Source organism: Akkermansia sp. NBRC 115031, assembly GCF_030268505.1.
GTDB classification, from domain to species: domain Bacteria; phylum Verrucomicrobiota; class Verrucomicrobiia; order Verrucomicrobiales; family Akkermansiaceae; genus Akkermansia; species Akkermansia massiliensis.
The window spans coordinates 1-115,343 of sequence record NZ_BSQU01000008.1 but is presented as its reverse complement, the minus strand read 5'-3'; the positions used below and the strand labels follow the sequence as shown (position 1 = coordinate 115,343).

Annotated in this window: 96 protein-coding genes and 2 tRNA genes (1 of these 98 running past the window's edge); 65 read left to right on the top strand and 33 right to left on the bottom strand. The window is 58.0% G+C overall.

Features of this window, described 5'->3' with window-relative positions; genetic code table 11:
* Positions 1-588, bottom strand: the 5' portion of a protein-coding gene (locus QSJ36_RS11390; RefSeq protein ID WP_285468713.1) for a tyrosine-type recombinase/integrase. It extends 411 nt beyond the left edge of the window; only the first 588 of its 999 coding nucleotides appear in the window; the start codon lies at positions 586-588; its stop codon lies off the left edge, out of view.
* 389 nt (positions 589-977) lie between these two features.
* Between QSJ36_RS11390 and QSJ36_RS11385 the strand changes: the two genes are divergently transcribed.
* Both QSJ36_RS11385 and QSJ36_RS11380 read left to right on the top strand, forming a co-directional pair.
* On the top strand, positions 978-5,054 hold the full coding sequence (locus QSJ36_RS11385) for an autotransporter outer membrane beta-barrel domain-containing protein (RefSeq protein ID WP_285468692.1): 4,077 nt from the start codon (positions 978-980) through the stop codon (positions 5,052-5,054).
* Between the two features lie 69 nt (positions 5,055-5,123).
* A complete protein-coding gene (locus QSJ36_RS11380; protein ID WP_285468691.1) occupies positions 5,124-5,543 on the top strand; it encodes a hypothetical protein in 420 nt (139 codons plus the stop codon).
* Positions 5,544-5,788: 245 nt separating this feature from the next.
* Here the strand turns inward: QSJ36_RS11380 and ilvD are convergent, their stop codons facing one another.
* The gene (ilvD, locus tag QSJ36_RS11375) at positions 5,789-7,465 is read right to left on the bottom strand and encodes a dihydroxy-acid dehydratase (RefSeq protein ID WP_102721232.1); all 1,677 of its coding nucleotides are present in this window, start codon (positions 7,463-7,465) and stop codon (positions 5,789-5,791) included.
* Between the two features lie 216 nt (positions 7,466-7,681).
* Here ilvD and QSJ36_RS11370 point away from each other — a divergent pair, with 216 nt between their 5' ends.
* Positions 7,682-8,386, top strand: a complete 705-nt coding sequence (locus QSJ36_RS11370; RefSeq protein WP_022398179.1) for a response regulator transcription factor — start codon at positions 7,682-7,684, stop codon at positions 8,384-8,386.
* 12 nt (positions 8,387-8,398) lie between these two features.
* Positions 8,399-9,628: an ATP-binding protein gene (locus tag QSJ36_RS11365; RefSeq protein ID WP_102721231.1), complete on the top strand. Its 1,230-nt coding sequence runs from the start codon at positions 8,399-8,401 to the stop codon at positions 9,626-9,628.
* A gap of 87 nt (positions 9,629-9,715) precedes the next feature.
* Here the strand turns inward: QSJ36_RS11365 and QSJ36_RS11360 are convergent, their stop codons facing one another.
* The 8 genes from QSJ36_RS11360 to QSJ36_RS11330 form a co-directional block, all read right to left on the bottom strand.
* The gene (locus QSJ36_RS11360) at positions 9,716-10,411 is read right to left on the bottom strand and encodes a hypothetical protein (RefSeq protein ID WP_102728670.1); all 696 of its coding nucleotides are present in this window, start codon (positions 10,409-10,411) and stop codon (positions 9,716-9,718) included.
* Positions 10,412-10,417: 6 nt separating this feature from the next.
* Positions 10,418-10,825, bottom strand: a complete 408-nt coding sequence (locus QSJ36_RS11355) for a hypothetical protein (protein WP_102726528.1) — start codon at positions 10,823-10,825, stop codon at positions 10,418-10,420.
* Positions 10,826-11,131: 306 nt separating this feature from the next.
* Entirely contained in the window at positions 11,132-12,667 is a 1,536-nt protein-coding gene (locus QSJ36_RS11350; RefSeq protein WP_285468690.1) for a hypothetical protein, read from the bottom strand.
* Positions 12,668-12,926: 259 nt separating this feature from the next.
* Positions 12,927-13,733: a hypothetical protein gene (locus tag QSJ36_RS11345; protein WP_285468689.1), complete on the bottom strand. Its 807-nt coding sequence runs from the start codon at positions 13,731-13,733 to the stop codon at positions 12,927-12,929.
* Positions 13,734-13,772: 39 nt separating this feature from the next.
* Positions 13,773-14,720 (bottom strand): hypothetical protein, encoded by a 948-nt coding sequence (locus QSJ36_RS11340; RefSeq protein ID WP_285468688.1) that lies wholly within the window; start codon positions 14,718-14,720, stop codon positions 13,773-13,775.
* Positions 14,721-15,626: 906 nt separating this feature from the next.
* Positions 15,627-15,731 (bottom strand): hypothetical protein, encoded by a 105-nt coding sequence (locus QSJ36_RS12825; RefSeq protein WP_012420149.1) that lies wholly within the window; start codon positions 15,729-15,731, stop codon positions 15,627-15,629.
* Positions 15,732-15,772: 41 nt separating this feature from the next.
* Entirely contained in the window at positions 15,773-16,648 is an 876-nt protein-coding gene (gene hisG / locus QSJ36_RS11335) for an ATP phosphoribosyltransferase (RefSeq protein WP_022398184.1), read from the bottom strand.
* 65 nt (positions 16,649-16,713) lie between these two features.
* A complete protein-coding gene (locus QSJ36_RS11330) occupies positions 16,714-17,997 on the bottom strand; it encodes an aminopeptidase P N-terminal domain-containing protein (protein ID WP_022398185.1) in 1,284 nt (427 codons plus the stop codon).
* Between the two features lie 118 nt (positions 17,998-18,115).
* On the opposite strand from QSJ36_RS11330, the gene QSJ36_RS11325 reads away from it, so the two are divergent.
* Both QSJ36_RS11325 and QSJ36_RS11320 read left to right on the top strand, forming a co-directional pair.
* Complete coding sequence (locus tag QSJ36_RS11325; RefSeq protein WP_146020115.1) at positions 18,116-18,817, top strand: DUF3313 domain-containing protein; 702 nt, start codon at positions 18,116-18,118, stop codon at positions 18,815-18,817.
* An 80-nt stretch (positions 18,818-18,897) separates the two neighbouring features.
* Positions 18,898-19,632, top strand: coding sequence for a DUF3313 family protein (locus QSJ36_RS11320; protein ID WP_102726533.1), 735 nt, complete (start codon positions 18,898-18,900; stop codon positions 19,630-19,632).
* Here the strand turns inward: QSJ36_RS11320 and lgt are convergent.
* Both lgt and QSJ36_RS11310 read right to left on the bottom strand, forming a co-directional pair.
* The gene (lgt, locus tag QSJ36_RS11315; protein WP_022398188.1) at positions 19,629-20,687 is read right to left on the bottom strand and encodes a prolipoprotein diacylglyceryl transferase; all 1,059 of its coding nucleotides are present in this window, start codon (positions 20,685-20,687) and stop codon (positions 19,629-19,631) included. The two genes, QSJ36_RS11320 and lgt, sit on opposite strands and share 4 nt — an antisense overlap.
* An 11-nt stretch (positions 20,688-20,698) precedes the next feature.
* The gene (locus QSJ36_RS11310; RefSeq protein ID WP_285468687.1) at positions 20,699-21,778 is read right to left on the bottom strand and encodes a M42 family metallopeptidase; all 1,080 of its coding nucleotides are present in this window, start codon (positions 21,776-21,778) and stop codon (positions 20,699-20,701) included.
* Between the two features lie 194 nt (positions 21,779-21,972).
* Between QSJ36_RS11310 and QSJ36_RS11305 the strand changes: the two genes are divergently transcribed.
* From QSJ36_RS11305 to QSJ36_RS11270, 8 genes are all read left to right on the top strand, one after another.
* Positions 21,973-22,686 (top strand): Amuc_1102 family pilus-like protein, encoded by a 714-nt coding sequence (locus QSJ36_RS11305; protein WP_022398190.1) that lies wholly within the window; start codon positions 21,973-21,975, stop codon positions 22,684-22,686.
* Positions 22,687-22,737: 51 nt separating this feature from the next.
* A complete protein-coding gene (locus QSJ36_RS11300; protein WP_022398191.1) occupies positions 22,738-24,576 on the top strand; it encodes an Amuc_1101 family PilM-like pilus complex protein in 1,839 nt (612 codons plus the stop codon).
* Between the two features lie 29 nt (positions 24,577-24,605).
* Positions 24,606-25,562, top strand: coding sequence for an Amuc_1100 family pilus-like protein (locus QSJ36_RS11295; RefSeq protein ID WP_022398192.1), 957 nt, complete (start codon positions 24,606-24,608; stop codon positions 25,560-25,562).
* A 33-nt stretch (positions 25,563-25,595) separates the two neighbouring features.
* Entirely contained in the window at positions 25,596-26,609 is a 1,014-nt protein-coding gene (locus QSJ36_RS11290; protein ID WP_022398193.1) for an Amuc_1099 family pilus-like system protein, read from the top strand.
* A gap of 71 nt (positions 26,610-26,680) precedes the next feature.
* A complete protein-coding gene (locus QSJ36_RS11285; protein WP_102721220.1) occupies positions 26,681-29,410 on the top strand; it encodes an Amuc_1098 family type IV pilus outer membrane protein in 2,730 nt (909 codons plus the stop codon).
* A gap of 94 nt (positions 29,411-29,504) precedes the next feature.
* Positions 29,505-30,110, top strand: coding sequence for a dephospho-CoA kinase (gene coaE / locus QSJ36_RS11280; protein ID WP_102726534.1), 606 nt, complete (start codon positions 29,505-29,507; stop codon positions 30,108-30,110).
* On the top strand, positions 30,103-31,548 hold the full coding sequence (gene rho / locus QSJ36_RS11275) for a transcription termination factor Rho (RefSeq protein WP_022398196.1): 1,446 nt from the start codon (positions 30,103-30,105) through the stop codon (positions 31,546-31,548). The genes coaE and rho overlap by 8 nt, the downstream gene beginning before the upstream one ends.
* A gap of 61 nt (positions 31,549-31,609) precedes the next feature.
* Entirely contained in the window at positions 31,610-31,741 is a 132-nt protein-coding gene (locus tag QSJ36_RS11270; RefSeq protein ID WP_285468686.1) for a hypothetical protein, read from the top strand.
* Positions 31,742-31,756: 15 nt separating this feature from the next.
* Here the strand turns inward: QSJ36_RS11270 and QSJ36_RS11265 are convergent, their stop codons facing one another.
* Positions 31,757-33,682, bottom strand: coding sequence for a heavy metal translocating P-type ATPase (locus QSJ36_RS11265; RefSeq protein ID WP_285468685.1), 1,926 nt, complete (start codon positions 33,680-33,682; stop codon positions 31,757-31,759).
* Between the two features lie 58 nt (positions 33,683-33,740).
* Entirely contained in the window at positions 33,741-34,739 is a 999-nt protein-coding gene (locus QSJ36_RS11260; protein WP_022398199.1) for an ROK family protein, read from the bottom strand.
* 144 nt (positions 34,740-34,883) lie between these two features.
* Here QSJ36_RS11260 and tadA point away from each other — a divergent pair, with 144 nt between their 5' ends.
* From tadA to QSJ36_RS11225, 7 genes are all read left to right on the top strand, one after another.
* Positions 34,884-35,441 carry a tRNA adenosine(34) deaminase TadA gene (tadA, locus tag QSJ36_RS11255; protein WP_285468684.1) on the top strand — a complete coding sequence of 186 codons (558 nt, stop codon included), beginning with the start codon at positions 34,884-34,886 and terminating at the stop codon, positions 35,439-35,441.
* 50 nt (positions 35,442-35,491) lie between these two features.
* Entirely contained in the window at positions 35,492-36,430 is a 939-nt protein-coding gene (gene lipA, locus QSJ36_RS11250; RefSeq protein ID WP_102726537.1) for a lipoyl synthase, read from the top strand.
* 66 nt (positions 36,431-36,496) lie between these two features.
* On the top strand, positions 36,497-37,876 hold the full coding sequence (locus QSJ36_RS11245) for a cytochrome c peroxidase (protein ID WP_022398202.1): 1,380 nt from the start codon (positions 36,497-36,499) through the stop codon (positions 37,874-37,876).
* 253 nt (positions 37,877-38,129) lie between these two features.
* Positions 38,130-38,342: a FeoA family protein gene (locus QSJ36_RS11240; protein ID WP_022398203.1), complete on the top strand. Its 213-nt coding sequence runs from the start codon at positions 38,130-38,132 to the stop codon at positions 38,340-38,342.
* Between the two features lie 31 nt (positions 38,343-38,373).
* Complete coding sequence (locus QSJ36_RS11235; RefSeq protein WP_012420130.1) at positions 38,374-38,604, top strand: ferrous iron transport protein A; 231 nt, start codon at positions 38,374-38,376, stop codon at positions 38,602-38,604.
* A 76-nt stretch (positions 38,605-38,680) separates the two neighbouring features.
* Positions 38,681-40,942, top strand: coding sequence for a ferrous iron transport protein B (gene feoB / locus QSJ36_RS11230; RefSeq protein ID WP_285468683.1), 2,262 nt, complete (start codon positions 38,681-38,683; stop codon positions 40,940-40,942).
* A 32-nt stretch (positions 40,943-40,974) separates the two neighbouring features.
* Positions 40,975-41,166 carry a FeoB-associated Cys-rich membrane protein gene (locus QSJ36_RS11225; protein ID WP_102721214.1) on the top strand — a complete coding sequence of 64 codons (192 nt, stop codon included), beginning with the start codon at positions 40,975-40,977 and terminating at the stop codon, positions 41,164-41,166.
* Positions 41,167-41,255: 89 nt separating this feature from the next.
* Here QSJ36_RS11225 and QSJ36_RS11220 read toward each other — a convergent pair whose 3' ends face one another.
* Positions 41,256-41,663 (bottom strand): hypothetical protein, encoded by a 408-nt coding sequence (locus tag QSJ36_RS11220; RefSeq protein ID WP_022398206.1) that lies wholly within the window; start codon positions 41,661-41,663, stop codon positions 41,256-41,258.
* 255 nt (positions 41,664-41,918) lie between these two features.
* Here QSJ36_RS11220 and QSJ36_RS11215 point away from each other — a divergent pair, with 255 nt between their 5' ends.
* Positions 41,919-42,104 (top strand): hypothetical protein, encoded by a 186-nt coding sequence (locus QSJ36_RS11215; protein ID WP_102721212.1) that lies wholly within the window; start codon positions 41,919-41,921, stop codon positions 42,102-42,104.
* 166 nt (positions 42,105-42,270) lie between these two features.
* Here QSJ36_RS11215 and QSJ36_RS11210 read toward each other — a convergent pair whose 3' ends face one another.
* Both QSJ36_RS11210 and QSJ36_RS11205 read right to left on the bottom strand, forming a co-directional pair.
* Positions 42,271-43,590, bottom strand: a complete 1,320-nt coding sequence (locus QSJ36_RS11210) for a carbohydrate porin (RefSeq protein WP_285468682.1) — start codon at positions 43,588-43,590, stop codon at positions 42,271-42,273.
* Positions 43,591-43,632: 42 nt separating this feature from the next.
* Positions 43,633-43,836 (bottom strand): hypothetical protein, encoded by a 204-nt coding sequence (locus tag QSJ36_RS11205; RefSeq protein WP_022398209.1) that lies wholly within the window; start codon positions 43,834-43,836, stop codon positions 43,633-43,635.
* A gap of 300 nt (positions 43,837-44,136) precedes the next feature.
* Between QSJ36_RS11205 and QSJ36_RS11200 the strand changes: the two genes are divergently transcribed.
* Together QSJ36_RS11200 and QSJ36_RS11195 are read left to right on the top strand one after the other, a co-directional pair.
* A complete protein-coding gene (locus tag QSJ36_RS11200) occupies positions 44,137-44,367 on the top strand; it encodes a hypothetical protein (protein ID WP_022398210.1) in 231 nt (76 codons plus the stop codon).
* Positions 44,368-44,491: 124 nt separating this feature from the next.
* A complete protein-coding gene (locus QSJ36_RS11195; protein WP_102728653.1) occupies positions 44,492-46,588 on the top strand; it encodes a heavy metal translocating P-type ATPase in 2,097 nt (698 codons plus the stop codon).
* A 60-nt stretch (positions 46,589-46,648) separates the two neighbouring features.
* On the opposite strand, the gene QSJ36_RS11190 is transcribed toward QSJ36_RS11195, so the two are convergent.
* From QSJ36_RS11190 to rlmB, 3 genes are all read right to left on the bottom strand, one after another.
* Complete coding sequence (locus QSJ36_RS11190) at positions 46,649-47,056, bottom strand: metal-dependent transcriptional regulator (protein ID WP_022398212.1); 408 nt, start codon at positions 47,054-47,056, stop codon at positions 46,649-46,651.
* A 434-nt stretch (positions 47,057-47,490) separates the two neighbouring features.
* Entirely contained in the window at positions 47,491-48,312 is an 822-nt protein-coding gene (locus tag QSJ36_RS11185; protein ID WP_285468681.1) for a metallophosphoesterase, read from the bottom strand.
* A 33-nt stretch (positions 48,313-48,345) separates the two neighbouring features.
* Entirely contained in the window at positions 48,346-48,933 is a 588-nt protein-coding gene (rlmB, locus tag QSJ36_RS11180; RefSeq protein WP_022398214.1) for a 23S rRNA (guanosine(2251)-2'-O)-methyltransferase RlmB, read from the bottom strand.
* 106 nt (positions 48,934-49,039) lie between these two features.
* Here rlmB and nadB point away from each other — a divergent pair, with 106 nt between their 5' ends.
* The 4 genes from nadB to QSJ36_RS11160 are packed head-to-tail and all read left to right on the top strand — an operon-like array spanning position 49,040 to position 54,091.
* Complete coding sequence (nadB, locus tag QSJ36_RS11175) at positions 49,040-50,644, top strand: L-aspartate oxidase (protein WP_022398215.1); 1,605 nt, start codon at positions 49,040-49,042, stop codon at positions 50,642-50,644.
* Positions 50,638-51,669 (top strand): hypothetical protein, encoded by a 1,032-nt coding sequence (locus QSJ36_RS11170; RefSeq protein ID WP_285468680.1) that lies wholly within the window; start codon positions 50,638-50,640, stop codon positions 51,667-51,669. Before nadB ends, QSJ36_RS11170 begins: the two co-directional genes overlap by 7 nt.
* A 17-nt stretch (positions 51,670-51,686) precedes the next feature.
* Positions 51,687-52,907, top strand: a complete 1,221-nt coding sequence (locus QSJ36_RS11165; protein ID WP_285468679.1) for a glycosyltransferase family 4 protein — start codon at positions 51,687-51,689, stop codon at positions 52,905-52,907.
* Positions 52,904-54,091, top strand: a complete 1,188-nt coding sequence (locus tag QSJ36_RS11160; RefSeq protein WP_285468678.1) for a glycosyltransferase — start codon at positions 52,904-52,906, stop codon at positions 54,089-54,091. The genes QSJ36_RS11165 and QSJ36_RS11160 overlap by 4 nt, the downstream gene beginning before the upstream one ends.
* 3 nt (positions 54,092-54,094) lie before the next feature.
* On the opposite strand, the gene QSJ36_RS11155 is transcribed toward QSJ36_RS11160, so the two are convergent.
* The gene (locus QSJ36_RS11155) at positions 54,095-55,993 is read right to left on the bottom strand and encodes a RecQ family ATP-dependent DNA helicase (RefSeq protein ID WP_285468677.1); all 1,899 of its coding nucleotides are present in this window, start codon (positions 55,991-55,993) and stop codon (positions 54,095-54,097) included.
* Positions 55,994-56,080: 87 nt separating this feature from the next.
* On the opposite strand from QSJ36_RS11155, the gene QSJ36_RS11150 reads away from it, so the two are divergent.
* A complete protein-coding gene (locus QSJ36_RS11150) occupies positions 56,081-57,739 on the top strand; it encodes a sulfatase (protein WP_285468676.1) in 1,659 nt (552 codons plus the stop codon).
* 99 nt (positions 57,740-57,838) lie between these two features.
* Here QSJ36_RS11150 and QSJ36_RS11145 read toward each other — a convergent pair whose 3' ends face one another.
* From QSJ36_RS11145 to metK, 5 genes are all read right to left on the bottom strand, one after another.
* Entirely contained in the window at positions 57,839-58,729 is an 891-nt protein-coding gene (locus tag QSJ36_RS11145; protein WP_253232065.1) for a hypothetical protein, read from the bottom strand.
* A gap of 312 nt (positions 58,730-59,041) precedes the next feature.
* The gene (locus QSJ36_RS11140; protein WP_285468675.1) at positions 59,042-60,301 is read right to left on the bottom strand and encodes an FAD-dependent oxidoreductase; all 1,260 of its coding nucleotides are present in this window, start codon (positions 60,299-60,301) and stop codon (positions 59,042-59,044) included.
* Positions 60,302-60,322: 21 nt separating this feature from the next.
* Positions 60,323-61,318, bottom strand: a complete 996-nt coding sequence (locus QSJ36_RS11135) for a hypothetical protein (RefSeq protein WP_180976164.1) — start codon at positions 61,316-61,318, stop codon at positions 60,323-60,325.
* 1,029 nt (positions 61,319-62,347) lie between these two features.
* Positions 62,348-63,763, bottom strand: coding sequence for an adenosylhomocysteinase (ahcY, locus tag QSJ36_RS11130; RefSeq protein WP_285468674.1), 1,416 nt, complete (start codon positions 63,761-63,763; stop codon positions 62,348-62,350).
* A gap of 21 nt (positions 63,764-63,784) precedes the next feature.
* Positions 63,785-64,969 carry a methionine adenosyltransferase gene (gene metK / locus QSJ36_RS11125; protein ID WP_285468673.1) on the bottom strand — a complete coding sequence of 395 codons (1,185 nt, stop codon included), beginning with the start codon at positions 64,967-64,969 and terminating at the stop codon, positions 63,785-63,787.
* Positions 64,970-65,006: 37 nt separating this feature from the next.
* Here metK and QSJ36_RS11120 point away from each other — a divergent pair, with 37 nt between their 5' ends.
* Positions 65,007-65,924 carry a metalloregulator ArsR/SmtB family transcription factor gene (locus QSJ36_RS11120; protein ID WP_102728642.1) on the top strand — a complete coding sequence of 306 codons (918 nt, stop codon included), beginning with the start codon at positions 65,007-65,009 and terminating at the stop codon, positions 65,922-65,924.
* A 72-nt stretch (positions 65,925-65,996) separates the two neighbouring features.
* On the top strand, positions 65,997-66,755 hold the full coding sequence (locus QSJ36_RS11115) for a sel1 repeat family protein (RefSeq protein ID WP_102728641.1): 759 nt from the start codon (positions 65,997-65,999) through the stop codon (positions 66,753-66,755).
* A 15-nt stretch (positions 66,756-66,770) separates the two neighbouring features.
* On the opposite strand, the gene QSJ36_RS11110 is transcribed toward QSJ36_RS11115, so the two are convergent.
* Positions 66,771-67,373: a hypothetical protein gene (locus QSJ36_RS11110; protein ID WP_253232070.1), complete on the bottom strand. Its 603-nt coding sequence runs from the start codon at positions 67,371-67,373 to the stop codon at positions 66,771-66,773.
* A 176-nt stretch (positions 67,374-67,549) separates the two neighbouring features.
* On the opposite strand from QSJ36_RS11110, the gene QSJ36_RS11105 reads away from it, so the two are divergent.
* The 8 genes from QSJ36_RS11105 (at position 67,550) to QSJ36_RS11070 (ending at position 78,190) form a co-directional block, all read left to right on the top strand.
* Complete coding sequence (locus tag QSJ36_RS11105; protein WP_022396925.1) at positions 67,550-68,194, top strand: hypothetical protein; 645 nt, start codon at positions 67,550-67,552, stop codon at positions 68,192-68,194.
* 122 nt (positions 68,195-68,316) lie between these two features.
* The gene (locus QSJ36_RS11100; RefSeq protein WP_102721197.1) at positions 68,317-69,798 is read left to right on the top strand and encodes an MFS transporter; all 1,482 of its coding nucleotides are present in this window, start codon (positions 68,317-68,319) and stop codon (positions 69,796-69,798) included.
* Between the two features lie 12 nt (positions 69,799-69,810).
* Positions 69,811-70,836 (top strand): ankyrin repeat domain-containing protein, encoded by a 1,026-nt coding sequence (locus QSJ36_RS11095; protein WP_102726555.1) that lies wholly within the window; start codon positions 69,811-69,813, stop codon positions 70,834-70,836.
* Between the two features lie 83 nt (positions 70,837-70,919).
* Positions 70,920-71,348 (top strand): hypothetical protein, encoded by a 429-nt coding sequence (locus QSJ36_RS11090; RefSeq protein WP_022396928.1) that lies wholly within the window; start codon positions 70,920-70,922, stop codon positions 71,346-71,348.
* A gap of 144 nt (positions 71,349-71,492) precedes the next feature.
* Positions 71,493-72,782 (top strand): TolC family protein, encoded by a 1,290-nt coding sequence (locus tag QSJ36_RS11085; protein WP_285468672.1) that lies wholly within the window; start codon positions 71,493-71,495, stop codon positions 72,780-72,782.
* 23 nt (positions 72,783-72,805) lie between these two features.
* Positions 72,806-74,224, top strand: a complete 1,419-nt coding sequence (locus tag QSJ36_RS11080; protein WP_285468671.1) for a hypothetical protein — start codon at positions 72,806-72,808, stop codon at positions 74,222-74,224.
* Positions 74,225-74,272: 48 nt separating this feature from the next.
* Positions 74,273-77,431, top strand: a complete 3,159-nt coding sequence (locus tag QSJ36_RS11075; protein WP_285468670.1) for an efflux RND transporter permease subunit — start codon at positions 74,273-74,275, stop codon at positions 77,429-77,431.
* A gap of 132 nt (positions 77,432-77,563) precedes the next feature.
* Positions 77,564-78,190 carry a TetR/AcrR family transcriptional regulator gene (locus QSJ36_RS11070; RefSeq protein ID WP_022396937.1) on the top strand — a complete coding sequence of 209 codons (627 nt, stop codon included), beginning with the start codon at positions 77,564-77,566 and terminating at the stop codon, positions 78,188-78,190.
* A 90-nt stretch (positions 78,191-78,280) separates the two neighbouring features.
* On the opposite strand, the gene QSJ36_RS11065 is transcribed toward QSJ36_RS11070, so the two are convergent.
* From QSJ36_RS11065 to bamA, 5 genes are all read right to left on the bottom strand, one after another.
* Complete coding sequence (locus tag QSJ36_RS11065; protein ID WP_285468669.1) at positions 78,281-78,553, bottom strand: hypothetical protein; 273 nt, start codon at positions 78,551-78,553, stop codon at positions 78,281-78,283.
* A 253-nt stretch (positions 78,554-78,806) separates the two neighbouring features.
* Complete coding sequence (locus tag QSJ36_RS11060; RefSeq protein WP_022396939.1) at positions 78,807-79,544, bottom strand: tetratricopeptide repeat protein; 738 nt, start codon at positions 79,542-79,544, stop codon at positions 78,807-78,809.
* A 52-nt stretch (positions 79,545-79,596) separates the two neighbouring features.
* On the bottom strand, positions 79,597-80,532 hold the full coding sequence (gene metF / locus QSJ36_RS11055; protein WP_022396940.1) for a methylenetetrahydrofolate reductase [NAD(P)H]: 936 nt from the start codon (positions 80,530-80,532) through the stop codon (positions 79,597-79,599).
* Positions 80,533-80,568: 36 nt separating this feature from the next.
* On the bottom strand, positions 80,569-81,321 hold the full coding sequence (locus QSJ36_RS11050; RefSeq protein ID WP_215442365.1) for a hypothetical protein: 753 nt from the start codon (positions 81,319-81,321) through the stop codon (positions 80,569-80,571).
* A 33-nt stretch (positions 81,322-81,354) separates the two neighbouring features.
* A complete protein-coding gene (gene bamA / locus QSJ36_RS11045; RefSeq protein ID WP_285468668.1) occupies positions 81,355-83,673 on the bottom strand; it encodes an outer membrane protein assembly factor BamA in 2,319 nt (772 codons plus the stop codon).
* A gap of 367 nt (positions 83,674-84,040) precedes the next feature.
* Here bamA and tig point away from each other — a divergent pair, with 367 nt between their 5' ends.
* The 18 genes from tig (at position 84,041) to QSJ36_RS10955 (ending at position 104,080) form a co-directional block, all read left to right on the top strand.
* Positions 84,041-85,351: a trigger factor gene (tig, locus tag QSJ36_RS11040; protein ID WP_102721186.1), complete on the top strand. Its 1,311-nt coding sequence runs from the start codon at positions 84,041-84,043 to the stop codon at positions 85,349-85,351.
* Between the two features lie 122 nt (positions 85,352-85,473).
* Positions 85,474-86,130, top strand: coding sequence for an ATP-dependent Clp protease proteolytic subunit (locus QSJ36_RS11035; RefSeq protein WP_285468667.1), 657 nt, complete (start codon positions 85,474-85,476; stop codon positions 86,128-86,130).
* Between the two features lie 36 nt (positions 86,131-86,166).
* Positions 86,167-87,537 carry an ATP-dependent Clp protease ATP-binding subunit ClpX gene (gene clpX / locus QSJ36_RS11030; protein WP_102721184.1) on the top strand — a complete coding sequence of 457 codons (1,371 nt, stop codon included), beginning with the start codon at positions 86,167-86,169 and terminating at the stop codon, positions 87,535-87,537.
* Between the two features lie 18 nt (positions 87,538-87,555).
* On the top strand, positions 87,556-88,638 hold the full coding sequence (gene tsaD / locus QSJ36_RS11025) for a tRNA (adenosine(37)-N6)-threonylcarbamoyltransferase complex transferase subunit TsaD (protein ID WP_285468666.1): 1,083 nt from the start codon (positions 87,556-87,558) through the stop codon (positions 88,636-88,638).
* Between the two features lie 205 nt (positions 88,639-88,843).
* Positions 88,844-88,918, top strand: a tRNA-Thr gene (locus QSJ36_RS11020).
* Positions 88,919-88,962: 44 nt separating this feature from the next.
* Positions 88,963-90,147, top strand: a complete 1,185-nt coding sequence (gene tuf, locus QSJ36_RS11015) for an elongation factor Tu (RefSeq protein WP_022396947.1) — start codon at positions 88,963-88,965, stop codon at positions 90,145-90,147.
* Positions 90,148-90,240: 93 nt separating this feature from the next.
* Positions 90,241-90,316: transfer RNA gene (locus tag QSJ36_RS11010), tRNA-Trp, on the top strand.
* Between the two features lie 33 nt (positions 90,317-90,349).
* Complete coding sequence (locus QSJ36_RS11005) at positions 90,350-90,577, top strand: preprotein translocase subunit SecE (protein ID WP_012420088.1); 228 nt, start codon at positions 90,350-90,352, stop codon at positions 90,575-90,577.
* A gap of 27 nt (positions 90,578-90,604) precedes the next feature.
* Positions 90,605-91,174 (top strand): transcription termination/antitermination protein NusG, encoded by a 570-nt coding sequence (nusG, locus tag QSJ36_RS11000; RefSeq protein ID WP_012420087.1) that lies wholly within the window; start codon positions 90,605-90,607, stop codon positions 91,172-91,174.
* Between the two features lie 63 nt (positions 91,175-91,237).
* A complete protein-coding gene (rplK, locus tag QSJ36_RS10995; RefSeq protein WP_022396948.1) occupies positions 91,238-91,666 on the top strand; it encodes a 50S ribosomal protein L11 in 429 nt (142 codons plus the stop codon).
* A 50-nt stretch (positions 91,667-91,716) separates the two neighbouring features.
* Entirely contained in the window at positions 91,717-92,418 is a 702-nt protein-coding gene (gene rplA / locus QSJ36_RS10990; protein WP_022396949.1) for a 50S ribosomal protein L1, read from the top strand.
* 21 nt (positions 92,419-92,439) lie between these two features.
* Positions 92,440-92,943, top strand: coding sequence for a 50S ribosomal protein L10 (gene rplJ / locus QSJ36_RS10985; RefSeq protein WP_022396950.1), 504 nt, complete (start codon positions 92,440-92,442; stop codon positions 92,941-92,943).
* 158 nt (positions 92,944-93,101) lie between these two features.
* Complete coding sequence (rplL, locus tag QSJ36_RS10980) at positions 93,102-93,473, top strand: 50S ribosomal protein L7/L12 (RefSeq protein ID WP_022396951.1); 372 nt, start codon at positions 93,102-93,104, stop codon at positions 93,471-93,473.
* A gap of 201 nt (positions 93,474-93,674) precedes the next feature.
* Positions 93,675-97,613: a DNA-directed RNA polymerase subunit beta gene (gene rpoB / locus QSJ36_RS10975; protein ID WP_102721181.1), complete on the top strand. Its 3,939-nt coding sequence runs from the start codon at positions 93,675-93,677 to the stop codon at positions 97,611-97,613.
* Between the two features lie 73 nt (positions 97,614-97,686).
* A complete protein-coding gene (gene rpoC, locus QSJ36_RS10970) occupies positions 97,687-101,883 on the top strand; it encodes a DNA-directed RNA polymerase subunit beta' (RefSeq protein WP_285468665.1) in 4,197 nt (1,398 codons plus the stop codon).
* Positions 101,884-102,245: 362 nt separating this feature from the next.
* The gene (locus QSJ36_RS10965) at positions 102,246-102,542 is read left to right on the top strand and encodes a hypothetical protein (protein WP_285468664.1); all 297 of its coding nucleotides are present in this window, start codon (positions 102,246-102,248) and stop codon (positions 102,540-102,542) included.
* Positions 102,543-102,646: 104 nt separating this feature from the next.
* Complete coding sequence (locus QSJ36_RS10960) at positions 102,647-103,354, top strand: hypothetical protein (RefSeq protein WP_146024191.1); 708 nt, start codon at positions 102,647-102,649, stop codon at positions 103,352-103,354.
* A gap of 90 nt (positions 103,355-103,444) precedes the next feature.
* Complete coding sequence (locus QSJ36_RS10955) at positions 103,445-104,080, top strand: GyrI-like domain-containing protein (protein WP_102721178.1); 636 nt, start codon at positions 103,445-103,447, stop codon at positions 104,078-104,080.
* 19 nt (positions 104,081-104,099) lie between these two features.
* On the opposite strand, the gene QSJ36_RS10950 is transcribed toward QSJ36_RS10955, so the two are convergent.
* Positions 104,100-104,303: a hypothetical protein gene (locus QSJ36_RS10950; RefSeq protein WP_102715161.1), complete on the bottom strand. Its 204-nt coding sequence runs from the start codon at positions 104,301-104,303 to the stop codon at positions 104,100-104,102.
* 258 nt (positions 104,304-104,561) lie between these two features.
* Here QSJ36_RS10950 and lepA point away from each other — a divergent pair, with 258 nt between their 5' ends.
* From lepA to QSJ36_RS10910, 8 genes are all read left to right on the top strand, one after another.
* Positions 104,562-106,361, top strand: a complete 1,800-nt coding sequence (gene lepA / locus QSJ36_RS10945; RefSeq protein WP_250716144.1) for a translation elongation factor 4 — start codon at positions 104,562-104,564, stop codon at positions 106,359-106,361.
* A gap of 162 nt (positions 106,362-106,523) precedes the next feature.
* On the top strand, positions 106,524-107,507 hold the full coding sequence (locus tag QSJ36_RS10940) for a thioredoxin family protein (RefSeq protein WP_102727659.1): 984 nt from the start codon (positions 106,524-106,526) through the stop codon (positions 107,505-107,507).
* 318 nt (positions 107,508-107,825) lie between these two features.
* Positions 107,826-109,571: a sulfatase gene (locus tag QSJ36_RS10935; protein WP_102721174.1), complete on the top strand. Its 1,746-nt coding sequence runs from the start codon at positions 107,826-107,828 to the stop codon at positions 109,569-109,571.
* Between the two features lie 114 nt (positions 109,572-109,685).
* Positions 109,686-111,242, top strand: coding sequence for a beta-N-acetylhexosaminidase (locus QSJ36_RS10930; RefSeq protein ID WP_102727658.1), 1,557 nt, complete (start codon positions 109,686-109,688; stop codon positions 111,240-111,242).
* 121 nt (positions 111,243-111,363) lie between these two features.
* Complete coding sequence (gene cysS / locus QSJ36_RS10925) at positions 111,364-112,779, top strand: cysteine--tRNA ligase (protein ID WP_285468663.1); 1,416 nt, start codon at positions 111,364-111,366, stop codon at positions 112,777-112,779.
* 5 nt (positions 112,780-112,784) lie between these two features.
* Positions 112,785-113,129, top strand: coding sequence for a cupin domain-containing protein (locus QSJ36_RS10920; RefSeq protein WP_102729726.1), 345 nt, complete (start codon positions 112,785-112,787; stop codon positions 113,127-113,129).
* Positions 113,126-114,061, top strand: a complete 936-nt coding sequence (locus tag QSJ36_RS10915) for a DMT family transporter (RefSeq protein ID WP_102721170.1) — start codon at positions 113,126-113,128, stop codon at positions 114,059-114,061. The genes QSJ36_RS10920 and QSJ36_RS10915 overlap by 4 nt, the downstream gene beginning before the upstream one ends.
* 421 nt (positions 114,062-114,482) lie before the next feature.
* The gene (locus QSJ36_RS10910) at positions 114,483-115,133 is read left to right on the top strand and encodes a PEP-CTERM sorting domain-containing protein (RefSeq protein ID WP_180971104.1); all 651 of its coding nucleotides are present in this window, start codon (positions 114,483-114,485) and stop codon (positions 115,131-115,133) included.
* Positions 115,134-115,343 lie beyond the last annotated feature (210 nt).

The window sequence follows — 115,343 nt, the reverse complement described above, 5'->3', positions numbered from 1 at the left end:
TTCCATATCCACGTCATTCCAGCGGAGACGCATCACTTCCCCCGGCCTGATGCCGGCATACAGCATGACCCAGACCGCCGGAGCGCAGTCACGGAATTCAGGAATTTCCACCACATCCCGGAGGCTTTTTATTTCTTCCGGGACCAGAACGGCGATGGTCCGTTCACGGAACGCAGGAGGTTCCACCCGGACAATGGGATTTTCCCCGCACCAGCCGCGCCGCAGGGAAAGGGACAGCACGCCGCTCATCACTGCACGGCCCTTGTAACGCTGTCTGCGGGAGGAAAACGCAGTTTCCAAAAAACGCGCGCAATGCTCCGGCGTCAGTTTCCGGACCGGGAAATCCTTCAATTCCGGACACCTCCGCATCAAGGCTCCGGTGAAATACCTGATATCACGCAGCGTTGTGGGACGAAGCCCGCGCTTCGCCCTCAGCGTCTCCTCCACGGCGGCGGAAAAGGAAACCGTCTTTTCCCCTTTCCTCAATTCCTCCGCTCCCAGGAAAATTGCCTTTCTGGCCCGGCGCATGCTGCGGCGCCCCCCGCACAGGCTCAACAATTCCACGGCCAGGCTGGCGGCATCCAGCATATTCAAACCGCTTCCTTTCAACAACATTTCCGCCGCCAAATATTTATTCCGGTTTTCTCCATGTTTCGCCATTCCGAACACCATGTTTTTGATATTAATGCATGATACATCACAGGATTGTTAATCCTGTTAGCAAGAAAAAAATTACAATATTTTCATCTATTAATCCCTTTTAACGGCCAATTTCTTATGTACAAATAAAAATCTATTTGTTAGATAAGCCGTGGATTCAATCTTCCGCCGCACAACGCGCCGTTCATGCGCCGGAGGCGGGAAAACGGACGGAATATATTCAGACGCACAGGATTAACAATCCTGTACATAGAAATTCAGCAGGGAAAAGGCACCCATTTCCACTTTTCCTTGAATTAATCTGAATATAACAAATCATGAATCTTCGTTTACCCCTCCCGCTACGCCGGGCTCTGCTGGCAGCCATGTGCGTCCTTGGAAGCCAGGCCTTCGCCGCCGAATATACAGCTTCCACCCTGGAAGAATTCCAGGCCGCCTGGAACCAGATGGCCAATGGAGACACGCTGAACATTACCGGCTCCATCGACTTTGAAGGAATAGAATTGAGCGCATTGCCCGCAGACGCTGCCATCGTCCTCAAATCAGACGGGCATGGAAAAATCTCCAACTTCAATTACAAGGACATGTCCGCCGTGGAGATGCAGAACCTAAATGTGGACGGTGAAGGAACCGTCCGCGTGGGCAGCATGACGGAAGGAATGCTCAGCGGACGGAGCGACGCCGGAAACACCCTTTCCATAGAAGACGGCTCCACCCTGGACGGCACATGGCTTGTCCTGGAAAACAACAAGCTGGTGGCGGGAGACGGAGCCATTCTCAACCGGAACGACGTCGTCACCAGCCACTCCACCTCCATAGAAACCAGACTGGACCCAGAAACAGGGGCCTTTATCTCCACGGTGGTCACTATTACACCGGGAGAAATTGCCATGGAGCTGGGAAAAGACGTCCAAATCAATGAAATGGATTTATCCATGAATGACGGAGTCCGCGGCCAAATTGTCTCCCATGGAGATATTGCCCTGGCTGATTCCACCCTCGTCTCCACAGGCGCCGTCAACACCACGTCCGTTTACGAAAACGAAGAGTCCGGCACTCTGATCGGCCAGTCGGAATCCGTGGGCGCCCGCGGAGGAATTGACTTCAGCGCGGGAGCCGTGACGATGACGGATACCAATCTGAGCACCGCAGGCGATAGAGACCGGTTCACGGGCGGCGAAATACTGCTGGGAAACAACAGCATCCTGAAAGCCACGGACCGGGCGGAAATTACGACGGGAGCCCTCGTCCTTTCCCATGGCATTACCAGAAAAGATGAAGACGGGGCCTACCTGCCGGGAACCAGCACGGAAGAATCCATGGGGCTGTACGGCGACATCGCCATCGGCAGCGGCAGCTCCATTGAAAATTATGACATGGACGCGAAAGGCTCCATCTTCATCGGAGAAGGGGCAAAGCTGGCATCCGTCACGCTGGATGCCGTATCCGTGGAACTGAATTCCTTCTCCATGGCTGAAGGGGAAGACGGAACCCGTACTGTCCGCATAACCACCGCAGTAGGAGACCAGGCCACCGTTTCCATCGGGGCCAATTCCACGCTGGACGACGTGGATATCTATGCGGAAGGCGGAGACATCTACATCGGCAGCAATACTGAAATCACCGGGGACAACGACCTTTCCGGCAGCCAGATGGCCGATATCTGGGCCGGGGATACGGTGGGAGCCATTGACGACGAAGGCGCCTCCTCCCGCGGAACCATCTCCTTTGAAGGAACGCTCAAGCAGAACGCGGACGGCGACTACGTGCTGGCCTCCGGCGAATACACGGAAGGAACTTATGGCAGGAACGTAGTCATTGGCGACAACGCTACGCTGACCATGACCACCGTAGCCGCGGAAAACACCATCATACTAGGGGACAACGTGACCTATCAGGGAACGGAAGAAGCGTCCGTCTACCACATGAGCGCCTTCAGCGATGCGGATAACAGCCTCGTCCACGCCAGCATCATTGACACGGATGAAAACGGAGACATCCTCAACGGAACCGTTACCGTTACGGAACGTGAAAACAAAATCACCACGGGCCGCAGCAACACGTTCATGAACAGCAAGGCCCCGGGCAGGTCCGCCGCCATGGATATTTCCAGAGGGGGCGCCCTCTACGCGCACGGAGACATTCTCATTGGAGAAAACAACCGCTTCATCGGCAATACGGCCGCCGGGTCCGGCGGAGCCGTCTTCGCCCAGAACAACATTGCCGAGGCCATCACCTATGAAAACGGGGAACGCACCTCCAAACTGACCACGGAAGTTCTTGATATCACGGTAGGGAACGGTTCCGTCTTCTCCGGCAACACGGCCGGGGCCAACGGCGGAGCCATCGCCTCCGAGCTGACGACCAATCTTGCAATGCAGGAGGGCGATAATGTGGACGACTTATTTGAAAATGAAGGCGCCAATATCTGGATAGGCAAAAATGTCACCTTCACGGACAACACCGCCGCCGGACTGGGAGGGGCCATCCATCTGATGGAAGACCGTCTTCTTCTGATTGGCTCCGGAGCCTTCTTTGACGGCAATATGGCCGGGGAAGAAGCCAACGACATTTTTGCCGAAGACGGCTCCGTCATCCTGGTGGACTCCGCCGCGGACGATGTCACCGTCATCAACAGCGGCATTTCCGACGCGGACTACTACTCCCTTGACGACGGTCCGTGGACGCGCGGTTCCGCCACGCTGGTGCAGACGGGCAGCGGCGGCCTGCTCTACGGCGGCCGGGACACGGAAGACAACGGATTCGGAGGAACATTCATCCAGGATTCCGGAGCCGGTTCCCTGATCGTGGGCCATCTGGCTGAAGTGGATGGCACCCTGGTCATGGAAGGCGCGCAACTGGGCGTTGAAGGCCTGACGGACTATGAAATCAACGGAGGAGGAGTTATTCTGACGGAGGATTCCACCCTGGCCGGCGACACGCTGGAACTCAACGGAAACGCCGTGATTGAAATGGGCGAGGGATCTTCCCTCCTCCTCAATGGCATCGCGTTCAACGGCCATTCCTCCATCAAGCTCTGGAATGCCGGTGAAACGGGCGACGGAAGGGACCTCACCCACACCGCAGCCGGAACTTCTTCCGTAGACAACGTCACCATCACCGGAGCCGATGTCAGCGAACTGCCCCTGTTCAACTCCGCCTTTGTCTCCACTAACGCCGCACTTCATGAAGACGGAACCATCCGGTTGACGCAGAACATGCACGGAGTAGCCGCCCCCATGCAGGGATATTCCGGAAACGTCTCCGGCGCGGCAGCCGGCATGGAACAGGCCCGGACGGGAGTCCGGGACGGTTCAGCCGCACACAGGTTCTTTGAAACCCTCCTGGGAACCTCCAGCGCGGACGCGGCGGCAGCCATGATTCAATCCGTCAGCGGTGAAACCGTGGTCAACGCGGCGTGGGCCTCCAATGACGCCCTCAAGGGCTTTGCCGCCCTGGGCAGGACGCAGGGAGCCATTTCCGCCGCCCAGGGGCTGAACGCTCCGGCGGCGAAGCCGGTCCAGTCCGCAGACGCGAAGGGCTCCCCCATCGCCATGGCGCCGGTGGCCTCAGGCCGCGGCTCCGTATGGGTGGGCGGACTGGGTTCCTGGACGGACCAGAGCGCACGGAGCGGCATCGACGGCTACAAATACGACGCAGGCGGCTATGCCGTGGGCGCGGACTGCAAGCTCTCCTCCTCCGCCCTGGCTGGGGTAGCCATCGGCCAGTCCTACGGGACCTTCCAGGACAAGGGAGGGTTGTCCAGCTATGACGCGGATTCCTTCATGGCCATGCTTTACGGCCGCTACACGCCCGCCGGGGCTTCCAAGCTGGCCCTGGACGGTTATGCCGCCTTCGGCACCACATCCTTTGACGGAAAGGCCCGCATGGCGGACACCTCCGCCACCGGGAAATTTGATTCCGACTCCTTCGGAGCCGCCGTCTATGCCACCTGGACGGAACAGCTCCGCAGCAAACTGGTCATCGCGCCGTTTGCCGGGCTGGAATTCATGACCGGGAAGACGGACAGCTTCTCCGAACACGGAGACCTGGCCCGGACCTTCAGCGGAGCACGCGCCCAGAACTGGACGCTGCCCGTAGGCGTCACTCTCTCCCGCACCTATGCGGCAGGCGCCAAAACCACGCTGACGCCCAGCGTGACGGTTGCCGTGGCGCAGGACCTCAGCCGCCTCAACCCCAAGGGAACCGTCAGCAGTGAGCTGGGAACCTGGACGGCGCGCGGCGTTAACGTAGGCCGCACCGCCCTGCGCGTCAACGCAGGGGTAAGCGCTGCCTTCGGCAGCAGATGGGGAGCCCGCATCGGGTACTCCCTGGAAAGCAGGGCCGGGCTGACGGCCCAGGGAATCAACGGCTCCGTCAGTTACTCATTCTAACGGGCGTTCCTATTCCAGTCTCCCCGGTTCCCCACGGGACCGGGGAGGCAACCCTCAACCCTTCTCTTCATGCCTTCTTCAACAATAATCCGCCCCATCCTGACGCTGGGCTGTGCGGTCCTGCTGGCCTCCTGCGGCGGCAGCTCCGGCAAATCGGACTCCTCCGGAGTCCAGCCCCCGCAAACACTGGAAACAGGCTCCGTCATCAGCATGACGGACGGCCATGGAGTCTCCTACAAAATCATCTCCCCCACTATGCTGGAAACGGGGAACGGCCGCTTTTCCGGAACGTACTCCTATGCGCCGGGTCCGGCTTCCGCCCGGTTCTCCATGACGCTGACTGACGGAGGGGAACATCCCTCCACCATCACCAGCTCCGGAGAAATGACCTTTACTTCCGCAACGGAGGGCTACTACTCGGCAACCAAATATGAATCCACCGTTCTCTCCCCGGAAGGAATGGGCGGCCCCTTCAAAATCTCCAAATAGAAAAATTTCCCGGGAAAGTATGAATTGTTGATTAGGAACCGCTTCCTGTTGAGGGAAGCGGTTCCGCTTTAACCGGACAGACCTTTTATGGCGGCCGCCTCCGGCATGAATGCGCCGGCGTCCGCTCATTCCTGCCGGGCAGGCTAATCCGGCCATACCGCTTGCCAGCCGCCTGTGAAACGGAGGCAGTCATAAAAAAACCGCTTTCCCACCAGGGAAAGCGGTTACTATTTAAAAGGGAGCCATTATTCCCCGCGCCGGAGAACGGCGCCATTGCTGGCATTCGTGGCGAGGTGGCGGTAACGGCTCAGCCAGGAGGAGGAAACCTTGTTGTACGTGGGCTGCCAGTCCGCACGGCGGCGTGCAATCTCATCCTCGCTCAAATGGGCGTTCAGCGTACGGTCCGGAATGGAATACTCAATAATATCCCCGTTCCGCAACAGGCCGATCAGGCCGCCTTCCGCCGCTTCCGGGGAAATATGGCCGATGCAGGCTCCGTGGGTGGCTCCGGAAAAACGGCCGTCCGTGATAAGCGCCACTTCCGCGCCAAGGCCCTGCCCCATGATATAGGACGTGGGGGCCAGCATCTCCTGCATGCCGGGGCCGCCCTTGGGTCCCTCATTGCGGATGACGACCACGTCGCCGGACTTCACCTTCCCGGCAAGGATGCCTTCGCAGGCTTCCTCCTGGGACTCGAAAATCACGGCGGGTCCGCGGAAGCTCATCATGTCCGGATGCACGCCGGCCTTCTTCACTACGGCGCCTTCCTGGGCCAGGTTGCCGAACAGGATCGCCAGGCCGCCGTCACGGGAATAAGCCTTTTCCAGCGGATGGATTACCGTTTCATCCGTAATGCCGCATCCTTCAACCGTTTCACCCAGCGTCTTTCCGCTCACGGTCATGGAATCCAGGTGGAGAGCCCCGGGAATCCTGGCGATCTCATGAATGATGGCGCTCACGCCGCCGGCGCGCAGGACATCCTGCATGTGGAAGCGGGAAGAGGGGGCCACCTTGCAGATATTCGGGGTGCGTTTGGAAATGTCATTGATGCGCTGGAGGTCATACTCCACGCCGGCTTCCCGGGCGATAGCCAGCGTATGAAGCACGGTATTGGAGCTGCCGCCCATCGCCATGTCGATCGCAAAGGCATTGTCGATGGCGTCACGGTTCACGATGTCGCGCGGCAGGGGGCCGTCCGCCTTCGCCATCTCCACGGCGCGGCGCGCGGTCTGCTTCCAGAACTCCCTGCGTTCCTCGGAAGTAGCCAGCAGGGAACCGTTGCCGGGAAGGGCCAGGCCGATTACCTCGCTCAGGCAATTCATGGAATTGGCCGTAAACATGCCGGAACAGGAACCGGCGCCGGGGCAGGCGCGGCATTCCAGGGAATGGAGTTCCTCCGCATTGATTTTGCCTGCCTTGAAGCGGGCGACGGCCTCAAACACGCTGTTCAGGTCCAGTACGGTGCCGTCCTCCGCCATGCCGGCGGCCATCGGGCCGCCGCTGCAGAAAATAGTGGGAATATTGCAGCGCAGGGCGCCCATGATCATGCCGGGAACAATCTTGTCGCAATTCGGAATGCAGATCATGGCGTCAAACGCGTGGGCGCTCAGCATCGTCTCCACGCTGTCCGCGATCAACTCACGGCTGGCCAGGGAAAACTTCATGCCGCCGTGGCCCATGGCAATGCCGTCACAAACGCCGGGCAGGTTGAACTCCACGGGAGTTCCTCCGGCCTTGCGCACTTCCTCCTTGATGAGGGCGGCTACCTTGTTCAGGTGAACATGGCCCGGAATCACCTCATTAAAGGAATTGCAAATGGCAATGAAGGGACGGCTTAAATCCTCATCCGTCATCCCCGTGGCACGCATCAGACTGCGGTGCGGCGCACGCTCGAACCCTGCTTTAACTCTATCGCTTCGCATAACAATATAACTGTTGCGGCGCAAGTGTATCACATGACGCAGGGAAGAGAAGTTGAATCTAGGCCAGTCTTGCAAAACGGAAACGCCTCCGTTACAGTCTGTTTGCATAAGGAAAGACTTTAGCTGTCCGGAACACCCTTCCGGACGGGGAAATGTGAACGAATCGTCACATCTAATATCGGGACACCGCCCCTTCCTTCATCGTAAAAAACAGCCATGGCAACCATTCTTATCGCTGAAGACGATCACGCCATCTCAGACCTCGTGGCCTACAACCTGGAACGCGCAGGCCACACGCCCCTGGCGGCCTATGACGGCCTGACCGCGCTGGAAGTGGCGCGCAGGGACAGGCCGGAACTGATTCTGCTGGACCAGATGATGCCCGGCATGGACGGCCACGGCGTACTGAGAGAGCTGCGCCGGGACAGCCGCACGCAGAACATTCCCGTCATCTTCCTGACCGCCAAGGCCCAGGCGGAAGACCGCATCCAGGGGCTGGAGCTGGGAGCGGACGACTATGTGACCAAGCCATTCAGCCCCAAGGAACTCGTGCTGCGCGTAGGCAGCGTGCTGAAACGGTGCGAACACACGCCGGGCAGCGTCATCGCGGAATACGGGCCCTTCACGTTTGACAAAAACGCCCTCAAATTCTACATCGACAAGGAGGAAGTGGACCTGACGGCCACGGAATTCAAGCTCATGATCTACATGATTGAACGGGAAGGCCAGACCCTGAACCGCAACGACCTGCTCAGCTGCGTGTGGGGATACAGCCACCAGGCCCAGAGCCGCACGCTGGACACGCACATGAAACGGCTGCGCCAGAAACTGGCACCCTATGCGGACTGCATTGAAACCGTCCGCAGCATCGGCTACCGCTTTACCCTGCCGGGGCGGCGTCCCCCGGAGGAAGAGGTCTAACGCTCCGGTTCCATGTCGGCCATCGACTACATCCTCATCATCCTTGTTCTGGCCTCCCTGTACCTGAACTGGCACCTGGTCCAGGTATGCCGGTCCGCCATGAAAGCCCGGAAAAAGGCCTTGCGGGACGCCCAACGCCTGCTGAAACGCGGAGAGGAAGCCCAGGAACAGGCCATCGTGGACAAACGGCGCTTTCTGGAAGCTCTGGGTGAGGCCTTCCTGCTCATCGGTCCCGCCGGGCACATCGTGCTGGCCAATACGCTGGCCAAAGAACTCTTTCAGGAAGAAAGGCTGGAAGGACGCAAAGTGGGAGCCCTGGTGTGCAACCAGGAACTGCTGGGGCATGTTCAGGAAGCCTTTGACACGGATGGCCCCGTCACCAAGGAATTTACGCTGAGCGCCGCCAACTCCCCCGGCGGAGTGCAAAACGGCATCACGGCGTGGCACCTGGACAGCGCCATCACGGACACCCCGATCAAGGAAAAACGCATCCTGCTGCGCAACGTCACGCAAAACTACCTCACCAACCAGATGCGCCGGGACTTCGTGGCGAACGCCTCCCACGAGCTGCGCACCCCGCTCACCATCATCGTGGGATATCTGGAAAACCTGATGGAAGACAATCTGATGGAGGAAAGCCCCGGACTGGCGCGCAAATTCATCGGCGTCATGCACCAGAACAGCCAGCGGCTCATGAACATCATTGAAGACATGCTCATGATCTCCAAGCTGGAATCAGGCCACAAGGCCATCCTGAAGGAACAATGGTTCCACCTCACCTCCTGCGTAGATGATGTCTTCTCCCGCCTGGACTCCATCCGGGAGAAAAAACAGGCCGCCCTGCACATGAACATTCCGCCGGACTGGGAACTCTACGGGGACCCCTTCTACTGGACGCAGGTTCTGTTCAACCTGGTGGAAAACGCTCTCAAGCAAAACACGGAACCGGGCCTTTCCGTCACTGTGGCCGCGGCCAGAACACCGGAAGCCTGCGTGATCACCGTCACGGACACGGGCGTAGGCATCCCCGCGGAAAGCCTTCCCTTCCTCTTTAACCGCTTCTACCGGGTGGAAACCCACCACTCCTCGGAAATCAAGGGAACGGGCCTGGGCCTTTCCATCGTCAAACGCGCCGTGGAGGCTCACGACGGCGCCATCACCGTCTCCAGCACTCCCCACCGGGAAACCGTCTTCACCATCACCATTCCTCTGAAACGGTTCCGGGAAGAAAAGGAGGCATAAGATTCCGATGCGGCACAGCCTGATATGATTGCTGTTGAATCCGGGAGAAAAAACAGACTCTCCAACCCGGCGGAATTGCTTCACGGTTCACGGAATGGGCGCGTGTTGCAGTTCCACTCTTTCTACACCAGGAGACAATTGAATTTTCTTTAACTGATGCTTCTTTTCATACTCTTTCATATAATCGGAAACATCAAAATTGACGATTAATTCCTCGTCATCTTTTTTCAAACTCACCCTCTCCAAAAACTTCTTATGGAAAATCCAGGTTTCCTTTCGGGTGATTTTATAACCCGGATACTTTTTTTCCAAATATTGCTCTTGCTGTTTCTGTACTTCTTCACGGGTGACAGCCTTTTTTAATACAATAGGCTTGCGTAAGGAAATCCCTTCCGGGAAATCCATCGGTTTCACGGATTTTAAGAATTTAGAGTTAGACTTCTTATTTTGTTTCTTAACTTTATCCATATACTCCGAGATGTTAAAATACAATGAAACTTTTGCGCTTCCTTCCTTCTCCCGGCATTCCAATTCAAGTACAGTATCTTGTCCTAAAATATAAATCATCGTATCTCCTATCTCATAAGAAGGAAGATGTTGTGATACATAATTCCGGCAATATTCATCAAGTTCTTTTCTTGATTTAACTCCTTTTACAGAAATGGGATTGGTCATTTCATAACCAATTCCCTCCAGTACAGAAATATTGCTTTCGACGGCATTTGAATCTGCAATGCCTGCAAAACAAAAAATCCAAGCATTAAATAGCATTAAATATTTCATAATTATTTACTGATGTTCTTTACATTGTTCCTTCAATTCTTTTTCCAAGCCACTAAGAATTTTTCTTTTAGCATTTAAAACGGCCGCTTTAGCACTTCTTACTCCAGCCGTCCCAACTTGATAATAGTCTATACCGTTATCCATCAAGTTATTCTGTTGTTTCAATTTCCATGCAGTAACAGGTTTATGATGGTGAAGAAATCTGTAAGCGTACACTAAATGGACATTTGCAAAAAATTTCCCATTTGAATTAATAAATGCCAACAATGAAATTGTATCCACTCTCACCGAAACGACAGATCCTAATTTTTCTTCCAGTAAATCTTTTGCAGCACTCTCCCAATCAATCTCCAATTCATCCTGGGAACCTGCTATGTTGGGAACCTCCGAACCAATAGGAGTGGTAAAAAACATGATACCTACTAATTCCACTCTACAAGGGTTGGTTGCATTCTTGGCAGGACCTACAGATAACATACTCAATACGAGTAAACTTGCCACCAAGTGTCATTTCATCAAAGCATATGATAGAGCAAAAAATAGATAATCCAAGAAAAAACCACTATACCTGGCAACATAAAATTAACAATAATTACATAGATACTTCTCTTCATCTACCAGACTATTGACCGTATAAGTTTGAATAATCTCAAACCATGTTGATCACCAACCAGTCCAGAAAAGACGATTATTCTATGTAGATAGAAAGAATCACGCTATTCAATATCCAGCCTGAGTCTCCGCATAACGAACCAGCGCTTTTTTGTCTCCCAGATGCTCGGCTACTTTCAGACCTATTTCCGCCATCTTCTTCCGTACGGAAGCTTTGTCTACTTCCTTCAACCATACCGTCAGGAAGGTATCGGCCCGGGCCGACAATTGCTTGTCTTTCCATAAATCAAGCACCTGCCCATAAAACCCTAGAAACTGCAATGCCGTTTTTTCATGACTCAAGAGCGAAGGAAGCGCCTTTTCCAGCACAGCGCAGGTTTGTACCCTCACCTTCCGGTCGATTTTGTTCTCTTGGTAAAATTTCAGCCAGTTTTTGAAAAAGATTCTCTTGGTTTTCACCCCATAAGGCAACTTTCCAGCCATATCCGGAATATCTTTCCGGGCTAAAGCACAGAAATTGCGCATATACGCGTCTACAGAATCCCATGATTCATTTTGCGCCAGCAATCTTGGATAAACGGCATAGCCATTCGCCTTTTTCCAATCAAGCCCCAGTTCATTCTTCATGAAATACTCCCACAGAGTGGGATTTCCGGGAAAAGCCTCCTTGAATTGTTCCAGCAAAGCCAATTTATCTTTCTCCGCCAGGCGGACATTCCTTCTCATCAAGGCCTGCCATGCGGGATAATTGGAGGCATTCCGTCTTAATGCCTCTTTCAGCAGTGCTTCCGCCTTCTGTGGATCGGCAGCCAGCAGGGATAAATAATAACAGAGATTGGATGCAGCGGCATCCTTCCCCTTCCAAAAACGGGGGAGCTCTGTAATCGTGGAAACGGAACCTTTCCACGGTCCGCCGGACCCGCCTTCCGACCATATCCAGCCATAAATGTTATTTCCTATCTTCCATTCTCCGTCTGCCCCCTTCCACACAAAGGCGCAATGCCCTGGCTGGCCGATTGTGTAGGAAGGAATCCCCTTCGCCTTCACAAACCCGGCCGCCCCTTTGGAAACGGCGCCGCACACACCCCCATACTCCACGTAAATTTGCAAAGAAATAGGTTTATGATCGTAGAACGCTCCACCGGCATGCACGCTGATTCCCTGCTTATTCTTCATCCGGTAGGGGATCAGACCGCAACAGGCATACCCTGCGTTCCCCGCCTTGATCTTCTTTTTGCCAGCCAGGTAATCCTGTGCCCAGGCAAGCTCCTCAATACTTTCCCTGCCCCGGAAAAGAATGCCGAATTCCCACGGTTCCAGCGTAATGAACTGCGGAAACAGTTTTTTCTCCGCAAAAGCCTTTTTGTAAAAATCATACCGGGCTTCGCATGCCTCCGGCTCCCGGGACGTAGAAACCAACGCCGCACCCAATGCCATGTTGAGACCAACTCCGGAAAGCTCTTTCCCTTCCTTCACCCAGATATTCCGCAATACAGCCAGCGTATTCTTTCCCGAGGCCTTGGCAAACGCCAGTTTTTCAAACACCTCCGGGTGATTCAGCAACCATTGCACAAATTCCTTGTCCTTCAATTCATGAAGGATGTAAGTCCTTTCCTTCCCCACCAACGCAAAAAAATGGGCCATGTAGCAAGCCTGCGCCACCTCCCGGTCCTTCAACAGAGATTCCACGGAAAACGTTTTTTCCGCCTCCAATTTCTTTTGAACATATTGCCGGCACAGCCCGGCAATATTCCGCACATCCCCTCCTTCCACCTGCCATGCCAGGCGCTGATGGGACAAATCTCCAGCAACAACCGCTGGCAAGAAGAACAAATAGAGGAATAAGAGTTTAAACATAAATAGGCTAAATAAGAAAACTATCTATGAGGATATTTTTTACCAATTATTTTCTGCGCTTGGGAAAACCCTTGTACAAGTAGGAAGCTTGAGGAACTCGTCCAATTGTTCTATCCAATAAATCAGGAATTTCATCATCACCATATCCCGCCAATTTAAGATATCTTTTCACCTGTACAGCTTTAGTCGGATAAAATTGGACTAACATTCCTACAAAATCCTCTTCCATATTATTGATGATTGAATTCAATTTTCTTTGTCTCCCAATTCTAACATTCATGTAATTACAATATTTTGTAAATCTATCTCTATCCTGCCTAAGATCCATGTTATATAAATATAAAAATCTATTATATTTATATGTATAAAGAAAAAGAGGATTTAATTCTTGTCGAAATTGATTCAATATCATGGATGAATATAACAGAAACAATTCTCTCATCACAAGTGCCTCGTCATGAAGTTTTGTTCCGTTAGATTTTCTAATTTCTTTCGGAAAAAATGATAAAATCATTTTTTCCTTCACTTCATAATCAAGATCAGAATTTTCGCATAGCCATTCTCCATTACTTTCTACAGTGTCATCAATAAAGGGAACTGCGGCAACCAAATAAAAAAGCCACATCCCTTTTTGCAAATCATTTTTTATATCAGGCAGTATTTTATTAGCTTGTTCATAAAATTTAAAAATATCCCCCTGCAGGGCCGATTTTTCAGCGTTTGATAGTAGGAGATATAATTTTTCATTAGTTTCATGAAGGAGAGGTTTTTTTAAAGAACTATCAAATATTTTGGCCTCGCTTACAGTCGAAAAAACTAAAATAAAACATGATAATATATATATTACTTTCATAACAGATTGTTTGACTAACTGAATTATTATACTTACAGATCAATCATCTCTCGTTCCTGTATCTATATGAATGGCGTCCCCTGCTGTACTTCTTTCAACAGAACATCCAAATTTACAAATTTTAACTTTGAAATTCTTCAACTCATCTATACGATTCCCATCATAACTTTCATCAAATGTTTGAATATACACTACATCACCGATTAAACAACAATCTTTCCCATTGACAACAGTGTAAAACCCGCAACGCCAAAAATAAAATAATGGCAATGGAAGATTTTGGAATAATAATATTGAATTTTCCCGATGTTCCTTCGGTGGATATACTCCAATTAAATCACTCATATGTCCATTATACTCATCAATTCGTTGTGGATTTGGATTAGGCATATGAGGAGCCAATCCTTCAGGAAGATCTTCAGGTTTATCCAATGATCTTTCTATAAAGTTTATATTTGAAAAGCTCACCGTCCGCGGCTGAAAGACTAAAGCTAAATGAGTGGAAGCCCCAACTTCATTCACTTTCCCATCACGGGGACCATCAGGACTCCGTTCAGAAAGATTTATCCCTTCTATTTTGTTTGGTACCAGAACATTAAATTTTTTTGGCTTGGGCTTATCGTCCAAATTAGTTTTAACTTCCACACTTACCTCTCCTTTGATAACAGGATCCTTTTTAGCCGTTAAAACAGCTTTAAATTTATCCTTTTCATTAATTGTTAGTATTGCCCATTTTTCACTTTGTTCGGAAAGTTTCCATTCTATCTCATCCTTATTAACAAGAGAAAGTAATTTTCCCTCCAACTCTAAATCCACTTCTTCTCCAATTCCAATATCTTCTCGTTTTTGATCTTCCTCTCTATCAAGATCAAAGATCATACATTCAGCAGAATACTTGCGTGTCTTCGAACTGATATATAAATCCCTCCCTTCGTCCTCTAAATCTCCATCTTCTGCAAACCCTAAAGAAAATGCTCCAATTGCCATGAAGAAAAAATTTCCCCACATGAATAACTGTCCTGACCGTTTCATAGAAGTATAGGTTGTAGTACGTTATACAAAAAAATCAGAATTCAGGCACAAAGTCAATGATTTTAGAATAAAATTGAGACAATATTGGATTCGCCAGGAACATGAGGACGAGAAAAAGGAGATTTACCTTAGGCTGAAGAATATGATGCCCACATTAAGCAATCCGCAAAACTCCATCTCAATCCGCTTGATTACGATATTGATAAGCTCAATTCTAAATAAATTGACAGCATGACAGAGAGCGTTTGGCAGTTCATTGAATCTCTCCTATATTTCTCCAACAAAGCATTACAATTTCTTTTCCTAAAATGATTTGCTACGTTTAAACTCCTAAATTAGACCAGATAACTCTATTTTCATTTGTTTAAAGAAAAAGAGAAGATTTGTTCTTTACCGAACTCTATTACTTTCTTTAGATGTTTGCGTTTATGTTAGGAGTTGCTCAAAGTGAACTAGACTTTCTCCGAATTTCCCATGCTCAGTTCCACATCTAATCTTTCACTTCGGAACGATATAATCTGACAGCAATCGTGCGAAGGGGAATGGAGTGCGGGGGATGAGCGGAAAACCTTCTTTTACGGATTGGGAGGGAGACGACACCAGCATCGCTTCATCATCTTGACCTGTCCTTTTATTCCCTTATGCAGAGCACCAGCAACCCGCCTCACAAAACAATGGAATAAAGACACATGCTGTATTTTTCTCTTCACTAAAGATATTGTTTTTTGTGTTGGAAAGTTTCCTTTTAGCCAACGCTGATTCCATTGAAAAGAAAAACGGCGTCCTTCCGCTGGACGGAGGACGCCGGGATTTTCCGGAAATCGGATAGACTGCCAGTTTGAGCAGCGAAGCGCACAAACCTTAGGACTTGTAACGCAAACGCTTCTTGTGACGGTTCTGACGCATGCGCTTGCTGCGCTTATGCTTGTTGATTTTTGCTTTACGGCGTTTTTTGAGCGATCCCATGATTGTGGTTCGTTTGTTGTTTTACTGTGGTGAGAAAAAAGTTAGTAGACCAGCTTGTTGAGCGGGTATTCAATGATGCCTTCCGCGCCGAGGGCCTTGAGCTGCGGAATGATATCCCGGACGACGGATTCGTCAATAACCGTTTCCACGGCCAGCCAGCCTTCTTCCGCCAGGTGGGAGATGGTGGGGCGGCGCAGGGACGGCAGGGCTTCCACGAGGCCATTGAGGGAAGCGGCGGGGAGGTTCATTTTCAGACCCACTTTCCGGCGGGCTTCCAGAGCGCCCCTGAGCATCATGACCAGGCTTTCCAGCTTCTGCTTTTTCCATTCGTCCTGCATCGTTTCCCGGTTCGCGATGAACTGGGGATAGGAGGTCATCAAGGTGTCCACGATGCGGAGCTTGTTGGCCTTGATGGAGCTGCCCGTTTCCGTGATGTCCACAATGGCGTCCACCAGCTCCGGCACTTTCACTTCCGTAGCGCCCCAGGAGAATTCCACATGGGCCTTGATGCCCTTTTCCTGAAGCCAGCGTTCCGTGATGCCCACGCCTTCCGTGGCGATGCGCTTGCCCTGCAGGTCTTCCGCACAGGTGATAGGGGAGTTTTCCGGAACCACCAGCACCCAGCGGGTGGGCTTGGAAGTGGCCTTGGAGTATTGAAGGTCCGTCAGCACTTCCACGTCCGCGCGGTTTTCATAAATCCAGTCGCGTCCGGTGATGCCGCAGTCGATGAAACCGTCATTGACGTAACGGCCGATTTCCTGGGCGCGGATCAGGAAGAGTTCCAGATCGTCGTCGTCACAGGTCGGGCGGTACCCGCGGCTGGACACGTATACATTGTAGCCGGCCTTGCGGAACAATTCCACGGTGGAGTCCTGCAAACTGCCTTTGGGAAGTGCTATTTTGAGTTTCTTCGACATGATGGGACGGGAATGAAAACCCACGCGGGCCTCATTGTCAAGTTTAGAACCGAATCCGGCCCATTTTACCGGGCCATGAGCCGTTCAATGTCATCAGGCAGCAGCGGCACGTCCCCCAACAGGTCAATGTTTTCCTTTTCCCCGATCAGGATGTCGTTTTCCAGGCGGATGCCGATGCCTTCCTCCGCTATGTAGATGCCCGGCTCAATGGTGAAGACCATGCCCGGCAGCACGACGGGGTTGGTTTCCCCCACGTCGTGCACGTCCAGCCCCAGGAAGTGGGAGCAGCCGTGCATGTAGTATTTCCGCACGATGGGAGGATCGGACGGTTTTTCCGCCACCTGCGCGGGCGTGACAAGCCCCAGCTTGACGAGTTCTCCGGCAGCGAAGACGCGCACCAGGCGCTCATATTCCGATTTCAAGATGCCGGGCCTCAGGACGCTTTTGGCATAGGTCATCATGTTCAGCACGCTTTCATACACGGCGCGCTGGCGTGGGGTGAATTTTCCGTTCACGGGAACGGTGCGGGTCATGTCGGAGTTGTAGTTTCCGTATTCCGTGCCTATGTCCATGAGCACCAGGCCGCCGTCCTCGCACCTCTTGTCGTTCTGGATGTAGTGCAGCACGCAGGTGTCCTTTCCGGAGGCAATGATAGGAAGGAAGGAGAATTTGCGCGGCCCCCGGCTGATGAATTCGTTAGCCAGAAAGCCCTCGATCTGCCATTCCCCCACCCCCGGCCTGATGAACCGGAGCAGCGCCCGGAAGCCTTCATTGGTAATGTCACAAGCCTTCCTGAGCGCCTTGATTTCCTCCGGCTTTTTGATCTGGCGCATCTCCGCCATGATTTCATAAACGTTTTTCAGAACCGCATCCGGGAATTTTTCCTTCAGTTCCTTGGTCATGCGGGCATTGCGCGTTTCCACCGGGCAGGTGCAGCGCGGATGCTGGTTGGCTTCCACAAAGACCATGGTGGCGGCCGGAACCAGGGTATCCAGCAGCGTATCATATTCATTGGTCCAACGCACGTCCCGGATGCCGCTCAATTCCCTCGCCTGATCCTGCGTGAGACGGGCTCCTTCCCAGATGGCGATCTGTTCATTCGTTTCACGCAACAGCAGGATTTCATCCCAGCCGTCCTCCCGGATGGTCATGATAAGGACGGTTTCCTCCTGGTCAATCCCGGTGAGGTAAAAGAGGTTGGCATTCTGGTGCAGGGCGAAGGTGCCGTCCGCATTCGTGGGGAACACGTCGTTGGCATGCAGGATCAGCATACTGCCGGCGGGCAGGCGGGAAGCCAGTTCCGCACGATTGCCGGCAAAAAAGGAGGAAGGTAGCGGCTCGTATCTCATACCGACAGCATGCTCCGCTTTTCCAGCTTGTCAATCATGCATCCGGACACGAAACGGCCTTCCTGCGGTTCATATTAAGTTCTTGCGGCCCGGCATTCTTTTGTTCATTCTGGGCTTTATGCTTTTCCGTGCTGTTTTTTCCGCCGCAGCTATTCTTTTCACGGGCGTTTCCTGCTCCTCCGGTCCTTACCGGCCCGTTTCCCCGCTCATTACTCATGCTGCGGAGCTGAAGGAGGCGCACGGCAACCTCGGCGGCGTCTGGTGCCATCCCTCCGCCGGGCAATTCCTCTGGAAACAGCAAAGGCGGCAGTACGTTTACATTGCCCCCGTGGAAATCAGCTCCATCCGGCAGCAGTTCCCGGAGGCTTCCCCCTACCTGGCGCGCGAATTCCGGGATTCCCTGCAAAAGGAGGTTCGCCTCTTGATTGACCGCAATAATGAGAAGCCCGGCAATCATGTCCGCTGGGTGCTGAGCGACCGCCCGCACACGCCCGGCGTGAAGGTTTCCCTGGCGATCGTCCAATTAAAGCCCACGGACGTTGGGGGAAAAGTCGTGGCCCTGGGCGTGGGAATCGTCTCGCCGATTCCGGGCGTTTCCTTCATTATCAATCATTTCGCCTCTGGAGCGGTAGGGATTGAAGGCAACATCGTTTCCCTGGATAACGGGACGATCTTGAAGGAATTTTACGGGCGCAACAGGGATCCCATCAATATTTTTTCCTGCAACAGTTTTGAGGAGTTCGCCTGCGACAAGTACAACCTGGACCGTTTTGCCCGGCAGATTGCGGAAATTCTGGAGGAGGAGCCTTCCCATTCCTGATTTCCCCCGCCGGGGAAAACTCTTGATGACAATCGGGTCATGACTCGAACACCGGACATGCGGGCGCCGTCTTATCCTGCATGTACGGTGCTATTTCACGGCTCCTGCTGGCGCTGGGAACGGGATTGGTTTTTTCCTGTTCCAGTTCCCAGCACATGCCCGTTTCCCCCTTGATTACCCATCCTCTTCATGCGGATTCCAAACAGAGCTGCTTCCAGGGCGTCTGGTACAACCCCACAGAGCAGGCCATCTGGAATTCCCCGCGCCTGAAGGTGTATGTGGCCCCCATCAATATTGATTATATCAAGGCCAGATTCCCGAAGGAGGCCCCGGCCCTGGCTGAACAGTTCAGGACGGAGCTTCAGAAAGACATCCGCAGGGTGCTGGAGAATAAATCCAAACAGACCGGAGGAAGGATCAAGTGGCAGCTGGTTGACCGCCCCGCACCGGGCGGCGTGACTCTTTACATCGCCATGGTCAAGCTGAAGCCTACGGACGTAGGCGGCAATATCATGTCCGACCTGGTTTCCCTGGCGTCCCCCCTTCCGGGCACTTCCCTGATCCTCGGCAATTTCATGAGCGGGGACGTAGGCATTGAAGGGCGCCTGTCAGACATGCGCACAGGCACCAGCATCATGGAGTTCAAGGCCTACAATACGGACCCCATCACGCTGTTTTCCGTGAAGGAGTTCGAGCGCTTCGCCTTTGACCAGCAGAATTTGCAGCTTTTCGCCAGCGGAATTTCCGCCATTTTCAAGGGCGGACCTTCCAGTTATATTCCCAAGACGGGGGAAGTTGACCTGGACCCGTTTTAAGCGGCTTTTCCGGCTGATTCCTCCTTGTTCTTTTTTTCAGGATCATAGAAGGTGCATTCCTGCACCGTCTGCCTGGTTTTAAAGGCATAGACGAAGAAGGCGACGCCCACCAGCACGAGGAAGACGGAAAGGAACTGCCCGCGGGTCAATCCCATGGAGAAGGGGGAGTCCGGTTCCCGGTATTCCTCGCAAACGATTCTCCCGACAGCATAGAGAATGGCAAAGATGCCGCAGAACACGCCATTCCAGGCACGCGGGAATTTCACCCGGATGAACCACAGAACGGCAAAGAGAAGCACTCCTTCCGCAAATGCTTCATACAACTGGGAAGGATAGCGCGCATGGTCCTGCATCATCTGCCCCACGATTTCCTTGATGGCGGGCGTATCCCTCACCCGGTCGGTCACCCAGGCGGCAGTCATGCGGTCCGGCACGGTTATTCCGGATAGGGAAAGCTTGTCCAGCAATCCGGGCGTTTCATAGATGCGGGAGGCCACGCGGACGAACAAGTCCGGGTCCTGGGACAGTTCCGCCGGAAAGATCATTCCCTGGGCGGATCCGGGCGATACAATGCGCCCGTACAGTTCCCCATTGATGAAGTTGGCCATGCGCCCGAAGAAGAGCCCTACGGGGGCCACAATGGCCAGCCCGTCCAGCAGGGCCACCCACTTGACGCGGTGCTTCCACGCGTAGTAGAACGTGTACAGCCCCACGCCGATCATTCCTCCGTGGCTGGCCATGCCCCCTTCCCATACCCGCAGGGCCATGAGAGGGTCCGCCAGGAACTGGGACCAGCCGTGGTTGGGTATCTGGTAAAAGAGCACGTATCCCAGCCGTCCGCCGATCAGGACGCCGAAGATCGCCACATAGGTGACAAAGTCCGCCAGCCTGTCCTGCGGAATGGGATACAGCTTCCGGCGGGACAGCCAGGAGAGCAGAAAGTATCCGCCGATGAAGCCCATCAGGTAGGCCACGCCATACCAGCGCAGGGCAATGGAGTCCGTCACCTGCCAGATGACGGGGTCCAGGTCGTGTACGTAAGCGGTCAAATTCATGGGCGTTCCTTTCAGGGCAGATAATGGGTAAGGGCTTCCACGGCTTCACGGTCCAGGGCGCGCACCAGCGCCACCGTCAGTTCCACCGCCGCGCGGTAGTCCCGCAGGTCCAGCACGCCGTTATGGGCATGAATGTACCGGGTGGGGATTCCCAGCACGATCGTGGGAACTCCCCTGCCGGAGAGATGAAGGGCCGCCGCATCCGTTCCGCCGGAACGGCGCACCGTCAGCTGGAAGGGGATGCCTGCATCCGCCGCCGTTTTCTCGGCCAGGGCGGCCAGACGGGGATTGGTGATGGCCGTAGGGTCAAACAACCTGATCTGCACGCCGCCGCCCAGGGCTCCCTGGGAATCCGCCACGGTAAAACCGGGGATATCGTCCGCGGGGGGGCCTTCCAGCACGATCACGCAATCCGGGCGCATGGCGACTCCGGCCGTTTTCGCGCCACGCGTCCCCACTTCCTCCTGCACCGTGGCGGCGGCAATCAGTGTATTGGGGTGTCCTTCCCGGCACAATGTCTTGAAGGCCTCTATCATCACGGAAAGGCCGGCACGGTTGTCAAAGGCCTTGCCCATGACCCGGAACGGATTTTCCAGAGGCGAGAATGCCGCGTCCGGCACCACGGGATCACCCAGATGAATGCCGAATTCATTTTTCACCTGTTCCGCGCTTTCAGCGCCCACGTCCACAAACAGGGCTTCCATGCTCATGACGCTGTTGCGCTGGCCTTCCGGCAGAAAATGGGGAGGCTTGGAACCGATCACCCCCTGAACGCTGCGGCCTGAACGCGTTTTCACCAGAACACGCTGGCTCAACAGGGTATGCGGCCACCAGCCGCCTATCCCCACCAGTTGAAGAAAGCCGTTTGCCGTGATGTTCTGTACCAGGAACCCGATTTCATCCATGTGGGCGGCCAGCATCACGCGGGGGCCTGAATCGCCATTGGTGCAGAACAGGCTTCCCGAACCGTCGGAGGAAAATTCCCCGCATCCTTCAAGTTCCTGCGCCACAAGGTTCCGTACTTCATCCTCATGCCCTGAAATACCGTGGGCTTCTGAAAACTTTTTCAGCAGATCCGAATCAATCGCCATGGGCCGAGCATGTGAAAACACCCCTTCCAGGTCAAGCCCGCAGCCATGCCGCATGATTTTTTCTTGACCGCACGGGGGGAACCTCCGGATTGAGCCTCATCCTGCGCAACACCCGTTACATGGAAAGAAACAAGAGATTTTTGCTAGCCACAGTTCGGTTTTTGGTGTAACTAATCAGGGAATCGAATTGTGCTATGAAATCCATCCTTAACACTATCACGGCCATGCTGGCTGCGGTGCTTTTCATTCCTGCGGCATCGGCGCAAACCACCAGCAATCCCAGAATGCAGGTGAAGGTCACGTTGGAAAAGCTGTCCCTGTACATGCGCCAGTCCCCCAATGTCATGACCCAGGACGATCCCCGGCCGCTCCCGAAGCCGAAGAGATGGGCGGATTTTGAAATGCCCTTCAAGGTGGAAGCCGCTCCCGTGCCCAAGTCCGGCTACATTGATTCCCTGACGTTCAAATTCTATATTGCCGTAGTCAACCCGGACCGTGCCCGCCAGTACCTGAAACTGTACAAGGAAGTAAAATACGTCAATGTTCCGGTAGGGGAAGCCACGTATGCCTCCGTCTATCTCTCCCCTTCTTCCGTCAAGCGCATCACCGGTTCGGAAGGCGGCAGGGGCAAGTGGGTGAAGTACCAGGGCGTGGTGGTGGAATACAATGGCAAAATCGTCGCCACTTATTCCTCCGAACGCGGCAAGATGGAAAAATGGTGGACCATCCAGTCCCCCAGCATCGTGGAAACCTCCTATTATCCCCTCCTGAACAAGGATGAAACGCCCTTCTCCGTGTACTGGTATGACCGTTATCCGGAAATCATGAGGCCCAACAGCCAGCAGGCGGCTCCCAGCCCGGCCCCGTTCGGCACGCCCACGGAAGCTCCGGCTGCGGACGGCGAATAAAGCCCCATCAACATTTTTCTCATCTCATTTTTTATTTAACAGAAATCACCCATGGCTAATTCACGACAAATCGTCGCATTAAACGTAGGTTCCCAGAGAGTTTCAATGGGCGTCTTTTCCAAGACCTCCAAAGACGCCCTTATCCTGGACCGCTATGCTACGCGCCTCGTAGTGCTGGACCCGTCGGCGGAAGGCTTGCGCCTGACGAAAATAGGGGAGGCAATCGCCGACCTCGTCCAGGAACTCAATGTCAAAGGCAGCGTTGCCAACTATTCCGTTTCCGGGCAATCCGTTTTCATCCGCTTCGTCAAGCTTCCGGCCCTGGACGATACCGATGTGGAACAGCTCATCCGCTTTGAAGCCCAGCAGCACGTCCCCTTCCCGCTGGATGAAGTGGTGTGGGACTACCACCTCCTCCCCGCCAAGGGCCTGGAACGGGAAGCCGTCCTTGTAGCCATCAAGGCGGAAGATCTGGATTCCCTTAATGACGAAATCGTCTCCCACAACCTTTCCACCGGCAAGGTGGACTGCGCGCTGACCTCCCTGTACAACGCGTATGTGGACAGCTACCCGGATGAAAAAGAGCCGGTGATGCTCATCGACATCGGCGCCAAGTCCACGGACCTGATTTACAGCGAACAGGGCCGCTTCTTCACCCGCAGCATTTCCGCGGGCGGCATCTTCGTCACTTCCGCCATCGCCCGGGAATTCAACGTTCCCTTCATGGAGGCGGAACGCCTGAAGACCACCAGCGGCCTCGTTTCCATGAGCAACGGACAGACGGAGGGGCTGGATCCCGCCACGGCCAACCTGGCTACCGTCATCCGCACGGCCATGACCAGGCTGGCTTCCGAAATCCAGCGCACCACCAACCATTACCGCGCCCAGATGAACGGAAGCGCTCCCGTGAAGGCCTACCTGTGCGGCGGCGGCGCGTCCCTGCCCTACACCAAGGAATTCCTGGAAGACAAGCTGGGCATTCCGATTTCCTTCTTCAATCCCATGCACAACGTGGGCGTGGGTTCCGGCGTGGACGTGAACACCATCTCCCGTGAAGCCTTTATCCTGGGCGGCCTGATCGGCACCGCCGTCAACGCCATCGGCAGGGCTTCCCTCAACATTGACCTGGAACCCACGGCAATTGCCAAAAAGCGCGCCAACCAGAAGAAGATGCCCGCCATCATCGCCGGAGCCGCCATCGCCGTTCTCGGCGCCGCAGCCTATGCCGTCACCGGATATATGGGCGTGCAGAAGGCGGAGGAAACCCTCGCCGGCGTGCACCCCACCGTCACCTCCATCAAGTCGGAGCAATCCGCCCTGCGCCAGAAGGAACAGGAGCTGAAAAAACTGGACGCCACCCTGGCCTCCTACCAACAGCTCACGCTACAGCGCTACGGATATGCGGACATCATCAAGCACCTGCTGGAACAGTCGGAACACAAGGATTATCCCTACTGGTTCACGGACTTCGAACCGCTGGCCCACTTCAATCCGGAGGATACCACCCAGATCACAGGCTACTCCGTTATCAAGGATTCCTTCACGTCGGATAAAAACACGTCCCTGGTGGACGACATCAGGATGGAATCCTCCGCGAACACCTCCAGTGAAGATGAACCGTCCGTTTACAGCGTTAACGCCGTGCGCCTGACCGGGTTTGTCCGGCGCAGTCTGGGCGGCCAGAGAATCATCCAGGACCTTCAGGCAAAAATAGACGGGAACAAGGAATCCCTGTTCACCTTCAAGCCCGGAGACGTAAAGCTGGAAGCCCGCCAGATCATGGAGCTGGGAGCCAAGGACGCCAAGGTAGACGCAGCGGCAGGGGCCTTTGTCCCCTTCAAGCTGGTGCTTCCGTTAAAAACTCCCATTCCCGTGAACTTTAACAAATAAGATTACCCAACCCGAACAAGACATATTTTATGAGCAATTGGATTACAGACAACAAGCCCGCCGCCATGGTGGCGGGCGTGGGGCTTCTCTTATTCCTGGGGTTATCCGTAACTGGGTACATCGTCAATTCCAAACGCAGCGAGCTGGACAAGAAAATCAGCGTCGCCTCCAAGGAGATCAAATCCGCCAACGCCGCTGAAATCACGCCGAGCCGCGCATCCAATGAGGAGCTGGAAAAGGAACTGAACCGCTATGCTAAGGCGGTCACCAGCCTGGAAACGGCATACAAGCCCTTCCTTGCTTCCTCCGCGCTGGTTCCCACCACGCCCACGGCATTCCAGAATGAACTGAAAACGTTCAGGGACGCCCTGATCGCCTCCTGCAAGAAAAAGAACATCCTGATCACGGACACTTCCTCCTGGCTTGGCTTCCAGGTTTACAGCACCCAGGCTCCGTCCGTGCAGGCGGCCTCCACGCTGGGCTTTGAATTGAAGGCCGTCAACAGCCTCGTCAACAAGCTGACGGACTGCGGACTGTCCAAATTCATCAAGGTGTACCGTCCCCAGCTCCCCATTGAAAATCCGGCGAACAATCCGGAAGAGGACGCTGACGAGCCCAACCAGGCACCCTGGACTCCCATGCCCCTGGAAATCGCCTTCCAGGGCAACCGGGAAAGCGTGCTGAAAGCCATGAACGCTATTACGGACTCCCAGGATTACCTGTTCACGGTTAATTCCATCCGGATCCGCAACGAGCGTATGATGCCTCCCCCCATCGCCAATCCGGCAGCGGCCAAACCTGCCGCCGCCCAGCCCGCTGCGGGAGCGGCATCCCTGACGCCGGCTGATGAAGCGGCTGCGCCCGCAGCACCGGCCATCCAGCAACTCATCAAACCTTACATGGGCAAGGAGCAAATCTTTGTCCAGGTCTCCCTCAACCTGGTCCACTTCAACCAGCCCAAGGCACAGGAACCGTCTGAAGATTAATTACGGCAACCAACCGCAGCAAATACTTTCAACATGTCTGAAAAACAAAACTACGACAAAATCCTGCTGGCCTCCGGCATCGTCCTGGGCCTGGGGGTAGCCGTCTATGGTACGGTGACCCTTCTGGGACTGAATGACAAGTACAAGTTCACCACGCAGGTTTCGGAAAAGGCGATTGAACCTCCTCCCGGCATCAAGAAAGCCGCGGAAGTCAATCAGGAGCTTTCCGCCTCCCATGAGCTCAAGCCCATTGCGCAGGAAACGCAGCAGTACGTGGGCTTCGTAGCTCCCAATCTCTGGATCAAGGAAGGGGGAATGGAACCCTTTGACATTATTTCAGGACCTCCCATCCACGGCAACATCCCGAACAAATGGTTCCTGGACAACGGTCTGGAAAATGAGTTCGTTTACTCGGACGTCCTCACCCGGGACCCTGACAACGACGGATTCACCGTACAGGAGGAATATGAGGCTAAAACGCATCCCAATGATCCGAACAGCCACCCACCCCTCGTCAACAAGCTCTTTGTGGACGAAATCAAGCAGTTCGGCTTTTACCTGGCCTTCACGCAGTCGGACGGCAATGACTTCACCTTCAAGGGCATGAACCGCGCCAGGCAGGAGCTTTGGAGAAACATTGTCCAGCCCAACGGCAAGTTCGGCACCCGCAAGAACACGAAAGACGAACCCAGGTTCGAGCTTGTCAGCGTCGCCAGCAAGGAATTCAAGAACCCCAGCCTGGACATGGTGGAAACGGACGAGGAAGCCGTCGTCAAGGATTTAAAGCCGACCAAAAACGGCCAAACCTACACCATCAGGCGCGGCACAAAATACGTCATTCCAATCATTGATAAGAAAGTAAACCTTACTATCGCCGCCGGCCCCGAACGGGATACCAGCTTTGAAGTGGAGGAAGGCGCCGACTTCCAGATCCCGGGAGACACCAAACAGACCTATACGCTGAAAACCGTTGATAATGCTACGCAGACCGTAACCATTGCCAACAAAACCACTGGAGAACAAACAACACTGAGCAAGAAAAAATAGACCCGGATTTAAACTTTTCTGAAAAAAAAGCTTCACAAATCCGAAAAACATGTAAAAAGAAGAACCTAACTATGGACCACGCACCACTTTATCAACCGAAGCGTTCCCTGATCGCGCTGATGGCCATTGCTGCCTCCTGCCCGTTTGCGCAGGCTGGTGATGGCGGCGCCGTCGGAACCTCCAGTGCCTTGGGATCGTCCTACGCCGGACCGGGCAGTTACTACCAGTCCGATGCAGCGCGCATAGCCATGGCCCGCCGCGAAGCGCAGACCCAGGAAGCCATGCAGCTCCTTGCAGAAGGCCGCAACCTGTACCGCGAAGGCAAGTACAAGGAAGCCCTGGACAAATACAATGCCGCTTACAACATGCTGCCCTCCGCGCCGATCAACGACCAGCGCAAGGAAGCCATCGCCAACCACATTGGCGACGCCAGCATCGCCGTTGCTCAGGAATACATCAAAGTGGGCCGCTATGACGAAGCCGACAAGCTTCTCCAGGACGCCATCAAGCTCAATCCCCGGAGCGCCAAGCTTGCCAAGCAGACGCTCGAATACATGAAGGACCCGATTCGCACGAATCCGGCGCTTACACCCGAACACGTCAAGAACGTGGAAAAGGTGAACACCCTCCTTCACATGGCCTATGGTTACTATGACCTCGGCGACTACGACAAAGCCATCGCCGAATTCAACAAGGTTCTTTCCATTGACCCGTACAACGTGGCAGCCCGCCGCGGACAGGAAACGGTCAACCGCCGCAGAATGGCCTATTATGCGGCCGCCTACGACGAGACCCGCAGCACCATGCTTGCGGAAGTAGACAAAATGTGGGAACGCCCCATTCCGATGGAAGTCCCGACGGGAGCCGACGGAGCGGACAACGCCCCGATCACGGATGTCAACGGCGCCACGGCCAACCTGATGAAGCTCAAGAGCATCATCATCCCCTCCGTCTCCTTTGAAGACACCACCGTGGAAGACGCCATCGACTACCTGCGCAAGAAGTCCATCGAACTGGACCGTACGGTAGGCCCGAACGGCGAACGCGGCATCAACTTTGTTATCAACGACTCCCAGCCCGCAGCCGTTACTCCGACAGCTCCCGCAGCTGACGACGGCGGCTTCGGCGAGGAATCAACGGACGTCACGGAAGTCGCTCCGGTTGCCGCTCCGCAGGAAAGCATCCGCACCCGCAAGATCGGCCAGCTCAAGCTGACCAACGTTCCCATGCTGGAAGTGCTCCGCTTCATCTGCAGCAACGCCGGCCTGCGCCAGAAGGTGGAAGACTATGCCGTCACCATCCTTCCTGCCGGCGGCAATGACGTGGATCTCTACCAGCGCACCTTCTCCGTGCCTCCGGGCTTCCAGTCCGCTCTCCGCACCACCGTCGGCGACGGCGGCGGCGACGTCAGCGAAGACCCCTTCGGCGGCGGCGGTGAAAGCTCCTCCGGCCTCAAGCCCATGCCCTCCATCCGCAGCCTGCTGCAAAAGAGCGGCATCAGCTTCCCGGAAGGCGCCACGGCATTCCTTGTCAACGGCAACTCCTCCCTGGTCGTTCGCAACACCTCCGGCAACCTGGACCTGATCGAACAGCTCATTGAAAACACCCGCGGCGAATCCCAGCAGGTGCGCATCATGACCAAGTTCGTGGAAGTGACCCAGGAAAACACGGAAGAACTCGGCTTTGACTGGATCGTTACTCCGTTCTCCGTCAGCAACGACCGCAGCACCTTCCTGGGCGGCGGCACGAACTACGGCACCGGCCTCGTTCCCGATGACTTCACCCAGTCCCCTGGCGGCGTAAGCGGCTGGCCCGTGAACAACAACAGCACCAATACGGACGGCAACGGCCTGATCAACGGCCTCGCCACCGGCGGCAACCGCACGGGCGACTACGCCATTGCCAAGAACTCCGTGGACAACCTGCTGAACAGCACCAACCGCACTGAAGCCACCAAGAAGAATCCGGCTCCCGGCATCATGTCCCTGACGGGCATCTATGACGAAGGCGCCTTCCAGATGCTGATGCGCGGCCTGTCCCAGAAGAAGGGTTCCGACGTTCTCACCGCTCCCAGCGTGACCGCCAAGTCCGGTGAAACCGCCAAGATTGAAATCATCCGCGAATTCTGGTACCCCACCGAATACGAACCCCCGGAACTTCCCAACAACGTAAGCAGCTGGGGCGGCGGCAACTACAATAACCGGAACAACGTTCTGGATGACCTTGTAGGCACCGAAAACCAGGCCCAGGTCACCAGCTTCCCCGTCACTCCCGCCACTCCCGGCGTGTTTGAAATGAAGCCCGTCGGCGTGACCCTGGAAGTTGTGCCCACCATTGGTGACAACAAGTACATCATTGACCTCAACTTCAAGCCCAGCATCGTGGAATTTGAAGGCTTCGTGAACTACGGCAGCCCGATCCAGTCCACCGGCGTTGGTTCCGACGGCAAGCCGATGTCCCTGACTCTGACGGAAAACCGCATTGAGCAGCCCATCTTCTCCAAGCGTTCCGTTGAAACGTCCCTGTTCATCTACGACGGCCACACCGTGGCAATCGGTGGTTTGATCACGGAAAACGTGCAGACGGTGGAAGACAAGGTGCCGATCTTCGGTGACCTGCCTCTCATCGGACGCTTCTTCCGCAGCAACTCCGACAACCACATCAAGAAGAATCTGATGATCTTCGTGACGGGACAGATCATTGACGCCACGGGCCAGCCCGTACGCGGCAACGCCCTTCCCACCGCGGCTGCTCCGGAAAGCGCACTGCCTGCTTCCGAAGGCCTGCTGCCTCCCATGTAGGCGGCGTGCATAACGTCCATATTGGAGCGGGTGAAAGGGTGAACCTTTCACCCGCTCTTTATGTCCCATACATACCCGGTTTTTCCCTTCCCTCATGAAGACGCTGATCGTGACCGGCGGAATCGCCACCGGAAAGTCCACCGCCATCCGCCTGCTGATGGAGAAGGGGGGGCCGCGCCTGCGCCTTTTTGACTGTGATGCAGAGGCAGGCAGGCTGCTGGACGGCGGCAGGCTTAGGGAGAGGCTCTCCCGCGCCTTCGGACCCGCCAGCGTGGATGAAGACGGCCGCGCGGACAGGAACTTCCTGCGGGAGCTTGTCTTCCGGAATCCGGAAAGCCGCAGGACGCTGGAAGGAATCATTCACCCCCTGCTGCACCAAGAATGTCTTGCGCAAATGCGGGCGGCACGTCAGAATGCGGCGGTAGCCGGGTTTGTCATTGACGTGCCCCTGTTTTTTGAAACATCGGCGCGCTACCACCAGGATGCCGTGTGCGTGGTGGCCGTTTCCCGGGAAACGCAGAAGACCCGCCTGGCTCTCAGGAACGGATTCCGTGAGGACATGATTGAAGCCATTCTGGCGGCCCAGCGTCCTATCATGGAAAAAGTGGCCGCGGCCGATTTCGTCCTCTGGAACGAAGGACCGCCGGACCTGCTCCGCCAGCAAATCCAAAGACTCTACCAACATTTTTTTCATGACTGAAGAACTCGACAACAAGCCCCTCCCCTCCGGAGAGGATCCGCAGGCGGCTCCCCCCAAGCCCCTTCCCGCACCGGAAGGGATTTCTGAGGAACATCCGGCTGCCGCTCCGGAGGAAAACGCAGGGGATACGGCCTGCGCTCCGGCAGTCCCGGCCCGGGCGGAGGAAGCCGCCGCTCCCGTTCCGGAACAGATTGACATCAATGAACTGCGGGAACGCCCCCTGAACGATCTTCAGGAGATGGCGGAAAGCCTCCCTATCCGGAACGCGGCCTCCCTCACCAAGTCCCAACTGATTTTTGAGCTGGGAAAGCAGCTTCTGGCAAAGGGCCATGAAGTAGTCGTCTCCGGAGTCATGGAACAGGCCAAGGACAATTACGCCATGCTGAGGGATCCGGTCAAAAGCTTCCGCACCTCTCCGGATGATATTTACCTGGGCGGCAACCTCATCAAGCCCCTGCACCTCCGCGTAGGCCAGCAGATCAAGGTCAGGCTGCGCAAGCTGCGTCCCCATGACAAGTACCTTTCCGCCTCTTCCGTCATCAGCGTGGAAGGCATCCCCGCAGAAGAGTACCGGGCGCGCAGTGACTTTGAACGCCTCACCCCCCTCTTCCCGAAGGAACGCCTCCTTCTGGAAAACAAGGAGGTCAATTCCGCCGCCATGCGCGTGCTGGACCTCATGACCCCCTTCGGCAAAGGCCAGCGCGGCCTGATCGTGGCGCCCCCGCGCGGCGGCAAAACCGTTCTTCTGAAAACAATCGCCCGTTCCATCAGGGCCAATTATCCGGAAGTGGAATTGATCGTGCTGCTGCTGGACGAACGCCCGGAGGAAGTAACGGATTTTGAAGAAACCGTGGATGCTCCGGTGTACGCCTCCACCTTTGACGAGCCTTCCCGCCGCCACGCCCAGGTTTCCGACCTGGTCATTGAGAGAGCCAAGCGGCTGGTGGAAATGGGCAAGGACGTCGTCATCCTGCTGGACTCCCTTACCCGGCTGGCCCGCGGCTACAACGCCAACCAGACGGGGGGACGCATCATGTCCGGCGGCCTGGGTTCCAATGCGCTGGAAAAACCGCGCAAGTTCTTTTCCGCCGCGCGCAACGTGGAGGAAGGCGGCAGCCTGACCATCATCGCCACGTGCCTGGTGGATACGGAGTCCAGAATGGATGAAGTGATTTTTGAAGAATTCAAGGGAACGGGCAATTTGGAAATCCGGCTGGACAGGGAGCTTTCCGAACGGCGCATTTATCCGGCCATCTCCCTTTCCCAGAGCGGCACCCGCAATGACGACAGGCTGTACAACGAACAGGAGTTCGTCAAGATCATGCAGCTTCGCCGCCAGCTCGCCATGAAGCCGGGCTGGGAAGGCCTCCAGGCCCTCCTGCAAAATATCTCCAAGACACAGAACAATGCGGAACTCCTGCTGACAGGGTTGCGTTAAGGTTCACCTCCCTTTTTCCGTCTTTACCGCCTCCGTTCCCTCGCCGGGACGGAGGTTTTTTATGGAGATGTTCCCCGTCATTTCCGGATTCCGCGGCAATATCATGGACATCATGGACATCATGGACATCATGGATAGCATGGATAGCATGTTTGCCGGGAGCCGCTCCGCCCGGAACAAGGGGGTGGAGTGAACGGATTCTCCTCCGTCACGCGTCCAGTTTTACCCGGAAAATACGCATGGAGTTGCCCACCGCAAGCAGGCAGACGCCTACATCCGCCATGACGGCGGCCCACATACCGGCCAGCCCCAGAATACCCAGCACCATCACCAGCAGTTTGACGCCCAGGATGAGAACAATGTTCTGCACGATAATGCGCTCCGTCGCCCGTGACAGAACCATCCCCTGCGGAACGGCAACGGGGTCTCCTTTCATCACCACCACGTCCGCAGCCTGGAGAGCCGTATCAGACCCTACGCCGCCCATGGCTATGCCGATGTCCGCGGCAGCCAGGGAAGGAGCGTCATTCATGCCGTCCCCCACAAAGGCGAGCAGGCCTTCTTCCGGCTTCAGCCGGCGCACGTGCTCCAGCTTGCCGGCCGGCATCAGCCCGCTGAACACCTCGTCCAGCCCCAGCTTGCGCCCCACCTCCGCACCGGCGGAGGAGGAATCCCCCGTCAGCATCACCAGGTTGGAAACGCCCAGCCCCCTCAATTCCCGCACCGCCTGTTCCGCCCCCGGCTTGATCCGGTCAGACAGACGCAAACGTCCCAGCGGAACGCCGTCCAGAGCCACGTAAATGGTTACGCCGCGATCCTCTTCCTCCCCTGCCTCTACTCCCGCCTCCTGGAGAAAAGCCTTTTTCCCCACCAGCACAGCCTTCCCTTCCACACGGGCGGAAACGCCGCCCCCCGTTACTTCCACCAGCTCCGCCACACGGTCCGGGAACAGGCTGCCTTCATACGCCTTTACGATGGAACGCCCCAGCGGGTGGGAGGCGGAGCTTTCCGCGTGCGCCGCCCAGTACAGCAGTTCCTCCGGCGTTACTCCGTCACGTGGAAGCACTTCATCCACGGAAAAGACGCCCTCCGTCAAGGTTCCGGTCTTGTCAAACACCACCGTCTTCACTTTCCGCAGGGCATCCAGGTAGTTGCTCCCTTTCAGCAGAATTCCCTGCCGCGCCGCCCGCCCTATCCCGGCAAAGAAGCCCAGCGGGATGGACAGCACCAGCGCACAGGGGCAGGAGATCACCAGCAGCACCAGCGCGCGGAACAGGCCGTCCGTCCAGCTTCCGCCCGTGACGAAGGGATAAAGCAGGAACACCAGAACGGCAATGGAGATCACCAGCGGCGTATAGATGCGTGAAAACGTGGACAGCCTTCCTTCCAGGGGGGATTTATGGCCGGAAGCGGCTTCCACCAGTTCCTGGACCCTCGCCAGGGCGGAATGCCGCCAGTCCCGGTCCGTGCGCACCTCCAGCACGCCCTGTCCGTTGATGTACCCGGCCAGCACGGTGCTTCCGGCCCCGGCCTCCACCGGAAGGGATTCACCGGTCATGGCGGAGGTATCCAGGACGGAATTCCCTTCCGTCACCGTGCCGTCCAGCGGGACACGCTCTCCGGGGCGCACTTCAATCACGGAACCGGGCCGGACCTCCGCGGGAGGAACGTCACGGACAGTGCCGCCCTCCCTCACATGGACGGATTCAGGCCTCAGGTTCATCAGTTCGCTCACGGACCGGCGGGAACTGCCCACCGCGCGCTCCTGGAGATATTCTCCCACGCGGTAGAAAAGCATCACCCCGACGGCTTCGGAATAATCCCCCAGGAACATCGCTCCCAGGGAGGCAATGCTCATCAGGAAATTTTCATCCATGGCACGCCCGTGCCTCAACCCCAAAAAAGCCGCCTTCAATACATCCCAGCCTATCAGCAGGTAGGCCGCCGCATATGCAGCCATGCCGCTCCAGGAATCGCTTCCCATCACCAGGGCGGCGACAAACAGGGCGATGCCCAGCACGGCGGGAACGGGCCTGATGGCGTCTCCAGAGCCGCAGCAGCTTCCTGAACAGCACCCTCCGGCGCAGCAGGAAGCTCCTTGTGAAAAATGTTCGTGGGAATGTTCCATACTCATGACCTGTTCCGCTTGTACGCCTGCGTCTACGCTATGGCAAGTCCTATGTTAGTTCAATCTAACAAAGAGCTTTTGCTACTTCTTCTTTCTTAAAACGTTCCAGAACTCCCTGCCCCAGGAATTCGTCCATCGCCATGGCGCCGGCGCCCAGCAGCCCCGCTTCCGCGCCAAATCTGGCGGGCAGGATTTTCAGCTCCTCCATGTGCATGGGGAACAATTGCTCCCTGAGGTTCTTCAGCAGGGGCTTCATGAGCAGGTCTCCGGCCTTGGCTACCCCCCCGCCAATGATGAAGGCGTCCGGCACCAGCGTGTACATCAGGTTCATGATGAGACAGGCCAGCATTTCCGCCGTGTCCTCCCATAGCTGAAGGGCGATGGGACAGCCCGCGCGGGCGGCTTCGTCCAGGTCCCTGGGCGTGCATTCGTTCACGGTTTTGACGATTCCCGCCCCGGCATACCGTTTGACCGCCTCCGCCGCCAGTTCGTTGTTGCCGATGTATTCTTCAATGGCTCCCCGGTTGCCGAACGGGCCGGGCTTGCCCTGGTAATGAATGCTCGTCTGGCCCAGCTCCCCGGTAGAAAGCCGTTTCCCCCGGAGGATGCGGTCATTCACCACAATGCCGCCGCCAATGCCCGTCCCCATGGTCAGGCACACCAGGCTGGACATGCCGCGACCGGCGCCCAGCTTCCATTCCGCATACGCCATGCAGTTGGCGTCATTGTCCAGCACGACGGGGAGGCCCAGCGCCTGCTCCATCAGCTCCTTCACCGGAACTTCATGGTCCCATACCCGGACATTGGTAAGCTGGTAAAGAGTCCCCCTGTAGTAATCGCACCATCCCGGCATCCCCATGCCCATCACGCAGGCGGACGGGAATTGTCCGCGCAGGTTCAGGGCCGCCGCAATCATGGCCTCAATAATCGCCTGGGGACTTTCAAACATGGCGGTGGGGATGCGGTCCGCCGTCGCCAGAATACGGTCCCCCGCCGTCACGCCCATTTTGATGCTCGTACCGCCGAAGTCCACGGCCAATGCGCAGGGTTCTGAAAAGCTCATGGTTCATACTTATGCCACGCACCCCTTGGAATCAACGCAAAAACGCATTCACACCCATCCCTTTCCGCGGCATGCCGAACTTCTTGTATAAAATACAATAAATATCCTCCAGAAAGGGCTTGCCAGGGATGCGCCGTCCAGTCCATGATAGGCGCCGTGATGATGGAAATGCCCGGTTCGGACGAATGGTTCATGCGCCAAGCCATGAAAGAATCCAGAAAAGCCCTGGTGAAGGGGGAGGTGCCCATCGGGGCCATCGTGGTGAAAGACGGCCGCGTGATCAGCCGGGGCTGGAACCAGGTGGAGACCTTGAAGGACGCCACGGCCCATGCGGAGATGATCGCCCTGACGGCAGCCCAGGAGGCTCTGGGCGACTGGCGGCTGGAAGGCTGCACCCTGTACGTCACCAAGGAACCGTGCCCCATGTGCGCGGGGGCCATCGTCCACTGCCGCCCGGACAGGGTGGTCTTCGGCTGTCCGGACGCCAGGACCGGAGCCGCGGGAGGCTGGATCAACCTGCTGGATTCCAACCCTCCCCTCAACCACAAGTGCGAGGTGCGTCCCGGCGTTCTGGGGGACGAATGCCTGCACCACCTCCAGGAATTTTTCCGTGCGGCGCGGCTGGCGGCCAAAGAACGGAAGAAGCTGTCTGCGGATTCCTCCGCAGCCCCGGATGAAAACGGTGAGGACAGCCCTGAATAAAACACTTTGCATTTGCCAAAGCGGCGGAGTCACGGCAAGCTAGCGGAGCTATGGAACGCCGGAACGACAATGAGACTGCGGAAGGGATGGAACGCAAGCCGTCCTGGATCAAGGTGCGCCTGCCCAACGGCCGGGAATTCTGGGACGTCAAGCAGCTTGTGGAAGGCAAGCACCTGTTCACCGTCTGTGAAGAAGCCCACTGCCCCAACCGCTACGAATGCTGGAACCAGGGCACGGCCACTTTCATGATCGCCGGGGAGCGGTGCACGCGCGCCTGCGCCTATTGCGCCGTAAAAACCGCCAAGCCCTTTCCGCTGGACCCGGAGGAGCCGCAGCACGTGGCGGACGCCGTCGTGCACATGAAGCTGCGCCACGCCGTCATTACCATGGTCACCCGGGACGACCTTCCGGACGGAGCCGCCGCCCACTTCGCCCAAGTAATCCGGGCCGTCAGAAAAGCCAGTCCCTCCACCATCATTGAGGTGCTGGCCTCGGACCTGAATGAGAAGCCCTCCTCCATCCGGACGCTGATGGCGGCACGTCCCCACATCTTCGGCCACAATCTGGAAACGGTGGAACGCCTGACGCCCATCGTGCGCTTCCGCGCCCAGTACCAGCGCTCCCTGCGCGTCCTCCGGATGGCGCTGGACTGCGTAGACGGCAAGGTTTCCACCAAAAGCGGCATCATGCTGGGCCTGGGAGAGACGGAAGACGAGCTTTTCCGGTCCATGGACGACCTGCTGGAGCACGGCGTCACGGTGCTGACTCTGGGGCAGTACCTGCGCCCCTCCCGCAACCACCTGCCGGTGGTCAAATACATTCATCCGGACGACTTCGTCCGTTATGAGGAGGTCGCGCGAGCCAAGGGCTTCAGGCACGTGGCGTCCGGGCCGCTGGTCCGCAGCTCCTACCATGCCGCCAATTTCACCCCGGAAGCGGACGTGCTGGAGGCCATTAACGAAGATTTGAGAAAGGCCGGCGAACTTTAGAATAAATCTTGATATATTAACCCTTCCCTTTTACCATACAGGCAATTCCACGTCATTGAGAATCTCATGAGCAAAACACGTTCCTTCATCACGGCCGGGGCCATTCTGGGTGGCACGGTCATCGTGACGGCGGCAGTCGCGCCCCTGTTCCTGCCGAACCAGAATATCAAGCCCCTGACATCCGCCCAGGCGGCGGAAATCACCGCACATACCATGAACTCCAAGTGTGCGGACTGCCATAAGCCCGGCACCCACATTTCCGAATTGGTGAACACCCTTTCCGGCGGCCTGCTGGCGCGCCACATCCGGGACGGACAGCGCAGCTACAACATGGATGAACCGCCCACTGCCGTGACCCTTTCCAAACTGGAACACGTGCTCCAGATCAATTCCATGCCACCCACCTCCTACACCATGGTGCACTGGGGCAGCACGCTCACCCTTCCGGAAAAAGCAGCCATGCTCCAGTGGGTCAAGGATGAACGCCTGAAAATCTTCGGCGACATGGTGGGCAAGGAGTACGCCATCACCGCCATCTCCCCCATTCCAGACGCCCTTCCCACGGATCCGGCCAAGGTGGCCCTGGGCTACAAGCTGTTCCATGACGTGCGCCTCTCCACGGACAATACCGTTTCCTGCGCCTCCTGCCACTCCCTGGAGAAGGCCGGCACGGACAACCTGGCCACCTCCACCGGAGTCCGCGGCCAGAAGGGCGGCATCAACGCCCCCACCGTCTTCAACGCCGCTTTCCACACCAAGCAGTTCTGGGACGGACGCGCCGCCAGCCTCCAGGAACAGGCGGGCGGACCTCCCCTGAACCCGGTGGAAATGGGTTACGAACATCCGGACGACTGGAACCAGATCGCCGCCAAGCTGAACCAGGACACCGCGTTTGCCGCGGAATTCAGGAAGGTTTATCCCCAGGGCTTCAACGGAGAAACCATCACAAACGCCATCGCGGAATATGAAAAGACCCTCATCACGCCGAACAGCCCGTTCGACCGTTATTTGAAGGGTGATGAAAACGCCATCAGCGAGAATGCCAAGAAGGGCTACAGGCTCTTCCTCAAGCTCGGTTGCCAGACCTGCCACACCGGCCCCGCCATGGGCGGCCAGTCCTTTGAATACGCCGACCTCAAGGGAGACTTCTTTGCCGGACGCGCCAAGACCAATGACGACAACGGCCTGATGAACTTTTCCAAGAAGGAATCAGACAGGCACAGGTTCCGCGTTCCCACCCTCCGCAACGTGGAGCTTACCTGGCCGTACATGCATGACGCCTCCGCCCAGACGCTGGAGGAAGCCATCACCAAGATGTACCACTACCAGCTCGGCTACGACAAATTGGACAAGAAGGAGGTGAGCCTGCTGGTGGCCTTCCTGAAAACCCTGACCGGGGAATACAACGGCAAGCCCGTCCAGGGCGAAGTCTGCCCCGCCTCCTGAGCCAGAGGAAAGCATTTTTTCCAGCCGCGCCATGAACCTTCATGGCGCGGCTTTTTTGTATTCCCCCTTCCGGCTTATTGCCGGAAAACCCCCGTTTCCGGCTTTTCCTCCGCGTCATACTTAGATTAAACTAATGGGTAAATGATTCATGATGAATAATTTTTATCCAAATTGAAAACACAGGCGCATAATATCATTGACTTACTAGTTTGATGAAACTAACTTTCTCCCGGATTTGATTCATACACACACCATGCCACTCTCCATGCTCAACATCGGCGATATTCGCCAGGTTAACAAAATTCATGGCAGGGATGAAACCCGGCGTTTTCTGGAAAGCCTGGGCTTCGTTGCCGGCAGCACAGTTTCCATCGTTTCTGAAAACGGCGGAAACTTCATCGTCAATGTCAAGGGGTCCCGGATAGCTCTCAGCAAGGCTCTTGCGTGCAAGATATTCGTGGCCTGAACCTTCTCATCCAACAATCAGCCATCATTCTATGACCAAACACCGTACATTAAGAGACGCCCTGATCGGGGAAACCGTCACCGTCGGGAAACTGGCGGGGGAAGGCCCGGTCAGAAGGCGCATCATGGACATGGGAGTCACCAAGGGAACGCAGATTTTCATCCGCAAAGTCGCCCCCCTGGGAGATCCCATTGAAGTTACTGTCCGCGGCTACGAACTCTCCATCCGCAAATCGGAAGCCGAGAACATCCATATCCATTGATTCCGCCCTTATTACCGCACGTTTCCTGACCTGACAGCAAGACGGCGCACCCATACATCAAGACAAGGAAACATCCATGAGCAACATTACCATCGCCCTGGCGGGCAATCCCAACTGCGGAAAAACCACTCTCTTCAACGCCCTGACAGGCGCCAGCCAGTACGTCGGGAACTGGCCCGGCGTTACTGTGGAAAAAAAGGAAGGCCGCCTGAAAGGCCACAAGAACATCATCATTGAAGACCTTCCGGGCATTTATTCTCTTTCTCCCTACACCCTGGAGGAAGTCGTCAGCCGGAATTACCTGGTCACGGACCATCCCTCCCTCATCCTGAACCTGGTTGACGGCAGCAACCTGGAACGCAATCTTTACCTCACCACCCAGCTTTGCGAGCTGGGCGTTCCCGTCATCATCGCCCTGAACATGATGGACATTGTCCGGAAGCGCGGCGACCGCATTGACACGGAAAAGCTTTCCCGGGATCTCGGCTGCCAGGTGCTGGAAATCAGCGCCCTGAAAGGGACCGGAATCCGTGAACTGGTGGACGCCGTCGTAAAAACGGCCACCTCGGAGGATGCCCGGGCCCCGCGCGCCGTGCACTTCCCGGACCGTCTGGAAAAAGCCATCGGGGAAATAGGGGAAATAATCACCGGCAAATGCCTGGACCAGCAGAAAAAATGGTTTGCCGTCAAGGTTTTTGAAAGGGACCAGAAAGTCGCGGACCAGCTCGCGCTCACCCCTGAGGAGCAGTCCCGCATCAACGGGATCATTGAAGCCATGGAACAGGAGATGGATGACGACAGCGAATCCATCATCACCAACGAGCGCTACAATTCCATTTCACGCATTACCGCGGATTCCGTCGTCAAGGCCGGTATCGGCAGCCTGACGGGAAGCGACAGGATCGACCGCATCATCACCAACCGCTGGCTGGGCCTCCCCATCTTTGCCGTCGTCATGTGGGCGGTGTATTACATTTCCATCCAGACGGTGGGCGCATGGGGAACGGACTGGGCCAATGACACCTTCTTCGGGGAATGGGTTCCGGAATGGGTGGGCGGCCTGCTGGAAAGCGCCAACTGCGCCCCGTGGCTGGAAAGCCTGATTCAGGACGGCGTGATTGCCGGCGTGGGGGCCGTCCTGGGCTTCCTGCCGCAGATGGCGGTGCTGTTCCTGTGCCTGGGTATTCTGGAAGATTGCGGCTACATGGCCCGCGTGGCCTTCATCATGGACCGCATTTTCCGCAAATTCGGCCTTTCCGGGAAGTCCTTCATCCCCATGCTCGTTTCCATGGGCTGCGGCGTTCCGGGCATCATGGCCACCCGCACTATTGAGAATGAAAAGGACAGGCGCATGACCATCATGACCACCACGTTCATTCCATGCGGAGCTAAAACGCCCATCATCGCCCTGATTGCAGGCGCCTTCTTCCCGGAAAATTCCTGGGTGGCCCCGGGAGCCTACTTCATCGGGGTGGGCGCCATCATCCTTTCCGGCCTCATTTTGAAAAAGACCGCCATGTTCTCCGGGGATCCCACCCCCTTCGTCATGGAACTTCCCATTTACCACGTTCCCGCCTGGAAGAACGTCATCATCCACGCGTGGGAACGCTGCAAGGCCTTCGTGCAAAAAGCCGGGACGGTTATCTTCGTGTCCAGCGCCCTGATCTGGTTCCTTTCCAGCTACAACTGGAAGGTTGATTCCGTGGAGCAGAATGACAGCATGCTGGCCTCCATCGGCAACGTGGCCGCACCCGTCTTCCAGCCGCTGGGCTGGGGCGAATGGAAACCTACCATGGCCACCATCACCGGACTGATTGCCAAGGAAAACGTGGTCGGCACCTTCGGCGTTCTGTATGCGGACGGCAGTTCCGGGGAAGAGGCGGAGGAAGAACCCGCCGAAACGCAGGAAATGTCCCCCGCCGGCCAGGAGCTCCAGGCATCCCTGGAGGGCGCCTCTGAAGAAGCTGCCGCCGAGGAAGCCGCCGCTGAAGAGGAGGAAGATGAAGACGCTGAAATCAGGGAAACCGGGGACCGCCTGGTCCAGGCGGGAGCCTTCACGTTCCTGAGCGCCTTCTCCTTCATGATTTTCAACCTTCTCTGCGCCCCCTGCTTTGCCGCCATGGGAGCCATCAGAAGGGAAATGAACAGCGCCAAATGGACTTTCTTCGCCATCGGCTACATGTGCGCCCTGGCGTACTGCCTGGCCTTCCTGATTTACCAGATGGGAGCATGGCTTTATGCGGAAGCTTCCTTCGGCATCGGGCAGGGGCTCGCCGTATTGCTCCTGCTGGGCCTCATTTACCTGGTGGTGAAGAAACCCTCCGCATCCTCCAAATAACCCTCATACCCACTCCTAACCCCCTCACCAACATGGGAACATATATCATTGCCACCCTCCTTTTCCTGGCCCTGGCCTACGCGCTGTATAAAACGTTCAGCAAGCGCGGCAAGTGCTGCGGCAACTGTGACGGGTGCGGCAACGGCGGCGATAGCTGCTGCGGCAGCGGCGGCGGTTGCTGCGGAGGCCACCATCACGACGACGATCAAGAAAAACAGGACTGAGCCCAGTCTCAGCCCTTTCTTTCAGAACCTGCAGACCGCCCGCGGTTTGCAGGTTCTTTCCTTCTGCGCATGCCACATGCGCTCCCTCCTTAACCGATCCAGCCGTGCTGGTACGCCGCCATGGCCGCAATCACCAGCGCGATAAACAGGAAGATGAACCACATCACATTGTGGCGGTGGCGGTACTCCACGGCCATCAGGGGCTCCCATTCCTTTTCCACAAAGGAGAAGTCGTCACCGCTGGCAAAACGGTCGTACAGCGTTTCCAGCTCCTGCCCCGTCACCCCTTCCGGAGCGGCGAATACCGGCGGGCAGCATGAGCCCGTCTTGAACACGATTTCACAGTGGTAGATGCCGTCCGCTTCCTTGTAGGACTGGAGGCACGCGCCGTCACGGGCGCATACCACATGGCCAGTCGTTCCCTCCTGCAAGCGGCGCAGAGCAGTATCACGGTCAGTCACTTCATCATTTGAAATTTCCCATTGAACCTTACTCATTCTGTCAGTTTAAGACAGTTCCCATCCAAGTCAACATGGTTTTAAATGTTTCCTGACGCCGGAAATGTCATCAATTGTCATAAATCCGGCAGCGTGCAAGGCGCTGACCTTAACGTTCTTCTTCGTGTTTAATTCACCTAACTTGTTGTTAGTCAAACCAAAGAACTTTCAACAGATGGGAAGAAGTGCTAATCTAACCATCAGCGGCTACAACCAGCCGCACAACATAAGATGATGAACAAGTACACATGTATCATGATAGGAGCCGCCTGCCTGCTGGCAGCCTCCTGTCAGGCGGATACGGCCCGCAGGGAACCGGTGCGGAATACGGCGCCGGCCTCCTCCGTACAGGCCTCTTCCGCAGCGCCCCAGTCCGGACAACGGAATGACGGGGTTCAGGAACACAGGCGTTTCAAGCGCCTCTCGCTTCCTTTGAGATAAAGAATAAGCAACGCCGCACCCCCTACCTGATCGAGAATGCGACGTTGCAGCCAGGTCATGCAGACCCCTTCAATGCCCTTGCACGCAGGATTCCGCTCTCTGCATGCAGACGGACAAGGAAGACTTGATTATTATTGCGCTTCCACAGATTCGGGACATTTCCCGCCTAGAACGTGACGACGCATTGTACGGAGAAGATATTGGCGGAGTTGACGTCATCCCGCCCGGAAGGATTCTTCACATACTGGTAGGAAGGCTGGATGAGGCAGTACGGCGTAATGGAGAAGCTGTACGTGCATTCCAGAATCATTTCCCGGTCATGCCCGGGCCGCGTTTCCGCCAGCGTGTCGGCATCCGGCTTGCTCACGGAGAAGCCTACGCCAAAGAAGTTGCCGTCCGCTTCTTTCAAGCCGGTCATGACTTCCAGAGGTTTCTTGAAAATGACCCCGGCGGACGCCTGGGCTTCCGCTCCGCAGATGTTGCCTGATTCGGCGCTGCTCCAGCCGGCGCGGGCGAACAGGGCGAACGGGCTGCTGCCCAGGTCCTGTTCCAGGTTGAACGCCACGCCTCCATGGTTCTTGCCGTCCGCATGGAACATGAACGGCTGCAGGCGGTACGTGCCCGTGCCGATGCCGAAGGCCTTTTCATGCGTCCAGCCGATTTCACCGAGCAGGTTGAAGGATTTTCCGGTCGTGTGGCGGAACGGGTTGCGGCGGGGTTCATTGTCCATCATGTTGCCGCCCACCTGGATGAACCAGTTTTCATTGAACTGGTACTGCCCCACGAACCCGAAGTTGGAGTCCCCCAGCGGAAGCACCTGGTTGTTGACGAAGGGAGCGCCGCCGAACTGTCCGAAGGTGGTGTTGGCATACGTATTGGCGTCAAAATAGTTCGTCTGGTTGATCATGCCGCCCATGATGACGAGCTGGCCGTCCATGAAACCCTGGGAAAGGAGGAGTTCCGGCAGGTAGAAGTAGCCGTCTTCAAAAACGTCGCAGTTGGCGGGGCCGCTCGCGCCCCAGGAGTCGTCCAGCGTGGTGCGGTGCGTATGCTTGTTCAGGGCCACGGAGCCGGAGAGCTCGCTCTTGATCCAGGTTCCCTGGTTGCGGCTGGATTTGAACAGCTGCAGCCCGGCCTGGGCGTGGAATTTGTACCAGCTCTGGCTGGAACCGGCAGTCTCTTCGTTCGCGGCCGCATGGTGGCCCTTGGTATAGAGGAACGCCTGCTCCACCAGGAACTGGAAGCCGGCTTTCTCGTAAGCGCCTTTATGCAGATCCGTCAGGGCCCTGGTCAGAAGATCGTTCGGAATGGGCGTGCTTTCATCGCCGTATTCGTCCCCGAACAGGTCGATGTCGTCCAGAATGGAACCTTTGCCTTCAGCCTCTTCCGCAGCCAGAGCGGCGACGGTAGTGGCTACGGATGCCGTACCGGCCATGCAGAAGCCGGAGCAGGCCAGCAGGGCGGGTATCATGTAGCGTTTCTTCATAGTAATGCTGTATCTTGAGTCTTCCTCGTCAATCGCGGATGTTCAGCCTTCCATGGCGGAGGAGCATTCCTGCTCCCGGCCTGCGGCGGACTGCGCATCCACGGCTTTGCCGCATGCGCCCATACAGAACTCACAGTCCCCGCAGAGCAGGCGGTATCTGGGACGCCGGACGAGAAGCCCGGCCAGTTTCCGGTACCGGCAAATCCGGCGGAAGAAACGGTGAAGTCCTGTATGGGTCAAGTTCATGCAACGCGGCAAAGTTAGATAAAACTAACTATTGAGTCAACACTTTTTCTCCCTTAGCCCTTTTCCAATTTGGAACTCATTCCATGAAGCACGTTTCATACCTCTTTTATGATCAATGTATTGAAAAATCTTTAAAATAATTTTACGTACCGTAAAAAAATTAGTTGGAACTAATTCAACTTGACCTGAAACCTGCGGAACGTTACAAAAAAGCAGGCCTATTGGAGATCATCCAACCCTTCCGGGAAAGAAACGGCTGCATGCCGCCAAGGCCGGCTGAACCCAACAAAAAACATTACCATGAGTTACATCAACAACAAGGGCCTCTGGGGCTTCGTCGGCGGAGTCATCGCCGCCGCCATCGGCACGAAAGTGGTTAAAAGCCCCGCTACCAGGAAATTGGCCGTCCAGGGGCTTTCCAAAGCCATGCTCATCCAGCAGAAGGCCATGGAGCAACTGGCTAATATCCGTGAAGAAGCGCAGGACTTGTGCCACGAGGCCGCCGCTGAAAACCGCAAGCCGGAACAGTAACAATCTCATTGTTCATCATCATACTGGGGCAGTCCGTTTCCTTCTCCGCCGGCGGAACGGGCAGCCTCCAACGGGGGAAACGCACGGAGAAGGGCGTTTCCCCCTTTTTCATTTTTCCAAACCGATGCACTATCAGGTTATCCACCATACGCCCGGCAGGCTCCGGGTGCGCTGCGGCCGCGGCATGTTCAACCATGACCAGGCCTGCGGCATTGAATGCAGGCTCCTGAAGCTGAAAGGGGTCAGCTCCGTCAAGGCCACTCCCTGCAACGGGGGGGTGTTCATCCTGTACGAAGGGGCGAATCCCCAGACCATTTTCCGCGTGCTGGACAGGCTCAGGCCGGAAACGCTCCGCAGCCATGAACCGGAAGAACGAGCGGAAGCCAGGAAACTGGGCCAATCCTTTTCCCTTAAGATAGCCGGGAAAGTTTCTTCCTTCCTGCTCTGCAAATTATTCCTGCCGCCCCCTCTCAGAATGGCCAAGGCTTTCTGGAACTACGGCTCCTATTTCCGGCGCGGAATGGCAGGCCTGGGCAGCGGCAGGCTCAATGTGGCGGTTCTGGACGCCGTATCCATCGGTGTCTCCATCGGCACCAGGGCCTACGGAACGGCCAATTCCATCATGTTCCTTCTTTCCATTTCAGACCTGCTGGAAAATTACACGCGGAAGAAGACCCGGGCGGCGCTTGCGGCCAGCCTGAGCATCAACGTGGACCAGGTCTGGAGGGTGGAAAAGGACGGCATGCGCCAGGTTCCCATGGAACAAATCCGGCCCGGGGACAAGATCCGAGTGGACGCCGGCAACGTCATCCCCGTGGACGGCGCCGTCCTGTCCGGGGAGGCGGAAGTGAACCAGGCCGCCATGACGGGGGAATCGGAAGCGGCAGCCAAGCAGGAAGGCTCCGTCGTCTTCGCCGGGACCACGCTGGAAACAGGCTCCCTCGTCATCCGGGTGGACGCCATGGGCGACCAGTCCCGCATCAACAACATCATCGCCCTGATTGACCATTCGGAGGAATTGAAGGCCCGCATCCAGAGCCGGGCGGAAAAACTCGCGGATTCCATCGTTCCCCTCACCCTGCTCACGGCAGGGGCGCTGTTCCTGTTCACCCGGAACATCTCCAAGGCGCTCTCCGTGCTGATGGTGGATTATTCCTGCGCCATCAAGCTCGCCACGCCCATTTCCGTCATCTCCGCCATGAAGGAAGCTTCCGCGCGCAAGATCATGATCAAGGGGGGAAAATTCATGGAGCTGTTCGCCAGGGCGGACACCATCGTCTTTGACAAGACGGGCACGCTGACCTCCGCCTGCCCCCAGGTAACGCAGATTGTCCCCCTGAGCGACTGCAGCCGGGAATACATCCTGAAAACGGCCGCCTGCCTGGAAGAGCACTTCCCCCACAGCGTGGCGCGGGCCGTCGTGCGCAAGGCGCTGGAGGAAGGCCTGCACCATGAGGAAGAGCACGCGGAGGTGGAATACATCGTGGCCCACGGCATCTCCTCCCGCCTGCATGGGAAGAAGGTCCTCGTGGGCAGCTACCACTTCCTTTTTGAAGATGAAGGCATCCCCCTCACGGAAGAACAGCGGCAGACTATCCGCAGCCATGCCAGGGGCAAATCCAACATCTTCCTGGCCATAGGCCGCAGGGCGATCGGCATGATCGGCGTCAGCGACCCTCCCAGGCCGGAAGCCAGGGAAACGATCGCCCGGCTGAAGCGGCAGGGCATTTCCTCCATCATCATGCTCACCGGAGACAGCGAGTCCGCCGCCCGCGCCATCAGCCGCCAGCTGGGCATCACGGAATACCGCTCCCAGGTTCTGCCGGAGGACAAGGCGCGCTTCATCCAGCAGTTGAAGCAGTCCGGAAGAACGGTGTGCATGGTGGGTGACGGCATCAACGATTCCCCCGCCCTTTCCTGCGCGGACGTCTCCGTCTCCATGAAGGATTCCTCCGACATCGCCCGTGAAGTGGCGGACATTTCCCTGCTGTCCAGCTCCCTGAGTGAACTGGCGGTTTTAAGGGAACTGAGCTGCGCCGTCCTTGAAAAAATAGAGCGCAACTACCGCTTCATCGTCGGGTTCAACACCTCCCTGATTCTGCTGGGCATGTTCGGGCTGATTACCCCGGCCCTTTCCGCGTTCCTCCACAATGCCTCCACGGTGTACGTCAGCGCGCGCAGCACGCGCCGCTGCCTGCCCCCGGTCGGCACTCCGCAGTAAAAGGAAAGGGATGGTTCATGTGGAAATGAACCATCCCTTTGAAAAACGTCCTGGGCCTTCCTATTCTCCGCTCTTCCGGCAATGCTCCGTCAGGAGCTGGAACCGGGAAATTTCCTCCAGCGTCATAATGTGTTCAATGCCGCAGGCCACTTCGTCCGCGCGCTTCTCCTCCATCTTCAGCACCGTGATCAGGAATTCTTTCACCATGGTATGGCAGGAAATAACCCGGTCCGCGTAATAACGGCCCTCCCGGGTCAGCACAATGGGGGAATACTGCGTATATTCAACCAGGCCGCGTTCCTTCAACTGCTTCATGGCCAGGGAGACGGAAGGCTTTTTCACGTTCAGCGCCTCCGCGATCTCTCCTACGGCGGCGCACCCTTTTTCCAGCTCGATGTTGCGGACGGCCTCAATGTAATCCTCCAGGCTGTTGCTCAGCTCCAGGGAGGGAAAGTTTTTGCGTATCATGACTGATGCTTATTAGGTTTAACTAACAAAAACAATAACCCAAGCTACGGTCAAGTCAACCTCTTCTTGAAAAATATTAGGTGAGACAAACTTTTTTCTTGCAAAACAAGTTAGATTAAACTAACTTTCATTCATGGTCAGCCCAAACCCGGAAAGAAACAACGGAAGAAAATGCTCCGGCGGCGTTCCCGCCAGAACGGAGTCCTTCTTCTCCAGGTTCTTTCCCGCCTCGCGCCCCTGCTGCTGCCGGGGCTGCGCCCTGAAATGCTCCGGGAAAAATTGTCCCTCCGGCAACAAGGGAAAACAGGCGCGGCCAAACTCCTTGGGGAACGCGTCCACAAACTGTATGGACTAGTCATCCGGTGCTCTAACACATTATCGCCTAAACACGGGCGCGTTCCCCTTCCCTTTTTTCCTTCCTCTGCGGGACGCGGTCAGCGGAGAACCACCGCCGGACCGTCATGCCCTTCAGGCGTATAGCTGCGGATGGAGACGCCCCCCTCCGCCGTCACGTCCGCCGCCCAGCACTCGGCATGGTGGAAGCAGGCGCCCAGATTGACGTACAGCCGCCCTCCCCTTTTCCCGGTCACCGCACGGCGGTGCAGATGGCCGAAGATGACGACTTCCGCTTCCGGGAAAAAGCGTTCCGTGAATTTCCGCATGCGCCGCATCATCGTCAGCCATGCCAGAAGAATCTGCGCGGGCCGCTCCGGCGGCCAGGCGGAATGCGCCAGAAAACGCACCAGCTTGTTCCGGCACGCCCCGGAACGCGTGTAAATGGGGGGAACCAGCACGCTCATGGCGCGCGCCAGTTCCAGCCGCCGCCGCAAATCCGTATCCGCCTCCGGGAACGCGGCAATCAGCTCACGGGAGGCCTGCTTGTTTTTCAAATATTCCCATCCCCACGGGGCCACCTCCTTGAACAGGGCATGACCGTGCAGGGCGCAGACGCGTCCACCCTGCAATTTCAGCAGTCCGGCCTTCTCATCCGGGTCATGGTTGCCGGCCAGCAGCACGGGCTGCACTCCGGCATCCCGGCACATTTGCAGGAAACGGGCGCGTTTTTCCAGCCCTTCCGCCTGGCAGGGGCTTTCACGGGTTTCACTGAGGTCCCCGCACACCACCAGATGAGTGCACCCCTCCAGCAGGAAAGCCAGTTCCTCCGGCTCCCGGGCCAGCGCCTTGGCATGGCCGAAGTGGACGTCTGAAATGAACCGGGCACGTTCCCCCGGAGCAAGGTCAAGTTCCTGAATCATAAGGGCGGAGGGAGGAGGAAAACAACCATGGAATCAGGAGCGCAGCCGCTGCCGCACCATCTCATACAGGCACACGCCCGTAGCTACGGACACGTTCAGGCACGGAACGCTCCCCTTCATGGGAATCCTGATCAGGAAGTCGCAATTCTCTTCCGTCAGCCGCCTCATGCCTTCCCCTTCCGCGCCCATCACCAGCGCGGCCGGCCCCGTGAAATCCGTTTCATACAGGTCGCGGTCCCCCTTGTCCGAGGTGCCGAATATCCAGATGCCGCGGCCCTGGAGCTGCTTCATGGTGCGCGCCAGGTTGGTCACCTGGATGAAAGGCACCTTTTCCGCCGCCCCCACGGAGACGCGCAGCACGGTCTCCGTAATGCCCACGGACTTGTCACGCGGAGCGATTACGGCATCCACGCCCGCGCCGTCCGCCGTCCGCAGAATGGCTCCCAGGTTGTGGGGGTCCTGCACGCAGTCCAGAATCAGCAGCAGGGGGTTGGGGGACTTGTCCAGAATCCCGTCCAGCACATCCTCTCCCAGCGCCTTCACGGCAATTTTGGCCGGAGCGCTGCGCACATGCTTGTTCCGGCGCGCCTCCTGTTCGTTCCCTTGGGGTCTCATGCCCATGAATTAGCGTGTTTCACGCTTCTTTTCCAGACAAATATGCCCCGCCGCCCCATCATTGGGCGTGACTTGAGGGTCTCCGTTATGCTACAGTTCCGTACCATTCAAGATGAAGACGAGCGACTTTTTAGTCATTGGGGCAGGTGTTGCCGGATTGAGTTTCGCCTTGAGAGCGGCGGAACACGGCAAGGTTGCCGTCATTACAAAAGGCAAATTTCTGGATTGCAGTTCCGCCAAGGCGCAGGGCGGCATAGCCGCCGTTTGGGACCGCAACGACTCCTTTGAAGACCACATTGCGGACACGCTGGACGCCGGCGCGGGCCTCTGCAACGAACAGGCCGTACGCACCATTGTGGAGGAAGGCCCCGGCGCCATCCGGGAACTGCTGGAATGGGGCGTCAATTTTGACCCCGGCAACCAGGGGGAGGATTACGAACTGGCCCGGGAGGGAGGCCATACCAAGCGGCGCATCCTCCACGCCAAGGACGCCACCGGCCTGGAAATCACCTCCAAGCTGCTGGAGGCGGCCAAGCTCCACCCCAACATCCAACTGCTGGAAGACCACTTCGCCATCGACCTGATTACGACGACCAAACTAGGTCTGGTCACGGAAGACCGCGTGCTTGGGGCCTACGTGCTGGACCGCGCCTCCGGGGAAGTGGAAATTTTCCGGTCAGACCGCGTGCTGCTCGCCACCGGCGGCTGCGGACGCGTGTACCTGTATACCACCAACAATGATTCCGCCACGGGGGACGGCGTAGCCATGGCCTGGCGCGCGGGAGCCACCATCGCCAACATGGAATTCGTGCAGTTCCACCCCACCTGCTTCTTCAACACCCGCGCGGAAGGAGCGGAAGCGCGCTCCTTCCTCATCTCCGAGGCCGTGCGGGGCGAAGGCGGCGTACTGATCGGAGCGGACGGGAAGGAATTCATGCACAAGTACGATCCCCGCAAATCCCTGGCCCCGCGCGACATTACCGCCCGCGCCGTGGACTCGGAAATGAAGAGGACGGGCAGCATGTGCGTCTATCTGGATATCTCCCATAAGCCGGAGGGCTTCGTCCAGGAGCGCTTCCCCCTGATTTACGAGACCTGCAGCCGCTACGGCATCAACCCCGCCAGGGAGCCCATTCCGGTCGTTCCCGCAGCGCACTTCCAGTGCGGCGGCGTCCTGACGGACGTCAACGGCCAGACCAGCCTGGATGGCCTTTACGCCGCCGGGGAAACCGGGTGCACGGGCCTCCACGGCGCCAACCGCCTGGCCTCCAACTCCCTGCTGGAATGCGTGGTGGTCGCCAAGCGCGCGCTGGACTCCATGCTCTCCCTCCAGCCGCTGAGAAAGGATGCCCCCACTTCTTACGACATCCCCGCGTGGCACCACGGGGATACCGCCCTGCCGGACGAACTTTCCGTCATCTATCACAATTGGGATGAAATCCGCCGCCTGATGTGGGATTATGTCTCCATCGTGCGGACCAACAAAAGGCTGGACCGCGCGGCCACGCGCCTCCGAATGCTTCACCGGGAGGTGAAGGACTTCTACTGGGGGTACCGCATCACGCCGGACATCCTGGAACTGCGCAACCTGGTGGCGGTGGCCTCCCTGATCGTGGACTGCGCCATGCGGCGCAATGAAAGCCGCGGGCTCCATTTCAACACGGATTATCCCGGCAAGCTGGATCACCGCTTCGTCACTCAACTGCACCGATGGTAAAACACTGGCAACGTCAACAGGCATTCCGGAAGGGTTCCGCTGGGAACTCCTTCCTTTCCGCATGCCTGCTTGCGTTGCTGGCCCTAGCTCCGGCAGGGGCCGCCAGGGCGGACATCCAGACGGGCCGGAGCGCAACCCGCGCCCTGGCGGACAGCTCCGGACGGCCCAAAGGCCCCGTCATCATCACCCCCACGCAGCGGGACCCGCTGCCCAGGGTCATCGTCAAATCGCCCGCCGCGGCAGCGGGCGGCAAACGCCCGGCGCCCCAGCCCCGCATCCTTCCCAGGACGGCCAGGCAGAGCCCCGGCACCTATCCCTGGCGGCTCAATATCACCGCCACGGTCTTCTGGGTGGGGGAGGATTCCACGGAGCGCAACCCGGTAGCCAACCACAAGAGCTCGTGGGACTCCGCCTGGCGGGAAAACTTCGGCGGTTTCGACAATCCGGACCCCGTGTGCCGCACCGTGGACTTCCGCCCGAAAACGTTCGTTCCCCGGCAAAATCCTTTTTACGTGGCGCTGCCCTACAATGACGTTTGCAAGGGAGAGCACAAGACGGAGGCGTCACGCGTCATCCCGTGGTTCCGCCGGGAATACACGGGGAAAGGGCAATCCGTCTGCAAAGGCAGGTGGGTGCAGATCGTCTACAACAAGCGCTCCTGCTTTGCCCAGTGGGAGGACTGCGGCCCCTTCACCACGGAAGATTGGCCCTATGTCTTCGGCGACAAGCCCCCCGTCAACACCCAGAACAAGGGAGCGGGCATCGACATCTCCCCCGCCGTGCGCGACTACCTGGGCATCACCGGCGGAACGGCCGTCGTCCACTGGCGCTTTGTGGAATTCTACCGCATCCCCCGCGGCCCCTGGTCCAAATGGGGGGATAACAACCCCTTCGTCAATTCCGAAGTGGGCCCCGGGAGAAAAGCCCTCCAGTCCCGGGAAGACCACCTGCGCCAGCAGCAGGAAGCCATCCAGAGGGAGCTGTTGAAGGATCCCCAGAAGCTCAGGAGGGAACTCCAGGGATAGTCCGTTCCGCCGCGGCCATGCAACGTCCACGCATTCTACATATTTTCAGCCGCTACGGCGACGTGGGGGGGGAGGAAGTCTGCTTCCGCGCCATCACAGAAGAGCTGCGAGCCGTGGCGGACGTCATCCCCTTTGTCTATTCCACCGCGGAGCTGTTCCAGAGTCCCCACGGCGCGCTGACGAAAATGCGCTACATGCTCCGCAACAGGGACGTGGAGGAAAAGCTGCGCGAATGCCTGCGCAGAGACCGCTATGACGCGTGGATCATCCACAACACGTTCCCGGCCATGTCCCCCTGCGTCTACGGGCTGGCCCTGAAGCAATCCGTTCCCGTCATCCACTACCTGCACAACTACCGCGCCGGATGCCTCAACGGGGTATTCTACCGGGACGGCTCCCCCTGCTTCTCCTGTAAAAATGGCAACTACCTTCCCGGCGTCCTGCACGCCTGCTGGCGCGGCAGCGCGGCCTATTCCGCCCTGGCGGCCGCTACGTTGTATAAAACGCGCCGCATGGGCACCTGGAACCGCCTTTCCTCCTACATCGCCGTCAGCCGCCGCCAGCGGGAGCTCCTCATCCAAACCGGAATACCGGAGGACAAAATCAGGGTCATTCCCCACTTCATCCGGCAAAAAACCTCCCCCGCCGGACCTCCCCTGCCGGACCTCCCCCGCCGGGACGTTCTTTACGCCGGACGCCTTACGCAGGAAAAAGGCGTCCTCCCACTGGTTCAGGCGTGGGAACGCCTTGCCCCTCCCGGCCGCACCCTCTACCTGATGGGGGACGGCCCCCTGCGCGGGGAACTGGAGCGCTACGTCGCTTCCCGCCGCCTTGAATCCATCCGCCTGACCGGGTTCATTCCCCATGAGGAACAGGGCGCCGTGCGCGCCGCCTGCGGACTGGCCGTGGCGCCCTCCCTGTGGGAAGAAACCTTCGGCATGGTCGTCCTGGAATCATGGCTCCACGGCACGCCCGTCATCGTCACCCCCCGCGGCGGCCTGCCGGAGCTCATCAGCCACGGCCGGAACGGCTGGATTGCCCGGGAACCTTCCGCGGACGCGCTGGCGGAAACGCTGCGCACCGCCCTGGAGGAAGAGGAACGCTGGCCGTCCATGGGCGCGCACGGGCAGCAGCTCCTGTCCTCCACGTATTCCCCCGCCGCATGGCTTCAGTCCATGGGCAGCCTTCTTGAGGAACTCCGCCTCTTCCGTCAATCCCCCAACATCACGGCATCATGAAATGGTACACCTGCACTCCCGTTCCCTTCAAAGGGGACCACACCTTCTTTTCCCGTGATTCCGGGGCTTTCTGCAAAGCCTTCCAGCGGATCGGCTTGGAAAGCAGGGCCATCATGCCCACGCCCGTCCAGGAGGGGGACGACCCCGACCTCATCCGCACGGAATACGCCAACCTGGAAGACGCCGCCTGGTGGAAATCCCTGGGCATTGACGGACTGGTCCTGTACGCCTGGGGCACGGGCAAATATCTTCCCATCGCCAGGGCCATCCATGACGCGGGCATCTTCCTGGTGGTGTACATGGATTCCTCCGGACTGTTTTTTCCGTGGCAATACTGGCTCCCCATCGCGGAAAACATGTGGACCAGGGACGTCTTCGCCCGCGGAAAAATCAGGGGCACCGCCTTTTTCCTGCTGCGCCTGCTGAAACAGCACACCTGGAACCTGGCCAGCCGGGGAAGAAGAAAACACCTGGACCAGGGGGACATGGTAGCCTTCCCCATGCCGGCAGCCGTCAAATCCATTCAGGACCGGGAATGGCTCTACGGAAAATCCATCGTCCGGAAACTGGCCCTCATTCCCAACCCCATTTCCTCCACCTGCCGCTATGCCGGGGAGAAACGCAACATCATCATGGCCGTGGGCCGCTGGGACGACCTTCTCTACAAACGCCCCTTCCTGCTGATGGCCACGCTGGAACAGGCCCTGCCCCGCGCACCGCACTGGGAAGCGGAAATCTACGGGAACATCCCTCCCTTCCTCCGGGAATGGCACGGCAATCTTCCGGAAGACCTCCGCGCCCGCATCCGCCTGGCCGGCTACCTGCCCAACGCGGAGCTGCAAAAGAAATACTCCCAAGCCAGAATCAGCCTCTGCACCTCCCGGTCCGAGGGAACGCACGTCGCCTCCGCGGAAGCGCTCTGCGCCGGGGCTTCCGTCGTTGGTCCGCGCCTTACGCCCCTGCTGAACTGCCTGCAATGGTACGTTTCCCATGATTCCGGCACGCTCAGCCCAAAAGACACCCCGGAAAGCGTCTCCGGGGCGCTGCTGGAGGAAATCCGCGCCTGGGATGAAGGAAAACGCAGCCCGGAGGAAATTTCCCGCTACTGGTGCTCCCTGCTGCATGCGGAGAACTCCTGCAAGCGCATCATTGCCGCTTATGAGGCCGCCAAAGGCGGCAGCTGACCGCTAATTCCCCAACAGGGCGCGGGCCTCTATCCACACGTCCTCCCAGCTTCTGTCCGCCAGCGTCCCGTAAAGGGGGTGCCCCCACAGCCGCGCGCGCATGGCCGCCGGAGAAGCCAGCCCCAGCAGAAAACGCGTCAACTGGGAAGGGCGGGCCAGCGCGGGCTTCCTCTGCGCCGCCAGCTCCATGACGGCGGAACGCAGTTCTTCCGGAAGCGGTCCGGGTTCCTCCAATTCCATCTCTGCAGGTACTGCGCCGCAGCACCCCGGACAATGCCCGCAGGGTCCGGACGGCTCCCGGAAGCCGAAGTAGGCGTCCAGGCTCCTGTTGAGGCAGGCGGAAGACGTCAGCGTGGAAACGCACGTTTTCCAGCGTTCCAGCCCGTTCAGCCGGGACCGGGAAAAATACTGCGCGAATTCCTCCGCGGCTTCTTCCGCATCAAACCCTTCCGAATGCAGGTGAAGGGCTGTCTGGCGCAGGTCCACCTTCCATTCCCCGGAAAGGGCCAGCTCGTCAAGCCATGCGCCGGCTTCTTCCCAGGAAATCCCCCATTCCGCGGCCAGAGCCTCCACTTCCCCCTCCCGGTGGCCGTCCATCCATTGCAGCCGGGAACGTTCCTCCCCGTCGCGGCCGCACAGGATTTCCTCCATCCGGAACAGGGGGCGCACCTTGTAATACTTGTACCCCATGCCCTGTTCCCGGACGGAACCGGAACGCTTCAGGTCAAAGAGCATCCGGTCCACCGCCACATCCGGCAGGTCATGGACCGCGGAGGCCTCATACAGGGACACAATATGCTCTCCCCTCCGGGACAGCAGGGACGCCAGCCCTTTTACGCCATGGCGTTCCGGCTCCGCCGCATGCAGGCGGTTGACCACGGCCACGCCGTCGCGCCCGGACAGCATCACCAGACTGAAGGAAGGCAGCCCGTCGCGCCCGGCACGGCCGGATTCCTGCACATACGCTTCCAGGCTGGCGGGGGGATGGTAATGCACCACGGAGCGCACGTCCGGCTTGTCAATTCCCATGCCGAAGGCGATCGTCGCCACCAGCACGTCCGCCGCCCCCGCCAGGAACTCATCCTGAACCAGCCCCCGCGTTTCCGGCGGCATGCCCGCATGGTAGGACTTGACGGAAAAACCGGCCTTCCCCAGTTCATAGGAAAGATTCTCCGCATCCTTCCGGGTGCGGATGTACACCACGGCGGGACGGTGGCCGTCCTCTTTCAAAAACTGCACCAGCCGCGCGGTTTTATCCTGCTCCTTCAGCACTTCCGCCTGGCGGAAAATATTCGCCCGGTAAGGCGCGGCGCGGAAGATGCAGTCCTCCTGCACGTCAAACAGGGCGGCCAGGTCGCGGCACACCCGTTCCGTAGCCGTGGCCGTCAGGGCCATAACGCTCCGGAACCCATGCTTTTTAAAAAAAACGGGAAGCCCCAGGTAATCCGGGCGGAAACTGTGCCCCCACTCCGAGAGGCAGTGCGCCTCATCCACCACGAACAAGCCGGGAGAAACAAACTCCATGGCCTGCCGCATCCACGGGGATTCCAGAGACTCCGGCGCGGCGAACAGCAGGCGGACGGCCCCGGACTTCAGGCTGTCCAGCAGGGCGCCCTTCTCTTCCTCCGCCAGGGAGGAATCATACCTGGCCGCGGCCACGCCCAGCTTTTCCAGCCCGGCCACCTGGTCTCGCATCAGGGCGATCAGCGGGGAAACCACCACCGTCACCCCGTCTCCCAGCACTGCCGGAATCTGGTAACAAAGGCTCTTGCCGGAACCCGTAGGCAAAATGCCGATGCAGGACCGGCCCGCCAGCGCGCACTCCATCAGCTCCCGCTGCATGGGGCGGAACCGCTCCTTGCCGAACAAACGCAGCGTGTCTTCCAACGGGGAGGAATGCATGGGAAAATGATATCATAACGGAAAATCCCGGCAAAAGGAATCCTATGACATTGACACGGTGGCTTCATCCTATATCCTCCATGCAATATGAGACCTTTGAAAACCATCATTGCCGGAACTCTGGTCCTGCTGGCGGCAGCTCCCCTCACAGCCCAGACCAAGGCTGCGGGGAATAAAAAGCCGAACATCCTTTTCATCATCACGGACGACCACGCCTACCAGACGCTGGGCACCTCCAAGAACGATTCCCCCGTCTCGCTGCCCAACTTCAACAAGCTGGGCAGGCAAGGCATGGTCTTTGACCGCAGCTACTGCGCCAACTCCCTGTGCGGACCCTCCCGCGCCTGCATCCTGACCGGAAGACACTCCCACATGAACGGCTTCGTCTTCAACGGCCAGAGGCCGCTGGACGGCTCCCAGCCCACCTACCCGAAGATGCTGCAAAAAGCCGGCTACCAGACGGGCCTGTTCGGCAAATGGCATCTGGAATCAGACCCCACCGGCTTTGACACGTGGGAAATCTTCCCCGGCCAGGGCAGTTACTACAATCCGGATTTCATCAGCCTCAAGCCGAACGGGAAGCGCCAGACGAAGCGCTTCCCCGGCTACGCCACGGACGTGGTCACGGACAAATCCATCCAATGGCTGGAAAACCGGGACAAGGACAAGCCTTTCCTTCTCGTCGTAGGCCACAAGGCTCCTCACCGCGCCTGGTGCCCCGCCCTGCGCCATCTGGGCAAGGTAAACACGTCCAAGCTGACGCCGCCCGCCAACTTCCATGACGACTACGCCAACCGCCCGGAATTCCTGAAGAAAAACCAGCAGACCGTAGCCAGGCACATGGCGATTTATTCTGACCTCAAGGTGCTCAAGGACCAGGTGCCGGAAGACATGCGCAAGAGCATCGTCTCCCCCGGCTACGGCTGGGACCTGGGCGAACTGAACCGCATGACCCCGGAAGAAAAGAAAACCTGGACGAACTACTACGCCAAGCGCACCAAGTCCCTGGTGGACGGCATGAAATCCGGGAAGCTGAAAGACCCGAAAGCCTTCGCGGAATGGAAATGGCACGCCTACATGGAAGACTACCTGGGCTGCCTGCTTTCCGTGGACGACAGCATCGGACGCCTCATGAAATATCTGGACAAGGAAGGCCTTTCCAAAGACACGCTGGTCATCTACTGCGGCGACCAGGGTTTCTACATGGGCGAACACGGCATGTACGACAAGCGCTGGATTTTTGAGGAATCGCTCCGCATGCCCCTCATCATGAGATGGCCCGGCAAAATTCCCGCGGGCATCCGCAACACCACCATGGTGCAGAACATCGACTACGCTCCCACCATCGTTTCCGCGGCAGGAGCGGACACCCCGGAAAACATGAGCACCTTCCAGGGCGTTTCCCTGCTTCCCACGGCCTTCACGGGCAAGAAGCCGGACAACTGGAGGGACGCCATCTACTACTGTTTCTACGAGAATCCCGGCGAACACAACGCCCCGCGCCACGACGGCATCCGGACGGACCGCTACACGCTCTCCTACATCTGGACCAGTGACGAATGGATGCTCTTTGACATGAAGAAGGACCCCATGCAGATGAACAACGTCATTGACGATCCCGCCTACAAGTCCACCGTGGAACAGCTCAAGAAGCGCTACAACGAACTCCGCAAGGCGTACAAGGTACCGGAAAACTGCCCCGGAGGAAAGGGAACGCCCATCCCCAAATTTGACGCTTCCTGGTAGGAAGCCGTTCCAGCGGAACTTTTCCCAGGCGCCGGAAGATTCCGGCGCCTTTTTATTCCTTGCGTATCCCGCCCCGGTAACGGCTATTCCACCCCGGCCTTACCCGTAAAAACCTTTGAGGGGCCCCAATCCGGCGATCTTGGACAATTTATTCACGGCCTTCTCGCAAAAAGCAATCCCCTGGTGAACGCCGGAGAGAAAGGTAAGCAAAGGCCTTTCCACCCTCTCCGCTCCAAGCTCTCCCAAAAAGAAGTCCGGATCCTTGTCATCAAATCCGGGGTGCCGTAAAAAGGGCTGCCTCCCGTCAAGATGGATGACTCCCTTCCCGGAATAAAGGCAATCCAGATGGTTCATGGCCGCAACAAGCGACCACAGCGTCTGGTCATGCGTATGGTCCGCAAAATTGTCACGGCAGCGGCTTTTTTCCTCCGGAGTCGGGGAAGACACCAGGCTGAACTGCCGGCATAGTTCCATCCATTCACGAAGAATCCGGACGCTTTCTTCCGATTTTTTCAGGAAACACGGAGTCGGCTGAATCAGGGGGCTATGCTCGAAATCCCTGATATCCAGATTCAATGCGTCAAAAACGCTCTGCTTGCACCATCTTGACAAATCTCCCGTGTAATAGGAGATATTCACTCCCGGCAGGATATCCTGCCCCTTCTCCTCCAGCCATTGGACAAGAGGCTGTACTGAATGGCGGAAAAGCGTTCCCGGCGGACGCCCCGCATCCGTGTAAAGCAAATAGTCCCCTTCCTGCAGGCTTTCCAGTTCCCTGAGCATGATGAAGGGTTTCCAGCACCAGTAACCAGCCCCATGCAAATGAGGGTCAAACCAGGACACCTCGCGCCTGATGCCTGCGGACAGCAGGCGGCCAAGATTCCAGAAAGACAATTCCACGGAAGGGTCCGCCAGCTTTAAACTTGTCATCCGCATCCACTGCCGCCAGCGGTAGCCGCGTGTCGCGAAAGAACAATAACGAATAGCCATGCGCGTTGATTCCGGGTAAACGCATGGCTTGGTAGAACATGGGCCATGCTTTCTGCACGCCCTTTCTAGCGAGTTGTTAATCCGCTTGTTTGGAGAAAATAAAAGAGAACCTGTAAAAATATAACCCTGAAAAAGTTGTCTGTTCAGGCCATCCTACGGGGATGATGGAAAATCTTTTTTATTACACGTCAAATATCTGGAATTCGTTCTCCGTTAAAATTTTCCATTGACAGCGGATTAACAATCCACAGATTTGGCCGGATACTTGCCGATAAACGCCTTTTTTATATTCCCGCGTCCGCGGGGGCGCCCTTATGGCTGAAGCTCCGCGTCCAGCCGCTTATCCAGGTCCATGGCGGCGCCGATGGCCGCATCCATATTGTAATACTCCCACTCCGCAAAACGCCCCAGCAGGTAAATGCCCCTGGGTTCCAGGCGCTCCTTCAGCTCCCGGATCAGGGCGCGGCTGGACGCATCCTGCACGGGATAGGTATATTCCTCCCAGTGATGGGCCAGGTAGGAGGGGGAAAAGGGGATGAGCTTCAGCTGCGTCCGGATTTCCTCTTCCGTCATTTTCTCGGAAAACTCAATGGTGGCGGTGGTAATGTCTCCGTTATTGTTGTTCCTGGAAAAATTCCCCGTGCAGATGATGCGGTGGGAACGGTGGTCCGGGGAGGGCATGTAAATCCAGCTATAGCCGTTGGGGTCAATCCGGCACAGCACAGAGGTGGTGCCGTGGGAGCGCAATGCCGAAATCCGGGGAAGGAACGGACGGAGTTCATCCACGCCGGGAAAGCAATCCGCAAGCTGCCTGGCATTCCCTGTAAAAACAACCCGGTCAAACAATTCTCCCTGCACGAGCCATTTTCCATCCTGCGCACGGATGTCCGCAGCCTCCGCCCGGTACCTGACCTTCAGGCCGCGCGCCAGCGTATCCGCCAGGAACTGGGAGCCGCCGCGCTTTGCATAAAAGAAGGAGCTGTGCACCATGGCGCTTTCATTGACGCGCCCAATGTTATTCAACAGGATTTCCGCCACGGTCGGCATGGGCAGCTTGTCTTCCAGCCAGTCCATGGCGATTCCGTTGATGTCCTGCCGCCACACCTTGTTGTTGTAGGGCGTGAAATAAAGGTCGTTCAGGGTCTTCCCGAAACGGTTCCGGAAAAATTCTCCCAGGGAACTGGGTTCCGCAGGGGGATTCCTGTAAAGCTCCAGCAGTTCATGGACAATGGAGGAACGGACGGCCTCCGGAAACTGGTCGAGATGGTTCTCAATGGGATAATCCACCACAGCCCCGCCCTCCAGGGAAATGACGGCACGGCGGCGGGCGGAAACAAAATCACGCTCCCTGTCAAACCGGGACCAGAACCAGTCCAATACCTCCTGCCGCCGGGAATTGAACACATGACCGCCTACCAGGTGGTACAAATTGCCCTGCACCTCCGCGCACTTGACCAGGCCGCCGGGGCGGCTGTCCTTCTCGTAAACCACTACCTCATGCCCCTTTTTCAAGAGCATTCCGGCCATGGACAATCCGGAAACTCCGGCTCCGATCACAGCATATTTCATCATGGAATAAAGAAAATCAATGGATTAAAGACCACGCGCACCGAATTTGGACAATTTCACGGGATGGAGGTACAGGTAGTCCTCCGGAAAGGAGGCAAGCAGTTTGCCCAGGTCTCCGCCGGAAGAGGACACCAGCCCGTCAATAACGGCGTTCATGGCCTCAAAATGTTCCGGATCCTGCGGGAACCAGACGTTTCCGGACTTGTACTGCGTGTCTTCCAGCGTAGCCAGCCGCGTTCCGGGAAGGAGCTGCAAGGCTGTGGGAATAGCAAGCTCCACAAACATGTTCCATGCGGAAAATACCTCAAGGATGCGGCAAAAATCGTCAAACTTCCCTTTCGGAATGCACACGATGTCCGAATAACCGAAGACGACGGGATAGGAATACCGGTACTTTTTGATCCGGTGCTTCCAGTGGTTCAGCAGATGCCAGATTCTGCCCTTCAGCACCTTCCAGTTGGCATGAATGCCGCCGCCGGGATTCCACTTGGGCAGGAACATGCGCACGCGGGACAGCTCGTCATGCTGCATGAGGTTCCTGGATTTCAAAATCTGACGGGCTTCCCCGTACGGCGGAACATTCTTGTTGACGCTGTCCGCATCAATGCCGGCGGGAGCCGTGGAAAAACGGTGGGCCTCCACCGTTCCACGGTAGCACACCGGCAGGGAGACATCCACAAAACCATCCAGGTAGCACGTATCCTCCCCATGGATTCCCAGCAGGGACGGCGTGGAAAACTCGTCAAACCGGGGATTCAGGAGCAGGTCGTCTCCGATGATGAGAATATAATCGCCATCCAGATTCCTGATTCTTTCCCGGGCCTGTAAAATATAATTATAAAACTGGAATGAATTGCCGAATACGGAACATACGTCCGGAGCGTCCCCCCTGTAATAGGGCATTAATTGAAGCAGCCCGGAAAAACGCCTTGAATAAATCTCCCTGATTACCGGAATGTTGCGGTCATACTGGTGGTTGAACAACACAACGAGAGCCGTTTTCCGGGAAGAAGTATCCATGGTACGTTTGATGTAGGGGAGCAACCCGCGCCCTTCAACGGAAGGCATTGGAAAAACATGGATTGCACCCTGGGAGCATGCGCCATTAAAACGGCTTCATGAATACATTACGGATTTGAAATCCGGGGTCAAGCCTGCACATTTGAAAGAAAAACATTTTCGGAAAATTCCGTTTGCCAATACTCCGGCATCGACAGAGGCCGTTCTTGACGTAAATAAGCTTTCTTTTCATTTCAAAAAAGCCGGGAGGGTATAACACAAAAAAATGGCGCAGGCAGGAACGGGAACGGCGCGACGGTGATGAACGGCGAAGCTGCGGCTCCGGCTCCCGGGAACGGAAGATTCCGGCCTCTCGTGGCTGAAACCCCTTCTGGAGCATGGCGTAAGCTCTTGCTTGCATAACCGTCTCTGCGCTCCGGAGGGAATGTCCATCAGGCCCGGGAGGCCCTGGCTCCCAGGCGACACGCACCCGTGAAAAAGAACTGATGGAGCGTTGATTCAGGATCTGCGCCCACCATCCCGGAGCATAACTTTTCCGGACTGCAGAGTCTCACCGGATTTCAAACCCGCCCGTGAAACAGGGCTGTTTTAAGCCTGCAAGCAAGCCGCATGATACCAGCAGGAAACAAGCCGGTGCTACTTTAATTTTCCCGAATTCCTCCCTGCGTTCCGGAACCGGCTTCTTCTTTTCTCCGGCAGTGGTGTGTTCAAGGGGAAACGTTGAGTTGGAATACTGGCTGATATAACAGGAAAGCAAAACATGAAGCTCACTCCGGAAGAATATTTCTTTCATTCCCTCCATCCAGGGCGCGGAGCCAAAACCCTATTCTGCGCCGGAAACGGACTTCATTTTCCCGCTCCTTCAACAATGGCCGATGCCGGAAAGCATTTTCTCCCCTCTTATCTTTTTACGGAAAAAACAGTGGGCACACCTGCATTCCCTCTCCTGCTCCGCCGCGCAAATGGAAAAAGCCGTTCCACCGGGAAAGCTTCCCGATGAAACGGCTGGAAAACGGAGCCCCCGCCGGATCAATACCTGTAAAAGTCCGGCTTGTACGGACCTTCCACCGGAACGCCGATGTAGTCCGCCTGTTCCGGACGCAGGACGGTAAGCTTGCAGCCGATCTTGCCGAGGTGCAGGCGCGCCACCTCCTCATCCAGCACCTTGGGGAGCACTTCCACGCCCGCGGGGCGGTTTTCACGGGTATTCCACAGTTCCAGCTGCGCCAGAACCTGGTTGGCGAAGCTGTTGGACATCACGAAGCTGGGGTGCCCCGTGGCGCAGCCCAGGTTGACCAGGCGGCCTTCCGCCAGCAGGTACAGGCTGTTGCCGGACGGGAACGTGTAACGGTCCACCTGAGGCTTGATGTTGAGGTGTTTGATGCCGGGATAGGTCTGGAGCTTGTGCACCTGGATTTCATTGTCGAAGTGGCCGATATTGCACACAATGGCCTGGTCCTTCATCTTTTCCATGTGCTCAATGCGGATGATGCCGCAGTTCCCCGTGGTGGTTACGTAAATGTCCGCCCAGCCCAGCGTGTCCTCCACCGTCAGCACGCGGTAGCCTTCCATGGCGGCCTGGAGCGCGCAGATGGGGTCTATTTCCGTCACGACCACCTGGGCGCCCATGCCGCGCAGGGACTGGGCGCAGCCCTTGCCCACGTCCCCGTAGCCGCAGACCACAGCCACCTTACCGGCGATCATGACGTCCGTGGCGCGCTTGATGCCGTCCACCAGGGACTCGCGGCAGCCGTACAGGTTGTCAAACTTGGACTTGGTCACGGAATCGTTCACGTTGATGGCCGGAATCAGCAGGCGGCCCGCGGCCTGCATCTGGTACAGGCGGTGCACGCCCGTGGTCGTTTCCTCGGAAACGCCCTTCAGCTCAGGCAGCCAGCGGTGGAAAATGCCGGGCGTTTCCGCGGCGATCTTTTTCAGGAGGTCCTTGATGACTTCCTCTTCTTCCGACTCCGACGGGGTGTTCACCCAGCCGGAACCTTCCTCCATCTCATACCCGCGGTGGATGAGCAGGGTGGCGTCTCCGCCGTCGTCCACAATCAATTGCGGCCCCAGACCGTCCGGAAAGTTCATGGCCTTCCAGGTGCAGTCCCAGTATTCCCGGAGCGTTTCCCCCTTCCAGGCGAACACGGGCGTGCCGGATTTGGCAATCGCGGCGGCGGCGTGGTCCTGGGTGGAGAAAATATTGCAGCTTGCCCAGCGGACGGAGGCGCCCAGGGCCGTCAGCGTTTCAATCAGCACGGCCGTCTGCACCGTCATATGCAGGGAGCCCATGATGCGCACGCCCTCCAGGGGCCTGGCGTCCGCGTACTTTTCACGCACGGCCATCAGGCCGGGCATTTCATGTTCCGCAATGTCCAGTTCCTTGCGTCCGAAATCCGCCAGGCTGATATCGCGCACCTTGTAATGTTCCGTTTCTGAAAACATGTCTGTAACGTTGTCGTTGGATTAATGAAGAAGTTGTTTCAGGGAGGCCAGGCGAGCTTCGTCCAGTTGTTCCCACGGCAGTTCCGGATTGGTGAAATGCCCGTAATGCGTCGTCTTGCGGTAGATGGGCTGCAGCAGGTCGAGCTGTTCCACCATGTCCGCGGGCTTGAAGGAGAAAATGCCTTCCAGCGCACTTTCAATGGCTTTTTCCTCCACCTTTCCGGTGCCGAAGGTATCCACCCGGATGGAAACGGGAGTGGGGTAGCCGATGGCGTAGGCCACCTGCAATTCACACTTGTCCGCCAGCCCGGCGGCTACGATGTGCTTGGCGACCCAGCGGCACATGTACGCCGCGGAACGGTCCACCTTGGACGGGTCCTTCCCGGAGAAGGCGCCGCCGCCGTGGCGGCCCATGCCGCCGTACGTATCCACAATGATCTTGCGGCCCGTCAGGCCGGAATCCCCGTGGGGGCCGCCCACCACGAATTTCCCCGTGGGATTGATGAAGTACTCCGTCCTGTCATCCAGCAGTTCCGCAGGAAGCACGGTCTTAATGAGTCTGACGCAGTAATTGTAAATCGTATCATGGTCCACTTCCTCCGTGTGCTGGGTGGAGATAACCACGTTCTCAATATGCACGGGGCGTCCGGCCTCATCATAGGCCACGGCCACCTGGGACTTGCAATCCGGTCGCAGCCAGTCCACATGCCCGCGCTTGCGGCGCTTGGCCAGTTCCATGAGCAGCTTGTGGGCGAACACGATGGGGGCCGGCAGCAGCTCCAGCGTCTCGTTCGTCGCGAAGCCGAACATGATGCCCTGGTCCCCGGCGCCCTGCTCCGCGTGGCCCTTGCCCTCCGCTTCCCGCGCGTCCACGCCCTGGGCGATGTCCGGAGACTGTTCCGTGAGCAGGTTCGTGAAAAAGACGGTATCCGCATGGAACACGTCGTCGTCCTGCCGGTTGCAGTACCCGATCTCCCGGATGGCCTGGCGGGCGATCTTTTCCGGATTGATTACCGCCTTGGTCGTCAGCTCTCCGGCGATGATGACCATGTTGCTCTTCACCAAAGTTTCGCACGCGACGCGGCTAGTTTTGTCTTGAGCCAGGCAGGCGTCTAAAATAGAGTCGGAAATGTAGTCGGCCACCTTGTCCGGATGGCCTTCTCCAACGGATTCCGACGTGAAGATGTGAGGGTTGTTTTTACTCATATCGATAAATCTCGATGCGTTGATATATTATTCCACCATGAAGTCAATCCTAAAAACGCTCAAACTCCTGACGGACCCCACCCGCCTGCGCATCATCAACGTTCTGAATGAAGAATCCCTGAGCGTTGCGGAGCTTCAGGAAATTCTCGGCATGGGGCAGAGCCGCATCTCCACGCAGCTTGCCCAGCTCCGGCAGGAAGGAGTGGTGGAGGACACCCGCTCCGGGAAAAACGTTTTTTACACCCTCTCCCTGGCCAACGACCTGCACAACGTGGCCCTGAAAGCCTGCGAGGAACTGCCGGAGGCGGAAACGGACAAAAAAGCCCTCCAGGTCATTCTGGACAAGCGCAAGAACCGCACGCAGGCCTACTTTGATGAAGTCGTTTGCCGCCTGGGCAAGAACTACGCTCCGGGCCGTTCCTGGAAGGCGCTGGCCGGAGCCCTGCTCCGCATCCTGAATTATGACGTGGTGGCGGACCTGGGCGCCGGGGAAGGCTTCGTCTCCCAGCTCATTTCCCCCAGCGCCAAGCAGGTGATCGCCGTGGACAACTCACCCAGCATGGTGGAACTGGGGCAGGAACTGGCGCGCAAGCACGGGCTGGACAATCTGGAATACCGCCTGGGCGACATTGAAACGCCGCCCATTGATCCCGGCACCGTGGACCTGGCCCTGCTCAGCCAGGCCCTGCACCATGCCCAAAAGCCGGTCAAGGCCCTGGAAGCCGCCTGGAACATCCTGAAACCCGGAGGCTGCCTGGTCGTTCTGGACCTGCTCCAGCACGGGCAGGAGGAAGCCCGCGAACTCTATGCGGACCGCTGGCTGGGCTTCACGCCCGCCGCTCTGGAAAGCATGCTCAAGGAAGCCGGCTTCCGGAACATCCATACGGACATTGTGGACAGGGAACCGGAACCTCCCCATTTCCAGACCCTGATGGCCGCCGCCTGGAAACCGTAACCGGAAGGCGCCCCACTCCTTTTTCCAACCGTTTTTTCAGACAAAATTCTGCCGGGCAACCGCTCACCTATTGTGAGCATTAAATCCGCATTAATCATTTCAGGCGCCGTCCTCGCTGCCGCCCTGGGCATTTACTGGATAGCCGCCCCGAGGGAAGCCTGTCCCGAGGAACTGTACCGGCAATACATGGAGCTCTCCCCCTTTGAGCAATTTGACCAGAAGGAGAAACTGTTGAAAAAAGCGGCGCAGGCTGGCTGCGTTCCCGCCATGCGCCAAATGGCGGATCATAACTTCATCTCCAAAAACGATCTCAAAGTCGATGAATACAATTACTGGATCAAAAAAGCGGCGGACCATGGAAGCCCGCAGGCCCAGTATGAAGCCTTCACGGAATGCATTTCCGAAAACCCTTCCGAAGTCCTCGCCTATCTGATACAGGCGGACAGACAGTCTTACGCTCCCGCCTCCCTGGAACTGGGACGGCTGTATGCCTGCGGAGACGAAGAATACGGCATCATGCGGGATGAACGGAAAGCCATGGAGTTTTACCAAAAAGCAGCCGCGCTGAATAACCCGGAGGCCCTTTACCTGCTCTACCTGATGGGAAAACTGGAAATTCCGTCCAGGGAGGAGGCGGAACGGCACCCGGACGCCTATGCCCGCTATCTTCAACAGGCACAGCGGCAGAAAGCGTTCCCGATCATGCCTGCCGCCATGGACGGAGAGGTCCCCGCGAACCGTCAATCCAGGGAGCGTATCAGGGAAGTTTTAAAAACCTACCTGCCGCAAAACCCGAAAGCTGTTGAATGGATTCAACAAAACTACAGGTGAAAAACAGGCCATGCCTCATTCCCTGTCCTCCGGAGCCCTTTCCGCAGGAAAGGGGCGTTTGCCGGATTGGAGGGCCTCCCGCACTTCCCGGACAATGTCCATCATCTGCTCCGGAGACAGCTCCTCTTTACCTTCCACCTCTTCATCCACCAGCGCTTTCATTTCCTCCAGAAGATGCTCCGGCTCCAGACGGTAGTTCAGCAATACCCGGAAAAGCTCCCTTCCGGCCTCCTGCAAGGGAACGGACGGAAAATCCCGCACGCTTTTCAAATCTTTTTCTTCAAAGGAATTCAGCAGTCCGGCATAACGGCGGAACGCGCGTTTGAATTCCTCCGGGCAGCCGGCCAAATCTACCGCGGCAAGATACCGCCGGAAGGAAATCTCCGCTTTCAGGTGAAGGGCGGCTTCCCCCGTGGACTCCGCCAGCCACGTTTCCTTCTGCTTCAAATGTACGAGCAGAAGGGCCTTCCGCATGGCTTCCCTCTGCCTGCCCTTGGGCCCCTTCTTCAATTTAACCAGGTCCAGGTCCAGCTCTGCGGCATCCGGACTCGCCACATCCTGGGCCGGAGACACTCCGAGAGCCGCCGCCATCAGAACAAACGGCAGCCACTTCCTCATGCATTCCCGGATATGGACCATTGCGGTCAGCAATTACATGAAAAAAGCCGTAAAAGCAATCCAAATCCAGCGTTTCCCGGAGGAGAGGGCCATCCGCACCCGGAGAACCGCCAGAGCGCGGGTCATGCCATCCGGGGAGATTGACGGACAGGCGGCTGTATGAGAAAAAGCGGTCTATGCTATTCGCAGTAGTGATTTTCCTTTCCGTGGTCGTGCTCGGCGTCATTGCCGCGTTGCGCTTCACCAAGGGCGTCATTCCGCTGCGTACCTACGAATCGCGGGAATTGCCGGGATTTCCGGGTCCGGCGGGGCTGATTCACCGCCTGGACGGCGCGGAAAAACGCCAGCGGAAACTGGCGGAGGCCCGTTTTCCCGGCGTGGATGAAAACGGGCTCATCAGCCTTCCCCCCGCCTGGGAGGGCAAGGTGACTGCGGGACGCCTGGCCTGCGTGGCCCACACCTGGGCCATGAGCAGCCTGGTCCGGGAAGACCCTGCTGCGGCCAAAGCCCGCAAAACCGCCGCAGCCCGCGCCATGATGATTCCCTTCTTCACAGCCCTCATCCTGCTGGGGATGCTGGCCACCGGGCTGTTGAAGTTCCAGATTGCGCTGGCTATCGGGCTGGCCTGCTGGGCCTTCTTCACCTTCTCCGCCCTTCCCACCCAGTTCCGTGAATGGAAGGCGGCGGAAATAGCCAAATCCGGGCTGAAGGAAGCCGGATTGTGGCCCCTGCTGCCCTCAGACGCCATGGCCGTGGAACAATGCCTGAAAGCATTGTCATGGTGCAATGTGGCGGGCTTCCGGCGCATTCTTCCCAGATAGGGGATGCGCCGTGACGGAGGCGCGCATTTTTCCGGTTAATCCGGCTTTTGAGAGAAAAAAACTTGAAACGGGGGTGCGGGTAACCCACTCTTCCACCGTCGTCAAAATTTACTCTCTTCTGCATGAACGAGTCCGCCAACCCTATCATCAAGTACTTTTCCGAGTTCAAAATCCTAAAAACCGTATCCAAAGATTTCTGGCTCACCAACGTCGTACAGTTCTTCGACGGCATGGCCTACTTCTCCCTGATTACGGTTTTTGTCCTCTACCTGACGGATTACTGCAGTTTCAACGATGCGGACGCGGCCCTGTGGGTGGGGCTGTATACCCTGTTCATCTCCGCCTTCGTCTTTGCGGTGGGTTCCATCTGCGACATCATCGGCATACGGCGCACGTACCTGATCGGCTTCATCATCCTCATCGCCGGGCGTCTCATCATGGGATTCGGGCCGGATCTGAGCCCAACCGTGGACTCCGGGAGGCTGGTGGTCATGACAGGGATTCTGATCATGTCCTTCGGCACGGCGTTCATGTCCCCCGTCATCCAGACCTCCATCCGGCGCTTCGCCCCGCTGAATGCGCGCGCCACGGGGTTCAATATTTATTATCTGCTGATGAACATCGCCGCCGTGATCGCGAACGTATTCCTGATTGAATTCTTCCGCAAGCACTTCGGCGCTGTGGACGGCGGCTACTGGATCATCAACTTCGGCACGCTGATGGTGCTGCTGGGCTGCATCACCACCCGCTTCATTGACGAAAACAACTACGCGGAACCCAGTGAAAAGGAGGCCAACCTGAAAGCGCCCCTCCGCCGGCCCCTGCAGCTTTTCCGGGAAGTGTGGAAGGAATCCGCCTTCCGCAAGCTCATCCTCTTCCTGGTGCTGACCATGGGCGTGCGCATCGTCTTCACGCTGCAATTCCTGGTCATGCCCAAATACTACGTGCGCACCCTGTATGATGACTTTGCCATCGGCTCCATCAATGCCATCAACCCGGCCATCATCGTCTCCGGCCTCATCCTGCTCATTCCGGTGCTGGGACGCTTCTCCACTGTCAGCCTCATGATCGTGGGCATGTCCATTTCCGCTTTCTCCCTTGTCTTCATGGCCATTCCCATTGAATGGTACTATGTGGTGCCCGGCATTGAAACGCGCTCCCAGGCGTATCTGGTAGCCATTGTGACGCAGATTCTGGTGTTCGCGTTCGGGGAACTGCTGTTCTCCCCCCGTTTCTCGGAATATGTGGCCCGTGTGGCCCCCAAGGACAAGGTGGCCTCCTACATGTCCCTGGCGGCATTGCCCATGTTCATTGCCAAGCCCATCAACGGCATCATCGGCGGCCTGCTGGTCGCCTACCTCTGCTACGACGGCATCTGCGCCAAGATGGATACCGGGCACATCGGCTTCTGGGATTCACCCGAATTCATGTGGACCATTTACCTGGCCATGGCCGTCATCAGCCCCATCGCCATCATCATGACCCGCAAGACCATCACCTCCGACCATCCGGAGGAAGATGCGGACTCCCCGCCCATTGCGGCCATTGAAACGGAAATGGACCCCGCCGTTACGGCGGAAGAACTCACGGAAGCCAACTCCTAACCTCTCAAGACGATGAACCAGCACACGCGCAACATCATTGTGGACTCCCTCATCCTGGTGGCTTTCAGTTCCATTCTGGGCGGGATCAGCCTGGTGGTTTCCAAATCCTTCTCCGGAGACCCCAATCCGGCCCTGGACCTTATCACCGTGATGAAAAAAGCGGAGGCCAAGGAAGTCAATGCCTCCTCTGAACAGGAGGAACAGGAAGCCAGGATCAAGGGAATGAAGGAGTTCGACCAAACCTTGGAAGAAGGGGAACAACTGGCGGCGAAGGAAGGAAAAGCCTTCGTCAACATGACGGACCCCCACGGCAGAACGCCCGTCATGTGGGTGTGCTACGCCAACTACAACAATATTGAAACCACGCTGAAGCTGGAAGCCAAGCGTGCCCCCTACCTGGGACGCCTGCTGGAAGACCCCCGCGTGGAAATCGACCAGAAGGACAAGGACGGATGGACCGCCCTGCACTGGGCTTCCTGGAGCGGCCTGGACCGCCTGTCCGACATGCTGATTGAAAAGAAGGCGGACATCAACAACCGGGAGGGCAACGGCTTTACGCCGCTGATGCTGGCGGCCATGCGCGGCAACTTCCAGGTGGCGGCCCTGCTGCTGGAAAAAGGGGCCGACATGAATGCCGTCAACAAATTCGGCAAGAACGCCCTTCAACTGGCGGAGGAAGGGGCCCTGGCCTACCAATCCAGCTTTGACCTGACCAAGACGGAAGTTTCCAAGGCCCCGGTGAACACCTTTGCACAGGCTTATGAAAAAGCCGTTGCGGCCCTCTCGCCTGAACACGCCCCCGAATTCATGGAAGCCATGAAAAAGGCGGTAGGCCGCCAGTCCTTTGTGGAAACGGAGTACGTTCTCCAGCTCATTACGCGCTCCCTGATCTCCAAAAACCTGTTCACGGAGGAACAGGCCGGAAAATTCAAGGAGGAAATCACCGGGGCCGTAGCGGAAAACTCCCAGATCATTGACGTGCGCGGCGTAGCCTTTGAACACACCGTGGACCTGCTCCGTAAAGCGGCTGGGAAATAACAGCCCGGTTTCTTCAAGGTTCCGGCATCCGTCACTTTGCTCTTGACGCTTTCACGGCTCCTTTCTAGGATTCGCGGCATACCATGGTTAGAGCATTGCGCAACGGCATCATGCTGCTCACCCTTCTGCTGGTCATTGTAGGCGGAACGGGCATGGTTTCCGTATGCCCCTGCCATCAGGAGGTCTTCCTCTTTTCCTGCTCCTGCCATCACGATGCCGCACCCTGCGGATGCCGTGGGGACCACGGTCCCGGCAGCAGCACTTCCAGCCCGCTGGCCGGGCACCTCTGCGAACACCAGCGTCTGGAGATTGACGACCTGACGCTGCCCGTTCTTCATGCGCCGCTTCCCCAGCCCTGCATTATCTGGCAGACCTTCCCGGATTTCCATCATCTGGCACAGTCTCTTCTTTTAACAAGCCAAACATCGGATTCCGCAATACCCGCCCCCCCTGACCCCTTCAGGGACGACGGCCCGATACATGAAGGCTTTCAACTTCCCCTGCTGATTTAACGGCCCTTTTTCGGAAACGTCCCAAGGACGTTTCCGGCTGAACGCTGCTTGCTGATTGCGTCCGGCCTTATTTGTTTCCGCGGAATTATTTGCCGCATTGTCCAAACCTGATTGGACCGAACTATTTCTATTCTCTTTTTCATCATGAAATCCATACCATTTTTCGCTGGGCTAGGCCTGACCGCCTTCCTCAGCTCATGCAGCGTCTATCACAGCGCGCCCATCGACCTGAACGCGGAGGAAGCCTCCTGGAAAGAGGCATCCCGCGTGGACACACACATCTCCGTTACCCGGAACCAGGCACGCCAGATCGGCCTGGTCATGAATCCGGATCTGAACAAGGCACGCCTGAAACTGGCTTCCAGCAATGAAGCAGCCAAACAATCGGGCTGGTGGAACGATCCGTCCTTTTCCTGGGATATTGAACAAGTCCTCCAGGAAAATACGCTCAACATGTCCGGCAGCCTGGGCTTCACCATTCCCGTGACGGGTCTTCCCGCCCTGGAAAAAAAGGTGGCGGAACAGTACAAGGAGGCGGACTTCTGGACCCTCCGCCAGGCGGAACTGGATTTTCTCAGTTCCCTGGACCAGGCCTGGAGCAAGCTGGCCGTTACCCAGCGCCGCAAGGCCGTCATCCGGGAACGCCTGGATGCGGTGCGGCAGGAAAACGGCGTGATTGAAAAACTCATTGGCGCAGGGGAAGTGGAATTTTCCTCCCGCCAGGTAGCTTCCCAGCGCATTAACGACGCCATCCGGGAACTCCAGACCGTGACGGAAACGGAACTGGAGCAGAAGATGGAGCTGGTCAGGCTGATGGGGCTGCATCCCTCCGCGGCACGGAAGCTCGGCTTCCTGACGGGACAGGGCTTCCAACTGCCCGCCGCCGTTCCGGCCCCCGGCCCCGCCGCCCTGGCCTCCGCCCCGAAAATCAAGGCCCAACTGGCAACCTACGCCACCACGGAAACCCTGTTCAAGACGGAGATCCGCCGGCAGTACCCGGAACTGGAGCTCGGGCCCTCCTTCACCCGTGACGACGGGGAAAAGGAAGTGGGCGGAGAAATAGGGTTCAATCTCCCCCTCTGGAACCGCAACCGCAAGGCCATTGCGGAAGCGCGCGGCACACGGAACCTGTCCAGGCAGGAAACCATCCAGCTTTGGAAAACGGAGTTGTTCAACGCCCGACAGCTTGACGCCAGCCAGCAGATGGTGCTCCGCCACTGCCGGACGGAGCTTCAGCGCATGGAGTCCTTCGCCTCCTCCGTCCGGACCATGGAGAAACTGCACGGCATCGGGGAAGCCTCCCTGCTGGAGCTGGCGGAAAACCGCCACCAGCTTTATGAAAGCCGTCTGGCTTTCCTGGACAATCTGGACAAGCTGCTGGCCATTCAGGCCCAGCTGCGCTACCTCACCCACGCCAACCTTCAATCCAAATAAAAATCTTCATCATTTTAACGAACATGAAACGTCTCTATTTTTCCATTATCCTGGGCCTGGCTCCCGTTTTCAGCCTCAATCCCGCACGCGGAGAGCAGCCGGCACCTACGGAACACAAACACGAGGACGGCACCGCCTGCACGGCGGACCACGGCCATGAAGACCACCAGCACAAGGAAGGGGAAACCTGCGCCGAGGGCCACGCCCATGAGGAACACAAGCACGCGGACGGCTCCGTCTGCACAGGCGACCACGAGCCTGAGGGCCACCAGCATGCAGAGGGGGAAGCCTGCACGGGCGACCACGAACATGAAGAGGCCGCGGAGAAAGGTTCCGGCCAGCCGGGGGACATGATTCCCGTGCATGTGGATGAAAAGGCGCGCCATTCCCTGGACATGCGCTTTGAAAAGGTGACGGAAGCCACTCACGGCGCGGAAAAAACCCTTCACGGCCAGATGGTTATTCCTCCCCATGCGGTAACGACGTACGCCCTTCCCGCCGCCGGGCGCGTCACCTTCAACGTAAAGTCCGCCCAGCAGGTACGCAAGGGGGAACTGCTGTACACGCTGGCCTCACCGGACATCGTGGAGATGGAAGGAAACGCCTCCCAGGCGCAGGCTGCCCTTGACCGCGCCGCGGCGGAACTCAATACCCTCAAGGAACGCCGGGCCCAACTGGAAAAAATCGGCACCCGGAACAGTGAGCTGAATACTTCCATTCAATTCAAGGAGGCAGAAATCTACAGCCTCCGCGCCGCCCTGGATGCCAGCAATAATAAACTGAAGCTGGTGACGGATTCCGGAGCTTTGAAAAACAACCTCCTTTACGTGTACGCCGCGGCGGACGGCTCCGTCCAGTCCGTGAACATGACCCAGGGTTCCTGGGGGGAACAGGGCGCGCCCGCCCTCGTCATGACCAACAAGGGGGAACTGGAATTCGCCACCACCATTTACGGGGCTGACCCCGTCCATTATGCGAAGGCCCAGCTGGCCCTGACCAGCGGAAAAAATACGGAAGTGCTGGACGGCACCCTGCGGGTGGCGGACCAGGTGGACCCCGCCACGCAGTCCCGTGCCCTGTACTTCGTTCCGGACCGCATGCCGGAAGGGACGCATGCCGGACAGCTTGCCCGGCTGGACCTGTATTCCCATGACGCCGCCACGGACGGATTTATTCCCGTTCCCAACAGCGCCGTCGTCAAGGTGGGGGTGAACGACGTGGTCTTCATCAAGGCGGCGGACGATACCTTCGTCATGAAGAAGGTGGAAACGCTGCCCGCACGGCAGGGAAAAACGCCCGTCAAGGGGTTGACGCCGGGACAAACCATCGTGACCAAAGGCGGCTATGAATTGAAATACATCCTGCCCACGGGAGACGCCGGGAGCAAGAAGGCGGCCGGGCATTTCCATGCGGACGGCCAGTTCCACGAAGGGGAACATTGATTTTCAGCTCAACGTGATTAGAGAACGGTTAATAGAAACAGGAATTCGATGAACTTTCTAATTTCATTCTGCCTGAATAACAGGATTACCGTGATTCTGCTGACGCTCGCGCTGGCGGTCATCAGCATTTTCGTGGTGAAAAATATTCCCGTGGACGTGTTTCCGGAACTGAAGGTTCCGCGCGTCACCATCCAGACGGAAGCCCCTGGCCTTACCGCGGAGGAAGTGGAGCAGTATATCACCATTCCCATTGAGTCCGCCATGAACGGCACCGCCGGGGTCAAGGGCGTGCGCTCCTCCTCCGGCAGCGGCCTCTCCTTCGTATGGGTGGACTTTGACTGGGACAAGGATATCTACCAGGCGCGCCAAATCGTGACGGAACGCCTGGGCGCGGTCCGGGAGTCCCTGCCGGAAGGCACGTCCCCGGAGCTGGCGCCCATCGTCTCCGTAACGGGGGAAATCATGCTGATCGCCCTGACGGGGGACAAGGACACCTCCACGCTGGACATGCGGCAATTGGCGGAATACAAGCTGCGCACGCGCCTGCTGGCCATCCCCGGCGTGGGACAGGTCACGGTGCTGGGCGGCCGCCTGCCGGAATACCAGGTGGTTTACGATCCCAACAAGCTCAAGCTGGCAGGGGTGGACCTTTCCAGCCTGAAAACGGCCATTGAGGAATCCCAGTCTTCCGTGCCCGCCGGGTACCTGGAGGACGTGGCCGGGCAGGAGCTCCCCATTCAGCAGGATACCCGCACCGCCAATATTGAACAGCTGAACCGCGCCCTGGTTCCGGACCACGCCTCCGGCATTCTCCGGCTTCAGGACGTAGCGGAGGTCAAGATAGACGGCGCGCCGCGACGGGGCGACGCCGGGTTCATGGGGGAAGACGCCGTGGTGCTTTCTGTGCAGAAGGTGCCGGGAGCCAATACGCTGGCCCTGACGCAGGCTGTGGACGCAGCCGTCAAGGAGTTCAGCCAGAGTCAGCTTCCCAAGGGCATGAAACTGCATACGACCGCCTACCGCCAGGCGGATTTCATTGAAATGTCCCTGGACAACGGCACGGAGACCCTGCTCATTGCGGGAGCAGTGGTCATGATCGTCATCTTCCTGACGCTGCTGAACCTGCGCACGGCCATCATCACGCTGATTTCCATGCCCCTGTCCGTCCTGTTCGGGATGATGATGTTCCCCGTCTTCGGGCTGGCCATCAACATCATGACCCTGGGCGGCCTGGCCGTAGCCGTGGGGGACGTGGTGGACAACGCCATCATTTTCGTGGAAATAGCCTGGCGGCACCTGAACCGGAACGCCGCCCTGCCGGAGGACAGGCGCAAGAGCAAGTATGAGGTGCTGATGGAGGCCAAGGGGGAAATCGTGGGTTCCATCTCCTTCTCCTCCGTCATCATCCTGCTGGTGTTCACGCCGGTCCTCTTCCTGTCCGGGCTGGAAGGCCAGTTCTTCCGCCCCCTGGGCATCTCCTACATGCTGGCCCTGCTCTCCTCCCTCATCGTAGCCGTCACCATTACCCCGGTGCTCTGCTACATGTGGTTCAAGAAGAGCAAAAACGCCGCCACGCTGGAAAGCGGGGACTCCTTCAGTTCCCGCCTCATCAAGCGCATTTATGCGCCCATTCTTGAATTCTGCCTGCGCTTCTCCAAGACGGTCTGCGCCATCATGGCGGCCATCACGCTGCTGGCCCTGTGGCTGGGGTCCACCTTCGGAACCAGCTTCCTGCCGCCGTTCAACGAGGACTGCTACACGGTCTTCGTCAGCACGGTGCCGGGCACTTCCCTGGATGAAACGGAGCGCATCTCCCGAACGGTGATGAAGGACATTGAACGCATTCCGGGCGTTCTCAGCGTCACCCAGCGCACGGGACGCGCGGAAAACGACGAACACGCGGAACCCGTCAGCGCCTCCGAACTGCTCGTGCGCGTAGACCTGGAGAAGGACCAGAAGGAACTGCGCGCCGCCATCAAGAAGTGCATTGACGATATTCCCGGCACCAGCTCCATGATCGGCTATCCGCTGGCGCACCGCATCAGTTCCGCCCTGTCCGGCTCCAACTCGGAAATCGCCATCAATATTTACGGCACGGAGCTGCCTCAGCTCCGCCTGGCGGCCCAGAAGGCCAAGGAGATTCTGGCAAAGATGCCGGAGGTGGCGGACGCGCGCGCCAACCGGGAAATCATGGTGGATACCATCCGCGTGCAGTATAACCAGGAAGCCCTGGCCTCCCACGGCCTGACCATGGCGAACGCCGCGGAACAGGTTTCCACGGCCATGAACGGCCAGAAGCTGGGGGAAGTGATCAAGAACCAGGACCACTGGAACATTGTCCTGCGCATTGATCCCAGGCTGAAGACGTCCATTGAAGACATCAAGAACCTGGAACTCATTTCCCCCAATAAAAAGACCGTGCGCCTGGCCGACGTGGCGCAGGTGTACCGGGAGGAGGTCTCCAACCTCATCCTGAGGGACAACACCATGCGGAAGGCCATGATCTCCTGCAACCCCTCCCCCAATTCCAACCTGGGGGACCTGGCGAAAGCCTGCCGGGAGCAATTGGACCCGGTGATGAACGCCATGGGCTGCACGGTGGATTATGACGGCACCATCAAGGCGCGGGAATCCGCTTCCCAGCGGCTTTACGTGCTGGGCGCCATCGTGATGGTGCTCATCGTTCTGCTTCTCTCCTCCGCGCTGGGGAGCGTCCGGCGCGCCATGCTGACGCTGGTGAACATTCCGCTGTGCCTGGTGGGCGGCATTGTGGCCGTCTTCCTGGCCTCCCCCGGCACGCTGTCCTCCCTGTTCGGCGCCGCGTACATTCCGCCCATCCTCTCCGTGGCTTCCATCGTGGGGTTCGTTACCGTCATCGGCTTCGCCATCCGCAGCGGCCTGATCCTGCTCAACAGGTACCGGGCGCTGGAACACAAGGGCATGAACCCGGCGGAAGCCATCCGGGAAGGTTCGCTGGAACGCGTGGTTCCCATCATCATGACCTCCCTTACAACGGTGCTCGGCTTGCTCCCCCTGATCTGGGCCATTGACAAGCCCGGGGGCGAACTGCTCGGGCCGCTGGCCATCGTCCAGTTCGGCGGACTGGTTTCAGCCACCATCCTGAACCTGCTCATCATTCCGGCCACAGCCAAACTCTTCTCCCGCTGGATTTCCTCCCGCCGGAAAGAATTGGAAGCAACCTCCTGATCCATTCGGGATTCCAGCGGCGGAACCGGGGAAGGACGAGGCCCCGGTTCCGCCTTTTACAATGACAGACGTAACAAGTCCTTGCCTTCCGGGCCGATAAGGAGCACACATGGGTGCTTAAGCTTCACCGTCATGCCCAAACGGAAATCCACCAGAGAGCACCTGCTCAATACGGGAGCCATGATCGTCGGGGAATCCGGGCTCCGCGCTCTCACCATCCGCGGCCTGTCCCTGCGCGCCGGCACCAATACGGGGAGCTTTGTCTATCACTTCGGCAACCGGGAAGCTTTTCTGAACGAACTGCTGGAACGCTGGTACGAACCGTTGTTCACCGGCGTCAGAACCCACGCCAACATTCATCTTCCGGCCTTTGAAAAACTGGAAGCCATCCTGGAAGACGTCATGGAGTTCCTGCTGCGCCACGGCCAGTTCATTGCCCAGCTGGTGCTGGACGCCCTGGCGGGAGAACGGGCGGCCATCCGCTTCATTTCAGGAATCCATACGCGCCACCCCCTCGTCCTGCTGGAAACCATACGGGAAGCCCAGGAGGAAGGTTCCGTGCTCCAGGGAGACCCCATGAACATCCTCATCTACCTCGTCTGCTGTGGCGGGGCTCCTTTTATCCTTTCCGGACAACTCCAGGTGCACGACCCGAATGCCGTGCGGCCCGTGCTGGATCTGCTGGGCTCCATCCTCAATGACCCGGAAAGCGCCAGGCAGCGCATGACCTGGGCGCTCCGCGGCATCCGCCAGTCCTGAGAACCCACCGGACTCCGGAAATACCACGTTGCGCCGCGCTCTTCCTGCAAAGCTGGAGCGCCGCAGGATTTGCGGGCCATGGGCTTTCCCTTACCGCCTCCAATGGGGGCGGTGGGGCGGACGGGGCGGCGGAGGCGGAGGATTGTGGTGATGCCAGTCATTGCGATACCTGTCCTTGTCGCGGTCATGCTGGACCGCCGCGCCGATGGCAGCCCCGGCGGCCAGCGCGCCCACGCCGATGGCGGCGGCCCCGCCAGGCGTCACGGCGCTGTTTCCGTAACTGTCCGTCGTGCAGGACGGCATCAGGGAAAGAGACAGCCCGGCCAGGGGAAGGAGCCAGAGGGATTTGATATGCTTGTTCATGGTGTGAAATATTGGTAATGCCGGCAACCCGGCTTGCATCCAGTAAGCGCGGCGTGCCCGCATGATTTGTTTAAGCATGTCACAGCCCGGAGAGGAATTCCCGGAATCATGACGCCTGTTATGCCCAGCGGATCCTTTGGAACGCCCTGTTCCGGCGCTCCTGGACACGAAAATCCGCATGCCTGCAAAAGAACAGACATGCGGATGTAGAAAGCGTTCATCTTCCGGAAAGCTCCGGAAAAGTCCGCCCGGATTATTTCTGCTCCGCAGCGGGTTCGATGCGGACGGGGCTCTGAATATCAAACAGGCTCTTGCGCAGCAGGTAGCCTCCGCGCTGGAGGACAAACGCGCTGGACGGGAACTTTTCCGCCAATTCACGGTAAAAGGCTCCCGCGGCGGCATTGTCCTTCTTCGCCCGGGCAATGTCCCCCAGGCACATGGTGGCAAAACCGGAAAAAGTGGGATCCCCCGCGTCCACCACGGAACGGAACAGGCCATCCGCCTCATCCGCCTTCCCACGGTTCATCAGGCGGCATGCCAGGGTAACGGAAGCCTGCGCCTTCCATTCCTCCGTGGGAGCGGAATCAATAAAAGCTTTCATCCTGGCTACGCCTTCATCCTCCTTGCCGGCGTTCCACAGAGCGACCGCCTGAAGATAGGTGGCGGTGACGGCGGCGCGGGAATCGTCAAAATCCGCCACCACCTGCTGAAGCCCCTGTTCATTCAGGGAGATTTCCCCGGTGGCGGGGGATTCCGGCATGGCGGCCACCAGCGCGGCGCCTGCCTTTCTTTCCATGGAATCCTGCATGCCGTTGTAAATGATCCATCCGGCGGCTCCGAGAACGCACAGCAACACGACCAGCGCAACCTTTCCGTAGTGTTCATCCAAAAACTGTTCATGCTTGGCCGGACCGACGGAGATTTCCGCAAACGCGCTTCCGTCGCCCATCGGCATGTTGTCCATGGCCCGTTTAATATCCTTGATATCCATAATATGTTGAAGAGGTTTCTATCGTGTTGTCCCGGTCAAATCAATCAGCTTTTTACTTATCTTCGCCATGTTCCAGAAGCTGGAGGGAATCCTTCAGGCCCAGGTTCCTGTAGATCTGCCGCGTGGCGCGGCTCTGGTTGAGCGTATAAAAATGAATGCCGTCCACGCCGGAATCCAGCAGCTCCGCACATTGGCTGGAGGCGTACTGGATGCCTACCTCCTGAACGGCGTCCGGATTGGAGCCGGCGCGTTTCAGCGCCTTGAGCAGCCGGGCCGGAAAACACGTGCCCCCGGAAAGTTCCGCCATGCGGTTCATGCCGGATAGGCTGGTTACGGGCATGATTCCGGCCAGAATGGGCACCTTGATGCCGGCCAGCAGGCAGCGTTCCCGGTAATCCAGAAAAGAATGGTTGTCAAAAAACAACTGGGTGCAGATATAATCCGCGCCGGCATCCACCTTCGCTTTCAGAAAATCCATCTCGCGCAGGCGGTTGGGCGTGGACGGATGGCCTTCAGGGAAGCCGGCCACGCCTATGGCGAACCCGTCCGGGTCCGGATGGCGTCCGGATTCGTTATATTCACGAATAAAAGCCACCAGTTCCGCCGCATGGCGGAAGGCATCCGCATCACGGTTGTAATTTTCCGTGCCGCGCGGGGGATCTCCCCGCAGGGCCAGAACGGCCCGCACCCCTGCCTGGGCGTACTGGTCCAGAATGCTCCATACTTCCTCCCGGCTATGGCCTACGCAAGTAAGGTGGGGCACCGTGGGAATGCGGGATTCATGCTGGATGCGCAGCACCACCTCCCGGGTAAGCTCACGGGTGGAGCCGCCCGCGCCGTACGTCACGCTGACAAAACTGGGATGGTACGGTTCCAGTTCACGGATGGTCTGGTACAGGGCCGCCGCAGCCTGCTCGTTCTTGGGCGGGAAAAATTCAAAGGACAGACTGGGGCCTGCGCCCGACTGCAATCTTTCTCTCAGATGCACTTTTTCTTTATTGGCTTGGCTCTATCCGGACCCGCATTACGGCTCCATGGGAATCATCACCGGCTGGGGAGCCGCCGCAGGAGCGGGAGCGGCAGACGGGGCCGCGCCGGGCTCGCCTTCTCCCATCATGTTTTCCTGCCAGCTTGCGGGCGGGACAATCACTTCATCCCCCGGCTTGATGGGCTCCTTGTCATTGTTGTCAAAAAGCGTGTTGCGCTTCACGTAGGACTGGAACACCTTCCCGTCCGGGTCAACTCCGTCGATAATCAGGGAGACAAAGATGCTTCCGCGCCTGCGGATGCCCAGTTCCTGCCCCACTTTCAGGTCAGGCTGGCCGATGGACTGGAACAGGACAAGATTGGCGTCACGGTAGTATTCCGTCACGCGTCCCACCTGTTCGGCGTCCTTGATCTCATTGAGCCATTGCAGGCGGGGGTCTCCCTTTTCAATGCTCCGGCGTTCCAGCAGGGCGCGTTCCTCCTCCGCCATGGCGTGGCGCTTCTTCAAATCTTCATTCTCCTTCTTCATCCGTTCCAGCTCGGCCGTGGCATGGGCCAGCTCCTCGCTCACCACCGGATCCGCCACGACTACCGGCTGAACGGCGGTGCCGGGCGTCTGCGTGGGCATGGGAAGGTAAGGAGAGGGATTGACGGCTACCGGAGCGGGCACGGGGGCTATCTGCTGCTGTTGAATCACATCCATCCTTGAGGAAATGTTCACATAGATCATTCCCAGAACGGCCAGCACCACCACCAGGAACACCAGAATAAGGATGCGGAAATTGCTCATGTCGTCAAATGGTAGAGGGATTATTGAATAAAATTAGTAGGAATAGTTGAGATAGAACTGGAATTGTCCTCCGCGGTCGATGGCGTTGTTCTTCTGAATCGGAATGGCATAGTCCACCGCCAGAGGACCGATGGGCAGGTTCAGGCGCAGGCCGATCCCGTAGTCGGAAACGATCTTGGATGCGCTGAAGTCAAAGGCGTCCCCGTTGACGAAGCCGATGTCGTAGAACACGGCGACGCGCACTTCTTCAATCACCGGAATGGAATATTCAAACTGGCAGAAGAAGGAGGAACGACCGCCCATCGTTTCATCACCGCTCAAAGCCGGATTGTACGGAGCCACGTCCCGGAAGCGGAAGCCGCGCATGTTGTACGGGCCGCCGAGGTAGAGGCGTTCAAAAATGGGTACGTCATGGTCGCCGTAGGAATCCACGGTGGCCGCACCGGCATTGATGCTGAAAATGGTGTCTCCGCGCAAGTTCCAGTAATAAGAGCCGTTGATGCCGAAGTTGTAAGTCTTCACATCGCCGCCCAGGCCGGAATAACCGGCCAGCACTTCAAACTTGCCGCCCTTGCGGGGGAAGATTTGCGCGTCACGGGTATCAATGGTGTAGGAAAGTTCCACGTGGCTGCGCAGGTAATCGCCGTCCTGCAGCCAGAAGAAGATGGGGGCGTTACCCTTGGCGTCAATCTGGTACTGTTCCAGGCGGTATTCCAGCTTCACGTAATCCAGTTCCCCGATCGGCTTGCGCAGGGAAACGGCAAAGCCGTAGTTCTGCTGGTCGTAATAGTCGGAGAAGTACGTGGAATTGCTGTAGAAGATTTCCGTGCCGAAGGCCAGCTTGCGGTGCAGGAACCACGGGTCCACCCAGGAGATGCTGGCATCCTGCGTTTCAAAACCCACGCGGGTATTGATGGCGAAGCGTTGGCCGCCGCCCACGAAGGAGGACCAGTCATACATGTCGAAGTTGGACTGGGTGATGCCCGCGAACAGGTACACGCTTTCAATGGAGGAGAACGCCACGCCAATGTTCAGGGAACCGGTGCGTTTTTCCGCCACTTCAATGTTGATGTCACGGTAGCCGGGCCGCGTGGAACCCACCTGGGCCACGTCCACCATGTCAAAATAGTTCAGGTTCTGGAGACGCTTCTGGGCGGTATCCAGGTCCACGGAGTTCATGGGGTCGTTGGACTGGAGGGGTAGTTCCTGGCGGATGACGTAATCCTTGGTGCGGTTGTTCCCGGTCAGGCGGATGTTGCCTACGCGGTAGGGGCTGCCTTCCGTCACATGGTAAACGATGTTGATCTGCCCGTAGCCGGTCCTGGGATCAATGCCCACTTCCTGGATGTCCGGGCGCACGGCGGCGTCCGCATACCCGCGGGAGCCGTAATAACGGCGAATCATCGTCACGTCGTCGGCCACCTTCTGGGCGGAATAGGTATCCCCGTTGTACATGCTCAAGCCGGGAATCAGCTCCTGGGCCGTAAACACCTTGGTGGGGCCGAAGGCGACCTGGTTGACCTTGTAGCGCCGCCCTTCGGTAAGCGTGATCCTCATCGTCAGCTTCTGCTCGTTGCCGTTGCCGGCGTCAAAATATTCCACCTTGTCCAGCTTGACGCGCAGGTAGCCCTTGTTGCGGTAATAAGTCACCAGTTCCGCCAGATCGTCCTCCAATTGCTCGCGGTCAATGCGGCCGGACTTGGTAATCCAGGTCAGCCAGCCCTTCTCCTTGGTCTTCATCACCTGGCGGAGGTCCTTGGCGCTGATGTGGTCGTTGCCTACAAAATCGATGTTGATGATATTGGCCTTCTTGCCTTCATTGATGTCAAAGACCACGTCCACAAAGCCGGGGCGCTCCGTCTTCTGGTAAAAATAGGAAACGCGCACATCCGGATACCGGGCTTCCTGATAATAGGTGCGCAGCTTGGAGATGGCGCTGCTGAGGGCCTTGTCGCTGAGGGCTTCCCCTCCCTTCAAGCCGCATTCCTCGGAAAGGTCCCGGTTGTCGAACGCGGTGTTGCCGCGGAAGCCCACGCCGCCCAGCAGGTTCTGGGCCGCCATTTCAAACACCACGGTCACGCCGTCGCCGGAAGGTTCCACAGCCACCGTCGTATTGCCGCCTACCAGGCCGCTTTCCAGCAGCCGTTCCAAGTCCTTGTTCACCACTTCCGGGGAATAATTGGTGCCCGGCTGGGTAGCCAGCAGGTTTTTCAGGCGGTCTTCGGACACGGTCTTGCCGGTGCTTCTATAACGCACGGAGACGCTTTTCACGGGACGCCCCTCATACGCCTGGTCACCGGGCAGAAGCCCCGTTTCCGGACCGAGTTCCCGCACCACCTGTTCCGGGGTCATTACGGAACCGTAGCCGCCTCTGTTAAGGGAAGTCTTATCCTGGGCCAAAGCAGCCGAACATGCTATCAGGGGAAAGGAAACACACAAAAAAACGGGACGAATCATGAGAGCTGAACTTAATGCTTGGGATATAAAGGACTTTTCCGTCCGCATAGTCAAGACGTGATTCCGCGTAGAACGCAGTTGCCCTGCATTTCTTACGTTGCGCGCGCATGTGCGCCTGAGAAAGGCAATTGTGTCATTCCCGTGCAATAGCTTGCACTCCAGATACCCGCTCATTACATTTATTGCCGCTCGTGTTTTGACCGCTGCCGCCATACCGGAGCCGAGACAGAACCACTTTCAATTAACACTGACCGTATTATTTATGGAAATCAACGTTGATATTCAACCGGACTGCACAGCCACGCTGAAAGCTTCCATCCCCGCAGAAACCACGGCCGCGCGCCGCGCCTCTATTGTGGATTCCTACGCCGGCAAAGCCAAGCTGCCCGGCTTCCGCCCCGGCAAAACGCCCAAGTCCATCATTGAAAAACGTTTCAAGAAGGAAATTGAAGAAGAACTGCTGGACACTCTTTTTGAAACGGCCTGCTCCGCCGCTCTGGAAGAAAATCCCAAATTGAAAGTGCTCAACTTCGGCAAGCCGGAACAATCCCTCGACGACCAGGGAAATTACACCGCCACCAGCGCGATGACCGTGGTTCCCGAATTCGAACTGCCGGAATACAAGGGCATCGAAGTCAAGGTCCCCTCCTCCGAAGTGACGGAAGCGGACGTGGAGGAAGCCCTGAACTCCCTGGCCGAACAGATTGCGGAATTTACCCCCGTGGACCGCGCCGCGAAGAAGGATGACGTGGCGATCATTGATTTCAAGACCACCCTGGACGGCAAGCCCGTAGCGGAAGCCGCGGGCAAGCCCGTAGGCTTCCTGGAAGGCCGCGACGGCCAGTGGATGAAGGTGGAGGAAGACCAGTTCCTGCCCGGCTTCGCCTCCGCCCTGGAAGGCTTGAAGGCCGGCGACAGCAAGGATATCACCGTCACCATTCCGGATACCTTCCCGATGGCGGAACTGCGCGGCAAGGAACTCGTGTTCCACACCACCGTGAAGGAAGTGCGTGAAAAGCAGCTCCCGGCCATGGATGACGCCTTTGCGGAAAAGGTGCTTCCCGGCAAGAACCTGGAAGAACTGAAAACCGCCCTGAAGGAAAACCTGGCCCAGCGCAAGACCATGCAGATTGACGAAGCCAAGGCCGACCAGATCACGGAAAAGCTGGCGGACATGCTTGACTTCAACCTGCCGGAAGCCGTCGTGGAACGCGAAGTGTACGGCATCCTCCAGCAGAAGATGCAGCAGGCCATGTACAGCGGGAACGCCCCGGCGGACATGGACAAGTTTGTGGAGGAAGCCCGCGAAGAAGCCAGAAAGGAAGCCAAGCGCAACCTCAAGGTCTTCTTCATGCTCCAGGAAGTGGCCCAGGTGGAAAAAATCGCCGTCACGGAAATGGAACTCTACAATGAAGTGGCCCGCCAGGCCCGCCAGCAGAAAAAGAACCTCAAGTCCTACATCCGCGAACTTCAGCGCGAAGGCCGCGTGCATGGCATCAGAATGAGCCTGCTGACAGCCAAGGTTCTGGACTTCCTGACAAAAGAGGCCAAAGTAACGGTAGACGAGCAATAACCCTCCTCTGCACAAGACACCTTACCAGGGGGAGTTGGCGCGCACATGCCCGACTCCCCCGTTTTGCATCCTGCAGACGGGTAGCATACATTAAATAAAACAACATCCCATCTTCAACAAACATGTTTCAAGACCAATCTTCCAAATCAGGCCCCATGAACGCCTACTACGTCCCCATGGTGGTGGAGCAGGACGGCCGCGGCGAACGAGCCTTTGACATTTACTCCCGCCTCCTGAAGGACCGCGTCATCTTCATCGGTTCCGCCATTGACGACGATGTGGCGAACTCCGTGATTGCCCAGCTTCTGTTCCTCCAGATGGCCGACCCGAAAAAAGACATCCACGTGTATATCAACTCCCCCGGCGGCTCCGTCACCGCGGGCCTGGCGATTTACGACACGATGCAGTTCGTCTCCTGTGACGTGAACACGTACTGCCTGGGCATCGCCGCCTCCATGGGGTCCGTCCTTCTGGCGGCGGGCACGCCCGGCAAGCGCTTCTGCCTGCCGAACTCCCATGTGATGATCCACCAGGTTTCCGGCGGCGCCCAGGGCACCGCCTCCGACGTGGAACGCACCATCGGCTTCATGTTCAACCTCAAGAAGCGCCTCAACGGCATTCTGGCCAAGCACACCGGCAAAACGGAAAAGCAGATTGAAAAGGACGCCGACCGCGACAACTACATGACCGCTGAGGAAGCCGCGGCCTACGGCCTGGTGGACAAGGTGCTGACGCATCATTCCGACGGACAGGACGACAAGAAAAAGGCCAAGGCCTGACCCCTGCCTCCCCCATTTCTCTCTCCCTGAAAAACCATGTCCGGTTCCAACCCTCATATTCCTGCCTGTTCCTGCTGCGGCAAGCCCGGGAACAAGGTGGACAAGCTCATCCAGATAGCGGAAGACTTCTATATCTGCAACAATTGCGTTGAAATTTGCGTCAACATGATTGTGAAGGATACCGGCCTTCCGCTGGCGACCCGCTTCATCCGCGGCATTCTGAGCATGGAGCCCTCCGCCTATGCCATGTGCCAGGCGGAGGCCCGCAAGGCCGCTGCCGCGGATATGCTCAAGGAAACGCCGGGCGCCCCGGCCTCCTACGAAGGACCGCTGCCCACGCCGGAAGAAATGTGCGCCACGCTCAACCAGTACGTCATTGGCCAGGATTACGCCAAAAAAGTGCTCTCCGTAGCCGTGTACAACCACTACATGCGCCTGCGCCAGAGCGCCGTGATGCTGGAGGACGAATCCCTGGACGACGTGGAAATTGAAAAATCCAACATCCTGCTGGCCGGCCCTACCGGCTCCGGAAAAACCCTGCTGGCGAAAACGCTGGCGAAAATGCTCAACGTCCCCTTCTGCATTGTGGACGCCACCACGCTGACGGAAGCCGGCTACGTGGGGGAAGACGTGGAAAACATCATCCTGCGCCTTCTCCAGGCCGCGAACTTTGACGTAGCCAAGGCGGAACAGGGCATCATCTATGTGGATGAAATCGACAAGATCGGCCGCAAGACCCAGAACGTCTCCGTCACGCGGGACGTCTCCGGGGAAGGCGTGCAGCAGGCCCTGCTGAAAATCATTGAAGGCACCATCTGCAACGTTCCGCCCACCGGGGGCCGCAAACACCCGCAGCAGGAATACATCCGCGTCAACACGGAAAAAATCCTCTTCATCGTGGGCGGGGCCTTCGTCGGACTGGAAGACATCATCCGCAAACGCCTCGGCGCCACCCAGATGGGGTTCGGAGCCATCACGGAACAGCGCGACCGCAAGGAATACTCGGAAGAGGAAGTCCTGGCCCAGGCGATGCCGGAAGACCTCTTCTCCTTCGGCATGATTCCGGAGCTCGTAGGACGCCTGCCCATCTTCTGCCCGCTCTCCAAGCTGGATGAAGGCCAGCTCGTCCGCCTGCTCACGGAACCTAAAAATGCCCTGGTCAAGCAATACTCCAAACTGCTCGCCATGTACGGCGCCAGGCTGGATGTGCAGCCGGACGCCCTGAAAGCCATGGCCGCGGAAGCCATGGAACGCGGCACGGGAGCCCGCGCCCTGCGTTCCATCTTTGAAACCCTCATGCTGGACGTCATGTACAAGGTGCCCAGCATGGAAGACGCGGACTCCGTCACCATCACCAGGGAAACGGTTACCGACAAAAAACCGGCGCAAATCCGCCAGGCCTCCTAACTCCCCCGCTTCTCCGCCATGCCGGAATCCCTCACCGTTCTGGGAATAGAATCCTCCTGTGATGAAACGGCGGTCGCCATCCTGCGTTCCGCCGGGGAGGGAAAAGCGCCGGAAATACTCTCCTCCATCATCTCCTCCCAGATCGCCATCCACCGCCGGCACGGCGGCGTGGTGCCGGAGCTGGCCTCCCGCAACCACTCGGCGGACCTTCCCGGAGTCATCCGGGCCGCGTGCCGTGAAGCCGGCGTGACCCCGGCGGACATCGATGTCTTCGGCGCCACGGGCGGCCCCGGCCTGGTAGCCGCCCTGCTGGTGGGCAACAGCACGGCCAAGGCGCTGGCGCTGGCGACGGGAAAGCCCTTCGTCTCCGTCAACCATCTGGAAGGCCATTTGCTCTCCCCCTTCCTTAAACGTCCCGGAGGCCCCGTTCCCCATCTGGGCATGGTCGTCTCCGGCGGCCACACCCTCTTTGTGGATGTGCGCGGCGTGGGGGACTACCGCCTCCTGGGCCGTTCCCTGGACGACGCCGCAGGGGAAGCCTTTGACAAGGTGGGAAAAATGCTCGGCCTCCCCTACCCCGGCGGCCCGGAAATCGACCGCATGGCAGCGCACGGCGACCCGCAGGCCTTCTCCTTCCCCCGCGCCCTGATGAAGGAGCACACGGCCAATGTCTCCTTCTCCGGCCTGAAAACGGCCGTTCTCTACACCCTCCCCAGGCTGGCGGCAAGCGGCGACCCTCACGACCTGCCGGAACAGACCCTGCGCGATCTCTGCGCCTCCTTCCAGCGTGCCGTGACGGACGTACTGATTCACAAGGCGCTGCATGCCCTGCGCGTTTCCGGCCACCGCACCCTTTCCGTTTCCGGCGGCGTCTCCTGCAACGGGGAACTGCGCTCCCGCCTGAAAGCCGCCTGCGACCGTGAAAACGTGGAACTGGTCCTGCCGGACTTTGACCTGACGACGGACAACGCCGCCATGATCGCCTATGTCACCTGCCTCAAAGCCCGCAGGGGACTGTTCCACTCTCTGGATGAAGACGTTGACCCCAATCTCAAATTGACGGAGGATCTGAACAGATCCAAATATTCAACGCATTCCTGATAAAGATATTACACATGAACACCCCGTATTTGCGGCATAATGATAAAAAAATGTTCATGTTTTCATTGACATCCCATATTTAAAAACGTAACATAGCGTCCGCTTTTCGTCAGGCAACACGGGAGGATGCTATTTATCCGCTAGAACCGCAGGTTTGGGCGGATTTACAACTCTCTAAGAGCAGCGAAAGGCGGAAGAAGTCTATGCTTCTGTAGCTCAGGGGTAGAGCGCATCCTTGGTAAGGATGAGGTCGCGGGTTCAATTCCCGCCAGAAGCTCCATCTTCAAGCTAGACCCATAGCAGCCCAAACCTAAACAAAACATTATGGCTAAAGAGCAATTCCAGCGCAACAAGCCCCACGTGAACGTGGGCACCATCGGTCACGTTGACCACGGCAAAACCTCCCTTACCGCCGCCATTACTTCAGTGCTCGCTAAGAAGGGTTTCGCCGAAGCACGCGGCTATGACCAGATCGACGCCGCTCCCGAAGAACGCGAACGCGGCATTACCATCTCCACGGCCCACGTTGAATACGAAACGGAAAACCGTCACTATGCCCACGTTGACTGCCCCGGACACGCCGACTATGTGAAGAACATGATCACCGGCGCTGCCCAGATGGACGGCGCCATCCTCGTGGTTGCCGCTTCCGACGGCCCGATGCCGCAGACCCGCGAACACATCCTCCTTGCCCGCCAGGTGGGCGTCCCCGCCATCGTCGTTTACATGAACAAGTGCGACTTGGTTGACGACCCCGACCTGATCGAACTCGTGGAAATGGAAATCCGCGAACTTCTCAACGAATACGAATTCCCGGGCGACGACACCCCCATCATCAAGGGTTCCGCCGTTAAGGCTCTGGAAGGCGACGCCGCCGCTGAAGACTCCATCATGGAACTCATGGCTGCCGTTGACTCCTACATCCCGCAGCCCGAACGCCCCGTGGACCAGCCCTTCCTCATGCCCGTGGAAGACGTGTTCTCCATCTCCGGCCGCGGCACCGTGGCTACCGGCCGTATCGAACGCGGCATCGTCAAGAAGATGGAAGAAGTCGAAATCATCGGCATCAAGGACACCCAGAAGACCGCCGTTACGGACATCGAAATGTTCCGCAAGCTGCTTGACGAAGGCCAGGCCGGTGACAACGTTGGCCTGCTCCTCCGCGGCCTGAAGAAGGAAGACATCGAACGCGGCCAGGTGATCATCAAGCCCGGCACCGTGAAGCCCCACAAGAACTTCAAGGCTGAAGTTTACGTCCTGACCAAGGAAGAAGGCGGCCGTCACACCCCGTTCTTCAACAACTACCGCCCGCAGTTCTACTTCCGCACGACGGACGTGACCGGCTGCTGCACTCTTCCCGAAGGCGTGGAAATGGTGATGCCCGGCGACAACGTCAACCTGGAAGTCCAGCTCATCACTCCGATCGCCATGGAAAAAGCCATGCGATTCGCTATCCGCGAAGGCGGCCGCACCGTGGGTGCCGGTCGTATCAGCGAAATCCTTGACTAAGTTCCCCTGGAACTTGTAGAGGAATCTACATAGGTTTAATGAGGGGGCCTCCCCGCAGGCCCCCTCATTTCCCACGAAAGAAGAGACACCAACAGGTCAGTAGTTCAATTGGTAGAGCGTTGGTCTCCAAAACCAAAAGTTGGGGGTTCGAGTCCCTCCTGACCTGCCACTTCTTTCCAAATACATCACCCCACCTTGAAGCATGTTTCGCAAGATTTCTCAATTCATCGCCGAAGTTAAGGGCGAACTTAAGAAGACCACCTGGCCCTGGGAAAGCGATCCCAAGGTGAAAGGTTTTAAAAAATTCCGCGAACTCTGGGGTTCCACTCTCGTCGTACTGATTGCCATGGTCTTCCTTGGCGCGTTTGTTGCATCGTTCGACATCTTCCTTCACAGCGTGGTCAACTACCTCATCCAGTTGGCAATCTAGTTTTACTCCCACTTTCTTTCTCCGATCATGCCCAGTACCCCAGAGCCTCACGAACAATGGTATGTTCTTCACGTCCTCTCCGGACAGGAAAACAGCGTTCGTGACCGCATTATCCGCAAGGCGAAGGACGCCGAACTTTCCGACTTCATCTACCGGGTGGAAGTCCCCACGGAACTCATCTCCGAAGTGCGCAACGGCAAAAAGACGGAACGCCACAGCAAACTCTTCCCCGGGTACGTCTATGCCAACATGTACCTGCTGGAAGCGGACGGCACCCTGAACAAGGACCTCTGGTACTTCATCCAGCAGATTGACGGCGTCATCAGCATCGCTGGTTCCCGCAACGCTCCCCTGCCCATGCGCAAGCGCGAGGTGGAGGATCTTCTGCCCCTGCTGGATGCGGAAGCCGTCGCCGCCCGTCCCAAGGTGGAATTCGCCGTCGGCGATCCCGTGCGCGTCTGCGAAGGCCCGTTCCAGAGCCAGGAAGGCACCATCGAAGAAATCGACCCTGAAAAAGGCAAACTGCGCGTCAGCGTCTCCATCTTTGGCCGCGCCACTCCGGTGGACCTGGAATACTGGCAGGTGGAAAAAGCCTGAGCCCCATTCGCCGGCAGGCAGCAAGCTTCTCCCGTTCATTTTCTCCGCTAACAAAGCAAAACCATGGCAAAAGAAATAACCAAAATCATCAAGCTCCAGATCAATGCCGGAGCCGCTAACCCCTCCCCGCCCGTGGGTCCGGCACTTGGTCAGGCCGGTGTAAACATCATGGCATTCTGCAAGGAGTTCAACGCCGCCACGCAAAAGCAGGCCGGCGACCTCCTGCCGACCGTCATCACCGTTTACAAGGACAAATCATTCTCTTTCATCACCAAGCAGCCCCCGGGCAGCCTGCTTCTCAAGAAGGCCGCCGGCATCGCCTCCGGCTCCGGCGAACCGAACAAAAAGAAGGTCGCCACTCTTTCCAAGGCCAAGCTGATGGAAGTCGTCAACACCAAACTCCCGGACCTCAACACGAAAGACCCCGAACGCGCCGCCCGCATCCTTGCCGGCCAGGCCCGCCAGATGGGCATTGAAGTTGAAGGTATGTAACACTCACCGCAGGAGGATTAACCAATCCGAACGCACTGCCAAATACACACATGTCTACCAAACGCAGCAAGCGATATCAAGAAGCAGCCAAGCTTGTTACCCCTAACAAGAACTACAGCATCACGGAAGCCGTGGAAACCATGAAATCTTTCCCGGCCCCGAAATTTGACCCGACTGTCACCGTTTCCTTCCACCTGACCGTGGACCCCCGCAAATCCGACCAGATGGTCCGCGGCAGCGTCTCCCTGCCCAACGGCACGGGTAAGAACGTCCGCGTCCTCGTCTTCGCCCAGGGTGATGCCGCCAAGGCCGCCCAGGAAGCCGGAGCCGAATTCGTGGGTTTTGAAGACCTCATCAAGAAGGTCCAGGAAGGATTCGTCGACTTTGACACGGCCATTGCCACCCCCGACGCCATGACGGAGGTTCGCAAGGTTGCCCGTGTGCTGGGTCCGCGCGGCCTGATGCCCAACCCGAAAACCGGCACCGTTACGGATGATACGGCCAAGGCCGTGAAGGAAGTGAAGGCCGGCCGCGTTGACTACAAGGTTGACAAGAACGCCAACATCTCCGCCGCTGTAGGCAAGCTGTCCTTCTCCAACGAAGGCATCACTGAAAACATCGTTGCTCTGATTGATTCCGTCGTCAAGGCCCGCCCGGCTTCCGCCAAGGGCGCCTACATCGAATCCGTCACCGTTTCATGCGCCATGTGCCCCGGTCTGCCGGTTGACACCGCTTCCATCGCCAAACTGTAACCCGAACCGATTTAGCACACCATGAATCCTGACAAGCGTATCATCATTGACGACCTGACCGCCCGCGTCAACGCCTCCCCGTTCCTGATCGTCGTGGACTACACCTCGATCACCGTGCCTGAGTTCACCAACCTGCGTTCCGCCCTGGCCGCCTGCGGCGCCCAGTGCCACGTAGCCAAGAACAACTTCATGCGTACGGCCCTGACGGATGCAGGCCTTCCCGACATCGGGGAACACCTCGTCGGCCAGACCGCCTTCGTGACCGGCGCGTCCGACGTGGCCGCCGCCGCCAAGGCCATCAATACCTTTGCGAAGGCCTCCAAGAAGGCCGAATACAAGGTGGCGATCCTGGACGGAGCCATCCTCTCCGCGGACGACATCCGCGCCATCGGTGAACTGCCTCCCCGCGACCAGCTGCTTGCCAAGCTCCTTGGCACCATCAACGCGGCCGGCTCCGCTCTTGCCCGAGTTCTTCAGGCATATGTGGACAAAGAAAACGGCGGCAGCGAAGAACCCGCCGCCTAATACTAACCCCTTGACCGGACGGCCCGGTTGCACTCTAGCCAAATGTGTGAAAACCGGGCCCGACTCTCCTACAGGTTCCTTGTCGGAACTCCAGCCGGAGAACTGAAATGCCAAGTTGGCTCTTGGCGCGACTCGAAACCAAACTAGAAAACAATACAATGGCTGATATTAACAAAATCGCTGAAGAACTCGGTACCCTCACCATCCTGGAAGCTGCCGACCTCGTCAAGCTTCTGGAAGAAAAGTGGGGCGTTTCCGCCGCTGCTCCCGTAGCCGCCGCTGCCGCTGCCGCTCCTGCCGAAGCTGAAGAAGAAAAGACCGAATTCAACGTCGTCCTGACGGAAGCCGGCGCCAACAAGATCGCCGTGATTAAGGCCGTCCGCGAAGTGAAGACCGGTCTCGGCCTGGTGGACGCCAAGAAACTGGTTGAAGGCACCCCCGCCGTCATCCTGGAAGCCGTCTCCAAGGACGAAGCTAACGCCGCCAAAGCCAAGCTGGAAGAAGCTGGCGCCAAGGTGGACGTCAAGTAAGCTTTTTACTTCCCGCGCAACAGGAGAAGACCCGTTTTTCTCCTGTTGCGCTTCCTCGTCTTCACATCCCGCGTGACCGACTAGAGGCTTTTTACCCGTCAAAACGCTTCCAGTCGGTTCCGTCTCCCAAGGAAGGAACCAATCAACCCAGCATCCGGGTTTTTAGGATGCAAACCCATAACATCTCCGCCACAGCAGCCCATGTCAAAGCGACTCTACTTCGGGAATATCAAGGAAGTCATCGAACCTCCGAACCTTATTGAAATTCAACTTCAATCATACTTCGATTTTCTACAACAGGACACCCCGGCCGCGGCCAGGAAAAACATCGGGTTACACGGCGTTCTGAAGGAAATCTTTCCTATCAAGAGCTATGACGAAAACATTGAGCTCGACTTCGTCTCCTACGACATCGAACAGCCGAAGATGAGCGATTACGAGGCTATCCGCGCCGGGGAAACCTACAGCGCCGCCCTCCAGGTCACCTTCAAGCTCAAGTCCGACAACGAATCCAAGGAAGAAACGGTCTACATGGGTGAACTCCCCATGATGACCAACCGCGGCACCTTTGTAATCAACGGCGCCGAACGCGTCATCGTGTCCCAGCTCCACCGTTCTCCGGGCATCTGCTTTGAAAGCGCCCAGCACCTGAACGGCAAACTGCTCCACTCCTTCCGCATCATTCCGGACCGCGGCTCCTGGCTGGAAGTCCAGTTTGACACCAACGACCTGCTCTACGTCTACCTTGACCGCCGCCGCCGCCGCCGCAAGTTCCTTGCGACGACGTTCATGCGTTATCTGGGCTTCAAGACGGACCGCGATATCGTCAGCCAGTTCTACGACATCCGCACGCTTCCCCTGAGCGAAGACATGACGGAGGAAGACCTGCACAACCTCGTGGCCGTGGACACGATCAAGGACAAGGATCTCGTTCTTGCCAAGGCTTTCGAACAGCTCAACATGGGCGTGGTTCGCCAGCTCCTCCAGTTCGGCATCAAGGAAATCGACGTCATCGACCAGAGCGAGGACGACGTGCTGATCAAGACCCTGAAGAAGGATCCCGCCCATGACGAGGAATCCGCCCTCAAGGAAATCTACAAGCGCCTGCGTCCCGGCGATCCCGCCACGGCCGCCCAGGCCCGCACGCTGCTCAAGCGGCTCTTTGACGATCCCAAGAAATACGACCTCACCCGCGTGGGCCGCTACAAGATCAACCAGAAGCTCGGTCTGGACACCAGCCTGGACCAGCGCCTGATGACGGCGGAAGACTTCCTGGCCGCCCTCAAGTACCTCCTGCGCCTCAAGAAGGGCGAAGGCATGGTGGACGACATCGACCACCTGGGCAGCCGCCGCGTGCGCGCCGTGGGCGAACTCATGGCCAACCAGTGCCGCGTGGGCCTCGCCCGCACGGAACGCCTGGTGAAGGAACGCATGACCCTCATTGACCAGAACATTGAAGGCGTGACGCCCAGCAAGCTCATCAACCCGAAGGCCCTCAGCGCCGTCGTGCGCGACTTCTTCGGCCGTTCCCAGCTCTCCCAGTTCATGGACCAGATCAACCCCCTTGCGGAACTGACGCACAAGCGCCGCCTCTCCGCCCTGGGGCCCGGCGGCCTGAACCGCGACCGCGCCGGATTCGAAGTGCGAGACGTGCATCCCTCCCACTACGGCCGTATCTGCCCGATTGAAACGCCGGAAGGCCCCAACATCGGTCTGATCAACTCCATGTGCACCTACGCCCGCATCAATGAATTCGGATTCATTGAAACGCCCTACCGCAAGGTGGAAAATGGCCGGGTCACCAACACCATCGAATACGTCACCGCCGACCAGGAGGAAGGCTACCTCATCGCCCAGGCCAACAACCCGCTGGACGAACAGGGCAACTTCACCACCTCCCGCGTGACCGCCCGCGAAAAGGGCGAGTTCATTGAAGTGGACCCGGCGGACGTGCACTACATGGACGTGTCTCCCAAGCAGCTCGTCTCCATCGCCGCAGGCCTCATTCCCTTCCTGGAACACGATGACGCCAACCGCGCCCTGATGGGCTCCAACATGCAGCGCCAGGGCGTGCCTCTCATGGTGGCGGAATCCCCGTACGTGGGAACCGGCATTGAAGGCAAGTGCGCCAGGGACTCCCGTTCCGTCGTTCTGGCGGAAGCGGACGGCATCGTGGCTTCCGCCACGGCTGAAGTCATCATCACCACGAAGGACGGGGAATTGCCCGTGCGTCCGGAAGTCTTCCTGTCCGATCCTGACAGCGTGCGCACGGACCGCGACAACGGCGTATACGTCTATCCCCTGCGCAAGTTCATGCGTTCCAATGCCGGAACCTGCATCAACCAGCGTCCGATCGTGCGCCGCGGCGACAAGATCAAGACCGGCGACGTGCTGGCGGATGGCCCGAACACGGACCAGGGCGAACTGGCCCTCGGCCGCAACGTGCTGGTGGCATATATGCCGTGGAACGGTTACAACTTCGAAGACGCCATCGTCATCTCCGAAAAAACCGTGAAGGAAGACACCTTCACCTCCATCCATATCTCCGAGTTTGAAGTGCAGGCCCGCGACACCAAGCTGGGCCCGGAAGAAATCACCCGCGACATTCCGAACGCCGGTGACGAAGCCCTGAAAAACCTGGACCATGACGGCGTCATCCGCATCGGCGCGGAAGTGAAGCCCGGCGACATCCTCGTCGGTAAAATCACTCCCAAGTCTGAAACGGAACTGGCTCCGGAAGAACGCCTGCTGCGCGCCATCTTCGGTGAAAAGGCTGCGGAAGTGAAAGACACCTCCCTCCGCGTCCCCTCCGGCTGCACCGGCATCGTGATGGACGTTCGCATCTCTTCCACGGGCTCCGGCCACCACCGCGGCGACCTCGTCGTGGACAGCGCGGAAAAGAAAAAGCAGTTCAAGAAGATCAATGACGAGCACAAGAAGAAGAAGGAACAGCTCATTGACCAGCTGACCAAGAAGCTCTCCGACATTCTTCTGGGTGAAAAGATCCCGCTGGACGTGGTCAACGAGCAGACCGGTGAAATCATCATCCCGGCCAACCGCAAGATCACCAAGACCCTGCTGCGCAAGCTGGCCCTGGTGCACGACCACATCGAAATCGAACCCAGCCCGATCCGCAACAAGATCCTGGAAATCATCACCTCCTTCGAAGGCCGCTTCACGGAGCTGGATGACGAACGCGAACACAGGCTGGACCAGATGGAATCCGGGGACGAATCCGAACCCGGCGGACTGAAGGAAGTCAAGGTGTACATCGCCGCCAAGCGCAAGCTCGGCGTGGGCGACAAGATGGCCGGCCGCCACGGCAACAAGGGCGTCGTCGCCAAGATCGTCCCGGAACAGGACATGCCCTTCCTCGCGGACGGCACTCCGGTGGACATCGTGCTGAACCCCTTGGGCGTGCCTTCCCGAATGAACGTGGGACAGGTGCTTGAAGCCCACCTTGGCATTGCTGCCAGGGCCCTCGGCTTCAAGGTGGCTACCCCGGTGTTCGACGGCATCAGTGAAGAAACCATCTGGAATTACATGACGGAAGCCAAGAAGGTGGACGGATTCACCTGGATCGGCGACGGCAAGGACGGCACGGTGGGCGGCAAGAGCACCCTCTATGACGGCCTGACCGGCGAACCCTTCCACAACCCGGTGGTGGTAGGCCAGACCTACATGCTCAAGCTGAACCACCTGGTGGCGGACAAGATTCACGCCCGCGCCGTGGGGCCGTACAGCCTGGTCACGCAGCAGCCCCTGGGCGGCAAGGCCCAGTACGGCGGCCAGCGTTTCGGGGAAATGGAAGTGTGGGCGCTGGAAGCCTATGGCGCCGCCTACACCCTCCAGGAGCTTCTCACCGTCAAGTCCGACGACGTGCAGGGCCGCACCCGCATTTACGAATCCATCGTGAAGGGTGACAATACGCTGGAAGCCGGAACTCCGGAATCCTTCAACGTTCTGATGAAGGAAATGCAGTCCCTGGGCCTGAACGTGCGCCCTGGCAGCAAGGATGAACAACCCTCCCTGCAGCTCGGCGATACGGACCTCACTCCCGTGGACGGCATGACGGAAGGCTTTGACAGCGACGACATGGCCGGCCTGGCGGACGTCGACTTCTCCGACCTCAAATTCTAATATCCACCGTATTCCACTCCCGTGCCGCAAGACGCGGGAGTGGGCATCAAACATTCTTCAAAACTTTTAATATATGTCTGATACCCCCACCATTAGGGAAATGCACGGTCTGAGCGACAAGCCCCGGACCTTTGACCAGGTTGCCATCACCGTGGCGGACCCGGATACCATCCGCAGCTGGTCCTTCGGTGAAGTCGTCAACCCGGAAACCATCAACTACCGCACGTTCAAGCCGGAAAAAGGCGGCCTGTTCTGCGAACGCATCTTCGGGCCCACCCGCGACATGGAATGCGCCTGCGGCAAGTACAAGCGCATCAAGCACAAGGGCATCACCTGCGACCGCTGCGGCGTGGAAGTAACCAACGCACGCGTGCGCCGCGAACGCATGGGCCACATCGAACTGGCCGTTCCGGTCTCCCACATCTGGTTTTACAAGTGCATGCCCAGCCGCATCGGCCTCATGCTTGACATGACCGCCCGCCATCTGGAACGCGTGATCTACTATGAAGACTACATCGTGGTAGACCCCGGCAGCACTCCCCTGGAGAAAGGAGCCATCCTGACGGAAGAGGAATTCCGCAACGCGGAAGACGAATACGGCTATGACAGCTTTGAAGCCGGCATGGGCGCGGAAGCCATCCAGAAAATGCTGGCCTCCATTGACCTGGCCACCCTCGTCACGGACCTCCAGGAACAACTGGACAACACCAACTCCAAGCAGAACAAGCGCAAGATCGCCAAGCGCCTGAAGCTGGCCCAGGGCTTCCTCCAGTCCAACACGCGCCCGGAATGGATGATCCTGAACGTGCTGCCCGTCATTCCTCCGGACCTGCGCCCGCTGGTTCCCCTGGAAGGCGGCCGCTTCGCCACGTCCGACCTGAATGACCTGTACCGCCGCGTCATCAACCGCAACAACCGCTTGAAGACCCTCCTGAGCCTCAAGACTCCGGAAGTCATCATCCGCAATGAAAAGCGCATGCTCCAGGAAGCCGTGGACGCCCTGTTCGACAACGGCCGCCATGGCCGCGCCGTCACCGGCGCCGGCAACCGCCCCCTCAAGTCCCTCTCCGACATGCTGAAGGGCAAGGGAGGCCGTTTCCGCCAGAACCTGCTCGGCAAGCGCGTGGACTACTCCGGCCGTTCCGTCATCGTGATTGGCCCGGAACTGAAGCTCAACCAGTGCGGCCTTCCCAAGAAGATGGCCCTCATCCTGTTTGAACCCTTCATTATCCACCGCCTGAAGGAGCTGGGCTATGTGCACACCGTGCGCTCCGCCAAGAAGCTCATCGACCGCAAGACGCCGGAAGTGTGGGACATCCTGGAAGAAGTCACCAAGGGCCACCCGGTGATGCTCAACCGCGCCCCCACCCTGCACCGCCTCTCCATCCAGGCCTTTGAACCGGTCCTGATTGAAGGCTCCGCCATCCGCCTGCACCCGCTCGTCTGTAACGCGTACAACGCGGACTTCGACGGTGACCAGATGGCCGTGCACGTGCCGCTGTCCGTGGAAGCCCAGATGGAAGCCCGGCAGCTCATGCTGGCGCCCAACAACATCTTCTCCCCGGCCTCCGGCAAGCCGATTGCCACGCCTACGCAGGACATCATTCTGGGCGCGTACTTCCTCACGCACACCCGCGCCGCGGAAGTGCAGAATAACCAGGACAACCATCATCACCTCCCCCTCTTCGAATCCATTGACGAGGTGGAATACGCCATTGCCGCCCGCAAGATCGGTTACCATGACTGGATCCGCCTGCACAACCCGGACTACGGCAAGAAGCCTTCCGAAGTAGTGTACGGAGACGTGACCAAGAAGGTTATCGTCACCACCGCCGGACGCGTTCGCTTCAATGAAATCTGGCCCCGGGAACTCGGTTACATCAACCGCAACGTGGGCAAGAAGCAGATGGGCGACATCATCTGGCGCTGCTACCAGACCGTAGGCAAGGAACGCACCGTGCAAACCCTGGACTCCCTGAAAAACCTGGGCTTCAAGGAAGCTACCCGTTCCGGCTGCTCCATCGGCATCGTGGACATGGTGGTTCCCTCCCAGAAGAAGACGGAAATCGAGAAAGCCTATGCGGAACTGGACAAGGTGACCCGCCAGTACAAAAACGGCATCATCACGGACGGTGAACGCTACCAGAAGGTGGTGGACATCTGGACCCAGACCACGGACGTGATCCAGGCGGCCCTGTACCGCAAGCTGGAACACAACGAAGGTTCCAAGATGGCCAGCCCGCTCTTCATGATGGTGGACTCCGGCGCTCGAGGCAACAAGGCGCAGATCAAGCAGCTTTCCGGCATGCGCGGTTTGATGGCCAAGCCCAGCGGTGAAATTATCGAACGTCCCATCACGGCCAACTTCCGTGAAGGCCTCTCCGTGCTGGAATACTTCATCTCCACCCACGGCGCCCGCAAGGGTCTGGCTGACACCGCCTTGAAGACGGCTGACTCCGGCTACATGACCCGCAAGCTGGTGGACGTGGCCCAGGACGTCATCGTCCACGCGGAAGACTGCGGCACCAGCAACGGCATCACCGTTCACGCCATCTATGACGGCGATGAAGAAGTGGCGTCCCTCGCCTCCCGCATCTACGGCCGCACCTCCTGCGAACGCATCGTTGACCCCGTCAGCGGTGAAATCATCGTGGACATTAACGACCTCATCAATGAAAAGCAGGCGGAACAACTGGAAAAGATCGGCATTGAACAGCTGAAAATCCGTTCCGTGCTCACCTGCGAACTCAAGAAGGGCTGCTGCGCCAAGTGCTACGGCCTGAACCTGGCCACCGGCCAGGAAGTGAAGATCGGGGAAGCGGTCGGCATCATTGCCGCCCAGTCCATCGGTGAACCCGGCACGCAGCTCACCATGCGTACGTTCCACGTGGGCGGCACGGCTACCACGGCGTTCAAGCAGCCCATCGTGAAAGCCAAGAACGATGGCCGCGTCATCTACACGGAAGACCTCCGCACGGTGGAAAACGCAGACGGCAACTTCGTCGTGCTGAACAAGAACTGCTCCGTCCGCATTGAAAACGAACAGGGCCGCGAGCTGGAATCCTACCAGCCCGTCATCGGCACCATCCTGTACGTTCCCAACGGCGGCACCATCAAGAAGGATGAAACCCTCGCCACCTGGGACCCGTACAACGTGCCCGTGATTGCTGAAAAGGGCGGCGTGGTCGAATTCAAGGACATGATTGTCGGCATCACCGTTTCCAAGGAAACGGACCGTGAAACCGGCACCTCCTCCCTCGTCGTGATGGAACACAAGCAGGAACTTCACCCGCAGGTGGTCATCCGTGACGCCAAGACCCGGGAAGTCCTGGCCCACCACGCCATTCCCGCAGGCGCCAACCTCACCGTGAAGGATGGAGAAACCATCTCCGCCGGCACGATGGTGGCCAAGACGCCCCGCAAGGTGGCCAAGACGAAGGACATCACTGGCGGTCTGCCCCGCGTGGCGGAACTGTTTGAAGCCCGCAAGCCCAAGGACGCCTGCACCATTGCACGCGTGGAAGGCATTGTGCGCCTCAGCAGCAAGAACACCTCCCGCGGCAAGAAGGTCATCACCATTGAAACGCCTACGGGCGAACTGGTGGACCACCTGGTGCCGATGAACAAGCACGTCATCGTCCATGAAGACGACCATGTGCATCTGGGCGACCAGCTTACGGAAGGCCCCGTCTCCCCGGAAGAAATTCTGGATGTCTGCGGCAAGGAAAGCCTCCAGGAACACCTCGTCAACGAAGTTCAGGAAGTGTACCGCCTCCAGGGTGTGGAAATCAACGACAAGCACGTGGAAATCATCGTGCGCCAGATGCTCCGCAAGGTTGTCATCACGGAACCCGGCAACACCGAATTCCTGTGGGGCGACCAGGTGGACAAGACCACCTTCGACCGCATCAACGAACAGACCGTAGCCCAGGGCGGCCAGCCGGCCGCGGCCAAGCCCGTTCTGCTCGGCATCACGAAGGCCTCCCTGGAAACGGAATCCTTCATCTCCGCGGCATCCTTCCAGGATACCACGCGCGTTCTGACGGAAGCCTCCACCCTCGGCAAGACCGATACGCTGGAAGGCTTCAAGGAGAACGTCATCATGGGCCACCTTATCCCTGCAGGCACCGGTTTCTCCCGGTACAGCAAGATTGAAGTGGAACCCGCGGAGGGCGCTGAAGAAATCGCGCTGGCCAGCGAAGAAGAGGAAGCGGCCGAACTTACCGAAGACGTATTGAACGATACCATCAACTTCGACAACGAACGCTAAGCCGTTCCCAAGATAACACCTCAACCTGCGGGGCCTTCATCCGGAAGGCCCCGCATTTTTTATGCCCGGATGGGAAGGATGCCGGACAGGGACTCAATGCCTCCGGTCCCGCCTTTCAGCTTTATGCCGGATACTCCCCTTCCTGCCCACATGGAATGTGACGCTTCCCGCCACTTCCCGCTCCGGCAGGAACCGGAAAACCGCTGCTCCATCACAAGCCGCCTTTTGTGGCAAGAAACAGCGGAGCCCGTCCTCTTGCCATGGGGAGATAGGCAGGGACACGCCGTCCGGAAGATGAATGCCGAATCTGATAAAAGCTCTCCTTTTTTAGAAAAAAAGCGGTTATTGTGAAATATTAAAACATGCAAGATTTTCACAGAGAATATCTTGCGTTTTTATCTATACAAAAAGAAGGGCTTCACCGGATTAGCAATCCGGAGTCAAGCTCCAATTTTAAGGGCAAGGAATTTGCGTTGAACAGTGCTGTAATTATTGAAAGCCGTTTCCCTAGGGCCCGACACTTTCCTGAATCGGACTGGCGCCTACACGGAGCGCCGCTGGCTGCTGCGGCTGCTAAGCATAAAACTGAGCGGCGGCGAACTTTATCTTCTGAAAGCCAGTGCATCCTGACGGACGCCTGTATTTTATTTGCCACATAGTCATGCAGTGCTCCCTGCGGCGGCAGAAATACCTCCCCCGTTTTTCATTCATAACGGATTGCTAATCCGCAATTGTAAAACACCTTTTAACTCTCTGTAAGGATATGAAGAAAACACTATGTATCATTTGTCTTGGGCTGGCAGGATTGGCGGCTACCGCATCGGCGGCTACCGTTGAACTGATGCCCGACATTGCAAGCATCACGGGCCAGGGATACAACTCCGCCGGACGCCTTGCCGGAAACGGCATTACCGCTGCCGACGTCAAGAACTGGCTGGGGCCTGCCGGACGGGCCGACGGATGGTACACCACCACCGGCAATGGCGACATGAAGTGGGGGCAAGCCTCCGTCAACACGGCAAACCAGTCCATCACCCTGCCCAACATGAACGGCACGGCAGGCGTCTGCGCCGGCTTGAAAATGACCATTGAAAACATCCAGGCCTATGAAGGGCTGACCTTCAGCTTCTCCCTTACGCCTCCGGGTACCGGCCCCACGTTTACCTATTCCCTCTGGTATGAAACCGCTGACGGTGAATTCGTGAATCTTTGCAAGGAAAGCCGGGGCAACAACGGCTCCGTCTGGAACGTTTCCTATAACCTGACAGACGAACAGATGTCCGCCATGAAGGCGAACGGGAACGGCAAGGTTTATGCCGTTCTGGGCAGTGCCGGAGGCAATAACGGAAATAACGCCGTTGTCACGGACATTTCCCTGGAAGGCACGCTGGCTGTCGTTCCGGAACCGGCTGCCGCCTCCCTGGGCCTGTTCGGACTGGCTGCGCTGATGATGCGCCGCCGCAGAGCCTGACGCATTCTTCTCAAAAAAGGCTGCTTCTCCTCCGGGAGGAACAGCCTTTTTATTCGTGCGCGTTTCCCCCTTTCCTGATAGGCTGCGCCCATGTCCCCTCTGGATTTTAAAAAAGAAGAAAAACGCTTCTACCTCCCTCCTGCACACCCCGTGCTGGCGGACGTCCCGGAAATGAACTTTTTCATGGTGGACGGGGAGGGAGACCCCAATGAGCCGGAAGGAGCCTACCAGCACGCCGTGGAATTGCTTTATGCGTTATCCTATGCCGTTCGCATGGGAGGCAAGAAAAGAACTTTCCCCGTCCCCGGCTACCGGGAATACGTCGTGCCCCCGCTGGAAGGCCTGTGGTGGGGCTGCGAACCAGAGGCGCCCGTCAGCAAAAAGGATTTCCGCTGGATATCCATGATCCGGCAGCCCGGCTTCGTCACGCAGGAAACCCTGGCGTATGCGCAGGAGCAGGTCGCCATGAAAAAACCTCACCTTGATACGGAGGCCGGTCGCCTGGACTCCTTCCGGGAAGGTCTTTGCGTGCAGTGCCTTCACACGGGCCCTTATGACGATGAACCGGCCACGCTGGCCCGCATGCGCTCTTTCATGGAACAGGAGACGCTTCTTCCGGACATGGAAGGCTTACGAACCCATCATGAAATTTACCTGTCCGATCCCCGGAAAACGCCTCCGGAACGCTTGAAGACCATTCTCCGCATTCCGGTAAGGAGGCGTTAAGCTTCCTGTCCGGACAGGCTCATTCGTTGTCCATGAAGTATGCCTGCAGAATGCAGATGATATGCAGGACAATCGGAACAAGGGCGAAAATGAACCAGTACAGGAGACCGTAGGCCGCACCCACCACCAGGAACCAGATGATGGCTTGGACGAAGTGCCCCTTGTACAACTGCCCGAGGCCGGGAACGAATAAACTCAGAATGGCGGCTAAAAAGGATTTCATATGCTGGCTAAGTAAAAATGATTGCACGGAGAAGGTCTCGCGTGCCTGCACCAGTTAAGAGCCTTCCCTTCCCCTTCATGTTCAATCTCCCGGTTCCGCCCCGTCATGAATGACGGTTTTTCCGGAACGGATGAAGCCGGAGCGGCGCGATGCTCCGGCAGGGAACAGGCGGCAGTCATGCTCCGGTCTTGACCGCCGCATGGGCTGTGTTACCCTCCCCGCGCACAGGGCACTCACGTTAGAAGGGTAGAGACCACCATGTCCATTGAACTGACTCGCAATTTCTCCATCATCGCTCACATCGACCACGGAAAGACCACCCTTTCCGACCGGTTGCTGGAAAAGACGAATACCATTTCCGAACGGGAAAAGCAGGATCAGCTTCTGGACGCCATGGACCTGGAACGGGAAAAGGGCATCACCATCAAGTCCCATCCCGTGACCATCTTTTACAAGGCCAGGGACGGAAAAACCTACAAGCTCAACCTGCTGGATACACCCGGCCATGTGGACTTCTCCTATGAAGTGTCCCGTTCCCTGGCGGCCTGCGAGGGCGCTCTGCTCATCGTGGATGCGGCCCAGGGCGTGGAAGCCCAGACGCTCGCCAACATGCACCTGGCGATGGACCTGAATCTGGCCATCATCCCCGTCATCAACAAGATCGACCTTCCCAGCGCCAACCTTCCCAACGTATACCGCCAGCTGGAGGACATCGTCTGCATCCCCCATGAGGAAGCCATCCACGCTTCCGCCAAGATGGGCATCGGCATTGACGACATCCTGGAAGCTGTCGTCCAGCGCATCCCCCCGCCTGAAACGGAAAAAGACGGCCTCCTGCGCGCCCTGGTGTTTGACTCCGTTTATGACGCCTACCGCGGCGTGGTCTCCTATGTGCGCGTCATCTCCGGCAGCGTGCAGCGCGGCATGAAGGTGAAACTCTTTGCGACGGATGAAGTGTATGAAGTGAAGGAAGTAGGCATCTTCACCCCCAAGATGACCCGGACGGACTCCCTGGAAGCCGGCGATGTGGGCTATATCATCGCCAACATGAAATCCGCGGCGGACGTCAAGATCGGTGACACCTACACGGACTACACGCGCCCGTGCCCGTCCCCCCTGCCCGGCTTCAAGGAAATCCGCCCCATGGTCTTCTCCGGCATTTACCCGGTGGATTCCTCCGACTTTGAAGCCCTGAAGGCCGCCATGGCCAAGCTCCAAATCAATGACGCCGCCTTCTCCTTCCAGGCGGAATCCTCCGTGGCCCTGGGCTTCGGGTTCCGCTGCGGCTTCCTGGGCCTGCTCCACATGGAAATCATCCAGGAGCGCCTGCGCCGGGAATTCAACATGGACATCATCTCCACCTATCCCTCCGTGATTTACGAGGTCACCAAGACCAACGGGGAGGAAACGAACGTGGACAATCCCAGCCTGCTCCCGGAACCGCAGGAAATTCAGGAAATCCGGGAACCCATCGTCAAGGTGTTCATCATGCTGCCCGGGGAATACATCGGGGACATCATGCAGCTTGTCCTGGAAAAGCGCGGCAGCGTGACCAACACGGAAACGATTGACGACACGCGCGTGATGCTCACCTGCACCGTGCCGCTGGCGGAAATCCTGGTGGATTTCAACGACAAGCTCAAATCCATGACCCGCGGCTACGGCTCCATGGACTACGAATACGCCGGCTACCAGGCCGCCAAGCTCATCAAGATGGACATGCTCATCGCCGGGGAACCGGTGGACGCCTTCTCCATGATCGTCCACCAGGACAAGGCCGCCTCCCGCGGACGGGAACTGGCGGAACGCCTGAAAAACGTCATCCCCCGCCAGCTCTTCACCGTCGCCATCCAGGCCTGCATCGGCGGCAAGATCATTGCACGTGAAAGTATCTCCCCCATGCGCAAGGACGTGACGGCCAAATGCTACGGCGGTGACGTCACCCGCAAGCGCAAGCTTCTGGAAAAGCAGAAGGAAGGCAAAAAGCGCATGAAAGCCATCGGGAAAATCAACATCCCGCAGGAAGCGTTCATCAAGGTGCTGAAAACGGGGGACTGATCCCGGCAGCCCATTCGCCCCGGCCTTTCCTGAAAAGAAAGCCGGGAAACCGGGCGCGGTTGCCAAGGAACGGCAGAGCGGTAAAAACCGCCTCCGGAACTTGCGGCAGGGGTCATCAATTCCCGGTTGCGAAGAGGCCCCGGTTATGTTATCAGATCGGGCATGAGTCTGCCCAGGCTATCCATGCTTCTGTTTGCCTCTGCCGCCCTTTGCTCCTGCGTGGGGACCTCTCCGGAACCGGGAAAACCGAAAGTGAAAAAGAGTCTTTCGGAATACATGCAGGACAACATGGCCAATTCCATCGCCAATGTGCCGACAGGACTGCTGGGCACCACGCCGGGCCAGCAGCAGGCCCACCAGCTCACCGCCACCACGCAGGAGGAAATGAGGAAGGCGGACAGCGGCGCCGTTTACTACACGGACGCCCACGACCCGGACGCCCCCATCCCCGGACTTGAGGAGGCATTCGCCCAGCGCAAGGAAAACCAGCGGTGGATCCAGAGCTATTCCTCCGCCCTCCGGGAAGCCCAGAGCAGTGGAAAGCCCATCCTGATCTGGTTCCACCATTCCGCGGGCAGCCCTCCCAGCAAGAAATTGGCGGCGGAACTTCTCCATACGAAGGAATTTGAAGACTGGGCGAAAAAGAATGTCGTCCGCGTCTGTTACGACCAGGCGGAAAAGTTCGAGAGCGAACCGGTTTATAAGAAGCGCAAGAAAATGCTGGAGTATGTGCAGAAGGCCCCTTCCCTGTTTGGCGTGAGAGGTACCCCCGTGCTTCTGGTCATGTCTCCGGACGGCACCAAGGTGGACACGCTGCGCGGCTATTACACCGGACAAAACGCCCTTTACTTCGACCAGATCAAGAATAGCGTCAAGCTGGCCGGCCAGCAATATGAAGAATTCAAGAAAACGCTGACTCCCAAAGGCTATCGCGTCTGGACGGGCGTCAATGGAAACACCGTCTTCGCCAAGCTTTCCCGCTACTCGGAGAAAAACCAGACCCTCTGGCTCCAGGAACTGGACGGCCACCAGAGCAGGACGTCCCTGAAAAGACTCAGCCTTGAAGACAGGAAATGGCTTCTGGAGCAGAAAGAAGCCCATGAAAACAAGGGACGGAATGAGCGGCCCGGCCCGCGCGGCGCCTGATCCGGCGGTTTTTTTTCATAACACGGCACGCCCTTGGCTGGAGGCCCCCCCGCAGAAATTCGCCGTCATCTCCTTCATTCAGACTGGGCTGCGCCTTCCGCTGGCAGCCCGGCGGAAGGGCCCATCTTCATGCGTTCCGGCGTTCCCTCCATTTTTATATTGAAATATAAAACTGATGTTTTATTTTTCCTAAAACTCTCTTTTGTCAGTTCTTTCTTTCGGGGATGTGGTCTTTTTCCATACTGGCAGCAATGTTCTTCCGGACAAATCCTGCCGCCCCTGTTCAACCATTCACCTGTTTAATTCATAATTCCAACGATGAACCGCCATGCCGTCACCGCATTGATGCTTGCGGCCTGTTCCCTGCCTGCTTCCGCGGCCCAGCCGCAGAAGCAGGCTCCGGACCAGCGCCCCAATATCCTGGTTATTGTTACTGATGACCACTCCTACCAGACCCTGGGAACCTGTGACAAGGATTCTCCCATGCCCTATCCGAACTTCCGCAAGCTGGCGGACGAAGGCATGGTCTTTGACCGGAGCTACTGCGCCAACTCCCTGTGCGGACCGTCGCGCGCCTGCATTTACACGGGGCGCCATTCCCACATGAACGGCTATCTGTTCAATGAACATGCGGCTCCCTTTGACGGCTCCCAGCCCACCTTCCCGAAAATGCTCCAGAAGGCCGGCTACCAGACCGCCATTGTCGGCAAGTGGCACCTGGAAGCCATCCCGCCGGGCGCCAAGGGAGACACCTCCAAGTATGAGTCCAACCCAACCGGGTTCGACTACTGGGAAATCTTCCCCGGCCAGGGCAACTACTTCAACCCGGACTTCATCACCCCCGGCAAGGACGGAAAGCGCGTGGTGAAAACGGAACCCGGCTATGCCACGGAGCTGGTCACGCAGAAAAGCCTCAAATGGCTTGACCAGCGGGACAAGGACAAGCCCTTCATGCTCGTTGTGGGCCACAAGGCTCCGCACCGCTGCTGGTGCCCCTCCATCCAGAACCTGGGCCGAGCCAAGCAGTATGCGGACTCCATTGACCCGCCCGCCAACCTGGAAGACGACTTTGCAGACCGCCCGGAATTCCTGAAAATGACGGAACAGACCCTGCTCAACCACTTCAACGTCTGGTCTGACGAACACCTGATCAAGGACGTGGTGCCGGAAGACATTCAGAAAATGCTCTCCTGCCCGGAATCCAAGACCCTGCATACCCAGTACGACTGGGAAATGCCGGAATGGGTGCGCATGGACCCGCAGCAGAAGGAAGCCTGGTACAATTACCACAAGGCCCGCACCGTCCAGCTCGTGAAGGACATTAAAAGCGGAAAAATCAAGACCCAGCGCGACATCCTGCTGCGCCGCTGGCGCCATTACATGGAGGACTACCTGGGCACCGTGCTTTCCGTGGACGAAAGCATCGGCCAGATCATGGATTACCTGAAGCAGAACGGACTGGATAAGAATACGCTGGTCCTCTACTGCGGAGACCAGGGCTTCTACATGGGCGAACACGGCCTGTACGACAAGCGCTGGATTTTTGAGGAATCCTTCCGCATGCCCCTTATCATGAAATGGCCCGGCCATATCAAGCCCGGCGTGCGTTCCGCCGCCATGGTGCAGGAGCTGGATTACGCCCCTACCTTCTGTGAAGTGGCCGGTGCGGCCACTCCGGAAAACATGAACACCTTCCAGGGCCGCAGCCTCGCCCCGCTGTTCAAGACCGGGGAACACCAGGACTTCAGGGACCGTCCCCTCTATTACGCCTTCTATGAAAACCCGGGCGAGCACAATGCCCCTCGGCACGACGGCCTGCGGACGGACCGCTACACGCTGTCCTACCTCTGGACCAGTGACGAATGGATGCTCTTTGACAACGAGAAGGATCCGGCCCAGATGCACAACGTTATCAACAAGCCGGAATATGCGGAAACCGTGAAGGAGCTGAAGGAACTGTACGGCAAGCTCCGCAAGGACTGCCAGGTGCCGGAAGGCTTCCCGGGAGCCACGGGCAAGCTGGCCGTCAAGCCGCAGTGGGACTGCGCACCCGCCAAAGACTGAGAACTTCCACGCCCCGGTTCCTTTTGAAAGAACGCTTTCCGGGTCCAACCCGGACGGCGGCGGAACGGAATCCGTACATCCTCCCAAACAACAACCATCACCAAACATCATCACATGAAAGCATTAATGCTAGCGGCCGCGTTCCTGGGCTCCCTCTGCTGGGCCGGAACCAATCCCTACAACATCATTCCGGAACCCGTCAAAGTGACGGCGGCTTCCGGCACCACCAAAAACCTCAAAATCCTGAACGAACAGAAGGTCGCCGGGCTGGGAAACGAGGGCTACACCATGAAGCTGACGCCCGGCGGCGTGGAGCTCCGCTACAGCACGCCCAACGGGAAAGCCATGGCCATGGCTACCCTTCTCCAGCTTCAGGACCAGCTCTCGGACACGCCGGAGGGCCTCCCCTGCGGCAGCATCCAGGACTCCCCGGACTTTGGCTGGCGCGGCATGATGGTGGACGTGGGCCGCTACCACTACCCGATGAAGGAGCTCTACAACTTCGTGGACGCCATGCACTACTACAAGTACAACGTCCTGCACCTCCACCTGACGGAAGACCAGGGCTGGCGCCTCCCCGTGCCGGGCTACGACAAGCTCCGCACGATTGGAGCGGTCCGCCCTTCCGCTCCGGAAGGCCAGAACAACTCCCTGCTGGCCAATGAAGGCATGTACTCCAAGAAGGAACTCCAGGACCTGGTGGCCTACTGCAAGGCGCGCGGCATCCAGGTGCTGCCGGAAGTGGAAATGCCGGGCCACAACATGGCCCTGGCCGCATCCTACCCCGAATTCTGCTGCAACACCAAACGGGCCCAGGTATGGACGCACGGCGGCGTTTCCTCCAAGCTGATCTGCCCGCAGAAACCGGGCACCAAGAAATTCCTCAAGGACACCTTTGACACCGTCAACCAGATATTCCCCTTCTCGTACGTCCACATCGGCGGGGACGAATGCCCCATGGGCGACTGGAAGAAGTGCCCGGACTGCCAGGCCGCGCGCGCCAAGAAGGGCCAGGGGGACGACGTGGAAGCCCAGATGAGCGACTTCACGAAGAGCCTTGGAGCCATGCTTGCCAAGAACAAGAAAAAGCCCATCCTGTGGTACGACATCAACAAAGGCTACTACCACAAGGGGGAAACCGTCATGTCCTGGCTGCCGGGAGAATTCCCCCGCTGCATTGACAAGACCAAGGAACAGGGCATCGACCTCATCGTCACCCCCCAGTACAAGTACTACCTGGCCCGCACCCAGATGAAATTCCCGGCGGACGACGTGCGCGCCCGGCCCGGCGGCGGCCCCATCCTGCTGAAAGACTGCTACAACTTCGACCCCCGCAACGGGCGTGACAAGAACGACGTCAAGCACATCAAGGGCATCAACCTCTGCATGTGGGCGGAATGGATTCCCTCCGGCGAACTGCTGATGTACATGACCTATCCGCGGGCCATGGCGGTCTCTGAAACCGCCTGGGGCAGCCATAAGGACCGCCCCAGCCTGGAAGACTTTGAAAAGAAGATGGAAACCCATAAGAAGCGCTTCCAGAAGCGCTTCGGCTACACCTTGGAACGCACGGTGGAAAACAAGCCCTACCGGGAATCCTCCATCACCCAGGAAGAAATAGACCGCATCAACGCGAACTATAAGAAGGGCCAGCAGGACGCGGGCAAATAACCTTTTCCAGCCTCTCGCCGCCATCTGATTCCTTCAAGGCCGGGGACGCGCGCAGCCGCAGGTCCCCGGCCTTCTTTTCCCGCTTGACCGGAGGGCCCTCTTCCCTTCTAATCGTTCCGCCATGTTACACCTTTACGATACCCGCACCAGAACGGCACAGGACATTTCCCCCATGGACGGAAAAACGCTGCGTTTCTACTGCTGCGGACCCACGGTGTACGGCCCCGCCCACATCGGCAACTTCCGGACCTTCGTGATGCAGGATATTTTCCGCCGCGTTCTGGAGCTGGGCGGAACCCCCACCATGCACGTCCGCAACCTGACGGACGTGGATGACAAGACCATCCGGGATTCCCAAAAAGCCGGAGTATCCCTGGCGGAATTCACCGCCGGCTGGGCGGACCTGTTCCACCGGGACTGCACCGCCCTCAACTGCCTTCCACCCCACGTGGAACCCTCCGCCGTAGGCCACATTCCCGAACAGATACGGATGGTCCAGGCTCTGGTGGAAAAAGGCCATGCCTATGTCTCTGAAGACGGTTCCGTGTACTTCAGGATCTCCTCCTTCCCGGAATACGGAAAGCTTTCCCACCTGGATGAACGGGAACTGGATCTGGGCAAAACCGCCAATGCCCGGTCCAACGCGGATGAATATGAAAAGGACTCCGTGGCGGACTTCGTCCTGTGGAAAAGCCGCCGCCCTGAAGACGGGGACAACTTCTGGCCCTCCCCCTGGGGGGAAGGCCGCCCCGGCTGGCACCTGGAATGCTCCGCCATGATCCACAAATACTTCGGCAATGACTTCGATCTCCACTCCGGCGGCGTGGACCTGGTGTTCCCGCACCATGAAAACGAGATTGCCCAGTCCCGCTGCGCCTGCGGCGGCGGTTTTGCGCGCCTGTGGTTCCATATCACGCACCTGCTGGTGGACGGCGGCAAGATGTCCAAATCCCTGGGCAACATGTACACCCTGGCGGACCTGGACAAATTGGGCCACAAGCCGTCAGCCGTCCGGTACGTGCTGGCGGGGGGCTATTACCGCCGCCCGCTGAACTTCACCCTTTCCTCCCTGGAGGACGCCAAAGCCGCGCTGAACCGCCTGTCCAAATTCGACACGCAGCTCCGGAACGCCTCCGGAACGGACTCCGTTCCGTCCTATGAGGAATTCTGCGCCGCCCCCCCGGAACCGGGCATCTTCCAGCCGGCCTGGGATAGCCTGAATGATGACCTGAACACTCCGGAAGCCCTGGGCCACGTCTTCAGCGCCATCAGGAAGGCGGATGTTCCCTCCCTGACTCCGGAGGAAGCGCGCCGCATGCGGAACGCCTTCCACTTCATTCTGGCCGCTTTCGGCATTCTTCTGCCGGAAGAGGAACAGGCGGAAGCGCCGGAGGACGTGCGCACCCTGGCGGAACAGCGCTGGCAGGCCAGGCAGAACCGGGACTGGGCGGAAGCCGACCGCCTGCGGGCGGAAGTAACGGTGCTGGGCTGGACCATCAAGGACCGCAAGGACGGGTACGACCTGGCGCGCAACTGAACGGCATGGACGCTTTCTCCCCTATCCCCAACCACACGGGCTTCACGGCCAGGAGCCTGTTCACGGATGCGCAGGGAACCCTGAAGGACGGAGCCTTCGCCAACATGGAACCCGGAGGCGGCGGCCCTCTTTCCCCGCACCGCCACGCCCACGCCCATTTATTCATTGTCACCCGCGGAACGGTCGTTATCCTGCTTGACGAAGAGGAAAAAACGGTCCGTGAGCATGAATCCCTGCTCGTGCCCGGCGGCGTCCGTCATGCCGTCTGGAACAGGAGCGCGGAACCGGCGGAAATCGTAGGCCTTACGCTGGAAGCCGCCCGCGCCCCCCAACTACCTACAACCCGATGAACTCCCGCCAACGCACGCTGGGCCATGCCGCCGCCCTGATGACCATCCTGATCTGGGGGACCACCTTCGTGTCCACCAAGGTGCTTCTCCGGGACTTTACCCCCGTCACGGTGCTCTTCACCCGCTTCGTGATCGGGTACGCTTTCCTCTGGTGCCTGAAGCCGCGCCTGCTTCCGCTCTCCGGCTGGAAAAAGGAACTCCTGTTCGCGGGAGCGGGCCTCACCGGCGTCACCCTGTACTTCCTGCTGGAAAACATCGCCCTGACGTACACCTTCGCCTCCAATGTGGGCATCATCGTGGCCGTGGTGCCTTTCTTCACGGCTCTTCTGGCCCACTTCCTGCTGAAAGGGGAGGGCTTCTCCCGCCGCTTCTTCCTGGGCTTCGCCGCCGCCTTCACAGGCATCTTCCTCATCATGGCGAACGGCGCCTTCGTGCTGGAACTGAACCCGGCGGGGGACGTGCTGGCTCTGGGCGCGGCCTTCGTCTGGGCGGTCTATTCCATCCTGATGAAAAAAATCGGCGTCAACACGTCCAACATGATCATCTGCACGCGCCGCATCTTCTTTTACGGCATCGTACTGATGATTCCGGCCCTGTTCGTCCTTCCGGTGAACATGGACTGGCATCTGATGGTGAAGCCCGTCAACACCCTCAATCTGCTGTACCTGGGCCTGTTTGCCTCCGCCCTGTGCTTCCTCTCCTGGAACCGCGTGGTGGAAATCCTGGGAGCCGTCAAATCCAGCGTGTACATTTACATGGTTCCGGTCGTGGCCGTAGTGGCCTCCGCCATCATCCTGGGGGAACGCCTGACCTGGATATCCCTGACGGGGATTCTCCTGACCCTCTGCGGCGTCACGATTTCCGAGTACAGGAAAAAAACGCGGAAGAGCATCAGAGAAAAGGGAGAAAAGCCCGTTCTGCAAAAAGGCTGATTCCCCCTGCTTTCCGGAATCATGCTGTTTTTTCCAGGAAGAAAAACGGCTGGCGAATATTCCCGGATGGAATGCCTCCGGCGTTCCAACGCTTTCCGCCCCCAGAGCATGGTTGTTCTTTTTCATGCTTCTGATTCATTCGCCAGGATAACAGGCATGCCATGCGCCTGTTATCTTCCGTTTCAGGCAAACATTCATTCTATTATACCGTGGCAGGATGTCTGTTAGCGGATTAGATATCCGCAGACAACAAAATTTTTTGAAAAAAAACGAGTTTCACCGCGGGAAAAGGGGAATAATCAGAAATACGTTCAAGATGCAATGAAGTTCCGTATTCATGAATCATTGAGGATGTGTTCCATCATTCACTTCCATTTTCCCTTCTCCGTTACCGGATATCTAATCCGCTAGTATGGAGCGCATGAAAAAGCTTCTTTCCATCCCAGCTTTTTTACTGTGCATTTCCGGCGTACAAGCGGCAACGACATTGTATGAAACCCAGTTCCGCCAGACCGCCATCAATGTGGACAGTGACTTTCTGGACGGCGCTTCCGTCTCGCTCACCAATCCTTCCACATCCCTTTCCGGCAATTTGGCTGCGGACCTCCTTGTCCCCAATGTCCAAATGCAGAATAACAACGCCGGATGGACCGTCACCTTTTCCTTCACGGCTACGCAGGACATCATCATCTCTTCCCTGAACCTGGGCTTCCAATTCGTCACCGGTACCGGAACACGGCACGGAAACACAGATTCCAAAACGGGAACCGCTACCGTCACGCTGGCCGCCGGAGATTCCTCCGCCACGGCTGATCTGAGCTTCGAACGCGTCCAGGCCGACAAGAACGGCACGCCGACAGCGGACATCCAGCAAGCCTCCTTCAATACCCCGGTCACGGTCAAGGCGGGAGAAACCTTTACCCTCACCGTGAACGCCAAGGCACCCAACACCGGGGGCACCTTCCTGGGGCTTTCCCAACTGGCCCTCCACGGGGACGCAGTGCCGGAACCGGCCACAGCCTCCCTCGGACTGCTCGGACTGGCCGCCCTGCTCCTGCGCCGCCGCGTATAAGCGGGAGCATCATTTAATCTCTGCTTTATTCCTTTACTAAAACAGGACCGTCCCCCACCGGGAAACGGTCCTGTTTTTTTAAAGGCTATGTCACAACAAACAGTTGATAAATAGCCATTTTTATAGGGGAGTATCAGAACTCCCCTACAAACTGTTATTTGCAGTTATCTATACTCATTTGGAATTTCGATATGAAGTGTCTCACACAAT

Bases quoted from the DNA above. Each gene is read 5' to 3' on its own strand.
- bamA (WP_285468668.1), bottom strand. From the start codon at position 83,673: ATGACCCCGGAACAGGTGGTGCGGGAACTCGGTCCGGAAACGGGGCTT.
- QSJ36_RS11360 (WP_102728670.1), bottom strand. From the start codon at position 10,411: ATGAAATATTTAATGCTATTTAATGCTTGGATTTTTTGTTTTGCAGGC.
- QSJ36_RS11200 (WP_022398210.1), top strand. From the start codon at position 44,137: ATGAGTTACATCAACAACAAGGGCCTCTGGGGCTTCGTCGGCGGAGTC.
- QSJ36_RS11165 (WP_285468679.1), top strand. From the start codon at position 51,687: ATGCAACGTCCACGCATTCTACATATTTTCAGCCGCTACGGCGACGTG.
- QSJ36_RS11365 (WP_102721231.1), top strand. From the start codon at position 8,399: ATGTCGGCCATCGACTACATCCTCATCATCCTTGTTCTGGCCTCCCTG.
- QSJ36_RS11295 (WP_022398192.1), top strand. From the start codon at position 24,606: ATGAGCAATTGGATTACAGACAACAAGCCCGCCGCCATGGTGGCGGGC.
- QSJ36_RS11225 (WP_102721214.1), top strand. From the start codon at position 40,975: ATGGGAACATATATCATTGCCACCCTCCTTTTCCTGGCCCTGGCCTAC.
- QSJ36_RS11145 (WP_253232065.1), bottom strand. From the start codon at position 58,729: ATGGCTATTCGTTATTGTTCTTTCGCGACACGCGGCTACCGCTGGCGG.
- QSJ36_RS11385 (WP_285468692.1), top strand. From the start codon at position 978: ATGAATCTTCGTTTACCCCTCCCGCTACGCCGGGCTCTGCTGGCAGCC.
- QSJ36_RS11285 (WP_102721220.1), top strand. From the start codon at position 26,681: ATGGACCACGCACCACTTTATCAACCGAAGCGTTCCCTGATCGCGCTG.
- QSJ36_RS11100 (WP_102721197.1), top strand. From the start codon at position 68,317: ATGAACGAGTCCGCCAACCCTATCATCAAGTACTTTTCCGAGTTCAAA.
- rho (WP_022398196.1), top strand. From the start codon at position 30,103: ATGACTGAAGAACTCGACAACAAGCCCCTCCCCTCCGGAGAGGATCCG.
- QSJ36_RS10940 (WP_102727659.1), top strand. From the start codon at position 106,524: ATGAGTCTGCCCAGGCTATCCATGCTTCTGTTTGCCTCTGCCGCCCTT.
- QSJ36_RS11205 (WP_022398209.1), bottom strand. From the start codon at position 43,836: ATGAACTTGACCCATACAGGACTTCACCGTTTCTTCCGCCGGATTTGC.
- lgt (WP_022398188.1), bottom strand. From the start codon at position 20,687: ATGAATTTGACCGCTTACGTACACGACCTGGACCCCGTCATCTGGCAG.
- ahcY (WP_285468674.1), bottom strand. From the start codon at position 63,763: ATGTTTTCAGAAACGGAACATTACAAGGTGCGCGATATCAGCCTGGCG.
- QSJ36_RS11340 (WP_285468688.1), bottom strand. From the start codon at position 14,720: ATGGCAATTGGAGCATTTTCTTTAGGGTTTGCAGAAGATGGAGATTTA.
- QSJ36_RS10920 (WP_102729726.1), top strand. From the start codon at position 112,785: ATGGACGCTTTCTCCCCTATCCCCAACCACACGGGCTTCACGGCCAGG.
- QSJ36_RS11185 (WP_285468681.1), bottom strand. From the start codon at position 48,312: ATGATTCAGGAACTTGACCTTGCTCCGGGGGAACGTGCCCGGTTCATT.
- QSJ36_RS11215 (WP_102721212.1), top strand. From the start codon at position 41,919: ATGATAGGAGCCGCCTGCCTGCTGGCAGCCTCCTGTCAGGCGGATACG.
- QSJ36_RS11110 (WP_253232070.1), bottom strand. From the start codon at position 67,373: ATGAGGAAGTGGCTGCCGTTTGTTCTGATGGCGGCGGCTCTCGGAGTG.
- QSJ36_RS11065 (WP_285468669.1), bottom strand. From the start codon at position 78,553: ATGAACAAGCATATCAAATCCCTCTGGCTCCTTCCCCTGGCCGGGCTG.
- lipA (WP_102726537.1), top strand. From the start codon at position 35,492: ATGGAACGCCGGAACGACAATGAGACTGCGGAAGGGATGGAACGCAAG.
- QSJ36_RS11070 (WP_022396937.1), top strand. From the start codon at position 77,564: ATGCCCAAACGGAAATCCACCAGAGAGCACCTGCTCAATACGGGAGCC.
- QSJ36_RS11320 (WP_102726533.1), top strand. From the start codon at position 18,898: ATGTACGGTGCTATTTCACGGCTCCTGCTGGCGCTGGGAACGGGATTG.
- QSJ36_RS11265 (WP_285468685.1), bottom strand. From the start codon at position 33,682: ATGAGTATGGAACATTCCCACGAACATTTTTCACAAGGAGCTTCCTGC.
- QSJ36_RS11105 (WP_022396925.1), top strand. From the start codon at position 67,550: ATGCTATTCGCAGTAGTGATTTTCCTTTCCGTGGTCGTGCTCGGCGTC.
- QSJ36_RS11050 (WP_215442365.1), bottom strand. From the start codon at position 81,321: ATGAGCAATTTCCGCATCCTTATTCTGGTGTTCCTGGTGGTGGTGCTG.
- QSJ36_RS11195 (WP_102728653.1), top strand. From the start codon at position 44,492: ATGCACTATCAGGTTATCCACCATACGCCCGGCAGGCTCCGGGTGCGC.
- QSJ36_RS11380 (WP_285468691.1), top strand. From the start codon at position 5,124: ATGCCTTCTTCAACAATAATCCGCCCCATCCTGACGCTGGGCTGTGCG.
- QSJ36_RS11370 (WP_022398179.1), top strand. From the start codon at position 7,682: ATGGCAACCATTCTTATCGCTGAAGACGATCACGCCATCTCAGACCTC.
- QSJ36_RS11035 (WP_285468667.1), top strand. From the start codon at position 85,474: ATGTTTCAAGACCAATCTTCCAAATCAGGCCCCATGAACGCCTACTAC.
- QSJ36_RS11270 (WP_285468686.1), top strand. From the start codon at position 31,610: ATGGAGATGTTCCCCGTCATTTCCGGATTCCGCGGCAATATCATGGAC.
- QSJ36_RS10965 (WP_285468664.1), top strand. From the start codon at position 102,246: ATGCAAGATTTTCACAGAGAATATCTTGCGTTTTTATCTATACAAAAA.
- QSJ36_RS11235 (WP_012420130.1), top strand. From the start codon at position 38,374: ATGACCAAACACCGTACATTAAGAGACGCCCTGATCGGGGAAACCGTC.
- QSJ36_RS11080 (WP_285468671.1), top strand. From the start codon at position 72,806: ATGAAACGTCTCTATTTTTCCATTATCCTGGGCCTGGCTCCCGTTTTC.
- rpoC (WP_285468665.1), top strand. From the start codon at position 97,687: ATGTCTGATACCCCCACCATTAGGGAAATGCACGGTCTGAGCGACAAG.
- QSJ36_RS10955 (WP_102721178.1), top strand. From the start codon at position 103,445: ATGTCCCCTCTGGATTTTAAAAAAGAAGAAAAACGCTTCTACCTCCCT.
- QSJ36_RS10915 (WP_102721170.1), top strand. From the start codon at position 113,126: ATGAACTCCCGCCAACGCACGCTGGGCCATGCCGCCGCCCTGATGACC.
- QSJ36_RS11190 (WP_022398212.1), bottom strand. From the start codon at position 47,056: ATGATACGCAAAAACTTTCCCTCCCTGGAGCTGAGCAACAGCCTGGAG.
- QSJ36_RS11150 (WP_285468676.1), top strand. From the start codon at position 56,081: ATGAGACCTTTGAAAACCATCATTGCCGGAACTCTGGTCCTGCTGGCG.
- QSJ36_RS11350 (WP_285468690.1), bottom strand. From the start codon at position 12,667: ATGGCCCATTTTTTTGCGTTGGTGGGGAAGGAAAGGACTTACATCCTT.
- QSJ36_RS11245 (WP_022398202.1), top strand. From the start codon at position 36,497: ATGAGCAAAACACGTTCCTTCATCACGGCCGGGGCCATTCTGGGTGGC.
- QSJ36_RS11210 (WP_285468682.1), bottom strand. From the start codon at position 43,590: ATGAAGAAACGCTACATGATACCCGCCCTGCTGGCCTGCTCCGGCTTC.
- QSJ36_RS11090 (WP_022396928.1), top strand. From the start codon at position 70,920: ATGGTTAGAGCATTGCGCAACGGCATCATGCTGCTCACCCTTCTGCTG.
- clpX (WP_102721184.1), top strand. From the start codon at position 86,167: ATGTCCGGTTCCAACCCTCATATTCCTGCCTGTTCCTGCTGCGGCAAG.
- QSJ36_RS11345 (WP_285468689.1), bottom strand. From the start codon at position 13,733: ATGAAAGTAATATATATATTATCATGTTTTATTTTAGTTTTTTCGACT.
- QSJ36_RS11160 (WP_285468678.1), top strand. From the start codon at position 52,904: ATGAAATGGTACACCTGCACTCCCGTTCCCTTCAAAGGGGACCACACC.
- QSJ36_RS11170 (WP_285468680.1), top strand. From the start codon at position 50,638: ATGGTAAAACACTGGCAACGTCAACAGGCATTCCGGAAGGGTTCCGCT.
- QSJ36_RS10935 (WP_102721174.1), top strand. From the start codon at position 107,826: ATGAACCGCCATGCCGTCACCGCATTGATGCTTGCGGCCTGTTCCCTG.
- feoB (WP_285468683.1), top strand. From the start codon at position 38,681: ATGAGCAACATTACCATCGCCCTGGCGGGCAATCCCAACTGCGGAAAA.
- QSJ36_RS11155 (WP_285468677.1), bottom strand. From the start codon at position 55,993: ATGCATTCCTCCCCGTTGGAAGACACGCTGCGTTTGTTCGGCAAGGAG.
- lepA (WP_250716144.1), top strand. From the start codon at position 104,562: ATGTCCATTGAACTGACTCGCAATTTCTCCATCATCGCTCACATCGAC.
- tsaD (WP_285468666.1), top strand. From the start codon at position 87,556: ATGCCGGAATCCCTCACCGTTCTGGGAATAGAATCCTCCTGTGATGAA.
- QSJ36_RS11240 (WP_022398203.1), top strand. From the start codon at position 38,130: ATGCCACTCTCCATGCTCAACATCGGCGATATTCGCCAGGTTAACAAA.
- QSJ36_RS10950 (WP_102715161.1), bottom strand. From the start codon at position 104,303: ATGAAATCCTTTTTAGCCGCCATTCTGAGTTTATTCGTTCCCGGCCTC.
- rplL (WP_022396951.1), top strand. From the start codon at position 93,102: ATGGCTGATATTAACAAAATCGCTGAAGAACTCGGTACCCTCACCATC.
- QSJ36_RS11140 (WP_285468675.1), bottom strand. From the start codon at position 60,301: ATGATGAAATATGCTGTGATCGGAGCCGGAGTTTCCGGATTGTCCATG.
- QSJ36_RS11075 (WP_285468670.1), top strand. From the start codon at position 74,273: ATGAACTTTCTAATTTCATTCTGCCTGAATAACAGGATTACCGTGATT.
- metK (WP_285468673.1), bottom strand. From the start codon at position 64,969: ATGAGTAAAAACAACCCTCACATCTTCACGTCGGAATCCGTTGGAGAA.
- QSJ36_RS11005 (WP_012420088.1), top strand. From the start codon at position 90,350: ATGTTTCGCAAGATTTCTCAATTCATCGCCGAAGTTAAGGGCGAACTT.
- QSJ36_RS10960 (WP_146024191.1), top strand. From the start codon at position 102,647: ATGAAGAAAACACTATGTATCATTTGTCTTGGGCTGGCAGGATTGGCG.
- rlmB (WP_022398214.1), bottom strand. From the start codon at position 48,933: ATGGGCATGAGACCCCAAGGGAACGAACAGGAGGCGCGCCGGAACAAG.
- QSJ36_RS11120 (WP_102728642.1), top strand. From the start codon at position 65,007: ATGAAGTCAATCCTAAAAACGCTCAAACTCCTGACGGACCCCACCCGC.
- QSJ36_RS12825 (WP_012420149.1), bottom strand. From the start codon at position 15,731: ATGGGATCGCTCAAAAAACGCCGTAAAGCAAAAATCAACAAGCATAAG.
- QSJ36_RS11300 (WP_022398191.1), top strand. From the start codon at position 22,738: ATGGCTAATTCACGACAAATCGTCGCATTAAACGTAGGTTCCCAGAGA.
- nadB (WP_022398215.1), top strand. From the start codon at position 49,040: ATGAAGACGAGCGACTTTTTAGTCATTGGGGCAGGTGTTGCCGGATTG.
- QSJ36_RS11325 (WP_146020115.1), top strand. From the start codon at position 18,116: ATGCTTTTCCGTGCTGTTTTTTCCGCCGCAGCTATTCTTTTCACGGGC.
- coaE (WP_102726534.1), top strand. From the start codon at position 29,505: ATGAAGACGCTGATCGTGACCGGCGGAATCGCCACCGGAAAGTCCACC.
- rplJ (WP_022396950.1), top strand. From the start codon at position 92,440: ATGAATCCTGACAAGCGTATCATCATTGACGACCTGACCGCCCGCGTC.
- QSJ36_RS11260 (WP_022398199.1), bottom strand. From the start codon at position 34,739: ATGAGCTTTTCAGAACCCTGCGCATTGGCCGTGGACTTCGGCGGTACG.
- rpoB (WP_102721181.1), top strand. From the start codon at position 93,675: ATGTCAAAGCGACTCTACTTCGGGAATATCAAGGAAGTCATCGAACCT.
- QSJ36_RS11220 (WP_022398206.1), bottom strand. From the start codon at position 41,663: ATGAGTAAGGTTCAATGGGAAATTTCAAATGATGAAGTGACTGACCGT.
- tig (WP_102721186.1), top strand. From the start codon at position 84,041: ATGGAAATCAACGTTGATATTCAACCGGACTGCACAGCCACGCTGAAA.
- tuf (WP_022396947.1), top strand. From the start codon at position 88,963: ATGGCTAAAGAGCAATTCCAGCGCAACAAGCCCCACGTGAACGTGGGC.
- QSJ36_RS11290 (WP_022398193.1), top strand. From the start codon at position 25,596: ATGTCTGAAAAACAAAACTACGACAAAATCCTGCTGGCCTCCGGCATC.
- hisG (WP_022398184.1), bottom strand. From the start codon at position 16,648: ATGTCGAAGAAACTCAAAATAGCACTTCCCAAAGGCAGTTTGCAGGAC.
- QSJ36_RS11060 (WP_022396939.1), bottom strand. From the start codon at position 79,544: ATGGATATCAAGGATATTAAACGGGCCATGGACAACATGCCGATGGGC.
- QSJ36_RS10910 (WP_180971104.1), top strand. From the start codon at position 114,483: ATGAAAAAGCTTCTTTCCATCCCAGCTTTTTTACTGTGCATTTCCGGC.
- QSJ36_RS11330 (WP_022398185.1), bottom strand. From the start codon at position 17,997: ATGAGATACGAGCCGCTACCTTCCTCCTTTTTTGCCGGCAATCGTGCG.
- cysS (WP_285468663.1), top strand. From the start codon at position 111,364: ATGTTACACCTTTACGATACCCGCACCAGAACGGCACAGGACATTTCC.
- QSJ36_RS11310 (WP_285468687.1), bottom strand. From the start codon at position 21,778: ATGGCGATTGATTCGGATCTGCTGAAAAAGTTTTCAGAAGCCCACGGT.
- tadA (WP_285468684.1), top strand. From the start codon at position 34,884: ATGATAGGCGCCGTGATGATGGAAATGCCCGGTTCGGACGAATGGTTC.
- rplK (WP_022396948.1), top strand. From the start codon at position 91,238: ATGGCAAAAGAAATAACCAAAATCATCAAGCTCCAGATCAATGCCGGA.
- nusG (WP_012420087.1), top strand. From the start codon at position 90,605: ATGCCCAGTACCCCAGAGCCTCACGAACAATGGTATGTTCTTCACGTC.
- QSJ36_RS11355 (WP_102726528.1), bottom strand. From the start codon at position 10,825: ATGTTTTTTACCACTCCTATTGGTTCGGAGGTTCCCAACATAGCAGGT.
- QSJ36_RS11305 (WP_022398190.1), top strand. From the start codon at position 21,973: ATGAAATCCATCCTTAACACTATCACGGCCATGCTGGCTGCGGTGCTT.
- QSJ36_RS11135 (WP_180976164.1), bottom strand. From the start codon at position 61,318: ATGGATACTTCTTCCCGGAAAACGGCTCTCGTTGTGTTGTTCAACCAC.
- rplA (WP_022396949.1), top strand. From the start codon at position 91,717: ATGTCTACCAAACGCAGCAAGCGATATCAAGAAGCAGCCAAGCTTGTT.
- QSJ36_RS11085 (WP_285468672.1), top strand. From the start codon at position 71,493: ATGAAATCCATACCATTTTTCGCTGGGCTAGGCCTGACCGCCTTCCTC.
- ilvD (WP_102721232.1), bottom strand. From the start codon at position 7,465: ATGCGAAGCGATAGAGTTAAAGCAGGGTTCGAGCGTGCGCCGCACCGC.
- QSJ36_RS11095 (WP_102726555.1), top strand. From the start codon at position 69,811: ATGAACCAGCACACGCGCAACATCATTGTGGACTCCCTCATCCTGGTG.
- QSJ36_RS10930 (WP_102727658.1), top strand. From the start codon at position 109,686: ATGAAAGCATTAATGCTAGCGGCCGCGTTCCTGGGCTCCCTCTGCTGG.